This window comes from Pseudomonas sp. SH10-3B, from assembly GCF_019891415.1.
Taxonomy (GTDB): domain Bacteria; phylum Pseudomonadota; class Gammaproteobacteria; order Pseudomonadales; family Pseudomonadaceae; genus Aquipseudomonas.
The window spans coordinates 110,245-222,953 of the sequence record NZ_JAFLXD010000004.1; the positions used below are offsets into that span (position 1 = coordinate 110,245).

A 112,709-nucleotide genomic window follows, 5' to 3' on the forward strand; every position below is an offset into this window, starting at 1 on the left:
TTTGCAGTCCCACGCACTGACGTAGGCGAAGGCACGCAGGTCCTTGGCGATCGATACCAGGGCGGCGGCCACCGGCTGGCTGTCGAGGCCTGGCACACCGAGGATACGTGGTGTCATGCCCACGCGCGCCTTGGCGGCGAGCAGGGCTTTCATGCCGGTGTACTTGCCGTCGGCGGTGGTGGTGCCGATCAGGGCGCTGATGGTGGCTGATTCGTCTGCGCCTTCCTTGACCCGCACCACGATAGTGTAGGGCTTGGTCTGGTCGGCAATGGCTTGCAGGCTGGATGCCAGAGTGCCCTTAACGCCAGCCTTTGCGATCGCTGTTTGGACGTTGGTCAGCAGAACGGGGGTGTCCAGCGGGAACGCGAGTGGGTCCGCATCTTCAGCCGTACAAACCAGGCCGATGACTGCGGTTGCGATGGTGCGAATGGGGCGGGTGCCGTCGTTGAGTTCGAGAACCCGCACGCCGTGGAGATAGTCTGAACCGGCCATGGGTGGTTGCCTGCGCTGTGATGGAATGACAGTGCACAGGCTGCCGCGCGCGCGCCGAATGGGCGAGCGTCGGGACTTGTAGGGTTGGGGTTTACAGGGCCAGGCAGCGGATGCCGCCTGGCGGGAATCACTGAGACTGCTCGGCCAGCCAAGCGGGTGCACGCGGTCGGTGTTCAATCAACGGAAACTGCCCCGTTTCAGGCCAATTGCGCAGCGCTCGGCGGTAGGCCTGAAGCTCTGTGTACTGCGCGGCAGTCAATGTGGTTTCCATAGCCTCTTCCAACTCGTCTCGATGACGCGAAACAACGCCATCAGTCTCCGCAAGTTGCCCGTCGCGCCATAGACGTTCAACGGATGCGAGAAAGTCCGGGGACGGATTAGGTGGATCAATCAACATTGGGTAGCCGCTTTCTGACAAGGCCAACACCTGACCGTCAGCCTGACCTTGCAGCAGTTCGGCATGCTGCTCAACGGTGATCTTCAATCCACCGTTGTCGCGATCCAAAAACAGAAAACGCTGATCTTGTTCGACCCACTTGGCCCACATTGCAGGCGGGGGCGCTGGAGGTAGATCCGTCAGCACCGGGACGCCATCGACAGACACCATAATCTGCCCCTGATGAAGGCCCGCCATCAGGGTGTCGTATTCGTCTGATGTGAGCTGAGTCCCGCCGTTGTCGCTGTCCGAGAATAGGAAGCTCTGGTCATCATCAGACCACTTTGCCCATACCGTCATGCCGCCGCTCCTTTTGCAATGTAGTGACAAACTGCTGAGGGAATATTGCAGCGGCCGTTAAACCCCGAGCTGGACGCGGAATCATGCCAAGCCGACGAGGTAGTCGTTGAAGCGTTAACGGGAGTGATAACCACCTCATCAACCCGGCCAAATCCTAGTGGAAAGCTCACAGCCACAGGTGCCCCTGGCGTTGCGCTGGCAATAAATGTCCCTCGGCACTCTTGCTGCCCATTCGGCAACTTTTGGTGGCCGCTTGTGGAAGTCGATCCTGCAAACATGGCAGCGTGTCTAAGCGCGACAGAGCCGCCGACCAATCGCCATTCGCCCGACAGGCGTGCCAATATCGCCGAATCCCCTTGACCAAGAACAAGGCTGATGGCGCTACCGCTCAGGTTCGTACAAATCTCGCCGTTCGACCCAGATATGGTTACAGCGCCAGCACCACCGCTTACAACCTTGATCATCCCGCCAGACGCGATAGGCGCAGTTGGTGGCAGGGTTATGGTCACTGCTGCGGCTGCCCCCACGTTAACGATGCTACCGACGCTTCCATTGGAAAGTGTCGTGCTGGCAGAAACGGAACTGAAACTGCCCCACTCCATACCCATCTGCTTTACGAATTCGGTAGTCGCGAACAGTTTGGTGTTATCAAAGCGATCCGGGGTATAGCCGAACACCTTGGAAAACTGCAACTGAGCCGAACCAGACGCCCACCAGGCATTGGCGCCGTTACTGCCCAGGGCAAGGGTTGCACCCGGCTGCAGCAAAATGCTGATCGGCTGATTACCGTTACCGCCGTTTATCCAGTCCGCCCCAGCACAGGTCACCGTCACGACACCGTTGCCGATGTTGCGAAAATGAATCGCGCTTCCCGATGGCACTGCGTTAGCCGCTGGCAACGTCAGCGTAAAAGCCCCTATCGTCGAGACCAGCGTACCAACTGCCCCTGCGGTCAGCGTGGCGCTAGCGACAGCATTGGTAAAGCCACGATAGTTGCCGGATGCACGCATGACGTATTCAGTCGTAGCAAGCAACTTATCGTTCGCGAAAAGTGGCGGTGTCGTGGCCGTTGGCGTACCCAAGAAAGCTGGCGAGTTGATCGGTGCAAAGCCTTGCGTGACGTTCTGAAACGTCAGCGCTGTAACGCCCAGGACAATCACGCCATCGGTGATTAGTTGCCAGCGGGTGTCGGCCAGCGTCGCACCTTGCTCGACAGATACCAACAGGGCTGATGTGACCTCGGCGTTGCTGTTGGCATCCGGCGCCCGAGCCCAAACGCCCGCAGCCGCGATGTACAAACCGTTGTCTTTAGCGACCGCTTGGTTTTTCACCAACACACGATCACTCGCTACCAAGACAATACCGTCGATGGTCTGAAGCCCCGCCAGCGCAATGTTGGCCGTTGTGGCCACACGTACCGACTGCTTGCTATCGAGCTTGTAAAGCTCCTCCATAATCCGCAGATCGACATACTCGCGAGTCGCCAACACCACGGCCGGGTCAATCTTCAGCGTGATATTTCCGGTGCTGGACACAATGAAATTCATCCGCACTACTTGCGTGCGGCCCGATCCTTGGGAGAGCAGCGATTTGTAGGTCGGCGCACAGTTCGCGACCGCCACGAGATCGCCGTCCGCGTCGTACACACCAATTTCGCGAATCCATCGACCGCCTTCATCAGCCGGAATAATCTGCTCAGCAATGATCACAGCCGGGTTCGCCGGATCAACCCGAACTTGATTCAAAGGACGGCGGCGCCATTCGTTGATCAGGCGAGTCTGCGACGCACTGGGGATGGGGTCAGTGTTGTTTGCGTCACCCACGCCCATTTCATTGAATTTCCAGGGAATGCCGAGCGCGTCAGCGTTCGCCTGCTTAGCCATACCCACGTTAGTGAGGATGGCGAAAAACTGCGAATTCGCATCAATCATAATAAACGTCCAGGGTGTCTATGGAGTGTTCGCGACCAACCACGCCGATGGTCCCGGAGACCTCAATGTCACGCATGACCGGCGGGTATATGTCGATTTCATCGCCGTCGTACAGGGCGACGCTGATATTCAAAACGCCTGAGGTTTCCAGGCTGATCGCCAGGCCGGTCAGGTGGCGGGTGAGCGGCTTGGCGTCATCGATCAGCCAGGTCAGTTCCTGATACATTTCTTCGGTGATACCGGTGTCCAGCACGCCGACCTTTAATGCGAAGGTAGCGGGCACTCCCTCGGGCACTGTCTGCCACCATTCCTGCACCTCGATCAGATAACCCAACGGCTCGACAACGCGGCGCAGAGCGCCGATGGTGCCTTTGTGAGCGTGGATGTAGCGGGATGAGCGGATGGCCGCGCGCTTGGTGGCTTCTGTCCAGTTGCTGTCCCAGCGGTCGACGGAGAAGGCCCAGGCCAGGTAGGGCAGCGCCACCATCGGGCAGTCGTCCGGGTTACACAGCTGCCGCAGTGGGATCGGTACACGTTGAATCTGCGCCAGTGCTTGTGCTGCTTGGCGCTCAAGCGGCGTGGAGTTTCCCGGCAGCAGTTGCTGAGCGCCCATTACTCGGCACCCCGCGTGACGGTGATTCCGGTACAGAAGGGCGCCTGGGCCTTGGTGGCGACGATATCTACCCAGTCTTCCAGTACGACTTTTCGAATTCCCTCAACGTGCAACGCGGCATGGATGGCTGATTCCGAAACCTCCATACCCAGCCGCCGACGTTGACTGACGTAGGCCAGCAGGCTTTTCTCAGCAGCCACCAAACTGGGTTCCGACTCTGGGCCGCTGCTCAGCGGATACAGCTTGGCTTTGACCTGGTAGCGGAGAATTTGCGCGCCTTGGACGGTCAGGCGATCAGCCACAGGCCGGCGGTCATCGTCGCTGAGGTACGCCTTGACGGCGGCGACCAGATCGGCAGATGCCGTACCGTCACCAAGCAATGCCTGTACGGTGACGACTGCGACGGCAGGCGATGGGCTTTCAGCGGTTGCGTCGGCAACTCGGCCATCTGCCCCGCGCGCATGAAAAATGTAGCTCTGGCGAGGTCCCGCAGTGCTCAGCCCTTCCCAAGACATTTGCGCCCGTTCGCGCAAGCTGTCATCGCTTTCCATAATCCGTGCCACGGGTGGAACCGCCAAGGGTTTGGCTTCTTGGACTACCAGGCGTTTGACGTTGAAGTTGCCCGCCAGTTGGTCCAGGTCGGGGCCTCTGGCGAAGGCCAGCAGGTTCGCCATAGATGCTTCATTGACCCGCTGACGCCAGATGGTTTCGCGATAGGCGTTCTCTTGCAGCAGTTTGGCCAGGGGGTCCGAATCCATGTCGAGGCGGGCGGCAATCTGCGGTTGTTCCTCGATCGGCCACAGGCTGATCATGTAGGCCTTGCGCTCGGCAAGGATCAATTCGAAGTCGATCTGTTCCACGATCTGCGGCGCAGGGAGTTGGCTGAGGTCAATCGCGGCAAAGGAATTCATACGCCGCCACCCATTTGCAAAGGCACGCTCAAGCTCAGCGGCTCATTGCTGTCGACGACAGAACCTTCCAGCTCCAGAACCGATTGCCCTTGCAGGTTCGCGCCGAGGAACTGCACACGACTCAGACTTATGCGGGGTTCCCAGCGCATCAGCGCCATGACCGTGCCCGCGTAAAGGCGCAGGCGCGTTGCGTCGTTGAAGGGATGATCCACCAACTCGGATAACAGGCTGCCGTATTCGCGGCGCATGATGCGGGTGCCGATACGGGTGGTGAGGATGTCACTGATGCTCTGGCCGATGTGGTCTAGTTCGCTGATGTCGGCGCCGGTTTCTCGGTTCATGTTGGTACAGGCCTCCCGGACTGATCGGTGCCCTGCTTGACGCCTGAGGTCAGGTGATTGACCAGGCTGACACCCGCCGCGACCACGTCTACCGAAACGTCCACCCGGCCGACCACGTTCTGATTGCCGGTCTGGTTGTAGTCGCCCTGGTGATTGATGGGGCCGATGATGTTGATTCCGCCCTTGCTGACCAGGCTGGTGGTGCCGTTGCCGGGTAGGGTCGCGTTGAGGTGGTGAGCGACGCTGTCGTACTCGATCACCGCGCCGTCGGCGTAGGTGCGACGGTGTAGGCCCGCGCGGTTGCCGTTGGCGGGAATGTGGTCGCTGAACAGGCCGGTTACGACGACGCCGTTGGCGAGTTGGCCGGATGGGCTGAACAGGATCACCTGTTCGCCCTCGGTGGGAGGATCCCACTCCTGATCGGCTCCGGCACGCAGGGCGAGCCACGGCAGCCAGGCGGTAGTCAGCGTTCCGGTTTTTACCTGCACGCGCGGGGGCTTCATCTGCACGGCGGCGATGACGCCGAAGCGGATTAGGTTTTCGAGCATGCGGGAGAGGGCGGCGAAGTCGTTCATGGCGCCGATGGTCGCGCCACTTGTGCAGAAGTGCTGCTTCTGTCAGTTGTAAGTCCGGATTTTACAACTATTTAAAAACTCAGCTGACATTTAAAATTTGTTCTAAGGAGTATGAGGGGGATTTAGTTAGTTTTGATGTAGTTGGTGAGTTGGTTTGGGTGCCACATTGAAACCAATTCTGTTGAATTAATAAGCTCTCGACCATTGTCCATTGCCGGGACCTCAGGTGCAGTTGGCTTCAGCAATACTATTCTTTAGGACGACAAAATCCTTTTTTTAGACTTCGTTCGTGGCGGTTTTTTTTCTCTGAGCCAAATTTTGGTTGGTAAAAAATCAAATCGGTGACCATTTTTTTTCGGTCGGTGACGAATTTTTTTATTGGTTTTTTAGAAAATATATAATAATCAATTAGTTATGTTTGGTGATGTGATTTTTTTGAAAGAAAATTTTTTATTGACGTTTTAAAAAAAAGGTCTTAACTGAATTTTTATTTAGGGGGGAATGTTCATGAGAAACCAATGGCTCCTTATCCCAGTGTTAATGACCGCCGCGATTGGAACTCCCATCGCAATGTTGCGTTATTACACAATTCAAGAAACGGTGGGGAAAGATAATTTAGCGGTGCTTGACGGTCACGTTTTTAAAAATGCATACAATCCTTTGATCAAATCATCACTAACGCCGGAATACTATGCTGAAGTTCTAAGGGAGGCTGTAAGGATTGGTTGTAGAGGTGGTGACGCATTTAGTACGAATACAGTAAGTGCAGATGCTGTTTTGAACTGCTTTCAAAGAAATAATGGAGAGGATAAGTCTGGGGAGGCGATTTATAATTCACTTAAAGGTAAGGTGACATCTATTACTTATAATGGTATGCACTTTTGTATGGCGTCTTACGTCGGAAAACTAAAGTGGGTCACAGCGGCGCATTGTTTTTTAGGTAAGGCATCACCGTATGATAACTATAAGATTTTATTAGATAGGCCATACGATATAAAGGTAACAGTCTGTGATAAGAAAAATTGCGATGTCGCTTTGGTAGAACCTTCAGGAATGGAGGGTTTTGATGAGGGTTATACGCCTCTGAATACTTCTCTGGCCACGATTTCTAGTAAGACTCAGCTTTTTGTTCCAGGGGTCGAAATAAACACTCCTATACCCGGAAATAATATTGATGGTGTGTCTGAGGTAATAATGTGGAGCAAAATAAAAAATGCTTGTATTCCTTATGAGGTTAGGAGTGGATGCATTGCATATACTTGCAGTACGTTGACTGGGTTTTCTGGAGCACCTGTATATGCTGTAAAAAATAATTCAGTAAGTCTGGTTGGCGTACATTCGGGGGGAGGGCTTGGTGGGGAATGTGCTGCAATGGAAATGAATACTGCTGTTACTTCAGATATTTTAGCGGAGATATTGAAATGAAGAGAATAGTTATTTTTTTTGCCTCCAGCTTGCTTGCAGCGTGCAACTGGGGACCTAAAACAGTAAATACAAAAGACTACAATATTGAGGATGTAAAGCTTAGCGATCCTATTGAAGAACTCAGAGTCTTTTCGCAAGTTCGAAGCAAGTGTGCTACAGAAACACTAAAAATGGAGACTGCGCTGCCGCTTGGCGCGGTGGTACTTGGATCTGCGATAAAACAGGTCGCTGCATATGGCAAGGATCAAGTTGATATAGCAATTAAATATTTGCAGGGGGATGTGAGAGTATCGGGGGTTTCCTTTTTAAGTGACTCCAGTATTGTTCCTCTTCCTGCCCCTGCTCCATCACCAAAGCTTTGTATTTTAGCAGTTTATGGGCGCTTTAGTAATGATGGTGAGGTTACTGCGAAAGACACGTTTAGAAAAATTCAAGTTAAAAATGGAATGAATGAAAAGCTCGAAACTTTCATTACTGCTCTTGGCGAATATCGCTTGTCGGGAGTTAACTCTCCAAGTCCATTAAATGGTTTGGTTGGTAATCCTGTGTTTTTTGTTGAAATTAAGGCGGAAATTATATCAGGTGCCGAATCTCCTGAGGATAAGTATGTTTATAAAATAGCGCCAACTTATCTTTGGTATCCTCACCCATTGCACAAAGGCGTATTTGATAGAGCAAAACGTGATCTCACAGTGGAAGTGGCTTTTAGTGATGTTAAGGCGATTACATCTCTAGATGGCTTTCCTGCGGGTCATATGTACCGAGCGAATGACTTTTCATCTAGATTTTCTTTTGTTGAGGGTGTTAAAAAGCCAACGCTTAATGTTGTTAGTCTTTCAGTAATTGAAGGTCCTGATAAGGTTCCCAGCGACAAGGCGCTTGCTATTGTAAATGATGCTATCAAGGCCAAGGGAGATGAGTTGACATCGAAACTCGATGAGAAGTACAAAACAGGCGATTAGGTTTTATATGTTGGCCCGTTAAGTCAAATAAACTTTCGGGTTGAGGGTGGCAAGGTATTCCTTTTGCCACCCCTCGCTCTGCCAACATAAATTGTACCGATTTTCTGTATGCTGAAATGTATATGCGGTTTTTAAAAGGTTTATATATAGTTTTAAATTCCGTTTTCAATGATGAGGGAGCGGACTGGAAAGTTTCTCTATTTGTGTAGGCCTATTAATATTTGGTCTCGTATTAAATCTATAGCTGAATTGTTTAGTCCCAGCACTTTTCGTTTTTCATAGCGTACGCTGGGTGCTCCGCGTTCAGCTCTGTCACTTAAACCATACTGGTGTATGTTCGCGATTCGTGCGATACGTCCGGTGAAACCCACGGTAACGCTTTTACTATCGCCGTTGACTTTCAAGTATCTCGCGCTTGGCAGCTTTTTGAACATTGCCAACTTCCGGCGAATCCGCCCTCTTTTCGCGCGCAGGTTCCGCTGCTTACGCGGCGCAAACTTAGTTCCGTCTGGGTTTTCCTGCGCAATTACTCGCCTCTGCTGACTGCGGCGCAGCTCCTGCCCAATACTTCGGGAAAGTTTGCCTCGCTCACCTGGCTCCAGCCGATCCAACAGCACTGCGGCCCAGGTCTCCAGTGCTTCCAGATTATTCGCCATCTGGCACTCTCCATTCGCTGGTGTTGCCCTGGCTCCCAGGCTTCCAGTTCGGATCGAGGTATTCCGCCACATACTGCGGTTCGTTCGGATGCTTCACGGTGGTGTTGCCCTGATCATCTTTTCCGACGACCACCCGCTCTGTCAGCGGCAGGGTAATACTGAGGTCCACTTTGGTTTTGTCGAGGATGTCGGCTTCGAACTGGATACCGTCTTTGACCTTATCCAAGTTTTCCAGCAGATCGGACTGGTTGACGCTCAGCCAACCCAGGATGGGCAGGATCACGCTATCGGGGTGACCGGCGAATTCGGTGAGGATGATCTGCAGGTCAAAGCTGTACTCAAACGACAGGGTGTGTGCGGCGGTGCAACGGACCTTGCCGTTGTCGATGAATATCAACAGACGGTCGGGGTCGTGCTTGAAATCGGGGACGGTGGCCAGGAGGTGAGCGCGTAGGCTCTCGGGCTTGTTCATGGGTTGGCCTGCTGGTGTTTGTAAACCATGTCGACCTGTGCCGCGCAGTCGGCCCAGGCGGCTTCGGCACGGTCTTGGTCGGTCAGTAGGTCACCGTTTTTGAGGGGGCTGGTCGCCGGCAGGTGGCATGGCACCACGGCCGGACAGCCAGTCACGATAAGCTGCGGCGCCGGTGAAGGCGGGGCGCTCGCGCAGCCGGCGAGCAGCGTCAGGCAAAAGCTGAGCAGCCCAGTCACGCAGTTCGGAGTTTTCACGTTTGAGTTCCTCTATGGTGCGGGCGCGTGTCGCCAGGCTCTGGCGTAGCTGATCCTGCTGGGTGCGCAGGAGGGACTGTGCATCCCTTTCCTGTTTCAGGGTGGCAGTGAGGGTGTTGGCGGTTTTCAGGTTGCGGGCGGCGTCGTCGCGGGCGGTCTTTGCCGCATCTTGCGCCCGCTCGGTTTTGCCTTCAGCGACGTCGATGCGTGTTTCCTGGACCCAGATCAGCAACGCCAGGGCGCCGAGAAGTGCGAGGCCGTACAGGGCCTGGCGCAGGGTGCTCACGCGCGGTACCAGCCGAGTTTGTTCATGGCAGCGGCGTCGAGCTGCTTGATAGGGCCGCGCACGATCACGGCCCGAGCGCCGTCCATCAACTGGATGGCCTCGGCCAACAGCAACATATCGTCCTGTTCGGTCGACTCAGGCACCACCAGCAAGTCACCGTCCTGCACCCGTAATTTCTTCACCGCGTCGAAGTCGATCATGCCGCCACCCCTTGCCCGCACTCGCAGCCGGCGTGCCGCTCGTAGGCACGCTGGAGCTTGGTGTCGTAGAGATTCCGCAGGTAATCCGGGCCGTTGTAGAGCTTGGCGAACTCGGCCCATTTGCGGGCCTTCAGCGCCTTGTGTAGCACTGGGTCGGTTTCAATGAAGCGGGTGAAGGCGTCGAACTGCTGCGATTCGCCGGCACTCATTGCCGCCACAAAGTCCTGCACGCTGGCATAGCCGAGGCGCTTCCAATGGAACCCCATGATCTGGAAGGCGCCCCAGGACGCCGACTCCAGGGCGGCGGTGTCATCGATCAGGCGGGCCATGGCCAGGCGCTGGTGCTCGAAGGTACCGCCGATGTATCCACCGGGTTTCGGGTTGACCAGGGCAGGGTTGGCGGTGGCGAGTTGGTCGGCGTGCCGCTTGAGTTCGGCTGGGTCATCGCCGGCATGCTGAGGGGCGGCGAGCTGGCGGTACATGATGTGCCGTTCGAACAGGATCACCGGCTTGCCGTTGTCGAGAAAGCCTTTGCCCTTGGACTCCACCTCATTGACCGCGTAGATGCTCGCCAACGGGACGTCGAGGCGTTCGGCTGCGGCCACCAGGTCATGGTTGCGCAGCAGCTGGGCGCAGTCGCCGCCTGCGAGACTGGTTTGCGTCTTGGTGCCGGCGACGCCATCGGCGACTAGGCCGGCCTTCACCTGGTAGGCGCGGACGGCGGTTTCGGTGGCGTTGCCGTACTCACCGTCCGCCACCAGGTTGGCACCGTACTTGTTGAGGTTCTTTTGCAGGATCAGCACTGCTTGCGAGCGATCCCCGTGGCGAAGGGTTGTCATAGTTGCTCTACCTTTCGGTTGAAAAACTTTTTGGCCGCTGCCCGCGTACCTTCGACGCCCAGCAACCCGATCACCCCACCGAAAAAAGGCGCAGTGGACGTCGGGATACCGAGCAATGCCAGGCCATGGCTAGCCGCCAGGGCCAGCGTGCCGCACAGCGGCGCCTCGATCAGCATACGGCGCAGGGTGCCGCCGCCATACATGATCCGCAGGGCCGCGATGACCAAGGCGAGGACCCCGGCGTAAAGAGTCGGCCAGTTTTGTTCGAGCCAGGCGGCGAGCCAGGCCCATGTGTCGGGACGGTCAGGCATGCGCTTCATTCCGTTGTCCAGGGTTGGTGGGTTCAAGGGCTTGGTGCCACGGTGTCAGTCCCATAGCTGCACCATCTGCCGCTGAGGCGCGCTGGTTTGAGCTTCGGGCATGTTGACGACAAGGCCTTGCGGCAGGATTGGGCCGTGGTCGGCCAGGCCGGGGTTGGCCTCAAGTACGGCTTCGGTGACCCCCGCAGTGCGGCCGTAGAACCGCCAGCAGAGGGCGTCGACGGTGTCGTTTTGATTGGTGCGGACGGCGACGGGCATCAGATCAGCTCCACGGTAGTGCGGGTGCGACCTAGGAAGTCGCGCACAGCCCAGCGCAGGTCGCGTCGGTAGTCGTCGATGTTCGGGGTGATTGCTTCGGCTTTGTCGCTGCCGGTGTTGGTGGCGCTGTAGTCGCGGTAACGCTCGCAGACTTCGGCGCCGGTGCCGGCCTCAATCGCACGGCGGTACAGGTGAACCTTTACCGATACGCCCTTGATGCGATCCCCCGGCACGTCAGCCAAAGTGGCGTAGCCAGTGGCCTGTTGGCGGATTCGCCATTCGCTCAGTTCGTTGTTGAGATTGATCGCGGCTGCGATCACTGCGGTTTCCAAGCGGGCCGGGGTGACGCTGGCGTCGATGCGCAGCGAGGCGCGCAGGCCGTCCAGATCAATCGAAGGCCAGAACGGGTCAGTGTTGATATGCCCGCTTTCGACTGTGCCGCTGGCTACAAATGCGCTCATGACTGCACTCGAAAATAGATCGCCGGTGGTCGGGGCTTCACGTTCAGGAGGAGCGGCCTGGCCGATCCGCCCCGAGCCGGCGGGGTGCGTGGGGACGCTCAGTTAGCTGCATGCTTCTAGGTAGAAGGTGCAGCGTGTTTTTTCAGGAGGCGCTCAGCGCTGTCCAAATCCTTCTTGCCGCCGCAACCGTCGTGCAGCTCGATCGCCCGCTTGAGCAGATCGATACCGGCCTGAATCTGTCCGGGCTGGCCTGGCTCCTCGGCGGTGATGCCATCCAATGTCGCGCGGCCGGTCGCCAGGTACAGCTTGGCTCGGGCCTGGTCGGGCATGTCTTCGGCGTCGGTCAGTTCGACAGTGCGGTGCAAGATGCTCAGGTCGAAACTGCCATTGGCCTTCTGCGCTTTCAGCGCGGCCGTGGCGATTTCTTCCGCCACCAGGCAACCGGTGGTGCGTTCGAATCGGTCTGGCATGATCAGCTTGTGCTTGAGCACGTAGTCGGCGATGTCCAGGGCACCGCTGTAGTCCTCGACGTCAACGCGCCAGACCATGACGGTGGTCATGACGTCGTCCTGAGCACCGTTGCCTGCTGCAAGTACTCCCTCGACATACGGGATGTACTCGGGCAACAACTGTGCTTTGAGTGCAGCCTTGCCCTCGTTGGACTGGATGGCTTTCAGGCGCAGCCGATCTTGCAGCAGCTGATTCAACTGGTGCTCGTATGCAGTGGCGCCGGCCATGGATTGCTGTGGTGCCGTTTTCGCCGCTTCCATTGCCGCGCGTGCGCGGCGCTGGTGGGCTTGGGCGATGCTGAGTGCCATGGGGTTAACCCTCGCTGCCTGCGTCTTCAACCGGCGTGATGTTTTCCAGCAGGCAGCCCAGGCCATATTCCTCGACCACATAAGCTTCGTTCGACGATTCGAAGTTGCTGACGCGGTTCCACTCCGGCTCTTCCTTGAGGTAGCGGCGACGCCCGCCGATCTGCCAGTACACCGACAGGTTGGCGAAGGTAGTGATGAGGATCGTGCCTTCGGGAATGTACGGCACCTCGTACAGCGGCAAACCACCGACGCGACGCTGGGAGATGATCAGGTCGCTCGCCAGGGTGTTGGTCGCGTCTTGGTCTTTGTTGACCAGGGCCAGGAACTTGTCGTGAACCAGTTCGCGGCCGGTCAGTACCACCAAACCAGGGTTGCGGCGGTACCAAGGGTCGAGCAGCTGGATGGCGTCGTAGACCAGGGCATCGATGTTCTTGAAGTCACCGGTTTTGCCGATTGTGATCTTGCCGGCGACGGCGCCTTCCTTCAGCACTCGGTCGGGTGCGTGGGTGCGGTACTGCTGGAGCCAGCCGATATTGACGTCTTCCAGCAGCGGGTGCGCAGTGCGGTCGGTCTGCTCGGCAGCCGAGGTGCCGTAGAAACCGATCTGGATACGGTCGAGCGCCTGACGTTGGGCGATGGCGCTGGACAGGCGGGTTTGGAAGTCCGGGAACTTGGCCCAGGCGTCGAGCTGTTTATAGCTGACGAAGGTGTCGAAGTCGGTTTGTTCGGCCTTGTACTTGTCGCTCGACAGAGTGCCGATGCTGCGCGGCTCACGTTTTTTGACGTTGGTGTTGGTACGGCTGGCAACGGTGCCGCCCACGCCCAGGCCGACCTTTTCGCCTTCCTGTTCATCGACGCCGATTACGTTGACCTTGGTCAGGAACTCGCTCGACTCCTGAATCTTGGTTTCCAGGCGCTGCTGGATGGTTGGGTCGACGCTGAATGTGGCGGTGGCCGATTCAACGCCGTTGAGCAGTGCGACCTGGCTGAGGTAGCCGGTGAAGAGTTTTCGAGTGTCGTTACGCATGGGTGTCTCCGATAGTGGGCTGGGCGGTGTAGGCCGCAGGTCAGAACTCAGCCAGGGCTTGTTTGCCGCCGCCGGTTACCGGTGGGCGCTGGGTTTGGGAGTGGTCTTGGGTTTTTCCGAGGGTGGTTTTCAGCTCGACCAGGTCTTTGCTGAGCTGTTCAACCTTGGTGTTCAGTTCTCCGGAGAATTTCTTCTCGGCAGCCAACTGATCGGGCAGATCCTTGACGTGATCGGCAATCGCTTCGACGGCCTGGCCGATCTGGGCGAATTCGGCATCGTCCTTCGCCTGTTTGCCGCCGAGCAGTGCCTGCACCTTGCTGAAGAGTTGGGCGCCGAGGCTGGGTTTTTCTTCGATTTCTTCAAACTGGAGTTCGGTTTCCACCGCCTCGGTGAACATCGACGTCGCGGAGTAATGACGGTCTTTGAATGGGCTGGATTCTGGCTTCTGCGCGGAGAAAGACAGTACATCGGTGCCCAGGCTGGCCGGGGAGTCGGTTACCGCCAGGCCGACGATGTAGGCCTCGCCGGTGTCCGAAAAGCTGTCGTCGATTTCGATCGAGGTATAAATCTTCTGCTTGGCCTTGTTCATGGCGATCAGATCGGGCGTCGGCTCGACCTGGGCGAACAGGGCCAGCTTCTTCTGGCCGTTGATTTCCACTTCTTCGGTCTTGACCGCGAGCACGTCACCGTAGGCCTTGAAAGGGCTGTCGGGCAGCAGGCTACGGAAGTGCTCCAGCCAGATGCGAGCACCATAGGTGGCTGGATTGAAGTTCTTCGCCGCCTGTTCCAGCCAGCTGCGTTTGATGGTGCGCTTGTCAGAGGTAGCGCCCTCGACGGCGACGCGGAACCAATTACTGCGGAATTTCTTCATGCCGGGAATCCTCAATGCGTTGGGCGCTAAGTGCGTTGCAATGAGGGGCATGGTCGTGACGCGCGCGAGTTGCGGCAACGGGACGGGATTGTAGAGAGCGGGACTACAAGGGGCGGCGCTACTGACTCGCAGGCGTGGGCGGCAGCATCGCGGCCATGACTACGACTGAACTGCTCCCAATCGATCCCCGACGCCAATCCAAGTTCCTGTATTGGATGGGTTGGCGTATCTGCGAGATTGCCGAGGCTACGGGCGAAAAGGAAAAAACGCTACATAGCTGGAAGGCCCGCGACGAGTGGGACCGGGCGGATAACGTCGAGCGCATCGGTGGGGCGCTGGAAGCGCGCCTGGTGCAGTTGATCCTCAAGGAAGGCAAGAGCGGCGGTGACTTCAAAGAGATCGACCTGCTGCACCGGCAGTTGGAGCGACAGGCTCGCATCCAGCGCTTCCAGGGTGGCGGTACCGAAACCGAACTGAACCCAAACCTCGCCAAGCGCAACGAAGGGCCGAAGAAGAAGACGCCGAAAAACGACATCAGCGAAGACCAGATCGAGCAGCTGCGCGAAGCGTTTATCGATGGGTGTTTCGACTACCAGAAAGACTGGCACCGGGCGGGCAATCAGCGCACCCGCGTCATCCTCAAAAGCCGGCAGATCGGCGCCACTTACTACTTCGCCCGAGAGGCGTTTATTGATGCGCTGGAAACCGGGCGCAATCAGATTTTCTTGTCCGCTTCGAAGAACCAGGCCTACTTGTTCCGTGGGTACATCCAAGCGTTTGCTCGCGAGGTCATCGGCGTCGAGTTGACTGGTGATCCCATTGTGCTGCCGAACGGCGCCGAACTGTTTTTTCTGGGTACCAACGCGCGCACGGCCCAGGGCTATCACGGCAATTCTACTTCGACGAATTCTTCTGGACGTTCAAGTTTGAGGAGCTGAACAAGGTTGCGTCGGGTATGGCGATGCACAAGAAGTGGCGCAAAACCTACTTCTCGACGCCGTCGACCATGGCCCATGAGGCCTACACCTTCTGGACGGGCGAGCGCTTCAACAAGGGCAAGCCGGCGGCGCAACACACCAAAGTCGACGTATCCCACGGGGCGCTTCAGCAGGGTAGGTTCTGCGAAGACCGGTTGTGGCGACAGATCGTCACCATCCTCGACGCGGAGCAGGGCGGTTGCGACCTGTTCGATATTGAAGAACTGCGGCGGGAGTACAGCCCGGAAGCGTTCGCCAACCTGCTCATGTGCGAATTCGTCGACGACGGCGCGAGCATTTTCCCGCTGACGGTGTTGCAGCCCTGCATGGTCGACAGCTGGGTCGAGTGGGCCGAGGACTACAAGCCGTTTGCGATGCGGCCGTTTGGCGACCGTCAGGTTTGGGTGGGTTATGACCCGGCGGAAACCGGCGATTGCTCGGGCCTGGTGGTGGTCGCACCGCCTCTGGTACCAGGGGGCAAGTTCCGGGTGCTGGAGCGTCACCAATTCCGAGGCATGGACTTCGCGGCGCAGGCGAGCGTGATCAAAGCCGTCTGTGACCGCTACTGGGTGACGTACATCGGGATCGATGTCACCGGTCTGGGCAGCGGCGTGGCGCAGCTGGTGCGCCAATTCTTCCCCAACGTCACCACGTTCAGCTACTCGCCCGAGGTCAAGACCCGCCTGGTGCTGAAGGCCTACGACGTGATCCACCGGGGTCGGCTGGAGTTCGACGCCGGCTGGACCGACATGGCGCAGTCGCTGATGGCGATCCGCAAGACTATCACCGCAGGCGGTCGCCAATTCACCTACACCGCCGGCCGCAACGACAACACCGGCCACGCCGATCTGGCGTGGGCGCTCTTTCACGCATTGCACAACGAACCGCTGGAGGGGCAGACCACTGCCAATACCGGGCGGATGGAGATTTTTTGATGTCGAACCGCCGCAGAAATACCAAGCAAGTGGCCCAGGCTTCCACGGTTGCAACGCAGGAGTTCATTCCGCGCAGTGATAGCAAGATGGAGGCGTTCAGCTTCGGCGATCCGTCACCAGTGTTGAGTGGCCGAGAGGTGTTTGATTATCTGGAGTGCTGGTTTAACGGGCGCTGGTACGAGCCGCCTCTGTCGCTGAACGGGCTGGCACGGTCTGTGGGTTCAAGCGTGCACCTTCACTCGGGACTGATGTTCAAACGCAATTTGCTGAGCAAAACCTTCATTCCACACCGGCTGCTGTCGCGGGCAGCGTTCGAACAGTTCGCCCTGGACTTCCTCTGCCTGGGTAACGGCTATCTGGAAGGGCGGCGCTCGATGCTCGGCCCGGTGCGCGAGCTGGTACCGCCGCTGGCGAAGTACATGCGCTCGGGCAAGGACGGCCGGCAGTTCATGGTCCAAGGCTGGAAGGAAGAGCATGAATTTGAACCGGGCACCGTTTTTCACCTGCGGGAAGCGGATCTACACCAGGAGGTGTACGGCCTGCCCGAGTGGATTAGCGCCTTGCAGTCGGCGTTGCTGAATGAATCGGCCACGCTATTTCGGCGTAAGTATTACGAGAACGGGAGCCATGCCGGCTTCATCCTCTACATGACCGACGCCGCGCAGAACGAAGCGGACGTCGATTCACTGCGCAAGGCGCTGAAAGACTCCAAGGGGCCTGGCAACTTCCGCAACCTGTTCGTGTACTCGCCGAACGGCAAAAAGGACGGGTTGCAGATCATCCCTGTCAGCGAAGTGACGGCCAAGGATGAATTCAATTCGATCAAAAACCAGACCCGCGACGACGTGCTGGCCAGCTTGCGCATTCCGCCGCAGCTGATGGGCATCGTGCCGCAGAACGCGGGTGGGTTTGGTTCGATCAGGGAGGCGGCGCAGATCTATGCAGCCAATGAACTGGAGCCGATTCAGGCGCGTATGGCGCAGGTGAATGACTGGCTTGGGGAGGAGGTCGTGCGTTTCAAACCCTATGAAATACCCGTGGGGGCATAAGCGCCCCCTACGTAGTAGTTTAGATAGTTACTAATGCAACGGTTTTCGATAAACAATACTCGGCTCTTCAGCTATTTTTTTTGATGGCTGGAGAACATAGGAAAAAAACTTCGCTGGCTCTTAAACTTAAGAATATCGTTAACCGTAATGGTATTCGACTTTCTTCGAGTGCCACCGGTTGGAGTGATCACTTCTATTTCTGAGCTTTCTATAATTGCAGCATGTACGTCGTCTGTGTGTGCTGGAGTCTCGTTGTATATGCTTGCATAGAAGTCACTAACGACAACGGCATCACCAGATTCTGAAATAAGTCTCGGTATATCCTCCAAAAGCTCGTTTCTTGCATTCTCTCTGTCAGAATCTGCAAAAAGATACAAAGAGCCATCTTCAGAAGGGTCATAAGAGAGCATGCGTAGCCCTGATCGACCGAAGTGCGCCTGAGCATTACTGTTGTCATGCAGAATATTGTTGTAAACCTGTCTGGCTTTATATGAGTTGGCAAAGTGAATAAGCCAGTATCTCCACCCGGACGGGTTGTTGATGGAGAAAGGGCTTACGTATGGTGCGCACTCTTTAAATGCTTGGAAGACTAACCGTTCAGCTGTTCCTAGCCAGCTATTCTTATTCATTTGGCCTTCCAAGGCCTTCAGGTCACTTGCCTCCAGCCCAACCGTAGAGAGCTGATTTGATACCATCTCTGGCTCAGATTTTCTTAGGAATGAGACCAGTGCTTCGATCGCAAACGTATAAAATATTTCTGCGGAAGGGTAGGAGCGGGTTATATCCAGTATTGTTTTTCTTTCTACATGGCTGTGCCCGCATTGATCTAGATTGAACAATACGTTTCTATAGCGGTATTTAGATAGCAGCTCTTTAATTTTTGGGTAGACTTGTTCAAATGGTTCGCTAAAGTACTCTGTTTGTATTTTTAATTCCACGCCGCTTGCATTGATTTCAGCGAGTAATGGAGCTAAGTTTTCTTTCAGTAATTCAGTTACATCTTTATCTGCATCATTCAAGATTAAAAGGCACTCAAGAGCTACGAGTCCAAGACCCTGAGAAGCGCGGTTAATATTGATGAATTTCAGAGCATGCTTGAGTTCTTCGATGAAGATAACCGGGGAGCCAGCTGACCCACATTGATAGCGACCACCACCGGAAAATCCATCAATAACAGCAAGGCGAAATTTTGCTTGCTGCGGTATTTGACAACGCACGGTCAAATATTGAAAAAAATACTCTTTCAATATTTTGTGTTTTTGTCGGGAGTGGTCATCCAGAACAGCACCACTTCGCCACTCATATCGTTTTTCTGCCATTCGCTCAAAATTTCCCTATCTGAATGAGGCTTGCTGCGTAGAACTTATAATAGTTACAGGCATTTCGTCCCACGTTCTACCACGGTATTCCCTGCCGTTGTCTTTTTTTGATCGTTTGGTGTTGTCTTTACCCCAGGCGCCCCATTGTTTGAAGAAAAATGCTGTTTCGCTTATTAAGCACTGTTCGTAGATTTCGTCAATCCACTCTTCTTTAATAGGGCGAGCCGAACGTCCGCTCTCGCCACCAACGATTGCCCAGTCTATATCCTGTAAATTAACACCGGCTACGGAGTCAATCAAAGGCTCAAAAGAAATGAATCTGATCGCTGCTGGAACTTTTCGCAGACTTTCAATTCGATCTAATACATCAGCGTTTTCCACGCTTGTGCCAATCCAGACGTTCGGAAGAATCGTCTTTATTTTTTTGGAGATTATATCCTCCATGCGATCTGGGCGTTTAGTTAAAATCTGGTAGCTATGCCGTGGAGTCTCGCGCATAACATTCCAAACGCGCATGATGAATTCATCACTGACCTGCTCATGGAACAAGTCACTCATGGAGTTAACGAAGATCTTACGAGGCTTTTTCCATGTGTATGGAATAGCTAAGGATTTTTCATCCTCTTTCACTACGCCATTCCAAACTGTACGTTTACCAACTTGCCTGGTCAGCCCTGCATATTTCTCAACATGCATTGACTCAAGGCGCTTTGCCATTTCCATGGCATAACAGTTTTTGCATCCGTCGCTGATAATTGAACAACCTGCAACAGGGTTCCATGTGGAGTCGGTCCACTCGATTTGGGTCTCAGCCATTTCTACACCTGCACGATCGGTTCTGCATCTGATAGGCGACGGTGAAGATATCTTACGTGGATAGTAGGCAAAATACTTTCCGAAACCGTCTCTCGCGCCATTATGCCCAAAAACGATCACGACTGCGTCAATCTGTTTTTTCGTACGTAAAAACGCTGACTGAGCCGCCCATGAGGCGGCTTTTTACTGTTTAGGGATTGGCCTTTCTCATAGTAGAAACGCTGCCTTAGACGACGAGATTTTGCCCATCAGCGGAATGAAAAAACCATCCCGACATAGCATTTACGAGGTGTCACGGAAAATTATAAGGCCGTTCGAGTTAATCAATACAGGGCTTTTAGGTGTGTGAGTCTTTGCCGGCACTGGCATCGACTGGTGGCGGTCAGACTGGCCTTGGGAGGTTGGCGTGCCAAAAGTCGATTTTCGGGGAGTTGACGTGCTACATGACAGCCCGTCACGTGCGTCAGTATCTGGCGCGCGCCGTCGTCCCCCCACCTCGCCTGCGGGCTAAATGGGTCTTTTTTTCTGCGCCCCTGCGAACCACTCCCGGCGGCTTAGGCTGGGCGCTTGCTTGGCGTTGTTGGGAGGTTAAAAGCCTGCGGAACCCTGCACCGAGGGGGGGTATTTCAAAAAGAGTAATTTCAGTAACCACGTCTGGGTAATGGGCTGGAGGCCGCGTATTCCGTGGGTTTCGGTATTACAAAAAGGAGTAACAGAGGAGTAATTGAAAAGGTAATTGTTTTACAAGATATTGTTTTTAAAGGGTTTTTATAAAAATGAGAATTACATTTATAAAGAGTAATCAGATTACTTCAATATTACTTAGAAATTACCTTTTTGCCTAAATGTAAAAGCCTTTAATTTCAATGACTTAAGATTTAATAATGGTCCGGATTACTTATGTTACTCTTTTTTTTAGGCCGAAAATTTTTGGGTTGTGTTTCGTTCTTATGTAGGTGCGTACGCGCGAATGGACGTTTTCACTGATGTGTTTCACTTTGGCTTATGATCGTTGGCCTTACTTGGAGGAACATGAAAATGGTGCAAAGCAAGGACGGTGCATTGGGTGATCGTATGGTCATAGCTGGAGTGCTCATCACTGGGCTGGGTACTATCTTCAGCTTCGTAGGTCTGACTCATGGTTATTGGCCAGGCCTGGTTAGTTTGGTTTTGTCCGGCGTAATCGGTTACTGGTTAAGTGCTGTTGGCGCGCGCAAGTCAGGTCGCAGTGTATGGGGCGCCATTAAAGAGCTGACGAATGCCACTGAGCGGGTCGCGGAGGATTGGACGCTGGCACAAATCATCCCGGTCCAAGATTACGCGCCGCCAACTGCTATCTTCGTTCGCCTGCATTTTCAGCTTGAAGCGCAGAAGGTAAATATTCCACTGAAGATAAAGGTAAGCACCGAGCCCGATGGGTATGGGATTTCGGCTGAGGACAGCGGCGAGTCTGGAGAGCTGGAGTTAATGCTTGGAGGCGCAGAATATATACACTGCTTCGTATCGCATCCCTCTATTAAGTTAACTATCAGCCGCAAGGGATACACAGATAATTTTTAAGATGCGAACAATCAGGCGCAAGCTCAATTCCCGCATTTAAGCGTCAGTTACCGATCGATAACTTCCATTTAGGGAAGGCCCGCCCCTTTTAATCGAGCTAAGCCCTGTTTGATATAGCCGCGGTGCCACCAATCGTGTGAAGTGTTCCCCGAACATTTTCACCCAATTCTAAAGCGTTTTGCCGCTCAGCCCAGAGAGTCAGTTCCATCACTGCCGCCTCTAACGCCAGCTGGTTTTCATACATTCTTTCCAGCATATCTTTCAGTGAGTATTCGCTCGCCATCGAGATAGACCTGATTCTTAAAAATTCAATCATAGCAGGGGAGATACTGGGAATCGGATGCGCCAGCGGGGAGTTAGGATTTGTCATCAGTCACGCATGGCTGGGTACGAAAGTAGTACTAGCTATTCTTGGGTAAGGCTGCACGGTACACTTGAGGGAACCTCTAAAACTTAGGCGTTCCAATCCATATGTGGGCTTTTTAAAAAAGCAGCATCTCTGTCAGTATTTTGTGCGCAGTGTAAATACTATAAGCATCAAGGATTCGGGCTAGACATGTTTTTTATCTAAGATAGAAATTATGTGAGGTGTCAAGAGTGAAATAGGTGTTAAAGACTTATTTCACTTCTTTGGCCGTGTGTGAAAAACAATTAGCGTGGGGTCATTGGAAATCGTCTATCGCATCAAGCAATGTAGGTAAGTCTGTGTATGGATTTAAGTGGTGTGGCCTCGTTCTTCCGTGCACCGCAGCGGCTTTTACCGTAGCATTCATACTCTCCGCGCGTTCCCGAGCGGTCTGTATTCGAGGTTTTAAAATAGCATAGGTGTCGACATTGCCCTTTTCATAATCTTTCTTTGAGGCTTTTTTGAACTCGCGAGCAAGTGGGCTTCTCTTGATGAGATCGTCATAAGATCCGTATGGAGCTGCACTAGCGACGAAGTGTAGTAAAATCCACTGTTCAAAACACACCGTTGAAAGGGCTATTTTAACGCCAGCGGCTCCAGCTTTATCGTATGCTTCGTCATGCAACTCTTCAGAATATTTTGCTACTGACTCTCGGTCAAATACTACCCAAAATATATCTCCTGCTGGACAAGATGCGCTATTTTTGCGTTTTATCGCTTCCTCAACAAGTTGAACTGGAGTGTTTTTCCTGGTTGGTTCGATCTGTATGACACGCTTCCTATCAGTCCGGGGTAAGTCTTGTATGTATCTGTTTATGTAATAGGGTTCGGTTTTTTCACCCTCACAATAAATGTGAAATACGTTAGGGAGTGCCCTGACTTTCTTAGACCGAGGTTTCGGCATTATAAGGCTCCTTCAATTGGTTTTTTAGGAGCTCGATCAACTTTCATATTATGCTTTCGCACTTCGCTGAAGATTTTTGTAATTTGGGCGTAGTTGATATGCGGGAGAGCCCCAAACCTTCCTTCGTCGTACCAGTTACCAAATGGGCTACTGGTTTTTACGTCGCTCTTGTCGAATTCGTCTAGAGAATAAATAGACGTCGCGCCATTTTTCTTATCGGCAAACCAGATTTGATCTCTTCTAAATAGGTTTGGGCTCATAAGGTTTATGTTGTGAGTCGAGAATATTAACTGAGCATTATTGGTGTTGATAAGGGGGTCGTTAAAAAGCTTTATGATTAGCTCGGCGATGTGAGGGTGGAAGCTATTATCTAGCTCATCCAAAATCATTATATGGCCGTTTAAGAAGCCATTAATAAGCATCGGAAGCAAGTTGAAAAGCTTTCGAGTTCCATCGGACTCTCTCTCCTCCTTGAAAAGAACTACACCACCTTCTTCTTTTTCATGGGCGAAGACAAATGAATATTTATTTTCCTCAATAAAGGCTCTTCTAATCTCTTCAGGAAAGCTTTCTAATTCTTTGGGTGAAAAGTTTAAGCTTTTGTTTTCGCGTTTTGCAATTTTTTTTACGCCTGTATCTACGCTGCACAGCAGGTCTGAGATTATTTTTACTAATGAGTCATGCTCGTACAAGTTGAGCATCTTTATAGTTTGTGTTGAGCCTAAGTGTGTCATGGATCTGAAATAATTATATATGGATCTAATCATCTCTGAGGCTGCAGCATTGTTGCCTGCTTTAGATAAATAAGTGTTGTTTTCGAAGAAAGGTATTTTCTTGGTTCCGCCCTTATAGAGGCCGCCAAAACTTATGGTTTCCCAAGAGTCTTTCTCTTCGCGTTTGAAGATGTTTGCTTTTTGGCGGGATGGATAGAAATCCAGGCTTTCTGTTAATATTTTCTGTTTGTTGTAACTTACGGCGTATACGTATCTAAGGCCGTTGCATGCAAATTCCACCTCAAATGAGGTAGGTGCTGATTTAGTAGTTTCTGATAAAGCATAAGGTTCATAGCAAACTATCTTTTCACCTTCTTTGAGATCGCCCGAATCGACTACCAACCATTGTAAAGCAGCGAATGCGAGTAGGACGTTCGACTTTCCTGATGCATTCGCGCCGTATAGACCAGCCGTTTTGAGAGTCCCCACTTTGTCATTCGCAGGGTAGGCGATATTGTCTAAAAGATGTGTTTTCGGGTTTTCAACGCTCAAGCTGAGCAACTGCTCCTGCTTCAACGACCTGAAATTTGTGATGGTAAAATCTATGATCATGGGTTTCTCGTCTTTTCTAGAGGGCATTTTCGGAAGTTTTCCGAGAAAAATGCCCTGAATAAACGATTAAACACCTTTTTTATTTTTTTTCAAGGGCTCACTGAATTGCCGTAAAAATTTGCTGAGAATCAAGCATGAGCGTCTTTTGCTGCTCGGAGGGAGCCTCCATAGCAGGGCTGTGGCTTACCGGCGGAAACCTCGTCGCTGCTAGCTACCTGAAATCGGTACGTTTTAGTCGGGCCAAGCCTTGCTTGATATGGCCTGCATTTTCACCAATTGTGTGAAGTGCCCCACGAACATTTTCACCGAGTTCTGTAGCGTTTTGCTGTTCAGCCCAAAGGGCCAGTTCCATCACCGCGGCCTCCAAGGCCAGCTGATTTTGATAAAAACGATCCAGCACGTCCGCCAGTGAGTACTCGCTTGCCATGGTATACGTCTCATTTCGAAAGAGATTAAGCATAGGTTGCTATGGCCACATCACAAGTGATCAGGCTTCACTGCTTGAGAAAAGTATTGGTACGAAAGTGGTACGCATCGTTTTGGTTGGCTCTGAAGGCCACGTATTACAAGGTCCACTAAATTAGAAGTTCCAATCCATCATCGGGGCGACGGAAAAGCGGCGGGAGAGGGGAGCGGTTTGTGGGGGCATTGGGAATCTGAGTCAACGAGGCGAATGGTGGGCAGTTTATCAGGGATGGATCCAGGGTGTGGGAGAGGCTTGTTTTGTGGCAACCCTGCCGCCTTACCCCAAGAAGGCGGCAACCTGCCCCCCCCTTTTGGCTCAGCAGTTAGCAGGCTTACTGCGTCGGCAGCGCTCAGAGCAATAACGAACCTCCTCCCAGCAGCGCGCCCATTTCTTCCTCCAAGTGAAGGGAAGGCCGCAGGTAAGGCAGGTTTTTACTGGAAGCTCACTCTTTTTCAAAACTGTTCACCTTCAACTGGCTTGCGGGTACCCACGTGGCGATCTAATGACCGTTGGCTTTGCGACCTCCCTCATTAGCGCCTACTGCCATAGCCGCGCAAAAACGCTCTAGGTAAATCGCGAGGCCCACTGCAGAACATACGCATCATGATGATAGCTATACGCTATCATGGCGGTGCGTATTGCTAACTGGATGACCTTTCTGCGTCGACGTATCGTCAAGGCATCAAGCGTAATGGGCTGGTAGTACCGTTCGCGTCTTCCAAATCAACAAAGGCCTGTACAGGTCATATTTTCGAGCTAGCCATGAAGAAAACGCTGTCGTTGGCCACACGCATAGGGCTTAGTTTCGCAGCGATCCTGGCGCTGCTCATGTTGATAACCGCCATCGGCATTCACCGCGTTGCGTTCATTGACTCCACCTTGGAAGACGTTAGCGAAAATGCCGCCAAGGTGCAGCGCTATGCAATCAATTTTCGAGGCAGTGTCCATAACCGAGCCATCGCTATTCGGGATGCTGTGCTGGTGACAACTGATACGGATTTGGCAAAACACTTATCGGAGGTCACAGCCTTGGAAAAGGCCTACTCCGACTCGGCGGCTCCAATGGATCAGTTGTTCAAGGGCGCAAGCGTAACCGGCGAGGAGGTTCGATTACTGAGCGCTATCAAGGACATCGAACAACAAACCCTTAACTCCACCAGGGCGGTGATCGCCCTGCGCCAAGCGGGTGACATACCTGGAGCTCAGGCGCTGCTGATGCGTCAAACGTCTTTGGATTACAGTGAGTGGCTGAAACGCGTCAATGCACTGATCGACTACGAGGAAGCATCAATCAAGGCAAAGCTGGGCGCAGTGCAGGCAACCGCCAGTCAGTTCAGTACGCTGATGCTTATTGCGACAGGTATTGCTTTGCTGCTGAGCATCACGTTGTCGGCTGTAATTATTCACTTCGTTAAATCCACTCTGGGTGCTGAGCCCACAGACGTTGCATTGGCCATCGAGCGACTGGCAGCTGGTGATCTGAATCAGACGATTTCCACAGATTATCCCGGCAGTGTGATGGGCGTCCTGAAAAACGCGCTAGGCCATCTCGGAGAGACTATTCAGCAAGTACGTAAGGCGGCCCAAGAGGTCAATCACTCCTCCACCCAGTTGTCTGCCGCATCATCGGCTAACAATGAGCAGACCAGCTTACAAACCCGCGAAGCCGAGCAGGTGGCCGCAGCCATAATGCAAATGGCCGCGACTGTTAATGAAGTCTCTGGATATGCCGCGCAGGCAGCTGACGCCTCCCGGTTGGCTGATACTGAAGTGGGAAGTGGGAACAAGCTGGTTGCAAGTACCACGCTTGCCATTGAACAGTTGGCAGTAACGCTTGAGCAAACCACTGCTACCGTGAACCAGGTGTCCAAACACAGTGAAAGTATCGCGTCAGTGATCGACGTCATCAACGCTATCGCCTCGCAAACCAATTTGCTTGCCTTGAACGCTGCCATTGAGGCAGCGAGAGCTGGGGAGCACGGGCGTGGGTTTGCGGTGGTAGCTGACGAAGTACGTTCTTTGGCCAATCGTACACAGCAGTCGACCGAGGAAATTCGGGAGATGATCAGTACGCTGCAATCGGGTACCGAAACGGCATCCCAAACTATGCGCGATAGTTGCGAGCTAGCGAGCCAAACGGTCACACAAACCCGCAGTGCGCAGCATGCATTGGCAAGGATCAGCGAGCAGGTTGCCGCAATCAGTCATATGAACGCCCAGATCGCGAGCGCCTCCGTGCAGCAGAGTAGCGTGACCGATGAGGTCGCTGAAAATATCAACCGCATTCATGGTTCGACTGTTGAGTCTGCCAACGGCGCGCGCCAAGTGGCGGCAGCTAGCATCGAGCTATCAGGTTTGGCGGATCGTCTTACCGCTAAAGTGGCGTTCTTCTCTGCGGCTTAGTGGATTCAGGACAGCTTTTCACTGCTGCACTGACGTCTATGCGCGACTGCTGGGCTACTCAGAAGTTTAACTGGCCACGCAGGATTCTCGGTCGAAGTAAGACAGAACATGCCAACTTATCTTAATGGGGCTGCTACATGGAGTCTTGCTGAGGGCGTCTGCATGCCGTCAGCGGGGGCTGTTTCCTTCACGTTTTCGAGTGAATGATAGCTGGCTACCTGTGAGCCTCATCCACTTTGAACTAATCATTACCAGCGTCCCCCTAATGCCGTGAAGGTTGCCTCAAGCCCAGGTTTATTCTGGGTTACTCAATCACACACGAAGGTTTGGTGAATCATGAAGAGCGAACAGGTAGAAGGTGTTGTTGAAAAGGTTGCCGGCAAAGCGCAGAGCGCAGTTGGGAAACTGTTTGGTGATTCGAAGCTGGAAGCTGAAGGTGCTGGTCGGCAAGCAGCTGGACAGCTGACACAAACCTATGGCGACGCACTGGACAGCGTATCTACATTCGTTAAAGAAAAACCAGTTGCGGCAATCGCGATTGGTGCAGTTGCCCTGTTGGTTCTAGACCGTCTTTTTCGTCGCTGAGTGAGGGAGAAGGGACGTTCCGACAGGGGCGTTCCCTTTTGCGTTTATTCACCCCCGCCCCCTAGATTTTTCCATCAGTGGGCTTCTGGGGCGCGGGCAGGTATGCACGACTCAATTCCATCCGCGCACCGCGTCTGAATTACTACGAGGCTATTGGGCCACTTAGCTCGTGGAATGGACACTGGAGGGGCTGTCCCCCAGCAATGAATGCATGCTCACATGCGCAACCTCTCCACTTTCTATCTCTATCAAACTCAACGCACCGTCCGAAAAAGAACAACCCGTATCGATATAAACGACATTGCCCAATGCATGCACATGGGGGACTGTCGAGTGGCCCACATATAACCTATCCAAACCTATGATCGCTGCCTGGTTTTGCTGCTCTATTTTTTCCCTGGCATAGAGTGCGGTTTTCAACGCTAGTTGCTGCGTGGTTTCCCCTCGCATTCCACTGATAGCGTCTTTGGCGTCTTGCCAACTATGGGTAGCACAGGAAAGAAACGCTTCAGCATGGACGATGCCGACTTTTCGACCATCCGCTAAGCCGATCTCAATCATTACTGGGAGCGTTTGCAGTGCGTTGTAAATCTCACTCTGGACACTGGGCGACAGCGCGTAAAGCCACGCTCCGCCGTTTCGCGTGTGCCTGTTGATGTCGCCGCGACCGGAGAGGCAATCCATCAGCATCTGTTCGTGGTTGCCGCGTACGCCGTGAAACCAGGGTTCGCTGAGCCACTTCAATACGTCAATAGAGTCAGGGCCTCTATCAATAAGATCGCCCACACAAAACAGGCGATCCTGTTGGGTGTTGAAGTTTACTTTTTCCATGAGTGAAGCGAGTAGCTTGAAGTGCCCGTGAATATCACCCACTACAAAGTCGCGGCCCTTTGAGTTGGATTCAAATACTTCGATGGTGTACATGTTCAGGGCTTCGATGGGGTGGGCACGGGTGAACTATATCATTGCCAACGTCTGCGAAAACCTGGCATTACCCTCAAATCAGGCAACCTGAACCCTCCCTGTCACCCAGCAAAGTTTCATCATTCCCTTCGCCGTTGAGGTCTACGATCTTGCTCAAGAGAGGACCCTCGCGCCTCCAGTCCACAGGGAACTGAAAATGATCTCGAACCTCGTCAAAGTCGTGATGATTGCTGGCACGTTGCTGTTGGGCGCTTGTTCTTCGGGGGCGTCCGGTGTGAGCAGTGACCCTTGCTTTTCAGGCGGATGCCAGGCGTTTGGTGACCACAGCCCCAGCAAGGCCGCGAAGATGAATTTTGGCGGCAGTGGGCTGGGGAGCAGTTATGGGGAGTACGGGTCGGGGTTGTTGCATGATGATTGATTGGGGGGGCAGTCAGTGGCCGCCCTTCATCCGGCGGGCGATCAGGTAGATACCCAGGCCCACCAGCGCCGTGGCCGCGCCGATATAGCCGGTGCTGGTCCAGCCAAACCCCGCCGTAATCGCCATCCCGCCAAACCATGGTCCCAGCGCATTGGCCAGGTTGAACGCGGCATGGTTGGACGCTGCTGCAAGGCTCGGTGCTTCGTGGGCGATGTCCATCAGGCGGATTTGCAGCGGCGCGGCCAACGACACCATGGTGCCGACCAGGCCCATGCTCAGCAGCACGCCCCATAGCGAGGACGCCGCGAAGGGGAAGAACAGCAACACGGCCATCGACCACACCAGAATCCAACCCACCGCGCGAAACTGCATGCGATCAAACAGCTTGCCGCCGGCGATGTTGCCGATAATCCCACCTACCCCAAATGCCGCGAGGCCGAAGGGAATCCACTGCGGCGACACCTTGGTCACTTCCAGCATGGTCGGCGCCAGGTAGCTGAACACGCAGAACATGCCGGCAAAACCGATGGCACCAATCGACAGGGCCATCCACACCTGGGGTTTGGTGAAGGCGCGCAGTTCCTTGCGTGGGTCGCTGCGTTGTTCGTCGTGGCGATGGGGCACGAATTGCCAGACCAGGGCGACGGTGCACAGGGCGATCACGCTCACCAGTGCAAACGCCGAGCGCCAGCCCAAGTGCTGGCCGAGGAAGGTGGCGATGGGGTTGCCGAGCAGCATTGCGAGGGTCAGGCCCATCATCACCCGCGCCACGGCGCCGGCGCGTTTGTCGTTGGGCACCATGCTGGAGGCGACGACGGCGGCAATGCCGAAGTAGGCGCCATGGGGCAGGCCGCTGATAAAGCGGAACGCCACCAGTGAGCCGAAGGTCGGGGTGAACGCGGTGGCGAGGTTGCCCAGGGCGTACAGCCCCATCAGCAACAGCAGCATATGTTTGCGCAGCAGCTTGGCACCGAGGATGGCCAGCAGTGGGGCGCCCACCATCACGCCGAGGGCGTAGGCGCTGATGGCATGGCCAACTTGGGGTTCGCTTAAGCCCAGGTTTTGGGCGATGTCGGGCATCAAGCCCATGATGGCGAATTCGCCGGTACCGATAGCGAAAGCGCCCACGGCCATGGCCGCTTCCATTTTGGCGGCGCTGCGCGCGGGCAGCACATGCCCGGGAGTTTGCTGGATAGACATGGATCGCCCTGTTGGGAGGAATGGCACGAAGGACAGCCGCCGATGCTACGCACGCTGCGGCGAACCTGTCTAGAACAGCCGTTTACAGCAGAGTTCAATCGCCCTTTGAGATCCGTCTTATTCACCCGTGCCCTTTCGCCCTTTAGGCTGCGGCGATGAAACTCAAACACTTCCTGCAACCCCTCGACTCCACCTTCTCCACGCCCAAGGCCGCCCGCAAGCTGCTGCGTCTGTTCGCCCTGGCGCTGGTGCTGGGGGTGTATGCGGGCGCCTACAGCTACCTGCGTGCGGCGTTCAGCGAGGAGATCTCGTTGCGGCGCAGCTATATGAATGAGGCGATTTCCGACGCGCAGAGTTTTTTTGTCAGCCGCCAGACGCTGCTCAAAAGCCTCGGCCTGTCGACGGTGCGGCATGTGACGGCGCCCGTGGGCAACCTCAATAACGTGCCCGCCGAAGAGGTGCATATCACCCTCGGCGAAGCGGGCAATATCTGGAGCCTGTGGCTCACCCGACGCCTGCTCGATTACCTGGAGACGAACCAAGTCAACCTGATCTACGTGGCCCAGCGCGCCCAGCCGGCGGTGGAGCGCCTGTTTACCGTGCGCGCCGCGCCAGAGGCGGTGCCGGAGCCGGTATTGCAACGGCTGATGGCGGTGGATACCGGCAAGGTCTCGGTCAGCGATGAACTGTGGCTGACCGAGCAGAGTCGCCTGGATTCGCCGCTGTATATCTTTACGCGGCTGGACGACCGTAGCCCCGACTCGGGCTGGCTTGGCCTGGAAGTGGACGGGCCGGACCTGATCAATGCCCTGCAACATGAAAAGGCGGGCGACTTCATGTTGCTCGACGGCGCAGGGCAATTGATTTTCAGCAGTGCGCCCCATCAACCGACGGCGGCGCAAGTGTTACGCCAGTATCACTCTACGGCGAGCTTCGGTTGGGAGGGCAGCCGCTGGTTGCCGGACCGTCTGGCCATCCGCAAGCACCTGGGCTATTCGCAATGGCAGATCGTCTACAGCCTGGAGTTGCGTTCGCTGTTGCCCAGCCTGGCCATGCCACTGTTGGTGTGCCTGCTGGTGTGTGCGCTGGCGAGCGTGTTGATGCTGCGCCTGGTACGACGCATCGACCAGCGGCTGATTATCCCGGCGGCCAACCGCATTGAGGCGCTGGTGGAAAGCGAGGCGTTCAGCAGCGCCGTGATCCGCATCGCGCCGGTGGCCCTCTGCGTGCTGCGCCGCAGTGATGGCGGCTTGGTGCTGGAGAACCCCTTGTCACGCCAGTGGTTGGGCAACGGCCAGGAGCGTCAGCAGCTGTGCCACGATTGGATTCGCCGCGCCTTTGAGGAGGCCGAACAAATCAGCACCGATGAACTGCAAATGGCCGATGGTCGCCACCTGTTCCTGAGTTTTGCGCCGACCCGGTATCAGCGTGAGGAGGTATTGATCTGCGCGTTCAGCGATATAAGCGAGCGCAAGCAGGTGGAACTGGCCTTGCAGCAGGCGCGCACCCTGGCGGACGCGGCCAATGAGGCCAAGACGCTGTTCCTGGCGACCATGAGCCATGAAATCCGCACGCCGCTGTACGGGGTGCTGGGCACCCTCGAATTGCTCGCCCGCACCGACCTCAACAGCCAGCAGCGCGGCTATCTGAATGCCATCGAAGGCTCCTCGGCGAACCTGCTGCAACTGATCTGCGACGTGCTGGATGTCTCGAAGATCGAGGCCGGGCAACTGTCTCTCGAACTCACGGTATTTTCGCCACTGGAGTTGGTGCAGGAGGTGATCCAAGGCTACGCGGGGGCTGCGCAGAGCAAGGGGCTGCAACTGTTCGCCTGCCTGGATCCGCAACTGCCGGACCGCGTGCGCGGTGATGTCACGCGCATTCGCCAGATCCTGAATAACCTGCTTAACAATGCGCTGAAGTTCACCGAGAGTGGGCGGATCGTGCTGCGCCTGCGCCTGGAAAGCCGCGAGGGCGAGCGCGCAATGCTGCAATGGCAAGTGGTCGATACCGGCAAGGGCATTGCGGCGCAAGACCAGCAGTACCTGTTCGAACCGTTCTTTCAGGCCAGTGGCAATGCCAATGTGGTGGCGGGCACCGGGCTGGGGCTGTCGATCTGCAAGCGCCTGGTGCATTTGATGAACGGTACGCTGCGGGTGGTCAGCGAGCCGGGCCTGGGCAGCAGTTTTACCTTTACCTTACCGCTGGAGCAGGTGAGTGAGCAGGCCCATGAGCCTTGGGCGCTGCCGCTGCTGGGCGAACGGGTCTACGTGGTGTCGCCGGTGCGTGAGCTGGCCGAAAGCATCGGCGGCTGGTTGCGCCGCTGGGGCGCGCGGGCGCAATTGGGCATGCCCGAATCCGCCGACCCCGGCGCGGTGCTGGTGGAGCTCTACCCCGGCCCGACCGAACCCGATCAGCGGCCGCGATGGCTGGGCCCGCGCGTGACGGCGGCGGTCGATGAGCATGGTGGCTACCAAGCGCCGGGCGCCTGCTGGCAGATCAGCTTGAATAATCTGCACGCGCTCAACCGTGCGGTCAGTCGTGCACAGGGCATCGAAGAAAGCTTGTCGCCCAGCCTCGGTGAGACGCCGGTCGCGTTCAACCTGAACCTGCGCCTGCTGGTGGCCGAAGACAACCTGATCAACCAACTGATCCTGCGCGACCAGCTGGAAGAGCTCGGTTGCACCGTCGTGCTGGCTGGCGATGGGATCGAAGCGTTGTCGCGGTGGGGGGAAAGTGCATTCGACATGATCCTCACCGACGTCAACATGCCCCGCATGAACGGCTACGAACTCACCGAGCAACTGCGCCGTCTGGGCTGCTCGCTGCCGATCATTGGGGCCACCGCCAACGCCATGCTCGATGAGGCCGAGCGCTGCCTCAGCGCTGGCATGGACCACTGCCTGGTCAAGCCCTTTACCCTGCGAGCCCTTTATCAGTGCCTTCAACGCTATCAGAGGAGCGTGCTTTGAGTGGTTATCGCGTGCTCATTGTGGAGGATCATCCTTTTCAACATGAGTACCTGATCAACGTCTTCCAGGGCATCGGCGGGTTTGACGTCGACGTGGTCTGGGACGGTGCCAGCGCGTTGCAACGCCTGGCCCGCCAGCGGTATGACCTGCTGCTCAGCGACTTGATGATGCCGGGCATGGACGGTGTGCAATTGATCCAGCAACTGGCGCGGCTGCCAGCGCCGCCGGCCCTGGCGCTGATGAGTGTGGCCTCACGGCGCATGCTGGTGGGGGCCGGGCAGGTGGCGGGTAACCTGGGCCTTACGGTCGCCGGGCTGATTTCCAAGCCGGTGTGTGAGCCGCAGGTACGCACCCTGCGCGATTGCCTCGACAAACTGGCCGAGCAGGCCCGCGCACCTTGTTGTCGTCGCGGCATCAGCCTGGCGCGAGATAGCCTGGTGCGCGCCTTGACCAATGGCGAAATCCAGGCCTGGTTCCAGCCCAAGAAGTCCCTGCATGACGGGCGCATCGTCGGCGCCGAAGCGCTGGCCCGTTGGGTACACCCGGTGGAAGGGCTGTTGATGCCCGCCGAGTTCCTCGGTGAAATTGAGCGCCAAGGCCTGGAAACCCAACTGTTGACCAGCGTCCTCACACAGACGCTGGCCGCCCAGGCCCAGTGGGCGCAACTCGGTTACCGGCTGCCGGTGTCGATCAATTTGCCCACCCACTTGCTCGACCAAAGCGACCTGGTCGACCGCCTGCTCGCCCAAGTGCAGCACAACGACGCCGAGCCCCGGCAAATCACCTTCGAATTGATGGAAAGCTCCACCACACAGCTGGCCAGTAACTACTACGCTGGAGCATGCCGCTTGCGCATGATGGGCTTTGGCCTGGCGCAGGATGATTTTGGCAAGGGCTTCAGCTCCTACTTCAACCTGGTCTCCACGCCGTTCAATGAGGTGAAGATCGACCGCTCGCTGGTGCACGGCTGTGCGCAGAACGAGAACCTGGCGTCAGCGTTGCAAAGCATCGTCGAACTGGGTCGCAAGCTGGGGTTGACCACCGTTGCCGAAGGCGCCGAGAGCCAGGCAGAGCTGGCGGTACTGCGGCGTATCCGCTGTGACCAGGTGCAAGGCTTCCTGATTTCACAAGGGGTGGCGGCGGATAAATTCAGCGCGTTGTTGATAGAGGATGGCCCTGCGCCAGCACTTATCTGAGCGCCCAGGGTCACACAGTCAAGAAGCCCAGAGGAAGGGTCGCCCGGCCAGCCGGGTGTTATTGGCCAATGCCGGGATCATGCGTAGGCCCCACCTCCTGACTCAGGCTTCAGCGGTATTGACGATGAAACATGCAAGTCTGCGCCTGGACAAACTGGCGCAAAGTTCCCAGCGCCTGAACACAGCCCTGCTGCTACTGACAGGGTTGGCGTTGTTGCTGTCCAGCAGCTGCTACTGGGCGGTATCGCGGTTGCTCGATGCCGAACAGGAAAAAGTCGAGTTTCACTTCGCTCGTGTCGTGGAAATTATCCATGAACATGAGACGTTCCTGCGCAATGTGGCCACCGGCTACAGCCGCAGCAATGCGCCGCCGCTGCCGGCCGTGCAGTCGACCTCAGTGGTGGAGTTGCAGCGCGATGCCGGGCAGGTGGTGCTGCAGGCCAAGGGCTTTGCGTTGTCGTTGCCCTTCACCTTGTCCCACGACGCAGGGTTTTCGGCGGATGACACGCGCCGGGCGCTGGCCTTTGGGGTGCAGTTGACCGATTACTACGGCGGCTTCTGGTCCAGCTCGTTCTACGCCTCGCCGCAGCTGTTCGTGTTTACTCCCCATGACGTCGCCAGTCTGGCCGTGCCCGGCATTGGCGGTCTGCGCCAGCACCAGCCGTTGTTGCGCGAGCAGTACCGCGACGTGGTGACCCGCTTGCAGCAGTTGCAACAGAGCCAAAGCCAGTTGCTCAACGACACTCGCGTGCGCTGGATGCGCGCACCGTTGCAGCTGTATCAAAACAGCCGCAACGTGGTCGCGATGATCGGCCTCGATGCGCCCGCTGCCGTGCTCCCGGTCAATCAATCCCAGGGGCTGCTGACCTTGGCAGCCGTAGTGGATACCTCCCAGGTGGATGAATTCGAGCGGGTGCTGCAGCTGTCGGTGTACAACCAGTTCACCCTGATCTCGCCCCAGGGTGATGTGTTGCTCGGCAGTCTTGGTGATGAACACCTGGCCCCCCTGGGCCTGAGCTTCAACAGCCAAGGCTTGCGCTTCAAGCTGATCAGCGAGGGCGGCGAGCACTGGACCGGTTTGTATGCCATCAGCTATCAGGACTTCCTGCGCTACGCCAAGTGGCCGCTGCTCGGGCTGGGCCTGACGTTCCTCGCCGCGGTACTGCTGGGCTGGTGGATCAACCACTGGTACAGGACCCGCATCGTCAGCCCCGCCCAGCGCGCCCAGGAGCGACTCTTCGAGAGCGAAGCGTTCAACCGCATCATGCTGCACAACGCCCCGGCGGGCTTGTGCGTGGTCCGCCGCCACGATCGCCAGTTGCTGCTGGAAAACCAGCGTGCCCTGCAACTGGGCGGTACGGCGCCCTTGTTGGAAGTCCTCAAGGCCAACGATGGCCCGGACACCCCTGGCGAGATGTGCCTGGCGGTGGAGGGGCGCTACCTGCAGGTCGTGCTGGTGGCGGCGCGTTACGAGGGCGAGGACGTGTTTCTCTGCGGCTGCAATGACATCACCCGGCACGTGGACGAAACCCTGCTGTTGAACCAGGCCCGCCGGGAAGCCACCGCCGCCAACGAGGCCAAGACCGTGTTCCTGGCAACCATGAGCCACGAGATCCGCACGCCGCTGTATGGCGTGCTCGGCAACCTGGAACTGATGGCCATGACCGCCATGAGCGAGCGCCAGCGCCAGTACCTGGAAATTATCCAGAGCTCCTCCACGGTACTGTTCCAACTGATCAGCAACATTCTGGACGTGTCGAAAATCGAGTCCGGGCAAATGGCGGTGGAAGCGGCGCCGTTCAACCCCGGCCAACTGGTCGAGGAATCGGTGCTCGGCTTCAGCGCCACGGCGCGCAACAAGGGGTTGCAGATCGATGCGGAGATCGACCCGCAAGTGCCCCGGCAACTGCTCGGTGATGCAGGACGGATCCGTCAGATCCTGCATAACCTGCTGGGCAATGCGATCAAGTTCACCGAGTCGGGACGCGTGCGTCTGCGCCTGACCGTGCAGGAACTGCAGGAGGATCACGTTGCTTTGCAATGGCAGGTCACCGACACCGGCGTGGGCATTCCAGAAAAGGCCCTGGACCAGTTGTTCAAGCCGTTCTATCAAGTGGCCGGCGGTCAGGACGGCAATGGTGCCGGTCTGGGGTTGTCGATCTGTTCGCGCTTGAGCGAGTTGATGGGCGGCCACATGCGCGTAGTCAGTGAACCGGGGCTGGGCAGCAGTTTCTCGTTGTTCATCACCTTGCCGATCCTCAGCAATGCGCCTTCAACCGCCCACCCGGCCCTGGCCGAGCCGTGCCTGGATGCACCGTGCCTGAACGTGCGCGTGCTGGTGGCCGAAGACAACCCGGTCAGCCAGGCCGTGCTGCGCGAACAGCTCGAAGCCCTCGGCGCCCAGGCCACGGTGGCGCGGGACGGCGAGCACGCCCTGCAAATCTGGGGTTCGCAGCCCTTTGACCTGGTGATCACCGACATCAACATGCCGCGCCTCAACGGCTACGACCTCGCCCGCGCCCTGCGCGAACAGGGCGTGCAGGTGCCGATTATCGGCGTCACCGCCAATGCCTTGCGCGAGGAGGGCGAACGCTGCCTGGCGGTGGGCATGAACGCCTGGGTGGTCAAGCCGCTGAGCATGGGCATGCTGCGCCAGGCCTTGATGGCGCACTGTCGCCGCGCCACGGCCCTGGCGATACCGTCGGTGGATCGGGATCGTGAAGGCTGGATCGAATTGTCTGCATCCATGCGCCAATTGATGGGCGACACCTTGCTGGCCGACGTGCAGCACATCGAACAGGCCCTCGCTGCCGGCGATGCCGAGCGAGTGCGCCAGCGGCTGCACAGCCTTAACGGCGCATTGGCCAGTGTGCGTGCCGGGGCTTTATCCACGGCGTGTCAGACCTGGGAAAACACGTTGTACGACAGCCCCCTGGATAGCCGCGCCACCCAGCAGATCGGCGTGTTGTGTGCACGTTTGACGGCGGTGGCGCAGTGCCTGTTGGCAGAGTCAACCGCTCACAAGGAAGATAAATAATGCGAGAAATGAACGTCGTGATCGCCGATGACCACCCGATCGTGCTGGTGGGCGTGCGTGAGATTGTGCAGCGTGATTCACGTTATACGTTGGTGGGCGAGGCGGTCAGTTCCAGCGAACTGATCGAGCAGTTGCGCACCCATCGACCGCAAGTGTTGATCACCGATTTCAACATGCCCGGCGATGACACCTATGGCGATGGCTTGAAGCTCATCGAGTACATCCTGCGCCACTTCCCGCAGACCCAGGTGCTGGTGCTGACCATGATTTCCAACAGCTTGATCCTCACTCGCCTGCAGGAACTGGGCGTCGCCGGGGTGATCCAGAAGAACCACCTGCACGGCGAGATCGAAAAGGCCCTGGGCGCGATCAGTGCCCAGCGCAGCTACCAGGCGCCGATGCCGGTGGCGACGTCCGTGGTGGGCAACGGGTTTCAGGTGCAGGAGCGGTTCCAGAGCTTGTCGCCGCGAGAGATGGAGGTGCTGCGTTTGTTTGTGACCGGGATGAGCGTCAGCGATATTGCGCGGCAGTTGAGCCGCAGCAACAAGACCGTCAGCGCGCAGAAGATCTCGGCCATGCGCAAGCTGGATGTCGACAGCGACCAGGCGTTGCTGACGTACTGCATCGAGGCGCGGCAGTTTCAGTAGTCAGCGATACGTCATCTGCATCAGCAGCGTGGCGTTATAGCTGCCCGCTTCGGGCAGTTCTCCCACGGACACGGGCTTGACGCGCAGGGTCAGTTGCAGTGGCCCGTCTTCGACCGGCCAGGTGCCGGTTTCACCCAGGCTGACATCAGCCTCTGCGCCTTTATTCAGCAGACCCAGATGCAATCCCAGGGCTTTGCGGCTGGTGAGCAGGGTGTGGCTATCGACGCTGCCCAGGCCTGCCGAGAGAGTAAGGCTCACCTGGCTGTTGGCCTGGCAATCGAACACCAGCGGCACGTCGGTAACGCTGGCACTGTTATCGGCCAACTGGTTGATGTTGACGTTGCCCAATTCCACCTGTTGCGTAGTGGGAAAACGCGCCGCGCAAGGCGGGGCGATGAGCTTGCCGGTGACGTCGATCTGCGCTTCATCCGCCGATTGCGCAAGGGCGGTGCCGGCCACGGCCAGTAGCATCCAGATGAGCGTTTTCATAGGTAATTAATGGTCATGACCATGGCCGAGGTGAAGGCGCCCGGTGTCAGCGCCCCGCGTGCCACCAGTTGCGCCTTGAGGCTGATATCCACGCTGCCGCTGAGGTTGCTGTAGGCCTTGGTCGTGCCGGTGAGGTTCGCCGCTGTATTGTCGGCCCACAGCAACGACACCCCGAGGTTGTCGGCGGTGGTCTTGGCCACGGTGCTGGTGTAGGTGCCGTTGTTGGCGCTGAAGCTGACGTTCAGCGATGAGCCCGCCGGGCAGGTCATACGCACCGGCACCGCGACGGTTTCGGTGGTCGCCACCTGGTCGGTGCGCACATTGCCAAACGCCGCGGTGAGGGTGGTGCCGGTGTTCAGCACACAGGGTGGGCGGGTGAGCGTGCCGCTGACGGTGATATTCACCGTGTCGGCGGCTTGGGCGGTGGCGCTGAGCAGCACCAGGGCGAACAGCGAAGTTTTCATGACAAGGGCCTCAGCGATAGTTGATGGTCAGGGTGTACTGGCTCTGGAAAGCGCCGGTGGGTGATTGGCCGGCCACCAGTTGCGGTTTGAAGCTGAGATTCACGTTGTTGCTGCCGGTCTTCAATTGCAGGTTGCGCACGCCGCTGAGGTCCACCGGGTTGGAGGAGTCGGTCCAGATCGCCTGCATGTTCAGGCCGGCCAGCGTGGTGCGCGACACCCCGGTCGTGGCGCTGACCACTGCCTGGCTCGCCCTGAGCGTGGCGGTGGCTTGCACGTTGGCAGCGCAGGTGACCGAGACCGTGGTGGATTGCACCTGGCGGCTGAGGTCGGCGTTGCTGATGTTGCCGAAGCGCAGGTTGACGGCACTGGGCGAACTCAACGTGCAGGCCGGTGTGTAGACGGTGTACGTAAAAGGCATATCCAGGAACCACTCGGCCCACGCCAGGTAGTTAAGGGAGGTCACGCCGATTCGTACCTGGACATTGCGCGTGCCGGTGGTTCTGGGCGCGGTGCCCACCAGGTTGTAGCGGTAGCGCAGCACGGTGTTGAGGGGCAATCGCTGGCATGGGCCGCCCAGGCAAATCCCACTGAACTGGCCAAGATCAAGGAGTGGCATGTAGGTCCAGCTGGAGGGGTCTACAAACTGCAGCGCAGCATGGTTGTAGCCGCTTCCGTAGGTGATGCTGGTGTTCACGCCTGCGGCATAGGGAAAGGCACGACGAATCGTGCACGTACCGCTGTACTCGACATTGATCGCTTCACCCGGCTGGAAGCGGTAGCCAAAGGTGGGGTAGCCCGGCGTTCCGCATTCGACGTTGCCGCCGATCAGTGCCTGTGCCTGAAACGACAGGCCGCAAAGCACGCCAGCCAACAACGCCAGCATCCGCCAGCTACGTAGGTTCAGAGCCATCATCACGAATCCCCGGCACCCGACCCACTGGCCGCGCGCTCACATTGAATAGTCAGTTGCGTAATCCCGCCCTCGGCAGGTCCGTCGTCTTGCAGGTTCAAATCGCGGCTGCACCACGGTTGCCCGTCCACGCTGATCAACAACCGCGCCTCGGGCGGCACGCCGGTCAGGAACGCGCGCCCTTTGTCCGCCACCAATGTGTTGCCGAGGGCGCGACCGTCCGGCGCGAACAGCTCGGCGCGGGCGGCAAAGGGGGCGGGTTCACCGCGTGTGTCGCTGATGCGAAACAGAATGCGTTTGCCGCGCCGGGTATCGAAGTCGGCCAGGACGAAGGCCCCACGATTGGGCGTGACCTCCTGCACCGGTTCGGCGATGTCGACGTCGGCGGACATCGACTGGGTGTCCAGCGACACACGGTTCTTGCGGTAGGGCAGGGCCGACGGCACCACCGTGTAGCCGTTGGCATTGGTGCGCACCCCGCGCTTGTTGGTGATCGCCACATCGGCGGCACCCGGTGTGGCCACAATCACATTGGTTTCGCCCAACGGTTGGCTGAACATCAGGTTGCTGCCATACGCCACCACCGCGCCTTCCACGCCCACGTCCAGCTGGCGGTTGCCGGTGGACTCGTTATAGGCGCCGCGCACAATCGCGCTCGGGGCGTCGTACTGGGCGGCGAGGGTGCCGCCGCTTTGGCGTTGGTTGCCGTTGACCTGCTGCGACACCCCCGCGCTGTAGGCCAGGGTGTCGTCTTCAAACGCGTTGCCACTGAGGGTTGCCGTGCGTGACGCGGCGCCACGCGCACTCTGGTTCAGGTTGGCCGTGACACGCTGGTTGCGCGTACCGCCCAGGGGCATGCTGATGCTCAGGGACAGGCTGCGATCATCGGTATTGGCGCCTTTGTTCACGCTCAGCCCGAGGGAATAGGAAATGCTCCCGGAACTCACGGTGTAGCCCAGCTGGATCGAGGTGTCGGCCTTGCTCTTATTCCAGAAGTCGGTTTTCGACACGTTGGCGTAGATGCCGCCGTAGCCGCCCAGTTGCTGGGACACGTTGGCGATGAAGTTGCTTTTCATATGGCCACTGCGATACGTGTCCAGGGTCTGCTCGGCATTGCGGCTGTTGAGCGCTTCGTTGAACGAGTAGTAGCCGCCGGTGGAGTAGCGGTAGCCGATCAGGCTGAAGTTGGTGTCGGTGGCCGCCAGGGATTTGGAATAGCGAAAGCGAAACGACTGGCCGCTGGCGCGGGTCTTGTCATGGCCCATGGCCTCGCTGCGGGCGTGGGTCACGTCCACCGAAATCGCGCCAAAGCCGGCAAAGTCGTGGGCAAAACCCAGCAGCCCGGCGTTGTATTGATCGCTGAGCAGGCTACCGCCGAACAGCGTGGTGCTGCCGCTCAAGCCCCGCCGCAGGGACGCCTGGATAAAGGCCGGGGTGTCCTGCTGGAAGGCCGATTGCGCCGGGCGGTACTGGCCGGCGAACACCGAATAACTTTGCTGCCCCTCGCGCAGCATGTAGGGCACCGACGAGAACGACTGCGTATACACCTGACGCTGGCCATCCGGGCCTTCGACCGTGACTTCGATATCGCCGTTGCTGGCGGTGGGGTACAGGTCGGTCAAGGCAAACGGCCCCGACGGCACCCACTGCTCATGGATCACGTAGCCGCGCTGGCGGATGATCACCCGCGAGCGGCCATTGGCAATGCCGCGAATCACCGGCGCAAATTCGCGGGCCTGGTCGGGCAACATATCCAGGTCCGAGGCGATGCCCAGCCCGCGATAGGGGATGGCGTCGAACAGGTCGCCTTCGGTGGTGGAATCGCCCACCGTGGCGATTGCCATCATGTTGCCCATGTCGCGCTGGGCGTAGGTTTCCAGGGATTCCCAGCGCCCGGTTTCGCCCGTGCCTTTCTGCCAGGTCGAGAAATTGCGCAGGCGCCAGGCCCCGGCATTGATGCCGCTGCGCAGGCTGCCGAACTGGTTCTGGCGGCGCCCGGTGTCCGACTCTGCATGACTGCCGGTAAAGCTGTAGTTGGTGAACGCTACGTGCTCGCCGTCGCTCCACTGGCGGCGGCGTACCTCAAACGGGATGCTGCCCAGGTAAGCCTGGGGGATTTCGATGGACAGCAACTGGCGGTTGAAGTCGTAGTCGTAGGTCAGCCCGGCCAGCCCTTGGTCGAATGCGATGCAGCTGGCATCGGCGTCACTGCGGTTGTGCAGGGCGCTGTCGGCCACGCCCTGGGCGCGGAAAAACTCGGCATCCAGGCAGGGGAACAGGCCGGTGGCCGAGCGATCCGCCGAGCCGTTGACGCGTACGAAGCGCACATCGCGCTGATCGACCGAGCGCTGGTTGATCAACACATCCACCCGGTAGATCCCCGGCAACTGGCCTTCGCTCATGGCGCTGACCTGTTGTTTCACCGCCGCCGAACTCTGCCCCCCGCCGATCTCAAGGAACGACGGATCGAACTCGTAGCCAGCCTGTGCGGGGGCGAGGTGCAAGGCCACGGCCGCCGCAAACGGGCAGCCGAAGGCCTTCACGGCGCGACGGCGCGCGAATGGGAGTGAACGAGGCATGGGCGTTCCTGAAGAGGTAGGCGCGGGTGTCAGTGAATGCGGATTACGGCGGCGTCCACGGTGCTGCCGTAGTCATCGATGTAGCTGAGCGACACGTCATCACCCGCCTTGGCCTGGATCGGCAGGTCGCGCTGTTCGCCCGGGCGCAGCACATCCGGTGCCTGGGTGATCGGCAGACCGTTGAGCTTCAGCTCGCTGACTACCACGTGGAGCTTGGAGGCATTGTTGAACTGCAAGGCGCCCGCGTTGGCCTTCCAGGTCACCTGCGCCACCGCGTCCTTGAGCGACCCCTTCACGCCGGCCGGGCGGTAGAACAGCTTGATGGTGGTCTTGAGCGCGATCTGCAATACGTTCTTGCCTTTCTGCTCGTCGCTCATGGCCGGGATCGCCTTGACGTTCATCAGGAACAGGCTTTCGCGGTCCTGGGGCACATCGGCGCCACCGGTGAAGATGATGCGCAGGATGTTTTCCTTGTTGGCATCGAGCCTGAACAGGGGTGGGGTGACGATAAAGCTATCGACGCTTTCATCGTTGCCGTTGCCGAAACGGCTCACCCAGGACTGCACCAGGTAGGGCGAGGTGTCTTCGCGATTGCTCACGGTCAGGTTGGCTTCGTTGGACGCGCCGTCGTAGATCAGCCGCGTGGCGCCGACAGTGACGGCGGCATTCGCTGGCGCGCTATGCCAGAGCGGCAACAGGGCGAGGAAAAAGTACAGTTTCAAACGCATGACAGAGGACCTTTGGAATCCGTGGGCCAGCGCACAGGTGCGTGGCCCACGGTGTTGACGAGCAATTACTTGTAGGTGACGTCGAAGCTGGCCAGCGCGTGCACCTGACCGGTACCGATACCGGACGTGGTCACGGCAGCGTCGCCTTCGCCGGTTGTCACGTCGGCAACGGTGCGAACGTAGGCGGCGGTGAAGTCGAAGGTGTTGGACTGTGGGCGCAGGTCGTAATCGGCGGTTGGCTCATTCAGCGCCAGCTTGTTACCGGTACGGGCGTCGGCGATCTGGATGGCGATGCCGCGCACCTGGTTTTCACCGGTCAGGCCCAGCAGCGTGGAGTCACTGGCGTCTTGTTGGCCGCTGAACGTGATCGCCGCGTTTTTGCGGGTGGCGGTGCTGCAGTTGTCCAGGCTGATGGAGAAAGCTTTGGCTTTGGCGGTGGAGCCCACGGTCGGCGCAAAGTCAGCGATACGTACAGGGTCCAGGGTCACGGACTTGTTCACGTCACCGGTGGTGATGGTGCAGGCGTTATCGGTCACGGAACCGGTGAATTCGATCTGCCCATCCGCCGCCTGTGCAGTCCCGGTCAGAAACCAGCAAGCGCCGCACGCGAGGGTGAGTTGGCTCAGTTTGTTCAGCATTGCAATGCCTCGTTAGAGAGATGGAAGGTTGTGTGCTCATCCCGTGGGGGAGCCAATCCATAGTGCATTGCGGCGATTTAGAGGCACATGAGACAGATCTTAAAAACTGGCGAACTGATGGCCGTCCGACTGGCGAGTCCATATCCGGCGCCGGGCATGATATTCTGCGCGCCATCTTGGTCTGGTCTCTCTCTGGTACGTACATCCGTATACGTCCCGGTGGGTCGCTGTCGCCCAGGTAGCTGAAGCCAATAATGATAAGAAGTCAGCGCAGAAGGGACATAAAAGTGAGGTCGATACGTCGGCCTTGTGTGCCCACCCTGCGGTCCCCGAGTGAATGTGCAAACCCCGCGGTGCGTTGCCTGGCGCAGCGTGATTGAGGGTTGCCCATGACCAGGGGCGGTGGGGCGGATGGCGTTTTATCATAGGTGCTACTGATGTTTAAAAAAGTAAACACTGCCCTGCTGGGGCTGGCTTTGTCGCTGGGGATCACGTCCGTTCACGCGGAAGAGGCAAAGAAAGTCGATGTGCTGCTGATCGGCGGCGGCATCATGAGTGCAACCCTGGGTGTCTGGCTTAACGAGCTGGAGCCGGGTTGGTCGATGGAAATGGTCGAGCGCCTCGACGGCGTCGCCGAAGAAAGCTCCAACGGCTGGAACAACGCCGGTACCGGTCACTCGGCCCTGGCTGAGCTGAACTACACCCCGGAAAACAAGGACGGTGTGGTTGAGATCCCGAAAGCGGTCGAAATCAACGAAGCGTTCCAGATTTCCCGTCAGTTCTGGTCCTGGCAGGTCCGCCAGGGCGTGCTGAAGAACCCACGTTCGTTCATCAACACCACACCGCACATGAGCTTTGTGTGGGGCGATGACAACATCAAGTTCCTCAAGAAGCGCTACGAAGCCTTGAAAGCGAGCCCACTGTTCGCTGGCATGCAGTACTCCGAAGACCCGGCGCAGATCGCCAAGTGGGTTCCGCTGATGATGGAAGGGCGTGACCCGAACCAGAAAATCGCGGCCACCTGGAGCCCGCTGGGGACCGACATGAACTTCGGCGAGATCACCCGCCAGTTCGTCGCTCACCTGCAAACCACACCTAAGTTCGACCTGAAACTGTCGAGCGAAGTGCAGGACATCACCAAGAACGCCGACGGTTCGTGGCGTGTCAGCTACAAAAACCTGAAAGACGGCACCAAGACTGAAACCGACGCCAAGTTCGTGTTCATCGGCGCTGGCGGCGGTGCACTGCACCTGCTGCAAAAGTCGGGCATTCCTGAAGCCAAGGAATACGCTGGCTTCCCGGTGGGCGGCTCGTTCCTGGTGACCGATAACCCAACCGTCGCCGAGCAGCACCTGGCCAAGGCCTATGGTAAGGCCTCGGTTGGCGCGCCACCGATGTCGGTTCCGCACCTGGACACCCGCGTGCTGGATGGCAAGCGCGTGATTCTGTTTGGCCCATTCGCGACCTTCTCGACCAAGTTCCTGAAAGAAGGCTCGTACCTGGACCTGCTGACCAGCACCACCACCCACAACATCTGGCCAATGACCAAAGTCGGTATTCGTGAATACCCACTGGTCGAGTACCTCGCCGGCCAACTGATGCTGTCGGATGACGACCGCTTCAAGGCGCTGCAGGAGTACTTCCCGAACGCCAAGCAATCCGACTGGCGCCTGTGGCAAGCCGGTCAGCGCGTGCAGATCATCAAGCGTGACGAAGAGCAGGGCGGTGTCCTGAAACTCGGTACCGAAGTGGTCAGCTCCGCCGACAACACCATTGCAGGCCTGTTGGGTGCATCGCCAGGCGCGTCCACCGCGGCTCCGATCATGCTGACCGTGCTGCAGAAAGTGTTCAAGGACAAGGTTGCGACCCCTGAGTGGCAGGCAAAACTGCACCAGATCGTACCGAGCTACGGCACCAAGCTGAACGACAGTCCTGAGGCTGTTGCCAAGGAATGGGCCTACACCGCCAATATCCTGCAACTGCCTACACCGCCTGCGATTCCACAACAGGCTGCTCCTACCGCCACCGAGGCTGCCAAGCCTGCGGCTGAGCCGAGCAAGCCGGCGTCTGATCTGGCGCTGTAAACCGCTGGGGAGGTCCTGGGTCAGGACCTTGCCGGTAACAAAAAGCCCGCTGAACCGGTAACGGTCAGCGGGCTTTTTTGTGCGTGTCTAACGGCGGGTCCGTTCGACAGGCGGTAGTTCAACCGTACGTTCGGCGGCGGCCAGCGCTGCCTTCAAGCCATCCTGGTCCAGCGGGACACAATAGGCCGGCTTGCCGCGTTCCAGCCGCCAGCTGTCATCCAGGCTGCCGGCATCCACGGCGTCGAACCCCAGTTCGTCGAGTAGCGTGATGACGCGTGCCTTCGCTGCGGCGTCATCCGCTGCCACCGGCAACGCCCGGCGGTCGGGGGCACCGTGGGGGCGGGCGTCCTGTGTCAGGTCGGGGGCGAAGATCGCGTTGAACACTTTCACCACATGTGAATGGGGCAGATGCTCAGCGAGCAACCGGCTGGTGGTGGTTTCGAAGCGATCCAGTACCGGGATATGGCCGTCGCGGCTCGGGTAGTAATTATTCGCATCCATCACGATCTTGCCCTCCAGCCATTGCGCCGGGACGCTGCGGTAATGCTCCAAGGGGATCGCCACGAGCACCACATCGCCGAATTTGGCGGCGTCGTCGGCACTGCCCACCTGCACGCCGAGTATGCCGCTCACTACGCTGCTCATGGTGTGGGGGCCACGGGAGTTGCTCAACATCACTTCATGCCCGGCCGCCAGTGCCAGTTGGGCCACGGCGCGCCCGATAAAGCCTGCTCCAATAACACCAATCCTCATGGTCTTGCTCCAATGCATGGGGGGAGCGGTTATGATGATTGGCAACCAATTGGCGATAAATCGTCGTTTTGGTGTGGATGTTGTTACTGGGAGTAGGGAATGATGGATCGCCTGTCGAGCATGAATGCTTTTGTGATGGCTGCTGAGTTGGGCTCGTACGCGAGGGCTGCCGAGCGCTTGGGGATGTCGCCGCAGATGGTGGCCAAACATGTCACCGCTCTGGAGCAGCGCCTGGGCGCTCGCTTGCTTAACCGCACCACACGAAGGCAAAGCCTGACGGAGTTGGGGAGCGCGTACTACGAGCGTTGCAAACATATCCTGGTAGAAGCCGAGGCTGCTGATTCACTGGCGCAGATCATGAACGACACGCCGCGCGGCAAGCTGAAAATCACGGCGCCCGTCACCTTCGGCTCCTACAGCCTGATGCCGTTGATTACCGGGTTCCTGCGCGACAACCCGGATGTGGAAATCGACCTGCACCTGACCGACCGTTTCGTGGACCTGGTGGAGGAGGGCTATGAAGCCGCTTTTCGTATCGGCCCCCTGGCGACCACCGGCCTGACAGCCAGGCCACTGGCACTTTACCGCCTGGTGGTCTGCGCTTCGCCGGAGTACCTGGCGGCACGCGGTACCCCACAGGTCCCGGCGGACCTTGAGCGTCATGAATGCCTCGGCTACGCCTTCTGGTCGCGGCCGGCGGATCGCGAGTGGGTGTTCTACCAGGCTTCGACGCCTTATAAGGTGCAAGTTGCCAGTCGCTTGCAGATCAATGAAAGCAGGGCCTTGATGTCCGCCGCGCTGGATGGTTTTGGCATCGTGCTCGGTCCGGAAGACTTCTTGCGCCGGGCATTGGCCAGGGGCGAATTGGTGAGAGTGCTGCCGGACTTTGAAGCCCCGAGCCGGCCGATGCACCTTGTCTACACGGCGAACCGCCAGCGTACGGCCAAGCTGAGACGCTTCGTCGAAGCGGTGTTGGGACGCTTCGGTGCCCCTTGATGCGTGCTGCTTCAGCAATCCGACAGACACAACCTGTTAAAAAAGTACCCAGGCCTGAGCAGGAGCACGGCTGAAACACGGGGGCATTTTTACCGGTGCAGGTGTTGGGCGATAACGCCCGAGGGGGTTGTATGTTGTTACGTTACGCGGCATTAGCGGCAGTTGTGGTCGCGGCGTCTGGGTGTGTGCAGGAGCGCGTGGTGCATGAGCGCCGGCCTGTACAACGTGAATATGTCGAGGTGGTCGCGCCACAACCGCCGCCGGCCCAGGTCATCGAAGTCGAGCCTGCCGTACGTGAAGGTTACATATGGTCACGTGGTTACTGGCGCTGGGAGGGCGGGCGCTACGTTGCCGTACACGGCCATTGGGAGCCGGTGCGCGAAGGCTATCGTTATGTGCATCCGCATTGGGTGCAGCGCAATGATGGCTACCACTGGCAGGTGGGTGGCTGGGTTCGTTGAACCCCGACTAGGACGGCTTCTTTGTACCCAGGAGCCGTACTTCCCGCAGCAGCGCGGCACCGAGTTGATCGGTGCCCAGTTCCTTGTATCCCACGGCCTTGACCTCTCCGTTCTCTTCGGCCTGGATGATGATCACCGGTGTCTCTTTGCCGCTGGCTTCGTCGATGTGAAAAGCGTATTGGGGAATATCCACCTTGATCGGCGTACCGGCGGCCTTGCCTTGCACATTGATCAGGAACGCTGCGCAGCCGTTGTCCACATCCACACTGGTGGCAGAACGCCCGCTGACGAAGCAGCTCTTTGGCAGGTCGGGCCAGATGATCTCCGCCAGGGCGAGGGACGGCGTCAGGGCCAGGGCAGCAAGAAGAAGCGTGCGCACGTGGGGCGTTCTCTCGATTAGGGATTGACGCGATTTTTACCAAAGCCTGCCCCTTGCCGCAATGTTGCCGCTCAGCCCAGACGCTTCATACCTGCTGCCTTGGCCGCACCGAGGTCAAAGGTAGCGGTGTATTCGCACCCGGCGGCGTGGGCGCAGCGCTCTATCAGGCAATCGGCAAAATCGGCGTTGTTGGCCGTGAACCGTCGAAGCGCCTGCCAGATGACCTCGGCATGTTCGACGGTCAATTCACGGGTGCGCAGCAGTGTTTCCAGAACGACGACAATGTCATTTTTGGCACATTGGTAGCAGCTCTGTAATACCCATACCAGCTCCACCACGGACACCAGGCTGACAAACCCTGGCGAAAGCGTGGTGAGGGATTCGATCAATTCGCAGGCCTTGGGGGATTGAACGGGATCATCCTGGGTGACGTAGCGCACCAGCACATTGGTATCCAGCCCGATCATCCAGCCTTGGCTCCCTGTGCTGCGATGGCGCGGTTCATGTCGTCAATGGACACGGCCCTGGCAGGCTTCCGGATCAGCCCCTTGAGATCATGGACAGTCTTGCTCGCTGCAATGATGGAAAACTTGCCATCTTCCGTTTCGACGAACTCGACGCGGTCGCCTGTTTCCAGGCCAAGTGCGGTCCTGACTTGGACGGGGATGGTGATTTGCCCTTTTGAGGTAAGTGTGGCGGTCGCCATGGTAAAGATCTCCAGCATGATGCTCCTTACCTTAGGGTAAGGAGTGGTGGAGGACAATATCCGTTGGTCCATAGGTCGCTCTTCAGGTGGAGGGTGAGTCGGGGTCATGAAAACCTAGTCCGAACTCAGCCCTCCCGCACGCTTAACCATGCTGCAAAGAAATACAAACTATGACCGACCGCCAGTAAAGCCTGGCGGCTGTAAGCAAATTACCTGACGAGCTCACTGTACTACGCGATAACACGGCACATACGCCGCGCCACCCGGCAACTTCATGCGATGCTGGGCAACGAACGCCTGCAACAGCTCATCCAGTGGCTTCATGATGGCCGGGTCGCCGTGGATCTCGTACGGGCCGTGTTCTTCGATCAGGCGAATGCCCTTGTCCTTGACGTTACCCGCCACGATCCCCGAGAACGCACGGCGCAGGTTGGCCGCCAGTTCGTGGGGGGGCAGTGCGTGGCTCAGTTGCAGGCTGGCCATGTTGTCGTGGGTCGGGTCGAACGGGCGCTGGAAGCCTTCGTCGATCTTGAGCAGCCAGTTGAAGTGGAACGCGTCGTTGCGCTCGCGGCGGAACTGTTTCACCGCCTTGAGGCCGGCAGTCATCTGGCGGGCCACTTCGGCCGGGTCGTCGATGATGATCTGGTAGTGCGCCTGCGCGGCTTCGCCGAGGGTGGCGCCGACGAAGGCGTGCAGTTGTTGCAGGTACGGTGCGGCTTGTTTCGGCCCGGTGAGAATGACCGGGAAGGGCACGTCGCGGTTGTCCGGGTGCATCAGGATGCCCAGCAGGTATAGGAACTCTTCGGCCGTGCCGGCGCCGCCGGGGAAGATGATGATGCCGTGGCCGACACGCACGAAGGCTTCCAGGCGCTTTTCGATGTCCGGCAGGATCACCAGTTCGTTGACGATCGGGTTCGGCGCCTCGGCGGCGATGATGCCCGGCTCGGTCAGGCCCAGGTAGCGGCCGCCGGTGATGCGTTGCTTGGCGTGGGAAATGGTCGCGCCCTTCATCGGGCCTTTCATCACGCCCGGACCGCAACCGGTGCACACGTCGAGGCTGCGCAGGCCGAGTTCGTGGCCGACTTTCTTGGTGTATTTGTATTCTTCGGTATTGATCGAGTGCCCGCCCCAGCACACCACGATCTTCGGCTCGACACCCGGGCGCAGCGTGCGGGCGTTGCGCAGCAGGTGGAACACGTAGTCGGTGATGCCCTGGGAGTTGCTCAGGTCGATGCGCTGGCTGTCCAGCTCGTTCTCGGTGTAGACGATGTCGCGCAGGGCGCTGAACAGCATCTCACGGGTACTGGCGATCATTTCGCCATCCACGAACGCGTCGGCGGGCGCGTTCAGCAGTTCCAGGCGCACGCCACGGTCCTGCTGGTGGATGCGCACTTCAAAGTCTTTGTAGGCGTCGAGGATGGTCTTGGCGTTATCGATATGCGCGCCGGTGTTGAGGATCGCCAGGGCACATTGGCGGAACAGGGTGTAAATGCTGCCGGTACCGGCTTCGCTCAGTTGCTGGACTTCACGCTGGGACAGGGTTTCGAGGCTGCCCTTGGGGCTGACGGAGGCATTGATGACTTGGCGTTGGGGCATTCTGATTCCTTGAAAGCACAGCCACCGCGCTGCTCAGAAGGCGATGGCTTGAGAAGGGTGGGCGCCGAATTCGGTCGCACGAGACGGATATTTACCTCAGGCGCAAGGCTGAGTGCAAACACCGCCCACCACCATCATGCCGCAGAACTTACTCAATCAGCTTCCAGTTTTTGTAGAAAACCCGACGCAGGGTAAAGACCAGCCCGGCAAAACCCGCGATCACCGCGTTAAGCACGGACGGCAGCGGCGTCGGCCTCACGATATCGATAAACAGGCAGTAGCGCTTGGCATCGTTCTTGTTGAAGGACGCGTGCATCAGCGTGTCATCAAAGATAAACAGCGGGTCGTCATGCCAGTAATGCTTGTGCTTGCCGACCTGGATGTACACGCCGTCGTGATGGGGCGCCGGCGCCATGTTGTAGAGCACGCGGAACATCATGCGCAGCGGGCCGAAGTGAAAGGACGTCGAGCGGTTTTCGTTGAATACCGACACGCCGATGGTCTTCACGAATGGCAGCTTTTTGCGCAGTTCAGGAATATCCAGGGTGGTTTCGATCGGCCGTCCGTACCATTGGAAAAACAACATGCCGCGTTTTTTCTCGGCCATGCGCACATCCAGGTAGCCGATGATTTCTTCCTTGTGGGCCATGGCATCGTCGATGACCTGTTGCAGGTCCTCGCGCCAGGCGGGTGGCAGGTCGCGCATCGTATAGATGTGGCGATTGCGCGAGCTCAACAGGTCGAACAGCGTGTTGAACGGCGCCAGCAGCCAGGTGTTGCGGCCACTGCCGATAAAGTATTTGCTCAGGGTCGGCCGGTCATACAGACCGTTACGCAGGAAGTCGTAGACGCCGCACACCCCTACCAGGCAGAGGAACACCAGCGTGGTTTCGGGGAACACATCGATTATCAGCAGTACGCCGAGCACCCAGGCGACCGATACCGCTTTCTTGCGCAAAGCAGACTTGTTCATGCACTCAGCTCCAGAAGGATGCCATTCGACAGGTCCGGATCCCTGGCTGCGAGTGGTGGGATTTTGAAACATATAGAAACAACTCCGTCATAATAAGACGTTCGCCGCCGAATAGGCGTTTTAAATACGGTGAAATCGTGAAGGCTCTACACGCTCGTCAACCCTGGCCGGGCGTGTGTGGATTGGATTTTGTAAACAGAAGATTTGCGACTATCGTGACGCTTCGGTTTTTCGGACGTCATAGACCGGTACGATTGAAGTTGAATGGCCACCACTGGCCTTCGGCACCTTGGAAGAGGCAGAAATTTTATGATCATCAAACCGCGGGTTCGTGGCTTTATCTGTGTGACCGCTCACCCTGTTGGCTGTGAAGCGAACGTCAAGGAACAGATCGACTACGTAACTGAGCACGGCGCCATTGCAGACGGCCCGAAGAAGGTGCTGGTCCTCGGCGCTTCCACCGGCTACGGCCTGGCCGCGCGCATCAGTGCAGCGTTTGGCTGCGGCGCCGACACCCTGGGCGTGTTTTTTGAGAAAGAAGGCGAAGAAGGCAAGCTGAGCTCCGCCGGCTGGTACAACAGCGCCGCGTTCGAGAAGTTTGCCGTCGAAAAAGGCCTGTACGCCAAGAGCATCAATGGCGACGCGTTCTCCGATGAGATCAAGCGCCTGACCATCGAAACCATCAAGAAAGACCTCGGCAAGATCGACCTGGTGGTCTACAGCCTGGCCGCGCCACGCCGTACTGATCCCAAGACCGGTGAAGTCTACAACTCCACCCTCAAGCCAATCGGCAAGGCCGTGACCCTGCGCGGTATCAATACCGACAAAGGCGTTGTGGTCGACACCACCCTCGAGCCTGCCACCCAAGAAGAAATCGACGGCACCGTGAATGTCATGGGGGGCGCCGACTGGCAGCTGTGGATCGATGCCCTGCGTGATGCGGACGTACTGGCCGAAGGCGCCAAGACCACCGCGTTCACCTACCTCGGCGAGAAGCTGACCCAGGATATCTACTGGAACGGTTCCATTGGCGAAGCCAAGAAAGACCTGGACAAGAAAGTCCTGACCCTGCGCGACAACCTCGCAGCACTCAAGGGTGATGCCCGCGTATCGGTGCTCAAGGCAGTGGTCACCCAGGCCAGCTCCGCGATCCCGATCATGCCGCTGTACTTGTCGTTGCTGTTCAAAGTGATGAAAGAGCAGGGCACCCACGAAGGCTGCATCGAGCAGGTCTACGGCCTGTTCAAGGACAGCCTGTACGGCAGCGAACCGAAGCTCGACGCCGACGGCCGCCTGCGTGCCGACTTGGCCGAACTGGAACCCAAGGTCCAGGACGCCGTGGCGGCCTTGTGGAACCAGGTCACTGACGAGAACGTCAATGAGATCAGCGATTTCGCCGGCTACAAGGCTGAGTTCCTGCGCTTGTTCGGCTTTGAAGTCGATGGCGTGGACTACGACGCTGACGTCAATCCGACCGTGAAGATCAATGGCTTGATCCAAGCGTAAGTGATGTGACTGATAGCGGCCTGATCATCGGGTTATCAGGCCGCTGTCTTCCCTGTCATGATTCAAGCAAGACTATTTTTTGCCAGAGTGAAGGCGGACCGCCTCACGTTGGTCACTTCTTTTTCCCACAAGGGATTCAACGGTACGTGATAACCGCAGTCCTTGGCGGTCTTGATGAGTTCTGCCATTTCCCTATGGTCGTGGATGATGCTGATTTGATCGAATTGACCCAGTTTTGCCGGTAGGAAAAACGTCGCTGGGTAATTGGCGGCCACTTCCGTAGCCGGGCTGCCCGAGTCTGCATTGTGATGAACCACTCTCTCTCCCTCGCCGACCAATTTTTTATTGATCAGCCCTATCATCTGCGCTATCCGTGGTGTTGCGTTGCCAAGGTGGGCATCCTCTTTCCGGTAGAAGTGGGCGGGTCTGTCAAAGTCTGCGCGTAGCGCGTCCGGAACTTGCTTATAGCGTTCAACTCGACCCTTGAAGACACTGTGGGCTACGTCCGGTATGGGGAGTTTGTCCTGGGGGCCGAAGTCGCTGATATGGGGCGCAATCAGGTGCAGGTCGTAATCGGCGGTCAACGGTTTGCCTTCTGCATGCTTGGCCAGCACTTCAAGGGGCTTGGCCTGATGGGTGATGAAGTAGCTGTCGCTTGAAGGTGACGTGCGATGGCCTTCAAATGTATAGGTTTGCTGACTGGGCCCGCGGGCGCTTAATTGCAATGTGCCGTCAGCGCCTTGAACGGCCAGTTGGGTTATGTGGCCGAGCTTGACCAATACATCAAGGCGTTGGCTCGACAGCTTCAGGGGAGTTGCAACTGCATGGCCTTCTTGGATGCACGCCTGGATTTGCTCATTGGCCTTGGTCACTTTGGCCGGTGTTTTTTCGGTAACTTGTTCAAGTTTGCTGAACGCCTGGTCTATACAGATCAACCCTGCCTGAGGGCCCCAGTTGGCGCTCTTCCCTTTGATATGGAAGTCCTTGGTGGGGTGCCCGGCTTCTATCAGGCCTGTTGCGACGGTTTCGACCGGGCGTATGCCTATGATGGAATTGGTGGTCATTGCGATGTCTTGCAAGGCGGCAAGATGGCTTGGCACGATACCTGTTTCGTCCTTGACCCGGTCGACCAGCACGTCTGTGGGGATTTTTGCACCCCGGGCAATATAGTTTTGCAGCGCAGCAAGGCTGTATGCGGAAGGGGAGGTCACTGAAGAGGTCATGCTGTTCATTGAAGTTCTCCAAGTCATATCAACAGCGAAGTTCGTTGATTCCCTCCAGACGCTGGCTCCCTGAGTTGTAAGCCCGAGATTAAAGTGAGGGCGCCTTCAAAGGGGAAGAACAAATGTGACTATCAATGTGAGATAGAATCCGCGCATTAAAGCTAAAGGCCCGTATTAGCAAGGGAAGCTGCTGTTTCCCCGCGCACGCCTTGTTTGAATCTAAGAAAGATCCTACTCGTGCTTACTTGCTGCTAAAGGCCGGATACATGCCAAACTGTCCTGACTCTGGCGTTGCACCAACGGGAGGAACCCATGACGATCCGCGCAGTAGTGTTTGACTTTGGCGGTGTACTGTTCGACTGGAACCCGCAGCACCTGTACCGCAAGTTGATTGCCGACGATCAAGAGCGGCAGTGGTTCCTCGATAACATCTGTACCCAGGCCTGGAACACCGAGCAGGATGCGGGGCGGCCGCTGGCCGAAGCCACGCAAAGCCTGATCGATCAATATCCCCACCATGAACCCTTGATCGCGGCCTACTACGACCGCTGGCACGAAATGCTGCGTGGCGCGTTGCCCGAAGGCGTGGCGATTCTCAACGCGCTGCATCAGGCCGACATGCCACTGTTTGGGCTCACAAACTGGTCGGCGGAGACCTTTCCCTATGCGCTTGCCAATTACCCCTTCCTGCGGAAATTTCGCAACATCGTGGTGTCGGGCGAGTTGAAGTTGATCAAGCCCGACGCGGCGATCTACCACGCCAGCCTCAGCCAGATCCGGGTGTACCTGCCGGATATCCGGCCGGGGGAAGTGGTGTTTATCGATGATGTCGCCGGCAACGTCGAAGCGGCCATCGCCCTCGGCTGGCAAGGCATTCACCATGTGTCTGCCGAGCAGACGGCTGCGCGATTGCGCGAGTTGGGCGTGGGCTTCTAGCGCGCCCACTTTTCCATGGCGAAATCCACAAAGGCGCGCAGCTTCGGCAAGCGATAACGATCCTGGCCGTACAGCAAATGCATGGGCCGGCTGGGCAGTTGATAGGTGGTCAGCAAGGCCACCAGCTTGCCGGTTTGCAGGTCCGGCTGCACCAGGGCATCCGGCAGCATGACGATCCCCATGCCTTGCACGGCTGCCTGGCGCAAGGCCTGGGAGCTATTGATAGTCAGCGAGCCGGACACCGGAATTTCCACTTCGCCTTCTGCACCGCTCATGCGCCACAGCTTGTCGGCGTTGCGCCAGTCGTCGGTCGACGGATAGGCGAACGCCAGGCAGTCGTGCCGTTGCAGATCCTCGGGCGTTTGTGGCGTACCGCGTCGGGCCAGGTAATCCGGTGAGGCGCACAGGGTGATGGTGTAGTCCTGCATCGGTCGGGCGATCAGGCTTGAGGCTTCCAGTTCGCCCAGGCGGATAGCCACATCAAAGCCGCTGTCGACCATGTCCACGCGCTGGTTGCTGAGCACCACGTACAGCTTGATCAGCGGGTAGCGTTGGGAAAACTCGCTCAAGGCCGGCGCCAGGCGTTCGGTGCCAAAGGCGGGTGGGGCGGTGATGCGCAGGGTGCCTTTGGGGGTGTCACTGTGGGCCTGTTCGGCCCATTGCTCGGAGTCGGCGACCAGCCCCAGCACTTCCAGGCAGCGCTGGTAATACTGGCCGCCGAACTCCGTCAGGCTTTGCTTGCGTGTGGTGCGCTTGAGCAGGCTGACGCCCAGGCGCTGTTCGAGGGCGCGCAAGTGGTTGCCGACCATGGTGGTCGACATCCCGCAGGCTTGGGCTGCGGCGGTCATGCTGCCGGTCTCGACTACTTTTACGTACACCGACATCGCCTGGAATAAATCCATTATCAAGTCCTGATTTAAAGTCATTGCAGGAAAATGCAGTTTATCCAGCTCGGGTGGCTAACGATACTTCAACCCATCACAACGATGCACTGGAGCCCGCCACTATGACCGCCGCCTGCCTGATGACCACCTATCAACCTTTGGCCCTGAGTTTTACCCGTGGCCTCGGCACGCGCCTGTGGGACCAGCAGGGGCGCGAATACCTGGACGCGGTGGCGGGCGTGGCGGTGACCAATGTCGGGCATTCCCACCCGAAACTGGTGGCGGCGATCAGCGAGCAGGCTGGCCTGTTGTTGCATACTTCCAACCTCTACAGCATCGACTGGCAGCAACGCCTCGCCCAGCGCCTGACCCAGCTGTCCGGCCTGGACCGTGCCTTCTTCAACAATTCCGGCGCCGAAGCCAACGAGACGGCGCTGAAACTGGCGCGGTTGCATGGTTGGAAAAAAGGCATCGAGGAACCGTTGGTGGTGGTGATGGAGAATGCCTTTCACGGCCGCACGTTGGGCACCATGGCGGCGAGCGATGGCCCCTCGGTGCGCTTGGGGTTTCAACGCTTGCCGGGGGATTTTCTCAAGGTCAGGTTTGGTGATCTGGCGGCGATCGAGGCAATCACCCAAACGTTCGGGACGCGAATCGCGGCAGTTTTGCTGGAGCCCATCCAGGGCGAAAGTGGCGTACTGCCAGCGCCACCGGGTTATCTGCAAGCCCTGCGCGATCACTGCACACGCCACGGTTGGTTGATGATGCTGGATGAAATCCAGACCGGCATCGGCCGTACCGGCACGTGGTTTGCCTTCCAGCATGAAGGCATCGTTCCCGATGTCATGACCCTGGCCAAAGGCCTTGGCAACGGCGTGCCCATCGGCGCCTGCCTGGCCCGTGCTGCGGTAGCCCAGTTGTTCACACCCGGCAGCCATGGCAGTACCTTCGGCGGCAACCCGCTGGCATGCCGGGTGGGCTGCACCGTGTTGGACATTATCGAAGAACAAGGCTTGTTGCAGAACGCTGCGCAACAGGGCGAACGCTTGCTGGCGCGGTTACGCATGGAGTTGGAAGAGCACCCGCAGGTGCTGGCGATGCGCGGGCAGGGCCTGATGATCGGTATTGAGTTGGCCAGCCCCTATCGCGATCTGGCCCAGCGCGCCGCCCAGGAACATGGGCTGCTGATCAACGTGACGCGGGGTAAGGTCATTCGCCTGTTGCCGCCGCTGACCCTGGAGACCAAGGAGGTCGAGATGATCGTGCGGGCCATCACTCGGCTATTGAGCTAGGTCTTTTCCGTTGAGCCACTCCTGGTTCATGGTTTCGGTATCGCCCAGGTATTCCAATAACCACGCCATGGCCGGCGACAGTTTGTTCTGTGCCCAGGCCACGCATGAGGGGCTGGCGGGGAAGGGGCGCATCAGTTGCAGTGCCACCAATTCACCTCGTTCGATCCACGGCAATACCTGATGCGCCGGTGCCATGCCGACGCACAGGCCATCGCGCAGGCAATCGATGGCGGAGGCCCAGTTCGGCACCACCAGGCGCCGCTGGTTATCCAGGGTCCAGGTGTCGCGCTTGGGCAGGTTGCGCGAGGTGTCGGTCATGCACAGCGAGGCGAAGGGGCGCAGTTGGTCGTCATTGAGCAACCCTTCCACCGCCGCCAACGGGTGCCGGACGCTGACCACGCACAGCCAATTCAATAAGCCCATGTCGCGAAAGGTGAAGTGACTGGCTACCGGCACGGCGCTGGTGGCACCGATGACTATATCGGTGCGCTCATCTGCCAAGGCATCCCACACGCCGTTGTACACCTCGTATTCCAGCAGCAATTCCACTTCGGGAAACTGCCGATAGAAATCCAGCACCAACTGACGGCAGCGTTGGGGTTTGACGATGGAGTCCACGGCCACCTTCAACTGACCGCTCCAACCGTTCGCCACCTGCTGGCACAGGCGCCGTGTGCCGAGCATCTTTTTCATCACGCTGCGGGCTTCGTCTATAAATAGGCGACCAGCCGGGGTGAGCTCCACGTCGCGATGCCGACGCACAAACAGCGGCACCGCCAGCCACTCTTCGAGCTGGCGCACCGTGTAGCTGACGGCCGACGGCACGCGGTGCAGTTCCTGGGCGGCGGCGCTGAAGCTGCCATGACGCGCTACCGCATCGACGACATCCAGGGAGTATTCGGACCACATGAGGGTTGCCTTCAAAATTATTGATAACAGTCGCCAATTATTATCGCTTCACACAGAAACTGTCAGCTTCATAATGGGCGGCAGTCAGCAAATAGTTTGATGGCAAGATTAACAAGGCTTCAATGAAAAATTCTTTTGGTTTCACCTGGTATCTGGCGGGGCTGAGCATGCTCGGTTATCTCGCCATGGACATGTATTTACCGGCGTTCGGCGCCATGGGCGAGCAGCTGCAGATTGGCGCAGGTGCGGTGGGCGCCAGCTTGAGTATCTTTCTCGCCGGTTTTGCCGTGGGGCAGTTGCTGTGGGGGCCGTTGTCCGACCGTCTGGGACGCAAGCCAATCCTGCTCGCAGGCTTGAGCCTGTTTGTCGTGGGGTGCGCGGGGATGTTTTGGGTCGAGACCGCGCCGCAGTTGCTGGCCTTGCGCTTTATGCAGGCGATTGGCGTGTGTTCCGCCGCTGTGAGCTGGCAGGCGCTGGTAATCGACCGCTACCCGGCCGATAAGGCCCACCGTGTGTTCGCCAGCATCATGCCGTTGATGTCGTTGTCGCCGGCGCTGGCGCCGCTGCTGGGCGCGATGGTGCTCAACCACTTCGGTTGGCAAGCCATCTTCGGCGTATTGCTGGGCGTGTCGTTGCTGTTGTTGTTGCCGACGTTGTTCCTGCGCTCCGTGCCGAAACCTCAGACGCGGGAAGGCCAATCTTCGCGCCTTGGCTATTGGCAATTGCTCACCTCCCGGGTGTTTACCGGCAACGTGATGATCTTCGCCGCCTGCTCGGCCAGTTTCTTCGCCTGGCTGACCGCTTCGCCCTTCATCCTGGGCGACATGGGCTATAGCCCGAATGACATCGGCCTGAGCTACGTGCTGCCGACATTGGCGTTTCTGGTGGGGGGCTACAGTTGTCGCAGCGCCCTGCAGCGTTTCCAGGGCAAGACGCTGTTGCCGTGGTTACTGCTGGCCTATTGCATCAGCATGGTGGCGTTGTACCTGGTCGCGACCTTGAGCGTGCCGACGCTCACCACCTTGCTGATTCCGTTCTGCCTGATGGCATTGGTCAACGGCGCCAGTTACCCGATTGTGGTGGCGAATGCGCTGATGCCTTTTGCAGAAAATTCCGGCAAGGCGGCGGCACTGCAAAACACCCTGCAATTGGGCCTGTGCTTTCTTAGCAGTCTGCTGGTGTCATCGATGATCGAGCAGCCGTTGCTGATCACCGTGATCGTGATGCTGGCAACCGCGCCCTTGGCCGTGTTGGGCTATTGGCTGGCGCGGCGCAAGGCAGACGATTCGGAACTGGCCGCTGCCTAGAACGTCACTTCCACGTTCACCGTCGGCGTTGACGTGCGGCTGCCCCGGCCGCCGTCCACGCCGAACTTGTTATGCCAGTACTCGTAACCCACGCCGAGGTACAGGTTCGGCTTCACGCCCTTGCCCGGTCGCACCGCGACCATCAGCGCGCTGCGCATCAAGGCTTCCGGTGCCGTGTCACGGCCATGGTAGTCCTCGCCTTTTTCCCCGACGTAATTGATAAACCCCTGGAATTTCGCCGCATGGTTGCCGATCTCGAAAGGGCGCATCCACGTCAGGTTGAGCATGTAGGTGTCGTCAAACGTGTGGTTCGACTCGTGTGCGCCGGGGATCCCGGTGTGGTTGCGTTCCTTGTAGTACATCAGGCTCAGGTCCAGCACGCCCACGCTGTTTAACTTCAAGGTAGGGCCGATCACCAATGCGCGTTTTTTCGCCGAAGCGAAATTGTTGTTGCGGTTGGCATCAAAGCCCAGGGTCAGCGCGTAATCCTTGATCAGCCCGGTGCCCAGCGGCACATCCAGCACCCGTGACGCATACAGTTGATGCCGGTACACCGCGTACACCTCACTGCCGCCGTGGTCCGTGCCCTTGCGTGGGTCGCGGCTGTCGGACAGGAACACATCCAGGTTGAGGAAGTTGCTGCCATATCGGTAGCCGCTGGCGTGGGTAAAGCTGTAGATGCGCTTGCTGAATTCGTCGGGGTTATTCGGATTGGTGAACTGCTGGCCGTAGCGAAAACCGACGCTGTTGTTCATCCATTCCACCGCGACGGCCTCCCCGCCGCCGAGGAGGGTAAGTGCGACGGTTGCTCCCTGTAATGCCTTTTTCATTGTTTTAGCTTCCTGTGGCGTCCTGGCTCATCACGGCCGAATTGTTTTTGTAACGCCGATGGAGGGTATCTTGTTCGATTGATTGTATACAACTCTATGGACATCCAGTCTAAAGATTGCATACAGTGACTGCACAACAAAAACAGAGACCCCCTCACCATGACTATCCCGAAGGCGTCACCGCAGCGGCCAGAAGATGAGAATCTCGGCGTCGCCGCCAACATGGCTTACGGCCTGCAGCATGTGCTCACCATGTACGGCGGCATTGTCGCGGTACCCTTGATCGTCGGCCAGGCGGCCGGGATGTCACCGGCAGATATCGGCCTGTTGATCGCCGCGTCGTTGTTTGCCGGTGGCCTCGCCACCCTGTTGCAAACCCTTGGCCTGCCGTTCTTTGGCTGTCAGTTGCCGCTGGTGCAGGGGGTGTCGTTTGCCGGTGTGGCAACCATGGTGGCGATTGTCGGCAGCGATGGCGCCGGCGGGGTGCCAGCGATTCTCGGAGCGGTGATGGCCGCGTCGTTAATCGGGCTGCTGATCACACCGGTGTTCTCGCGGATCACCCAGTTTTTCCCGCCGTTGGTGACCGGTATTGTGATTACCACCATCGGCCTGACCCTGATGCCCGTGGCGGCGCGCTGGGCCATGGGCGGTAACAGCCGCGCAGCGGATTTCGGCAGCATGCCCAATATCGGCCTCGCGGCGTTGACCCTGGTGCTGGTGCTGCTATTGAGCAAGATCGGCAGCGCGAGTATCTCGCGCCTGTCGATCCTGCTGGCGATGGTGATCGGCACGGTGATTGCGGTGTTCCTCGGTATGGCGGACTTTTCCGGCGTCACCCAGGGACCCATGTTCGGTTTCCCTGCGCCATTCCATTTCGGCATGCCAACTTTCCACATTGCGGCGATCATTTCCATGTGCATCGTGGTGATGGTGACCCTGGTGGAAACCTCAGCCGACATCCTGGCGGTGGGCGAAATCATCGACACCAAGGTCGACTCCAAGCGCCTGGGCAACGGCCTGCGCGCCGATATGCTGTCGAGCATGTTCGCGCCGATCTTCGGTTCGTTCACCCAGAGTGCCTTCGCCCAGAACGTTGGGCTGGTGGCGGTGACCGGGGTGAAGAGTCGCTTTGTGGTGGCAACAGGTGGGGTGTTCCTGGTGATCCTCGGCTTGCTGCCATTCATGGGGCGGGTGATTGCGGCGGTGCCGACGTCGGTGTTGGGCGGTGCCGGGATTGTGCTGTTTGGCACCGTGGCGGCCAGTGGTATTCGCACCTTGTCCAAGGTGGATTACCGCAACAACATGAACCTGATCATCGTTGCCACCTCCATCGGTTTCGGCATGATCCCGATTGCTGCGCCGAGTTTCTACGATCAATTCCCCAGCTGGTTCGCGACCATTTTCCACTCGGGTATCAGTTCGTCGGCGATCATGGCGATCCTGTTGAACCTGGCGTTCAACCATTTCACCGCGGGTAATTCGGACCAGCAATCGGTGTTTGTGGCGGGGACTGAGCGCAGTTTGTGTTTCCACGACGTAGCGGCGTTGCGTGATGGGGACTATTTCAGGGGTGGCAAGTTGTTTGATGCCGAGGGCAAGGAAATTCCATTGGTGGCGGAGGTGCCAAGGAAAGCAGCGCACGCTGAAACCACAGAGGTCTAAAAATGCGGGAGGGGCACCGCCCCTCCCACATTTGGAACTCAACCGGCCTTGCGGACGGGGTGCGGCACAGAACACGCCTCATCCAGAAACTTCACCACGGTGCCCATGCACGCCTGGCGCTCTTCGACGTGGGGCATGTGGCTGGAGTCTTCAAACAGCGCCCAGCGTACGTCCGCGATCTCATCCAGGAACGGCTTGACCACCAGTGGCGTGGCCTCATCATGCCGGCCGGAGATCACCAGGGTCGGCACCTTGATCGCCGACAGGCGGCCAATGGATTTCCAGTCCTTCAGGCTGCCGATCACGTGGAACTCGGTCGGGCCGCTCATGGCGTGGTACACCGTGGGGTCCGAGTCGACCTGGGCGAAGGTACGCGCCACTTCTTCCGGCCACGGGTTAACGCGGCACACATGCTGGTCATAGAACACCCGCGAGGCGGCGAGGTATTCCGGGTCGTTATACGTGCCGGCGGCTTCATGTTTGAGCAGGGTTTCATGCACGCCTTGGGGCAGCAGTTTGCGCAGGCGGTTGGCCTCGCTGACCCAAGTGCGCATGCAGGTCGGCGAGTTCGCCGGGATAAACGCGCGCAGGCCTTTGGGTTGCAGGATCGCGTGTTCACTGCCGAGCATGCCGCCCCAGGACTGGCCGAGGATCGCGTAGTTTTGGCTGATCTGCAGGTGATCCAGCAGGTTATCCAGTTCTTTAAGGAACAGATCGACGGTCCAGAAGGACGGGTCTTTCTCAGGCAAGTGCGTGGAGCGGCCATTGCCCAGTTGGTCATAGTGGATGACGGCATGGCCGCTGGCCGCGACATCCTTGAAGGCGTCGACATAATCATGGGTGCAGCCGGGGCCTCCGTGGATGATCACCAGCGGCGTACGACCGCTTGCCAGGTCGCCAGTGACGCGGTACCAGGTCTGGTAGTCGCCAAACGCGGCATACCCTTCGCGGATTTTTTCGATGAAGTCCATTTCGTACCCTGCTTTGAAAAAAGGATCAGGGACACGATAGTCTGCGCGCGAAATTTAGGTAACTAGCAAAACAGCTAGGTTTTGCCGGGGGATCAGTCGTCCAGCAGGCGGTAATGGGTGGCGCGGACCACCGCTTGTACGCGGTTCTTGGCGCCCAGTTTGTGCATCGCCGAAGCCAGGTGCAGGGTGACAACTGCCAGTGAACGGCTCAATTGTGTGGCGATTTCGGCCGCAGTCAGGCCGTCGGCGGCCCATTTGAGGCATTCGCGTTCACGTTTGGTCAGGTGAATGTGTGGGTAGGTGCGTAGTTCCTTGCTGAATAGCGGGTAGGCCGCTTCCTGCAATGCATGGGAAATCAGGCTGAAGTCCGACAAGGTCTGCTGCGCATCCGGCAATACGGTGTGAGCTTTGCCGATTCGCAGGCCCGTCAGCGAAGCGAAACCGCCCCGGGGCAGGTGGATCGGTACGCTGACGCCACAGGTCAGTTGCTGGTCGTGCAGGTAGGACGACACGGGGGCGTGGCACGGGTCGATGATTTTTTGCAGGGGGGTGTTGGCCTTGGCTTCGTAGGACCAGACAAACGGTGACACCGTGCTCAGGGACAGGTGTTGCACCGGGTCTATCTGGTAAAACCCCTCGCTGCACCACAAGGCATGCCAATCGGGCGGCGTGTTGCGCAGTTCCAGCACCGAAGGGGTGATCAATGCGCCATCCTGGTCCATCGGCACCGGGGTGTAGTCGTACACCAGTGCATCGAAGCCCAACTGCTGGGCGAGGATGAATGTGTTGTCCATCTGCTCATCCAGGCTCCTGCCCGGCATCAGACGTTGATTGAAGGCAGTCAGCTTGGTCAGCATCCGTTCTGCTCCCGAATTCATTTGAATCTCGACTTGCTGCAAGTAGAATGCCACGCCCCGGCGAAGGACTGCCAGGCCAAACCTATAAGAAATACTAGGTTATGGACGCACGGCATCCTCGGTAGTGTTGGCCTGATAAGCGGCCGCTACCCGCCAGGCCGATACAACACAAGGAATGTATGCATGTGGCGTGAAATTGCCCCCGACCAGCAGTACAACGTGCAAGTCGACGGCTATAACCTCGTGGTCTACAGCTTTGGCGAAGGCGATGAGGTGCTGTTTTGCCTCAACGGCGGGCCGGGCCTGCCGTGTGACTACTTGCGCGACGCCCATGGCTGGCTCAAGGACCATAACCTGCGAGTGGTTGCATTCGACCAGCTTGGCACGGGCGCATCAGCCAGACCGACCGATGTTTCCCTGTGGGAAATCCGCCGTTATGTCGAAGAAGTCGAAACCGTCCGCCAAGCCTTGGACCTCGGCCGCGTGCACCTGCTTGGGCATTCCTGGGGCGGCTGGCTGGGCATCGAATACGCCATCCATTACCCCGACACGCTGAAAAGCCTGATCCTGGAAAACACCGTCGGCGACATTCCGCATCTGTCCCAGGAGCTGCAACGCCTGCGCGGCGCCCTGGGCAGTGAAACCGTGGCCATGATGCAGCGTCATGAAGCCATGGGTACCCTCGACCACCCGCAGTACCAGGCCGCGATCACCTTGCTCAACTATCGTCACGTCTGCCGTCTGGACGAATGGCCCGAGCCGGTCAAGCGCTCCCTCGGCGACTGGAACATGGGCCCCTACGAAACTATGCAGGGCCCCAACGAATTCCTCTACATCGGCAATCTCAAGGACTGGAACCGCATCCCCGAGATGGGCGATTTCAAGATGCCGATCCTGATCACCACCGGCCAGCATGACGAACTCACCCCGGCCTGCGCCCTGCGCATGAAGATGGCCGCCAGACACGCCGAACTGCATGTATTTCCCAACAGCAGCCATATGCCGTTCTACGAGGAACCCCACGCGTATTTCCCGGTACTGTTGGACTTTCTCGCCCGCCACCGAGGCTGACAGATGAACCTGGCGCGCTACCGTTTTGTCCTGTCCCGGCCGCTGCAATTGCTGCCGGTACTGTTTGGCATCAGCCTGATCACGTTTGTGCTGGTGCGCTCGATTCCGGGCGATCCGGCGCGTGCCTTGCTGGGCTCGCGCAGCACCCCAGATGCCTTGCTGAAAATCCGCGCCCAGTACGGCCTCGACCAGCCTCTGTGGCAGCAGTATTTCTACTTCCTGAAGAACCTGCTCAAGGGCGACCTCGGCCAATCGCTGTTGTACAAAGTCGATGCCTTGAAGTTGATCGTCACTCGCATCGAGCCCACGCTGGTGCTGGTGCTCGGCAGCGTGGTGCTGGCGCTGCTGATTGCGGTGCCGCTGGCGACGCTGGCCGCGCGCAATAAAGGCGGGTGGGCGGACAACCTGATCCGCGTGTTCACCACCGTGGGCCTGGGCATGCCGGCGTTCTGGCTGGGCCTGATGCTGATCCTGCTGTTCAGTGTGCAATGGGGCTTGTTCCCGGTGTCCGGCTACGGCCGTACCTGGCTGGACAAGGCGCACCATATGGTCTTGCCGTGCCTGACCATCGCCCTGGCGCTGTCGGCGGTGCTGGTGCGCAACCTGCGGGCGAGCATGTTGATGGAACTGCAGGCCGACCACGTCACTGCCGCGCGGGCGCGTGGGCTGTCGGAAGCGGCGGTGTTCCGACGCCATGTGCTGCCCAATTCCCTGGTGCCGGCGGTCAACCTGCTGGCGGTGAATATCGGCTGGCTGATCAGCGGCACCGTCGTGATCGAAAGCCTGTTCGCCATTCCCGGCATCGGCCAATTGCTGGTGCGCGGTATTTTTACCCGCGATTACATGGTGGTGCAGGGCGTTGCCATGGTGCTGGCGTGCGCGACGGTGGTGGTCAACTTTATCGCGGACGTGGCCACGGTGGCCCTCGACCCACGGGTGAAGATGCAATGAGCAGCCGTCCACTGATTACCCCGTGGCGCCTGCGCCTGCGTTTTGGTTTTCGCAATGGCCGACTCACGGCCGCGTGGGGGCTGTTGATTCTGTCGATGTGGTTGGTCCTGGCCGTGTTTGCGCCGTGGATCGCGCCCTATGACCCGATTGCGCAAAACACCGAGATGGCCTTGCTCGCCCCCGGACTGATCCATCCATTCGGTACCGATAACTACGGTCGAGACATCCTTTCGAGGGTGATCTGGGGCGCGCGCGTCGACCTGCAGCTTGCCATCATCGGGGTGATTTTCCCGTTTATGATCGGCACGTTTATAGGCGCCGTTTCTGGCTATATCGGCGGGCGCTTCGACAGTTTCTGCATGCGCGTGATTGATGTGGTCCTGGCGTTCCCGTTCCTGGTGTTGATGCTGGCGATCATGGCCATCCTCGGTCCGGGCCTGAAGAGTTTCTATATCGCCATGGCGCTGGTCGGCTGGGTGTCGTATGCGCGGCTGATCCGCTCGCAAATCCTGGTGCTCAAGGAAAGCGATTTCGCCCTGGCCGCCAAGAGCCTGGGGTTTGGCCATGGGCGCATCCTGTTCCGGCATTTGCTGCCGAATGCGATGTTTGGCTCGATTGTGTTTTCCATGTCTGACGCGGTGCTGGTGTTGCTCAACGGTGCGGCTGTGAGCTACCTGGGACTGGGTGTGCAACCGCCGACGGCGGAGTGGGGCACGATGATTGCCGAAGGGCAGGCGTTTATCACCACGGCCTGGTGGATCTGCACCTTTCCGGGGTTGGCCATTGTGACCCTGGCCATGGGCTTCAGCCTGCTGGCCGATGGTGTGGCGCAAGTGTTGGGGGATCGCTCATGAGCCTGTTGCAGGTGCAAGACCTCAGCGTGATCGCCAACAACGCCGGGCGTGATGTGACCCTGGTCGACCGCGTGTCCTTCGATCTGGCCGAAGGCGAAATCCTCGGTCTGGTGGGCGAAAGCGGCTCGGGCAAGACCATGGCCTGCCGTGGCTTGATGCGCCTGTTGCCGTCGCCCAACCTGCGCGTGCAGGGCGGTGCGGTACGCCTGGCCGGCCAGGACCTGCTGCCACTGGATGACGCTGGCATGCGAGCAGTGCGTGGCGGGCAGTTGGGCATGATCTTCCAGAACCCCAGCAGCCACCTCGACCCCTTGATGCGCATCGGTGATCAGATCGCCGAAGGCATCCGCCTGCATCAGGGCGCGTCGAAAAAAGACGCGCGCCGACAAGCCATCGAGGTGTTGCGCCAGGTGGGCATTCCCGATCCCCAGGCACGGGTCGACAACTATTCCCATGAGTTTTCCGGTGGCATGCGCCAACGCGCGATGATCGCCGTGGCCCTGGGCTGCAACCCGAAAGTACTGATTGCCGACGAGCCGACCACGGCCCTCGATGTGACCGTGCAGGCGCAAATCCTGCGCCTGCTGCTGGACCTGCGTGACCAGCGCGGCCTGTCGATCATCATGATCACCCACGACCTCGGCGTGGTTGCGCAAACCTGTGATTCCATCGCCGTGATGTACGCCGGGCGCCTGTGCGAACACGGCAGCAAGTACGACTTGCTCGCCCATCCGCAACACCCGTACACCGCTGGCCTGATTGATTGCCAGCCGGCCCACAGCAGTGGCCATGCGTTGCTGCGCACCATTCCCGGCCAGCCGCCGTTGCTCGATGCGTTACCCGAAGGCTGCCGCTTCAACCCGCGTTGCCCGCAGGTTGGCGCGTTGTGCACCGAACTGTTGCCCGAAGGCGCGCGCGTGGCGTGTCACTACCCGTTGGGAGCACGCCCATGAGCCTGTTGCAGATCAAGGACCTGGAGGTGCGATTCGCCGCGTCCGGCACGGGTGTGTTCGGCCTGAACAAGCAATGGGTGAGGGCGGTGAACGGTGTGTCGCTGAGCCTGGCCGCCGGTGAAACCCTGGGGTTGGTGGGAGAGTCCGGCAGCGGCAAAAGCACATTGGGGCGGGCGATCCTGCACCTCAATCCGATCAGTGCCGGGCAGGTGCTGTTCGATGGCATCGACATGGCCCATGGCAGTGCCATCGACATCGCCCGCTTGCGCCACGAGACCGCGATGATCTTCCAGGACCCCTACGCCGCGTTGAACCCGCGCCACACCATCGGCGAAACCATCGCCGAGGTGCTGCGGGTGCAGCGCAAAGTCCCGGCTGCGCGTGTCCCCGTTCGCGTCAACGAGCTGCTTGACCTGGTCGGCCTGCGCCCCGAACTGGCCAGTCGCAAACCCGGTTCACTCAGTGGCGGCCAGTGCCAGCGCGTGGGAATCGCCCGGGCGCTGGCGGTGGAGCCACGCCTGATCATCGCGGATGAATGCGTGGCGGCCTTGGATGTATCGATCCAGGGCCAGATCATCAACCTGTTGCTGGAACTGCAACAGCGCATGAACCTGGCGATCCTGTTTATCGCCCACGACCTGGCCATCGTGCGGCGCCTGTGCGACCGCGTCGCGGTGATGTACCTGGGCAAAATCGTCGAGGAAGGTCCGGTGGAAGCGGTCTTCACCTCACCGCGCCATCCGTATACCGCAGCGTTGATCGAGGCGATTCCGGAGATTGATCCGCATCGGCCTTTGCCTGCAGAACCGTTGCCTGGCGAGCCGCCGAGCCCCCTGCATTTGCCTACGGGCTGTGCCTTTCACCCGCGTTGCCGGTATGCCCGGACGATGTGTTCCGTGGTATTGCCGCCTACCCATTTCCTGCACGAGCATCGGTACAGTTGCGTGCTTGAAGAACCGTTGACCCTTCCTGCCCATCATGAACAAGGAGTTATGACATGCAATCGCGCCACTTGAAGTTGCTCGCCGCTGCTACGTTAACCGCGTGGTCCCTCACTGCCGGGCTGGCACAAGCCGCCGGCGTCCTGACCATCGGCTGCCGTGAAGACAGCACCACGTTTGACCCGATCAAAAGCGCGCAGAACCGCGACACCTGGGTCTTCGCCAACGTCTACGACACCCTGGTCCGCGTGAATAACCTGGGCACCAAGATGGAGCCGGGCCTGGCTGAAAGCTGGGAGATTTCCAAGGACGGCCTGACCTACACCTTCAAACTGCGCGATGCGAAGTTCTCCGATGGTTCGGCGATCACCGCCGAGGATGCGGCGTTCAGCCTGTTGCGCATCCGTGATAACAAGGCCTCGCTGTGGGCTGACCCCTTCAACCTGATCAATACGGCCAAGGCGGCAGACGCGAAAACCCTGGTCGTCACGTTGAAGACCCCGGCGGTTGCCTTCCTTTCGCAACTGGCTTCGCCAACGGTCTCGATCCTGTCGGAAAAAGCCATGACCAAGATGGGCGAAGACGCCTACTCGGAAAATCCGGTGACCTCCGGTGCGTTTACCGTGGACGAATGGCGCAAGGGCGACCGGGTCATCCTGAAGAAGAACCCGAACTTCTGGCAGGCCAAGAACGTCAGCCTGGATGGCGTGGAGTGGGTTTCCGTGACCGACGACAACACGCGCATGCGCATGGTGCAGAACAACGAGTTGGACACGGCGATCTTCGTACCGTTTTCCCGGGTTGAAGAACTGAAGAAAGACCAGAACGTGGTGATCCACTCCGACCCGTCCACCCGTGAAGATCACCTGCTGATCAACCACGCCCACGGTCTGCTGGCCAAGCAGGAAGTGCGCGAGGCGCTGGACATGGCGATCGATAAACAGTCGCTGGTGAAAACCGCCACTTACGGTCAAGGCACGGTGGCCTATTCCTACATCCCGAAAGGCTCGTTGTTCCACTACGCCAACAACCTGCAACGTCCGTATGACCCGACCGCCGCCAAGAAGCTGTTGGAAAAGGCTGGTGCGAAGGACTTGAAGCTCAACTATGTGGTCAACGCCGGCAACGAAGCCGACGAGCAGATCGCGGTGATCATCAAGGACCAGTTGGCCAAGGTCGGTGTGACCGCCAACCTGCAGAAAGTCGACCCGACCCAAAGCTGGCAGATGCTGGTGGACGGTGAGTACGATATTTCGGTGATGTACTGGACCAACGACATCCTCGACCCGGACCAGAAGACCACCTTCGTGCTCGGCCACGACACCAACCAGAACTACATGACCCGCTACAAGAACGACAAGGTCAAGGAGCTGGTGGCGGCGGCGCGCATCGAGGCTGACCCGGTCAAGCGTGAGCAGATGTATGTCGAGTTGCAGAAACTGGCGAAACAGGATGTGAACTGGATCGACCTGTACTACAGCCCGTACATCAACATCTCACGCAAGAATGTGAGCAACTTCCTGCAAAACCCGCTGGGGCGCTTCACCCTTGAGGAAGTGGTGAAGAACTAAGAGCCAGAGAACACCGCAATACAAATGTGGGAGGGGGCAATCCCCCTCCCACATTTGGTTCCGGTTGGGTCAGTTGTTACTGGGCGTCAAACGCCTGCCCATTGATGCCGGTACTGTCCGGCCCCATCAGGTACAGGTACACCGGCATGATCTCTTCCGGTGCCGGCCTTTCCATCGGGTTCTCCCCTGGATACGCCTGGGCCCGCATGCTGGTGCGCGTACCGCCCGGGTTGATGCTGTTGGCCCTTACTGCAGCCACGTCTTCGAGCTCATCCGCCAGGGTTTGCATCAAGCCTTCAGTGGCAAATTTCGACACACCATAAGCCCCCCAATACGCCCGGCCCTTGCGCCCAACGCTGCTGGAGGTGAACACCACCGACGCGTCCTGGGACAGCTTGAGCAGCGGCAACAACGTGCTGGTGAGCATGAACATCGCGTTGACGTTGATGTGCATCACCCGCATGAAGTTCTCGCCGGACAACTGCTCGATCGGCGTACGCGGGCCGATGATCGAGGCGTTGTGCAGCAGGCCGTCGAGGTGGCCGAATTCTTTTTCGATCATCGCGGCCAGCTCATCGTATTGATGGGGCAGGGCCGTCTCCAGGTTGAACGGGATCACCACCGGCTGCGGGTGGCCGGCCGCTTCGATTTCGTCATACACCTGGGCCAGGTTGGCTTCGGTCTTGCCCAACAACAGCACGGTCGCGCCATGAGCCGCGTAGGTTTTCGCCGCCGCCGCGCCAATGCCGCGACCGGCGCCGGTCACCAGGATGACCCGGTCTTTGAGCAGTTCTGGACGTGCAGAGTAATCAAACATAAAAAGCCTCGACAGAGTTCAGCGGGTTACAAACACCCATCTTGAGCGCAGTGAAGATCCAAATGTGGGGGGGGGGGCAAGCCCACTCCCACATTGGATACTCCTTAGTCAGTAGATCGAGCGAGCCATCAGCAACTGCACAGCGCGTTATCCAACACCTTGCGCAGTTCCAGCGGGTGGTCCACCACCACATCCGCGCCCCAGTGACGCGGGTTGTCGTCCGGGTGGATATAGCCGTAGGTCACCGCCGCCGTGCGGGTGCCGGCGTCGCGGCCAGACTCGATGTCACGCAGGTCGTCGCCCACGAACAGCACGCTGGCCGGGTCCAGGCCGAGCATCTTGCACGCCAGGATCATCGGCTCCGGGTCCGGCTTGCTGTTTTTCACGTGGTCCGGGCAGATGAGCAGGGCCGAACGCTCGGCCAGGCCCAACTGCTGCATGATCGGCTCGGCGAAGCGCAGTGGCTTGTTGGTGACCACGCCCCAGATCAGCTTGGCCTTCTCGATGTCTTCGAGAAGCTCGGCCATGCCGTCGAACAATTTGCTGTGGACGGCGCAACCCTTCAGGTAACGCTCGAGGAATTCCAGGCGCAGTGCTTCAAAGCCAGGCGTTTCCGGGTCCATCGAGAAGGTCACGGCGACCATCGCCCGTGCACCGCCGGAGATTTCATCGCGGATGTGCTGGGGATTGATCGGTGGCAGGCCACGGTCGGCACGCATGGCCTGGCAGATGGCGATAAAGTCCGGCGCGGTGTCCAGCAGGGTACCGTCCATGTCGAAGAGAACCGCTCGCAACTTCACAGGCTTATTCCTCGCGCAGGGTCTGGATCATGTAGTTGACGTCGACGTCGCTGGCCAGCTTGTAGTGCTTGGTCAGTGGGTTGTAGGTCAGGCCGATGATGTCCTTGACGGTCAGCCCGGCCTGGCGGCTCCACGCGCCCAGTTCGGACGGGCGGATGAATTTCTTGAAGTCATGGGTGCCGCGCGGCAGCAGCTTCATGATGTATTCGGCGCCGATGATCGCGAACAGATAGGCCTTGGGGTTGCGGTTGATGGTGGAGAAGAACACCTGGCCGCCCGGCTTGACCATGCGGAAGCAGGCGCGGATCACCGAGGAGGGGTCTGGCACGTGCTCCAGCATTTCCAGGCAGGTGACCACGTCGAACTGCTCCGGCATTTCTTCGGCCAGGGCCTCGGCGGTGATCTGGCGATATTCCACGCTCACACCGGATTCCAACTGGTGCAGCCGGGCCACGGCCAGCGGCGCTTCGCCCATGTCGATTCCCATCACGGTGGCGCCGCGCTGGGCCATGGCTTCGCTGAGGATGCCGCCGCCGCAACCCACGTCGAGCACCTTTTTGCCGGCCAGGTTGACGCGTTCGTCAATCCAGTTGACCCGCAGCGGGTTGATGTCGTGCAGGGGTTTGAACTCGCTTTCGCGGTCCCACCAGCGGTGGGCCAGGGCTTCAAACTTGGCGATTTCGGCGTGGTCGACGTTGCTCATGGTGAATCCTCTAAATCTGATAAATCGGTTTGTCGGTGCCGAACACGCAGGCTCAGCACCTTCGTTATTCGCTGTGCCCGCTGATGCGTTGGCCCCAGGCAATGGCCGTAGCGGTCAACTGTTGTTCGTCCATGCGGGTGAGTTGCCGGTCGTCGAGCAACTGCTTGCCGGCGACCCAAAGGTGTTTCACGCAATCGCGTCCGGTGGCATATATAAGCTGTGAGACCGGATCGTAGATCGGTTGTTGCGCCAGCCCGGTCAGATCGAAAGCGACCATATCCGCCGCCTTGCCCACTTCCAGGGAGCCGATTTCGCTTTCCAGGCCCATGGCGCGCGCACCGTTGAGCGTAGCCATGCGCAGCGCACGGTGCGCGTCCAGGGCGGTGGCCGAACCGGCGACGGCCTTGGCCAGCATCGCTGCGGTACGGGTTTCGCCCAGCAGGTCCAGGTCGTTGTTGCTGGCGGCGCCGTCGGTGCCAATGGCCACATTCACCCCAGCCTGCCACAGGCGCTCCACCGGGCAAAAGCCGCTGGCCAGTTTCAGGTTGGATTCCGGGCAATGGATGACACTGGTGTTGCTTTCTACCAGCAAAGCCAGGTCGTCCTCGCTGATTTGGGTCATATGAACGGCCTGGAAGCGCGGGCCCAGCAGTCCGAGGCGACCCAGACGTGCCAATGGCCGTTCACCGGTCTGTTCGACGGCCTGTTGTACCTCGAAGGCGGTTTCGTGCACATGCATATGGATCGCGGCGTCCAGCTCTTCGGCGATTACCCGGATTTTTTCCAGGTTGGCATCGCACACGGTGTAGGGCGCGTGGGGGCCGAAGGTGATCTTGATGCGCGGGTGGTGCTTGAGGTCGCCGAACAGCTCGATACCCTGGCGGATAGCCTCATCAGCGGTGCTGGCGCCGGGAATCGGGAAGTCGAGGATCGGAATCGCGATCTGCGCACGCATGCCGCTGTTGTGTACGCAATCGCTGGCGACCTTGGGGTAGAAATACATGTCCGAGAAGCAGGTAATGCCGCCCTTGAGCTGCTCGGCAATGGCCAGGTCGGTGCCGTCACGTACGAAGGCCTCGTCGACCCACTTGGCTTCGGCGGGCCAGATGTGTTTTTCCAGCCAGGTCATCAAGGGCAGATCATCAGCCAGGCCGCGAAACAGACTCATCGCCGCATGCCCGTGGGCGTTGATCAGGCCGGGACTGAGCAGCATGCCCGGCAGTTCGCGTACTTCAGTGGCGCAAAGCTTCAGCGCCGCAGCCCGTGGCCCGATAAAGGCAATCCGCCCATCGCGGATGCCCACGCCATGGTCCTTGAGCACCACGCCAGCAGGTTCGACAGGTACCAGCCAGGTTGGCAATAGCAGTAAGTCGAGCGGGGCGGCAGTGGAGGTCATCGCAGGCTTCTTCCTGGGCAGCTATAAAAGAAGCGCGAAGTATACCCGAGCGTCCTGGCTGGCGGATCGCTATAATCGGCGGCTTTTGTTGATGAGTACGGGGTGAGGGATGCGCGATCGACTGTTGGCAGCGGAGAAAGTGAAGGCCATCGATTGGCGTGATGGCACGCTGCACCTGCTCGATCAACGTGCCTTGCCGTCCCAGGAAAACTGGGTGGCCTGTTCCACGGTGGATGAAGTGGCAGCGGCCATTCGCGCCATGGTGGTGCGTGGCGCGCCGGCCATCGGCATCAGCGCGGCCTATGGCCTGGTGCTCGCCGCTCGCGAACGTATCGCCGAGGGCGGTGACTGGCAGGCCGCATGGGAAGAGGATTACGCGCTACTGGCCGATACCCGTCCGACCGCCTCGAACCTGTTCTGGGCGCTCAAGCGCATGCGCGATCGCCTGGACCGCGTCAAGAAGCACGCCGATCCGCTGGCGGTGCTGGAGGCCGAAGCGATTGCGATCCATGAAAGCGACCGGGAAGCCAACCTCGTCATGGCCCAGTTGGGTGTTGAGCGGATTCGCAAGCATCAGGGCAACGCCCAGGCGATTTTGACCCATGGCAACGCCGGCGCCTTGGCGACGGGCGGTGTCGGTACGGCCCTCGGGGTGATTCGTGCCGCCTTCCTGGAAGGCTTGGTCGAGCACGTCTACGCCAATGAAACCCGTCCGTGGCTGCAAGGCTCGCGGCTGACCGCCTGGGAGCTGGCGGGCGAGGGTATCCCGGTCACAGTGAATGCCGACTCGGCGGGCGCACATATCCTCAAGACCAAGGGCATCACCTGGGTGATCGTCGGCGCTGATTGCATTGCCGCCAATGGCGATGTGATCGGCAAGATCGGCACCTATCAATTGGCGGTGTGCGCCATGCACCACGGCGTGCGTTTCATGGTGGTGGCGTCGAGTTCGACCCTGGACCTGATGATGGCCACTGGCGACGATGTCGCCTTAGAAGAGCGTGACGCCGACGAGTTGCTGGAAGTCTCCGGCCAACGCTTTGCCGCCGATGTGAGTGCGTTCAACCCTGTGTTCGATGTGACCCCGGCCGACCTGATCGATGTGATCGTGACTGAGAAGGGCGTGGTTGAACGGCCGGATACGGCTAAATTGGCCAAGTTGATGTGCCGTAAGCGGCTGCATTGAGGGCTGTGGTAGGTGTGAAATGGCTATCGGGGCAAGCTCCCTCACACACTTGAATGGTGAGCAACGTCAAACTGTGGGAGGGGCTTGCCCCCGATTGGCCCTTAAAGTCAATAAAACCCTCAGATCCACCCTCAAAAAAAAGCACCACCCCATCTCTGAGCCCCTCTCGTCGCCCTCAAGCCTGTCATCCGTCAAATTACTAGTCTCCATGCGCATCAGGGGGATAGGTGCGTGGCGGCGATTGTGATAACATCCGGCGGTTTCCAGGGCCGCCCCCAGGGGGTGCCCATAACGTGCAGATCCGTGTCATAACTCGTTGATTTGTCGTAAGTCGTTGTCAGGCACTGTGCCGGCAGCGGCGAGCTTCGTTCGTCCCATATGGATACGACGAGGTTTCACCCGAAAAAGGAATCAGGCTTCTCATGGGCGAACTGGCCAAAGAAATCCTCCCGGTCAATATCGAAGACGAGCTGAAACAGTCCTACCTCGACTACGCGATGAGCGTAATTGTCGGTCGGGCACTGCCTGATGCGCGCGACGGCTTGAAGCCCGTGCACCGGCGTGTGCTGTTCGCAATGAGCGAGCTGGGTAACGACTGGAACAAGCCGTACAAGAAATCTGCCCGTGTTGTCGGTGACGTGATCGGTAAGTATCACCCTCACGGCGACACTGCGGTGTACGACACCATCGTTCGGATGGCCCAGCCGTTTTCCCTGCGCTACCTGTTGGTAGACGGCCAGGGCAACTTCGGTTCGGTCGACGGCGACAACGCCGCGGCCATGCGATACACCGAAGTGCGCATGACCAAGCTGGCGCACGAGCTGCTGGCTGACCTGCACAAAGAAACCGTGGACTGGGTGCCGAACTACGACGGCACCGAAATGATCCCGGCTGTCATGCCTACCCGGATCCCCAACCTGCTGGTCAACGGTTCCAGCGGTATCGCCGTGGGCATGGCCACCAACATCCCGCCACACAACCTCGGTGAAGTCATCGACGGTTGCCTGGCGCTTATCGACAATCCTGAGCTGACCGTCGATGAGCTGATGCAATACATCCCCGGTCCGGACTTCCCGACCGCCGCGATCATCAACGGTCGCGCCGGCATCATCGAAGCCTACCGCACCGGTCGCGGCCGCATTTACATGCGCGCCCGCTCGATGATCGAAGACATCGACAAGGTCGGTGGCCGCCAGCAGATCGTCATCACCGAACTCCCTTACCAGTTGAACAAGGCGCGTCTGATCGAGAAGATCGCCGAGCTGGTTAAAGAGAAGAAGCTCGAAGGCATCACCGAACTGCGCGACGAGTCCGACAAAGACGGTATGCGCGTGGTGATCGAGCTGCGTCGTGGCGAAGTGCCTGAGGTGATCCTCAACAACCTCTACGCCCAGACCCAGCTGCAAAGCGTGTTTGGTATCAACGTGGTTGCACTGATCGACGGCCGTCCGCGCATCCTGAACCTCAAGGATCTGCTGGAAGCCTTCGTACGTCACCGTCGCGAAGTCGTTACCCGCCGTACCGTGTTCGAATTGCGTAAGGCCCGCGAGCGCGGTCACATCCTGGAAGGCCAGGCTGTGGCACTGTCGAACATCGACCCGGTCATCGCCCTGATCAAGGCTTCGCCGACGCCGTCGGAAGCCAAGGAAGCGCTGATCAAGATGCCATGGGAATCCAGCGCCGTCGTGGCGATGGTTGAACGTGCCGGCGCCGACTCGTGCCGCCCGGAGACACTGGACCCGCAATACGGTCTGCGTGACGGCAAGTACTTCCTGTCGCCGGAACAGGCCCAGGCTATCCTGGAACTGCGCCTGCACCGCCTGACCGGCCTGGAGCACGAGAAGCTGCTGGCCGAGTACCAGGAGATCCTCAACCAGATCGGCGAGCTGATCCGCATCCTCAACAGCGCCGTGCGCCTGATGGAAGTGATCCGCGAAGAGCTGGAAGTGATCCGCGCCGAATACGGCGACGTGCGCCGTACCGAAATCCTCGATGCCCGCCTCGACCTGACCCTGGGTGACATGATCCCGGAAGAAGAGCGCGTGGTGACCATCTCCCACGGTGGTTATGCCAAGACCCAGCCATTGGCTGCTTACCAGGCCCAGCGTCGTGGCGGTAAAGGTAAATCGGCTACCGGCGTGAAGGATGAGGACTACATCGCTCACCTGCTGGTCGCCAACAGCCACACCACGCTGTTGCTGTTCTCCAGCAAGGGCAAGGTTTACTGGCTCAAGACCTACGAAATCCCGGAAGCCTCCCGTGCTGCCCGTGGTCGTCCGTTGGTCAACCTGCTGCCGCTGGACAGTGATGAATACATCACCACCATGCTGCCAGTCGATGAATACACCGAAGGTCACTTCATCTTCATGGCCACCGCCAAAGGCACCGTGAAGAAGACCCCGCTGGAATCCTTCAGCCGCCAACGCAGCGTGGGCCTGATCGCCCTGGAGCTGGACGAAGGCGACGTACTGATCAGCGCAGCCATTACCGATGGCGAGCGTGAAGTCATGCTGTTCTCCGACGGTGGCAAAGTGACACGCTTCAAGGAATCCGACGTTCGCGCCATGGGCCGTACCGCCCGCGGTGTGCGCGGCATGCGCCTGCCGGAAGGGCAGAAGCTGATTTCGATGCTGATCCCCGAAGAAGGCAGCCAGATCCTCACCGCTTCCGAGCGTGGCTATGGCAAGCGTACCGCCATCAGCGAGTTCCCGGAGTACAAGCGTGGCGGCCAAGGCGTTATCGCCATGGTCAGCAACGATCGCAATGGCCGTCTGGTCGGCGCGGTCCAGGTGCTCGATGGCGAGGAAATCATGCTGATTTCCGACCAGGGCACCCTGGTACGTACCCGTGTGGCTGAAGTGTCGAGCCTGGGCCGTAACACCCAGGGTGTGACCTTGATCAAGCTGGCCAAGGACGAAAAACTGGTCGGCCTGGAGCGTGTCCAGGAGCCGTCGGAAGTCGAAGGCGAAGAGCTGGAAGGTGAGGAGTTTGAAGGCGAGGTGATCGCAACAGGCGATGACAACGTCGACGAGCCAACCCTCGATGCTGCCGCAGACGAAGAAGAACCGCAGGAATAAGCGGACACACAGGGGGCGGATGAAGATTCGCCCCCTTGTTGTTTGTCCCCTTTGAAAGTATTGAAACCCGATTTATTGCACCACCCCACCAGATCAGAGTGAGATTGGATGTGAGCAAGAGAGCCTATAACTTCTGTGCCGGTCCCGCGGCGCTTCCTGAAGCAGTCCTGCAGCGTGCGCAGGGTGAACTCCTCGACTGGCATGGAAAAGGCCTCTCCGTGATGGAAATGAGCCATCGCAGCGATGAGTTCGTGTCCATTGCCACCAAGGCCGAGCAGGATCTGCGCGACTTGCTCGATATTCCATCCAATTACAAAGTGCTGTTCCTGCAGGGCGGTGCGAGCCAGCAGTTCGCCCAGATCCCGCTGAACCTGCTGCCGGAAGACGGCACTGCCGACTACATCGACACCGGTATCTGGGGGCAGAAGGCTATTGAAGAGGCCTCGCGCTACGGTCACGTCAACGTGGCCGGCACCGCCAAGCCCTACGACTACTTCGCCATTCCAGGTCAGAACGAATGGAAGCTGTCGAAGGATGCGGCCTACGTGCACTACGTCGCGAACGAAACCATCGGCGGCCTGGAATTCGACTGGGTGCCGGAAGTCGGCGATGTTCCGCTGGTGTGCGACATGTCCTCGGACATTCTCTCGCGGCCTATCGATGTATCACGCTACGGCATGATCTACGCCGGGGCGCAGAAGAACATCGGCCCGAGCGGCATCCTGGTCAACATCGTCCGTGAAGACCTGCTGGGTCGCGCGCGCTCGCTGTGCCCGACCATGCTCAACTACAAGGTCGCGGCCGACAACGGCTCGATGTACAACACCCCGCCGGCCTTCGCCTGGTACCTCTCGGGCCTGGTGTTCGAGTGGCTGAAAGAGCAGGGCGGTGTGGCTGCCATGGGCAAGCTCAACGAAGAGAAGAAGCGCACCCTGTACGACTTCATCGACGCCAGCGGCCTGTACAGCAACCCGATCAACCTGACCGACCGCTCGTGGATGAACGTGCCGTTCCGTCTGGCTGACGACCGCCTGGACAAGCCATTCCTCGCCGGTGCCGACGCGCGCGGCCTGTTGAACCTCAAGGGCCACCGTTCGGTGGGTGGCATGCGCGCCTCCATCTACAACGCTGTCGACATCCACGCGATCAACGCGCTGGTTGCCTACATGGCAGAGTTCGAAAAGGAACACGGCTAATGTCTGAACAAGAACTCAAGGCCCTGCGTGTACGCATTGATAGCCTGGACGAGAAAGTCCTGGAGCTGATCAGTGAGCGTGCGCGCTGCGCCCAGGAAGTGGCCCGGGTGAAGATGGCGTCCCTGGCGGAAGGCGAAGTGCCGGTGTTCTACCGGCCGGAGCGTGAAGCCCAGGTGCTCAAGCGCGTGATGGAGCGCAACAAGGGCCCATTGGGCAACGAAGAGATGGCGCGGTTGTTCCGTGAAATCATGTCGTCGTGCCTGGCGCTGGAGCAGCCGCTGAAAGTGGCGTATCTCGGCCCGGAAGGCACCTTCACCCAGGCGGCGGCCATGAAGCACTTTGGCCACGCGGTGATCAGCAAGCCAATGGCGGCCATCGACGAGGTGTTTCGTGAGGTGGCGGCCGGCGCGGTGAATTTTGGCGTGGTGCCGGTGGAAAACTCCACCGAAGGCGCGGTCAACCACACGCTGGACAGCTTCCTTGAGCACGACATGGTGATCTGCGGCGAAGTCGAGCTGCGCATCCACCATCACCTGCTGGTGGGCGAGAGTACCAAGACCGATAGCATCAGCCGCATCTATTCCCATGCCCAGTCCCTGGCCCAGTGCCGCAAGTGGCTGGACGCCCATTACCCGAATGTCGAGCGCGTGGCGGTGTCCAGCAACGCCGAAGCGGCCAAGCGGGTCAAGGGTGAGTGGAATTCGGCGGCGATCGCCGGTGATATGGCCGCTGGCCTGTATGGTCTGACGCGCCTGGCCGAGAAAATCGAGGATCGCCCGGACAACTCCACGCGTTTCCTGATGATCGGCAGCCAGGAAGTGCCGCCGACCGGCGACGACAAGACTTCGATCATCGTCTCCATGAGTAACAAGCCCGGCGCACTGCATGAGCTGCTGGTGCCGTTCCACGACAACGGGATTGACCTGACGCGCATCGAGACTCGTCCTTCGCGCAGCGGTAAATGGACCTACGTGTTCTTTATCGACTTCATCGGCCACCACCGCGATCCGCTGGTCAAAGGCGTGCTGGAGAAGATCAGTCAGGAAGCCGTGGCACTCAAGGTGCTGGGCTCTTACCCGAAAGCGGTTTTGTGAGGCTTTAACATGAGTGGCAACTTCCTCGCCCTGGCTCAGCCGGGCGTGCAACAACTGTCGCCTTACGTTCCGGGTAAGCCTGTGGACGAGCTGGCGCGTGAGTTGAACCTGGATCCTTCCAAGATCGTCAAGCTGGCGAGTAACGAGAATCCATTGGGTCCAAGCCCCAAGGTATTGGCGGAGATTCGTGAAGAGTTGGCCGAGCTGACCCGTTACCCGGACGGCAATGGCTTCGCCCTCAAGTCCCTGCTTGCAGAAACATGCCGGGTCGAGCTGAACCAGGTCACCCTGGGCAACGGCTCCAACGACATCCTCGAACTGGTCGGCCGTGCCTACCTGGCGCCGGGCCTGAACGCCGTGTTCAGCGAGCACGCGTTTGCGGTCTACCCGATCGTCACCCAGGCAGTCGGTGCCGACGCCCGCGTGATTCCCGCCAAGGACTGGGGCCACGACCTGCCGGCCATGCTGGCCGCCATTGATGCCCAGACCCGCGTTGTGTTTATCGCCAACCCGAACAACCCGACCGGCACCTGGTTCGATGCGCAAGCGCTCAACGACTTCCTGCAAGACGTGCCTGAGCATGTACTGGTGGTGTTGGACGAAGCCTATATCGAGTACGCCGAAGGCAGCGACCTGCCGGACGGCCTGGATTTCCTGGCGGCCTACCCGAACCTGCTGGTGTCGCGCACTTTCTCCAAGGCCTATGGCCTGGCGTCGCTGCGGGTGGGCTATGGCCTGTCGACTGCGGTGGTTGCCGATGTACTGAACCGCGTGCGCCAGCCGTTCAACGTTAACAGTCTCGCCTTGGCGGCGGCCTGTGCGGCGGTGAAGGATGCCGAGTACCTTGAGGAAAGTCGTCGCATCAACGCAAACGGCATGCTGCAGTTGCAGGATGGTTTCCGTGAGTTGGGCCTGGGCTGGATTCCATCCAAGGGCAACTTCATCTGTGTCGACCTCGGCCAAGTGGCTGCTCCTGTGTTCCAGGGGCTGTTGCGCGAGGGCGTGATCGTGCGGCCGGTGGCCAACTACGGCATGCCGAACCACCTGCGGATCACCATCGGCTTGCCGGCTGAAAACAGTCGCTTCCTGGAGGCGCTGGCCAAGGTTCTGGCTCGTGGTTGATGTCACTGCATTGCAACCTGCTGTGCCTATGATCGGTCGCCTGGTGGTGGTGGGTTTGGGCTTGATCGGTGGCTCCTTCGCCAAGGGCCTGCGCGAAAGCGGGCTATGCGGCGAAGTGGTCGGCGTGGACCTGGACCCGCAATCGCGCAAGCTGGCGGTGGAGTTGGGTGTGGTGGATCGCTGTGAGGCGGACCTGGCGCTGGCATGTCAGGGGGCTGACGTCATTCAGCTCGCGGTGCCGATCCTGGCCATGGAGAAACTGCTGGCGGTATTGGCCGGCATGGACCTGGGGCAAGCGATCCTGACGGATGTCGGCAGTGCCAAGGGCAATGTGGTGCGTGCGGCGCAACTGGCTTTTGGCGGTATGCCTGCGCGCTTCGTGCCCGGCCATCCGATTGCCGGTTCCGAGCAGAGCGGGGTGGAGGCGTCCAATGCGCAGTTGTTCCGCCGCCATAAAGTGATCCTGACGCCGCTGGAGCAAACCGATCCAGCCGCGCTGGCCGTGGTGGATCGTCTCTGGCGTGAGCTGGGGGCGGACGTGGAGCATATGCAGGTCGAGCGCCACGACGAAGTGCTGGCGGCGACCAGCCATTTGCCGCATTTGTTGGCATTCGGCCTGGTGGACTCCTTGGCCAAGCGCAACGAAAACCTTGAGATTTTCCGTTACGCCGCCGGTGGCTTCCGCGATTTCACGCGGATTGCCGGCAGCGATCCGGTGATGTGGCACGACATCTTTCTCGCCAATCGCGAAGCGGTGTTGCGCACCCTGGACACCTTCCGCAGTGATCTCGACGCCTTGCGCGACGCAGTCGATGCCGGGGACGGCCATCAACTATTGGGCGTGTTCACCCGTGCGCGGGTGGCGCGTGAGCATTTCAGCAAGATCCTGGCTCGCCGGGCCTATATGGAAACCGCTGTGAACGCCGATGACCTGACCTTCCTCGCCAACCCGGGCGGCCGCTTGAGCGGCCGTATCCGGGTGCCGGGTGACAAGTCGATCTCCCATCGGTCGATCATGCTGGGCTCGTTGGCTGACGGTGTGACCGAGGTCGAAGGTTTCCTGGAGGGCGAAGATGCCCTGGCAACCTTGCAGGCGTTTCGTGACATGGGCGTGGTGATTGAGGGGCCGCACCATGGGCGCGTGACCATTCATGGTGTGGGCTTGCACGGCTTGAAGCCGGCGCCGGGGCCTATCTACCTGGGTAATTCCGGTACATCCATGCGCCTGCTGTCCGGTTTGTTGGCGGCGCAACGTTTTGACAGTGTGTTGACCGGCGATGCTTCCCTGTCCAAGCGCCCGATGAATCGCGTGGCCAAGCCATTGCGGGAAATGGGGGCGGTGATCGAAACCGGGCCGCAAGGGTGTCCGCCGCTGACCATCCGTGGTGGCCAGACGCTGAAAGGCCTGGCTTATACGCTGCCGATGGCCAGTGCCCAGGTCAAATCCTGTCTGTTGCTGGCGGGGCTGTATGCCGAAGGTAAAACCGCAGTGACCGAGCCTGCGCCGACCCGCGACCATACCGAGCGTATGTTGCGCGGTTTTGGTTATCCGGTTGTGGTGGCGGGTGCTACCGCGTCGGTGGAATCGGGCCATGTGCTGACGGCTACCCATATTGAAGTGCCGGGGGACATCTCATCTTCGGCATTCTTCCTGGTGGCTGCTTCGATTGCCGAGGGGTCCGAGCTGTTGCTGGAGCATGTCGGCATAAACCCTACTCGTACCGGGGTGGTCGATATCCTGCGGCTGATGGGCGCCGATATCACTCTGGAAAACCAGCGCGTAGTCGGTGGCGAGCCTGTCGCTGACCTGCGTGTGCGTGCTGCTGCGCTCAAGGGTATCGAGATTCCAGAAGCGCTGGTGCCCTTGGCCATCGATGAGTTTCCGGTGTTGTTCGTCGCAGCGGCCTGCGCTGAAGGCCGAACTATTTTGCGTGGCGCTGAGGAGTTGCGCGTCAAGGAGTCTGACCGTATTCAGGTCATGGCCGACGGTCTGCTGGCGTTGGGAGTGAAGTGTGAACCGACCCCCGATGGGATTATCATTGACGGTGGCCTGATGGGCGGTGGTGAAGTCCATGCCCATGGTGATCACCGGATTGCCATGGCGTTCAGTGTGGCTTCCCTGCGGGCAGCTGCGCCGATTCGTATCCATGACTGCGCCAATGTTGCTACGTCTTTTCCGAACTTTCTTACACTGTGTGCCCAAGTCGGCATGCGTGTTGCCCAAGAGGCTCAATTGTGAATATCAAATCACCGGTGATTACCATCGACGGGCCAAGCGGCTCGGGCAAAGGCACTATCGCCGGCATCCTGGCCAAGCGCCTGGGCTGGTGCCTGCTGGATTCTGGCGCGTTGTATCGTCTGCTGGCTTTTGCTGCGCGTAACCACGGCGTCGACCTGACCAACGAAGAGTCCCTGAAGCTGCTGGCCGCGCACCTCGATGTGCAGTTCGTCGGCGCGACGGAAGGTCATCCCCAGCGCATCATCCTGGAAGGGGATGATGTGACCGACGATTTACGTAATGAGCAGGTCGGCTCCTGGGCCTCGCAGGTTGCCGCGCTGCCGGCTGTGCGGGATGCGTTGCTGCAGCGTCAGCGCGCCTTCCAGGAGCCACCGGGCCTGGTGGCCGATGGCCGAGATATGGGCACGGTCGTGTTTCCTGAGGCGCCGTTGAAGATTTTCCTGACCGCCAGCGCCGAGGAACGGGCTCGCCGCCGTTACTTGCAGTTGAAGGGCAAAGTCGATGGTGTTAGTCTGTCGAGTCTGCTAGATGAGATCCGTGCACGCGATGAGCGTGATACCCAGCGCGCAGTAGCCCCGCTCAAGCCGGCGGCTGATGCCATACAGCTGGATTCCACGGAGTTGTCCATCGAGCAGGTGCTGGAACGCATCTTGAGTGAAATCGCCATTCGCGATATCGCCGGGTGATCAAGAAGGCCGCAGGGGACCAGTCATAGTCCTGCGGTGGCTTCTTTTAACTGAAACTGACCCACACCGTCTGGGGTGTGGAGATGGGCGTATTCTTCGCCCTTATCAACAGGAATTAAAATGAGCGAAAGCTTTGCGGAACTCTTTGAAGAAAGCCTAAAAACCCTGAACCTTCAGGCAGGCTCCATCATCACCGGTGTTATCGTTGATATCGATTACCAAGCTCGCTGGGTAACCGTTCACGCTGGTCTGAAGTCTGAAGCTCTGATCCCGCTGGAACAGTTCTACAACGATGCTGGCGATCTGACAATCAATGTCGGTGACGAAGTTCACGTTGCTCTGGACTCGGTTGAAGACGGTTTCGGTGAAACCAAGCTGTCCCGTGAAAAAGCCAAGCGCGCTGAATGCTGGATTGTTCTCGAAGCAGCCTTCGCAGCTGAAGAAGTGGTCAAGGGCGTTATCAACGGTAAGGTTAAAGGCGGCTTCACTGTCGACGTTAACGGCATCCGTGCGTTCCTGCCAGGTTCTTTGGTCGACGTTCGTCCTGTGCGCGACACCACGCACCTGGAAGGCAAAGAACTCGAATTCAAGGTCATCAAGCTCGACCAGAAGCGCAACAACGTTGTCGTTTCCCGTCGCAGCGTCCTGGAAGCAGAGAACTCCGCCGAGCGTGAAGCTCTGCTGGAATCCCTGCAGGAAGGCCAACAAGTCAAAGGTATCGTCAAGAACCTCACCGATTACGGCGCATTCGTCGATCTGGGTGGCGTCGATGGCCTGCTGCACATTACCGACATGGCTTGGAAGCGTATCAAGCATCCTTCCGAAATCGTCAATGTTGGCGACGAGATCGATGTCAAGGTTCTGAAATACGATCGCGAGCGCAACCGTGTTTCCCTGGGTCTGAAGCAACTGGGTGAAGATCCATGGGTTGCTATCAAAGCCCGTTACCCAGAAAGCACTCGCGTAACCGCGCGTGTTACCAACCTGACCGACTACGGCTGCTTCGCAGAGCTGGAAGAAGGCGTGGAAGGCCTGGTACACGTTTCCGAAATGGACTGGACCAACAAGAACATCCACCCTTCGAAAGTCGTACAAGTCGGCGACGAAGTGGAAGTTATGGTTCTGGACATCGACGAAGAGCGTCGTCGTATCTCTCTGGGCATCAAGCAGTGCAAATCTAACCCATGGGAAGATTTCTCTGGCCAGTTCAACAAGGGCGATAAAATCTCCGGCACCATCAAGTCGATCACCGATTTCGGTATCTTCATTGGTCTGGACGGCGGCATCGACGGCCTGGTTCACCTATCCGACATCTCCTGGAACGAAGTTGGCGAAGAAGCTGTTCGTCGTTTCAAGAAGGGCGACGAGCTGGACACCGTTATCCTGTCGGTTGACCCAGAGCGCGAGCGTATCTCCCTGGGTATCAAGCAACTGGAAAGCGATCCGTTCTCCGAGTACGTTCAAGAGAACGACAAAGGCGCCATCGTTAAAGGCACTGTGAAAGAAGTTGACGCCAAAGGCGCCATCATCGTTCTGGCCGACGATATCGAAGCGACTCTGAAAGCCTCCGAAATCAGCCGTGACCGCGTTGAAGACGCGCGCAACGTTCTGAAAGAAGGCCAGGAAGTAGAAGCCAAGATCATCAGCGTTGATCGCAAGAGCCGCGTGATCCAACTCTCCATCAAGTCGAAAGATGAAGTGGAAGAGAAAGAAGCAATCCAGAGCCTGAAATCGGCTCCGGAAGCTGCAACAGGCGAGACCACCATGGCCTCCCTGCTGCGCGAAGCAATGGCTAAGCAGAACTAAGTTCTGTAAGGCTGTAAAAAAAGGGCGACTTCGGTCGCCCTTTTTTATGCCTGAAATTCGTTGAATCCACGCGCAAGAACCAAGGGTTATGGCTTGGTGTCAGAGCTGACTATAGTGTTGATAAGAGCCATCCCGTGTTATTAAGGATTTCAATGAAAAGGCTTATCGTAGTGCTCGCAGTGGTATTGCTTGCAGGCTGTGCCGCTACCAGCGCCAAAACTCACGTCAAGCGCGGTGTCAGCGGCATTGAGGTTGACTGCTCGGGGCTTGGCGGCAATTGGGAGAAGTGCGAGAAGCGCGCCGCCCGCGAGTGCAAGATGCGGGGCTATAAGGTCATCACCAGGTCCAGCGACGCCAAAGACGAAGAGGGTGATTACTTGTTCGGTTGGAACCCTGCTGGAGCAGTCACTCGTACCATGCTTGTGATCTGCAATTGAGTGTGTTGATCGCTCATAGCGGTGGTTATTCAAACGGCAGATAAGTTGATGTGTGGGCTGTTCAAATTCATCAAGTCATGCTAAAACCTTCGAAGCGCTTTTCCTAGCTGCTTGAAAAAGAAGGGAAAAATATGACGAAGTCGGAGTTGATCGAACGAATTGTCACCCATCAAGGGCTGCTTTCATCCAAGGATGTAGAGCTGGCTATCAAGACCATGCTTGAGCAGATGTCCCAGTGCCTGGCGACCGGCGATCGGATTGAAATTCGCGGGTTTGGGAGTTTTTCGCTGCACTACCGTGCTCCACGGGTAGGACGTAATCCTAAGACTGGGCAGTCAGTCAGCCTGGACGGTAAGTTTGTCCCTCATTTCAAGCCGGGCAAGGAGTTGCGGGATCGGGTGAATGAGGATGAGGAAGATGAAGGTAGTCTGTGATCGTAGTTTGGAGGATTAGATGAGTAAAATCAGGCAATTTGTTGAAATCGCGCTGCTCATTTTGGTTGTCGCCGTCGTGATTGTATTCACTCTTGAAAATGATCAGCGTGTAAGTCTTGTTTTCTTTACTTGGTCGACGCCTCAAGCTCCAGTTGCAGTCTATGTTGTCTTGGCTCTGTTGATAGGTTGCTGTCTCGGTCCTGTTATCAGCTCGTTAACACGTCTGCGTTCAAGGCGTGCAGCGAAAGCGCGCATTCAGAGCTAACACGCTGGTGTTGGGGGCTTCAGCTATTGGTCTTTGAAAGTTGGATTTTATTTGGCTGGATTGGTCTTTTTGTATGCTCAGTGAATGTGCTCTTTTTTGCCGGTAGGGTTTTAGGTTTTTCTTATTTGAGTGTTGACCCGTGAGTGCAACGCTTTTCGGGTTATGGCAGTTTGGATTTCTAATTCAATGGTTTCGCGTTAAGTGACGTTGTGCGTTGGCGAAATTGTTTGTGGAATATTTGTCTCTGTGCCGCATCAATGAGTCGTGGGGGCGGAACTGCTAAGAGGTCAGGCGCAGTAATGGGTTTGTAGTCTCTTGAAAGCCTGTCTGCGTCCTCCTGTCGTGTGTCGAGTCGTCAGCCCTGTTGGAAATTTTGCCCTGGTCTATACTGGAAGGCGCTTTGCCGCTGCGACATTTCGTAGCGGAAGGCAGGGGTTGCATGAGCTTTTTGTGAGAAAAATCATAGGCTTTTTAGAGGTGGGCACGGTTGGGAAGCGTCAATACGTTGCCTGGATTTGCTCGCTGTAACGCCATGATTACAAGTATTTCTCTCCGATGCTGTTGTGGAATCATCAATTTGGCTACAGCTATGCAGGGAGAATAACGGCATAATGTGCCCTTTGATACATTGCCCAAGGCGTATGCGCTTACGCTGTCTCGCAGGTGGGTCAATCCCAATTGGCGGCGTTTGGAGTGGGGCGTATGAAAAAGAGAGCCTCAGCATCGGGTTGTGATTCCCGGGATAGTTGATGTGTTGATCGTTCCAGAATTAGCTAATGGAGTTTTACCTGATGTCAGGCATCAAGCAGTCAAGTGTTGACAGATTTAAGAACAAAGAAGCCCTAATTGGTATTGTCGGATTGGGGTATGTCGGTCTGCCCCTGATGTTGCGTTATAATGCCATTGGCTTTCGTGTATTGGGCATCGACATTGATGAAGCTAAAGTCTCTCGGTTGAATGCTGGTCAAAGTTATATCGAACATATTCCTGCTGAAAAAGTTCAGAGCGCCCGTCAAAGCGGTTTTGAGGCTACCACCGCATTTGAGCGCGTGAGCGAATGTGATGCCTTGATACTGTGTGTTCCAACTCCCCTGAACAAGTACCGTGAGCCGGACATGAGCTTCGTGATTAATACCACGGAAGCCATTAAGCCTTACTTGCGCGAAGGTCAGGTTGTTTCGCTTGAAAGCACCACCTATCCGGGGACGACTGAAGAAGAGTTGCTTCCGCGTGTTGAGGGTGGTGGTTTGAAGGTGGGTGAGAATATCTTCCTGGTTTACTCGCCAGAACGGGAAGATCCGGGTAATCCAAACTTTGAAACCCGTACTATTCCGAAAGTAATCGGTGGGCATACTCCTGCATGCCTTGAAGTCGGCATCGCCCTGTACGAGCAGGCAATTGACCAAGTGGTGCCGGTGAGTTCTACCAAGGCCGCTGAAATGACCAAGCTGCTGGAAAATATCCACCGCGCGGTGAATATCGGCCTGGTCAACGAAATGAAAGTTGTCGCTGATCGGATGGGCATTGATATTTTCGAAGTGGTCGACGCAGCAGCAACCAAGCCTTTCGGCTTCACGCCTTACTACCCTGGTCCAGGTCTCGGTGGGCACTGCATCCCCATCGATCCGTTCTACCTGACCTGGAAGGCCCGCGAGTATGGCCTGCACACGCGTTTCATCGAGCTCTCCGGCGAAGTCAACCAAGCCATGCCCGAGTACGTAGTCAGTAAGCTGATGGACGGCCTCAATAACAACAGCAAGCCGTTGAAAGGCAGCAAAGTGTTGGTGCTTGGTATCGCGTACAAGAAAAACGTGGACGATATGCGTGAGTCCCCCTCCGTGGAAATCATGGAGTTGCTGGAAGCCAAGGGTTGTATCGTGGCTTACAGTGACCCGCACGTTCCGGTGTTCCCGAAGATGCGCGAGCACCACTTCGACTTGTCCAGCGAGGCGCTGACCGCAGAAAACATTGCGGGCTTCGACGCCATTGTCCTGGCGACTGATCACGACAAATTCGATTATGAGCTGATTCGCCAGCACGCACGATTGGTGATCGATAGTCGCGGCAAGTACCGCACCCCTGAAGCCCATATCATCAAAGCCTGATTGCTGGAGTGTTCCCTTTGAAACGTTTCGCCCTTATCGGCGCTGCCGGTTACATCGCCCCTCGGCATATGCGCGCAATCAAAGACACCGGTAACGAGTTGGTGTCGGCCTATGACATCAATGATTCCGTGGGGATCATTGACAGCCTGTCTCCGCAGAGCGAGTTTTTTACCCAGTTCGAGCGTTTCAATGAGCACGCCTGGCAGCTCAAGCGCGATCCGGCCACCGCCTTGGATTACGTCGCAGTCTGCTCGCCCAATTATCTGCATCACTCGCATATCGCGGCCGGCTTGCGCCTTGGCTGCGATGTGATTTGCGAGAAGCCGCTGGTTCCCACGCCTGAAATTCTCGACGAACTGGCCTTGGTCGAGCGCGAGACGGGCAAGCGCGTTTACAACATCCTGCAACTGCGTCATCACCAGGCAATTCTCGACCTGAAAGAGAAGGTTGCCCGTGAGTCTCGCGACGGCAAGTACGATGTAGAACTCACCTATATCACTTCGCGTGGCAAGTGGTACATGGAGAGCTGGAAGGGTGATCCGCGCAAGTCGTACGGCATCGCGACCAATATCGGCGTGCACTTCTACGACATGCTGCATTTCATCTTTGGCAAGTTGCAGCGTAACGTTGTGCACTTTGCCAATGATTACAAAGCAGCTGGCTACCTTGAATACGAGAACGCCCGTGTGCGCTGGTTCCTGTCCATTGATGCCGATGACTTGCCGGATTCTGTCAAGGGCAAAAAGCCAACCTATCGCTCCATCACGGTTGATGGCGATGAGATGGAATTTTCCGAAGGCTTTACCGACCTGCATACCACCAGCTACCGGGAAATCCTCGCCGGCCGTGGCTATGGCATCGAAGACGCGCGTCACTGCGTCGAAACCGTAAATACCATTCGTTCGTCCGCCATCGTTACGCCGCAGAACGGCGAGGGCCACCCTTTTCTTGCAACCCTGAGTCGCTGAGGCAGGCATGAATTATCAAGTTCACCCTTCCGCAATTGTCGATGAAGGCGCGCAGATCGGTGACGACTCGCGGGTGTGGCATTTCGTGCACGTTTGCAGTGGCGCACGTATCGGCAGGGGCGTGTCCCTCGGGCAGAACGTCTTTGTTGGTAACAAGGTGCTTATTGGGGACAACTGCAAGATCCAAAACAACGTTTCGGTCTACGACAACGTGACGTTGGAAGAAGGTGTGTTCTGTGGACCGAGCATGGTGTTTACGAATGTCTACAACCCGCGCTCTCTGATCGAACGCAAGAGCGAGTATCGCGACACCCTTGTCAGAAAAGGCGCCACCCTGGGCGCCAACTGCACGATCGTCTGTGGTGTCACCATCGGTGAGTATGCTTTCGTTGGCGCCGGCGCGGTGATCAACAAGCCGGTACCCGCCTATGCCTTGATGGTGGGCGTGCCCGCTCGGCAAATCGGCTGGATGAGTGAGTTCGGCGAGCAATTGGACCTGCCGCTGGAAGGCGATGGGATTGCGATTTGCGAGCACAGCGGTGCTCGCTACCTACTGAGCGGTAAAACGCTGGTCAAGGAGGCCGGGCAATGATCGAGTTTATTGACCTCAAGATCCAGCAAGCCAGGATCAAAGACAGGATCGACGCCGGTATCCAGCGTGTCCTGGCGCACGGCCAATACATCCTTGGCCCGGAAGTCGCGGAGCTCGAAGAGCGCCTTGCTGCATTTGTTGGTGCCAAGCATTGCATCACCTGTGCTAATGGCACCGATGCCTTGCAGATTGCCCTGATGGCCTTGGGCGTAGGCCCTGGCGATGAAGTGATCACACCGGGCTTCACCTACATCGCTACTGCAGAAACCGTCGCGCTGCTGGGCGCCAAGCCTGTCTATGTCGACGTTGACCCGCGCACCTACAACCTAGATCCGGCGTTGCTGGAGGCGGCAATTACACCGCGTACCAAAGCGATTATTCCGGTTTCGCTGTACGGTCAGTGTGCGGATTTCGACCCGATCAATGCCATCGCGGCCCAACACGGCCTCCCGGTGATCGAGGATGCAGCACAGAGTTTTGGTGCAACCTACAAAGGGCGCCGATCCTGCAATCTGACAACCATTGGGAGCACGAGCTTTTTCCCGAGCAAGCCACTGGGTTGCTATGGTGACGGCGGTGCGCTCTTTACCAACGACGATCAGTTGGCTGTTGTCATGCGGCAAATCGCCCGCCATGGCCAGGATCGCCGTTACCATCACGTGCGTGTTGGGGTGAACAGTCGTCTGGATACGCTGCAGGCGGCCATCCTCTTGCCCAAGTTGGAAATATTCGCCGAAGAGTTGGCGTTGCGGCAAAAGGTCGCTGAACGCTACAGCCAGCTGCTCGCAGAGGTCGGCATTACTGCGCCCTTTGTAGAGACATTCAACACCAGTGCCTGGGCGCAGTTCACCGTTCAGGTCGATGCGCGGGACAAGGTCCAGGATCAACTGAAGGCGTTCGGCGTACCCACTGCGGTGCATTATCCGATCCCTCTCAACCGCCAGCCGGCCGTGAAGGATGATAGCGCCGAGCTACCAGTTGGTGATGCAGCCGCCTCGCGGGTCATGAGTTTGCCAATGCATCCCTATCTCGATGAGGCGGCATTGCAGTTCATTGTCCAGGCGTTGAGCAATAGCCTGGGGGAGTGAGTTCCGGTGGTCGGGCTTGACTGTCAGGGTGGGCTTACCCTGATACTGCTGGATTGCATATCTTGTTGATTTTAAAAGTTTTTAGCTCAAATTCCTCCAGGCGTAAATTGTCGGTAAACGGCACCTGGAGGGGGTGACACTAGTTATGAGATTGGCCCGGATTGCTGATAAAGTGGCGGCCATTTTTGGGCTTATCTAAGGAGATTGAAAATTAACGTTCCCTTCATTGATCTCAAGCGCTTTGAGCCTGGGTTCCACGCCGCGCTGATGGAAAAATTCCACGCGATGACCATCAACGCACAGTTCATCGGTGGTGCTGAAGTCGCTGCCCTGGAGTCACGCTTGCAGTCGGATTTGCAGGTGGCTCATGCCGTGAGCTGTGCAAACGGCACGGATGCTCTTCAGCTGGCCCTGCGTGCAGTGGGCGTGGGGGAGGGGGACGTGGTACTGGTTCCGAATGTGACCTTCTGGGCGACCTTCGAAGCGGTCGTCAATGTAGGCGCAAAACCAGTCACCATTGATGCTGATATCACTGATGGAGGCGTCGATTTTGCTGCGTTCGAGCAGGCCATTCGCGAGGCATCGCCCAAGGCTGCGATCATTGCCCACCTGTATGGCTGGGGCAGTGCGCGCCTGCAGGATCTGCGTGATCTGTGCAAAAAACACGCTGTATGCCTGATCGAGGACGGTGCTCAATCGTACGGTGCTGAATTCGCGGGTGAGCCGATCTGCAAGGGGGCGTTCATTTCCACTACCTCCTTCTACCCAGCCAAGGTTCTTGGTGGTGCGGGCGACGGCGGTGCAGTGTTTACCGATGACGCGGCGCTTGCCGACAAGGTTCGACGTCTCGGTAATCATGGGCGCACGGCTCATTACGGGTACGGCGACGTGGGCTGGAATTCGCGCCTGGATTCGCTGCAGGCGGCGTTCCTCAATTTGTCCATCGGGCATATCGAGGAACGCCTTGCGTCCCGTCGCAAGGCGGTCGCCTTTTACCGAGACGCTCTGCCTTCGACTGGCATCGAGCTGATGTCGGCCCCGGCCGCATACACAGAAAATGGTTACTGCAATGTCTGCCTGGTGCCTGACGCGGATACCAAGCTCGCCCTGGAGTCTGCACTCAAGGCGGCCGAGATCGGTTTTGCGAACATCTACCCTGGCGTCATGTCCAGCCAGCCAGGCGCTGCCGCCTATATCAAAGGGCACTTTGGGGGCCAGGTCGGCGAGCGACTGTGTGCATCGGTGCTTAACTTGCCGCTGTTCCCGTACATGACCGATGAGGAGCTGCAACGCGTGGCGTCCGTGGTCCGTGCAACGCTGGCCGGAGGCGATCATGGCAAATGATGTCTACATCCATCCGACCGCGAACGTCTCGGACAAAGCCAGTATTGGCCTGGGCACCAAGGTCTGGATCAACGTACAGATCCGCGAAGATGTGGTGATCGGAGCAGGGTGCATCCTCTCCAAGGATGTCTATGTCGATCACGCGGTGAAAATCGGCGATCGCTGCAAGATCCAGAACAGCGTCTCGGTCTATAACGGCGTAGAGATCGGTGACGATGTCTTCGTTGGCCCCAATGCTTGTTTCACCAACGACAAAGTGCCACGCGCATTCAACGCCGATTGGTCCATCACACCGACCTTCGTGCATAACGGTGCCAGCATCGGTGCCAATGCGACCATCGTCTGCGGGATTACCATTGGTGAGTACGCCATGGTCGCCGCCGGGAGTGTCGTCACCAAGGATGTTGCACCTTATACCCTGGTCATGGGGAATCCTGCTCGTGCGGTCGCCAAGATCGACAGGGAAGGCAATCGAGTTTCCGGAGACGTTTGAGATATGTTTGAAGAAGTGCTCAAGGTAGGCCTGATTGGCCTGGGGAATATGGGGCGCAATCACTTGCGCGTGCTGTCCCTGCTCAAAGGCGTGGAACTGGCCTTTGTCGCCGATGCGAACGCTGCCGTGGCAGCTCGTGCTGGCGAAGCGCACGGCATACCCGGGGTGGTTGACCCAACCCCGTTGCTCGCAAACGTCGACGCGGTGGTGATTTGTACCCCGACCGTGACCCACGCCGATTACATCCGCCTGGTAGCCGCTCAGGTGAAGAATATCTTCGTCGAAAAGCCCCTTGCTGCGACCTTGGAGGAGTGCGATGAAGTCGCAGCTTTCGCCAAGGACAACAACCTGAATATCCAGGTCGGCTTCATCGAGCGCTTCAACCCAGCAGTGCAGGCGCTGAAGGTGGTCCTGGAAAAAAGCGAGCAGATCATCAGTATCGACTTCACGCGGACCAACAAAGTGAGCTCGCGTATCACCGATGTTGATGTCGTCACCGACCTGATGATTCACGACATTGACCTGGCGCTGTACCTCAACGGCCCGGCAAAGTCCGTGGCTGCTCACGGTTTCGCGCACGGGAGCATGATCGATTTCGCCTCAGCGTTGATTACCCATGAAAACGGCCGCTTCTCAAGAATTCAGGCGAGTCGCGTAACCGACAAGAAGAAGCGCCAGATCGAGGCTACTTGCACCGACATGTTTGTCGACTGCGATCTGTTGCGTAAGGAAATCATCATCAACCGTCAGTCTGAGACCCAGCAGGGCGGCGTATTGCCCTACACCATCTCGGCGATTCAAGAGGCAGTTGCGGTGCCTCCTCAGGAAGCCCTGTTGTCCGAGCTGCAAGCCTTCATGGCGAGCTGCCGGCAGCCATCCTCGGTCAGTGTGCCGGGTGTCGATGCAGGTGTTGAGGCAATGAAAATTTGTGCAGTGATTCAAGCGGCGGTGCAAGCATGACTATTCGGGATGATGTGCGGGGCAAGACGATCCTTGTCACCGGTGGTGCTGGCTTTATTGGCAGTCACCTTGTGGACAAGCTGCTGGTCGAAGGGGCAGCGCATGTTGTCGTGATCGACAATCTGTTTGTCGGCTCGGAAGACAATCTGGAGGAGGCTCTCGCGACTGGCAAAGTCACCTTTTATCGCGACGATGCGGAATTCAACACCAGTCTGGAATACATCTTTACCAATCATTCAATTGATATCGTCTTCAATTGCGCGACCAAGGCGCTGAATTATTCGTTCCTGAACCCGGCCAACGCTTTCGATACCAACGTGCGCGTGACGCTTAACCTGTTGGAGCTGCAGCGCCGGGGCCTGTTCAAGACGCTGTGTCATTTCTCCACTTCGGAAGTTTACGGCTCTGCTGTTTACGAGCCGATGGACGAAGCTCATCCACGCAATCCAACCACCACGTATGCTGCGGGTAAAGCTGCTGCCGACCTGGCAGTGGAAAGCTATGTACGGATGTTTGAGCTGGATGCCTTCATCGTGAGGCCGTTCAACAACTACGGGCCACGCCAGAACTACAAGGGCATGCTCGCCGGTGTGATCCCGATTACCGCCATGCGCTTGCTGAAAGGCGGTACGCCTGAGATTCATGGCGAGGGTACTCAGAGCCGCGATTTCATCTATGTGCAGGACACGGTAGATGCCGTTGTGAAGCTGTACTCCGTGCTGCCGTCGGGTGAGACCGTCAACATTTCCACCGACAATCAGATTTCCATCACGGAGCTGATTGAGCGTATCTGCAAAGCTTTCGACTATAGCGGTGAGATCCTGCGCAAACCGGGACGCCATTCGGATGTGCTTTGCCACAATGCCAGTAACGAAAAGGTAAAGGGCCTTATCCAGTACTCTCTGACGCCGTTCGATAAAGGCCTGGCGGACACCCTGGCCTGGTACAAACAGCGCATCGACTAATAGGGTGTAAGCCTTGATTCAGGTTGGCGGATGCTGATTTATCTTGCCCCTCATGCGTATTCAAGCCTGAATTGGTTCTAGCGTATGTAACGTCTGGGTGAGCCAATACCGGGTTTGAAATTAGTCGTAGGCGTGTCAGTTTCAGCGGGCAACCTGGACGGTACAGAAACACGGTATTGGCTGGTCTGGTTTTATCAGGTGTTAAATATGAATGTTGGAATCGTAGGCGCAAACGGATTTGTCGGCAGTCACCTGGTCTCTAGACTGACTGCCGAGGGGCATCAGGTTCGAGCCTACGGTCGCAGCGATATTGATCTTGTCATTCCGGAGTCATTTGGCTGCCTTGAGGATCACGATGCGGTGATCAACTGCGCCGCTTATGTGGGGACGGATCGAGAAAAGCTGTTCACCGTAAACGTACAGGGGATCATTAACCTGTGTGCGATGTTGCAGGCGCGCGCAACACCCCCTTATTTGCTCAATGTATCCAGTGGCGCTGTATACGGTTATTCGGATGGCCCGGCGGTGTTCGATAGTCCGGCAGCCCCTGTGGGTGATTATGCTTTAAGCAAGTACCTCGGGGACGAGGTCGTCCGCCTGCATTATCGAGGGCCATCTGCAGTTGCGCGTTTGTATTACCCCTACGGTGAAGGTCAGTCCCGGGAGCGCCTGATGCCAAGGTTGATCCAGCGCATCCTGAACCGCGAGCCGATTGATATTTCGATTCATGCTTCGTGCCCGCTCATCAACCCGCAACATATTGATGACCTGTGCGATCAGCTCTGTGCAATGACGCTAGGGCGAGTCGAGGGCGTGCATGTGTTGGGTGGAAGCGAGATCGTCAGTATTCAGGAGATTGCGCTGCTCGCGGGGCGGATTCTAAATATTGAGCCTGTTTTCAATCATGTAGACGGTGCTAAATCCAGTATGTATTGCAAAGGACGGGGTGCTATTTCCCTGGAGTCCGGACTGGGTCGTTTAATCGACAGTATTCGAGGTGGGCAATGAAAGCATATCGATCAGAAGGGCCAGGTACTCCTGACCTGAGCAAGTTTGCGCGTGTAGGGACGAATGTCATTATTGAAGATGGCGTCCGGGTCTTTCACCCGGAAAATATCGAGCTTGGGGATAATGTCTACATCGGTCACGACACGATCTTGAAAGGTTATTACAAGGACAAGATTGTTCTAGGAAACAATGTGTGGATTGGCCAAGGCTGTTTTCTGCATGGTGCCGGCGGCATTGAAATCGGTGACTGCGTGGGTATAGGCCCAGGGGTGAAAATCCATGCGGCGTATCACGAAGATAGCGGGCGTGACGTACCTATCATGTTTCAGAGCTTGAGCTTTGCCAAAGTTGTCATTGAAGACGATGTAAACATTGGTATTGGCGCAATCATCATGAACGGCGTAACCGTCAGCAAGGGCAGCAAGGTGGGAGCAGGTGCCGTCTTGACCAAGACCTTCCCTGAATACTCTGTCGTCGCTGGTGTTCCGGCCAAGTTGATTCGCAGCCGATGATTACGATGCTCTCCTGCTCAAGTCTCATCCCGGAGGTGGTATGAGGGTTTTGATCGGCCCGGTAGAAATCGCCGGTGTTGCCAAAGGTCTGGCCAAGGGCTTTGCCGAAAATGGCATCTCGGCTGACCTGGTGTTGGAGAGCAGGCATATCTTTTCCTACGGCGGGGCGCGTGACTCGTGGCTGATCCGTGCCTGGCAGGCAATCGGTGCGCGTCGGGCCGCGACACAATCACGTCAATTGTTGCGCAAGATCTTTTACGTACTGCTGCACAAAGCCTGGAGCTGGCTGGTTTTTCTAGGGTCGGTTTTTTGCTACGACGCTTATATTTTCCTCTACGGTCGTACGTTAACGGACTCTCATCTCGAACTGTTTTTGCTCAAGGCGTTCAGGAAGAAAGTGGTGTTCATTAACGTGGGCAGTGACTTCCGTCCCCCTTATCTGGATGGGTCTGTTTATCCCTGTGTGCCAGAGTCGCCTGATTTTCATAAATTGGGACGGGTGGTCAAAACCCTGAAAAAGCGTATCGCCCTGCATGAGCGTTACGCTGACTTCATTGTCAGTTCGCCGAGCAGTTCCCATTTCCATGAGCAACCCTTTATAAACTGGTTCTCTATGGGCGTGCCGGCTGCCTTTGATGCGCCTGGTGGTATTGATGCAAAGCCCGCAGCGGGAAAAGTGACGATTTTGCACAGTCCCTCAAGTCCCCTGGCCAAAGGCAGCCAGAGGATAGGTGAGGTTATCGATGGGTTGATCGCCCGGGGGCATCCGATCGAGTTCATCAAGCTCCAGGGTGTCAGTAATCAGGAAGTACTCAAGCAGTTGGCCCATTGTGATTTCGTTGTGGATCAACTGTATTCGGACATCCCGCTTGCCGTTTTTGGTTCCGAGGCGGCTCGTTTTGGTAAACCTTGTGTCATCGCAGGCTACATGGCCGAGCATGTCTCCCGTTATATCCAGGCCGAAGACGTGCCACCCAGCTTGTACGTGCTACCGCAGGATCTGGAATCCGCTATAGAGAAGCTGGTTTGCGATCCCGAGTACAGGATGGCGTTGGGCCGGCGTGCGCAGCTTTTCGTTGAAGAGCGCTGGTCGTGTGCGGTCGTTGCCAGGCGTTACCTGGATCTTCTTGAGGGCGTTCCTCGCGCAGAATGGTGGTTTGACCCTGCGAACATTGACTACGTCGGCGGGTGTTGCGCCCCCGATTCTCATGTGCGTTTTCTGGTAAATGGCGTAGTCGATCAGTTGGGTGTCAGCGATTTGGCAGTGGGGGATAAACCAGTCCTGGAGCGCGCGCTTCTGGCGTTGGTCAAGGGCGAGGATCAAGTCCCCAATGCTTAAGGCGATTTTGCGTGACAGCCTGATCTACGGTCTGGCCTCCGTCCTGTCCCGAGGGTTGGCTATCTTTCTGCTGCCACTCTACACACGGGTACTCTCGACCGGCGATTACGGGGCTTTTGACTTGCTCATCACCCTGGGCGCGCTGGTGAATCTAACCGTTGCGCTGGAAGTGTCGCAGGGGTTGGCGCGTTACTGGGGAGACATAAAGGAACCCTCCGAAAGGCGCACGCTGGCCAGCACGACCTTTTGGTTCACGCTGGGCATGTACAGTGTGTTTCTGCTGGCGGGCCTGTTGGCTTCGTCGCGCCTGAACCTGTTGGTGCTCGGCGACGCGGCGTACCTCGACACCTTTCGCCTTGGCCTGGGTTTTATCACCATCAATGGCATTTACTATTTGCTGCTCAACCAGTTTCGCTGGGAGCTGCGCAGCAAGGCTTATGCCATGGTCAGTTTCGGCTATGCATTGATGACATTGGCTTTTGCCGTGGTGTTCTGTCTGCTGCTTGGCAAGGGGTTGGAAGGGGTGATGCTTGGCCAGCTACTGGCCGCGTTGTGCTCAACACTGATCTGTCTTTGGCTTCTACGCACCACATTCGGCTTTTCCTTCGATGTTGAAAGGCTCGCGGCGATGCTGAAGTTCTCCATGCCGTTGGTTCCGGCCGGCCTGGCGGTGTTTGTCAGCCTGTATATCAACCGCGTTGCGCTGATGCATTTTGGCTCACTGCAGGACGTCGGCCTGTTCGGTATTGGCAGCCGTGTCGCGGGCCTTTCCGCCTTGCTGCTGCTCGGTATCCAGGCCGCACTGACGCCACTGGTCTACCAGCATTACCGGGAACCGGAGACACCGGGACAGATTGCCCGGTTATTCAGCTGGTTTGTTGCTGTAGCGCTGGCCGGCTGCCTGTTCCTGGCGGTGTTTGCCCGCGAGCTCTTGACTGTGTTCGCAACCGCGGATTATCTCGGAGGCGCCTCGCTGGTTGCCTTCCTCGCCCCCGCGTTGCTTCTGTCTCAGATGTATATTTTTGCGCCGGGCATCGCCATCCAGAAAAAAACCATCTGGCAGCTGTGGGTAACGCTGCTGTCAGCGGCGGTCAGTGCCGGGGCCAACTGGCTGCTGGTGCCGTTGTGGGGCGTTTACGGGGCTGCAACGGCGACACTTCTGGCCGCGCTGGTGTTCTTTGTGGCCTGGCTGTTGGTCAGTCAGCGCCTCTATCGGATTCCCTATAACTGGCGTGCCTGCGCGTCTGGCGTGGTGGCCTTCATTATTTGTGCCTGGGTGAGCGCGCAGCTGGATCAATGGGATCTCTATTTGCCGCTGACCCTGATGTTGAAATCGTTGCTGTTGATTGCACTGTCGATTGTCGTGGTGGCGAGTGGCCTGCTGCCACTTGCAGATATTCGTGCGCTGTTGCTGCAGGTTCGCCAGCGTGTCGGTCGACGGTCTAATGTGTGATTCGGCAGGCTTAACCTTGTTTCTGGAGATTGGATAGCCATGTGCGGTATTGCAGGGGGATGGTGGCCGACACGGTCATCCTTGGTGGATGACAGCCTGGCCAGGGCGCTCGACGCCATGCGCCTACGGGGGCCGGATGACCGGGGGTACGAGCTGTTCGAGGCGGCAAACGCCGTCGTCGGCCTGGGACATACGCGCCTGTCGATCATTGATCTGTCATCGGCTGGGCATCAGCCGATGCATTGCGCTGAGGGGGCGCTATCGATCGTTTTCAATGGCGAGATCTACAACTACCGCGAACTGCGCGAGGAACTCCGCTCGCTCGGGCACCCCTTTGTTTCCGACTCTGATACCGAAGTGCTGCTGGCCGCATGGAAGCAGTGGGGCAGAGCGTGCCTGCCACGCCTGACGGGCATGTTCGCTTTTGCGGTGTTTGACCGGGTAGCGGCGACGCTGACGTGCGTGCGTGACGCGTTTGGCATCAAACCCTTCTTTTATAGCCAGGAACAAGGTGCGTTCCTGTTCGCCTCGGAAGTGGCGGCGATCAAAGCGTTGAAGCGCGAAAAGGCGACTCTGGACTGGCAGCGTGCCTACGATTATCTGGTTCACGGCGATTATGAAAGTGGTCCCGGCACCTTTTTTGAGGGGGTGTTGAACCTGCTGCCAGGGCATGTGCTTACGGTTGACCTCAAGACTGGCGCGCTCAGCGACCCGCTACGTTGGTGGGCCCCCTCGATCAAAGAGCGCAGCGACCTGAGCTTCGCGGATGCCACGGAGCATGTCCGAGAAACCTTTCTGCAAAGCATCCGCTTGCACCTGCGCAGTGATGTCGCGGTTGGCGCGGCGTTGTCCGGCGGCATCGACTCCTCTGCTGTTGTGTGTGCCATGCGTCATGTCGAGCCGGACGTGCCGATCAATACCTTCAGCTACATTGCGCGGGGCAGTGATGTAAGCGAAGAGGTGTGGGTCGATCGAGTCAATGAACACGTGGGTGCGGTCCCCCACAAAATGGTGGTCAGCGCCGATGAACTCGCGCGCGACCTCGATTCCATGATCCTGGCTCAGGGCGAGCCTTTCGGCAGCACCAGTATTTACGCCCAGTATCGGGTGTTTCAGCTGGCGAAAGAGCAGGGCGTTACCGTCACGCTGGACGGTCAGGGCGCTGATGAGATGATGGCCGGTTATAGCGGTTATCCAGGCCAGCGCCTGCGAAGTCTGATCGAGAAGGGAAAACTGGTCGAAGCCTGGAGTTTTCTTGATGAGTGGTCCAAGTGGCCAGGTCGCAGCCGGATGGGCGGGGCCAAGCGATGCGTCGCTGAAATGACCCAGGGCACGTTGAACCAGGTGCTGCGCTCATTGAATGGCATGAACGCATTGCCCGCCTGGATCAAAAGTGAGCCGCTTGCCGAGCGCGGCATTGTTCAGCGTTTTCCGCTGCAGCGCTCTGACGTGACCGAGTCGGGTCGCCGTGTGGTTGCCGAGCTGGCACTCTCGTTGACGCGCCGTGGATTGCCCGCTTTGCTGCGTCATGGCGACCGCAACTCGATGCGTTTCTCGGTTGAAAGCCGGGTACCTTTCCTGACGCTGGATATGGTGAATCTGTTGCTGTCGTTGCCAGAGTCCTACCTGATCTCGCCGAAGGGCGAGACGAAGTCCGTGTTTCGTGCCGCCATGCGCGGTATCGTGCCCGATGACGTCCTGGATCGCCGCGACAAGATCGGCTTTGCCACTCCTGAACAGGTTTGGTTGACATCGATGGTGGATACGATTCGCAGCTGGCTGCGAGTTGATCTGCAGTTGCCGTTTTTCGACCAGGCAGAGGCGTTACGTGAGTTTGAGTTGATCATGGCGGGCAAAAAGCCTTTTACCTGGCAGGTCTGGCGTTGGATTAACTTCTGTCGCTGGCACAGTCATTTTATTGCTTGATATTGGATCAAGGTTTTACTTTGAAAAGCATACTGATAATTTCTTTTTCCGTTATTCATAGCGATCCTCGGGTCATGCGTCAGGTTCGCCTGCTCGAATCCGATTACCAGGTGACTGTTGCCGGTTATGGCCAAAAGCCTGATGCGAATATACGTTTCGTAAACCTTGAGAAATCACCCGCGAGCCTGCCGAAGAAGCTGTTTTGGGCGGCCAAGCTGCTGGCCGGTGCGTTTGAAAGCTACTACTGGAATCAGCAACAGGTCCGCAGCGCCCAGGCACTGCTCAGCGCCAGCAGTTTTGACCTTATCATTGCCAATGATCTGTCCAGTGCGCCGTTGGCGTTGAAGTTGGCGGGTGCTACGCCAGTGCTGGTGGATGCGCACGAGTACTCGCCTCGGGAATTCGACGATAAATGGGCGTGGCGGTTGCTGTTCGGTCGTTACAACCACACGCTTTGCCAACGCTACCTGCCGTTGGCCGCGGGCATGGTTACCGTGTGCCAGGGGATTGCCGACGAATATGGGCGTGTCTATGGGGTTCAACCGGTGGTTGTTCATAACGCGCCACTCGATCAGAAACTGGCGCCATCGCCTGTCAATGAACACCAGGTTCGTCTGATCCACCATGGCGCCGCCATTCGGTCTCGTCACCTGGGCGTCATGATCGAGATGATGCAGTACCTGGATCAGCGCTTCAGTCTGGATTTCATGCTGATGGAGTCGGATGCGGCTTACATGAAGGAGCTGCGCCAGGCTGCCAGCGCAGACGCGCGGATCAGGTTTATCGAGCCCGTACCGATGCCGCAGATATGCCAGGCGCTCAATGGATATGACATGGGCGTCTATCTGCTCCCACCGGTCAACTTCAACCATGAGCATGCGTTGCCCAACAAGTTCTTTGAGTTTGTGCAGGCCCGTCTCGGGGTTGCCATCGGCCCTTCGACTGAAATGGCTACGCTGCTGAACAAGTATCGCTGTGGTGTGGTTGCTGACTCTTTTACCGCCCAAGCGCTGGCCGCCTCCATGAATGCGCTCAGCGCTGAAGATATCGCTGAATTCAAGCAAGCGTCGCATCGCGCGGCCAGTGAACTCAATTACGAGCATGATGGAAAGGTTCTGCTCTCGGAAATCACACGGCTGCTCTGAACACCGTCATTTATGAGTGAATTTATGAAAATTGTTACCGTCGTCGGTGCTCGCCCTCAGTTCATCAAGGCCGCTACTGTCTCCCGTGCAATGGTTGAGCAAGGCGACTGCGTCGAAATCATGATCCATACCGGACAGCATTTCGACGCAAATATGTCGGATGTTTTTTTTCAAGAACTGGAGATCCCTAAACCGGCCTACAGCCTCGGGGTGGGAGGCGGGAGTCACGGGCAGAACACCGGGCGCATGATTGAAGCCATTGAGGCTGTGCTGATCAAGGAGTGTCCGGATGCGGTGCTGGTCTACGGGGACACGGACTCCACCCTGGCCGGCGCGCTGGCGGCCGCCAAGTTGCACGTCCCCATTGTTCATGTCGAGGCGGGGCTTCGTTCCTTCAACCGGGCCATGCCTGAAGAAATCAACCGCAAGTTGACTGATCACCTCAGCGATTTGCTCTTGACCCCTAATCAGCAGGGTATCCAGAACCTGGCGCAGGAAGGTATCACCGGTTCGCACGTCATCAACGTGGGTGACGTGATGTTTGATGCAGCCTTGTACTTTGGGGCAAGAGCCGACGAGACCAGCAAGATTCTTCAGACGTTGTCACTGGCCCCAAAAGCGTATTGGTTGGCGACCGTGCATCGGCAGGAAAATACCGACGATCCACTGCGTCTGCAGCGCATCTTTGATGGCTTGTCCCGGTCCCCGCTGAAAGTCGTCCTGCCCTTGCATCCGCGGACCCGCAATCGCCTCGCTGATCAAGGGATAGTCATGCCCGAGAACATCCTGATAGTGGAACCGCTCGGGTATATCGACATGGTCATGCTTGAGAAGCATGCCGCGCTGATCGTCACTGACTCCGGTGGTGTGCAAAAAGAGGCGTATTTTCATCGGGTGCCCTGCCTCACGTTGAGAGATGAGACTGAGTGGCTGGAACTGATCGATATGGGCTGGAACCGCCTTGCTTCGCCACTGAGCGACGATTTTTTCAGCGCATTTGAACAGGATTACCTGCCGGGCACGGCAGATGGCGAGCCTTACGGTGACGGTCAGGCCGCTGGCCGGGTTGTTCAATCGCTTCGCCTCGTTTCAGGCCAGAGGTAGTTCGGGTGCGAGTCTTGTTCCTCCACCCGGCAGCGGCATTCGGTGGCGCATCCAAGAGTCTGATCGAGCTGTTCGGGTGTCTGCGCGCCTACGGTGTGCAGGGCACGGTGTTAAGCCCCTCCGGTACCGTCTGCCAGGCTTTTATCCAGGCGGGAATGGATGTCAGGGCGGTCAAGGGGTTGAGTCAGTTCGACAACACCCGTTATGGCTATTATCGACGCTTGCGCTGGATCATTCTGCTGCGCGAGTTGTTCCTGCTGCCCTTTTCCCTGATCGCCCTTTGGCGCTTGCGGCATGAGCGCTTTGACGTGTTGCACCTGAACGAAGTGACGTTGTTGCCGCTGGGCATACTGGCGAAGTGGTTATTGCGCATACCGATGGTGGTGCATGTGCGGTCCCTGCAACGTCCTCCCGGTCAGGGCGTGCGTACAAGGCTTGTGAGTGCAGTATTGCGGCGTTTTGCCGATGCGGTCGTGCCTATCGACCACACCGTCGCTTCTACCCTTTCAAACGATTTGCCTTTGCGCATTGTGCATAATGGCCTGAGTATTGATGGCCCGCTGAATCAACGGTCGCCACGGGATCGGGATGAACCCGTAAGAGTCGGGTTCGTGGGTGGGCTCATTCCTCTGAAGGGGGTTTATGAGCTTGTGGATGCCATGCGCATCCTCAGGGACCGTCAGGTTCGGATCGAATGCTGGATTGCTGGCGAGAATGCGCGGGATCTTTCCGGGCCCAAGGCTTGGGTACTGCGCAAGCTTGGATTTGCACACGACGTACGTACCGATCTCGAATGTTTCATCGTAAAGCATGATCTGCAAAGCCATGTGCGCCTGATGGGCTTTGTAGACGATGTCCGGCGGTTGTATCCGCAGCTCGATATTCTGTGCTTCCCTTCCCATCTTGATGCGGCGGGCCGGCCGGTGTTCGAGGCGGCGTTCTACTCAATTCCAAGCGTGGTTGCCGTGGCGAACCCCGTACCGGACGCGATAATTCATGAGGTGACGGGGTTGGCCATACCCCGCTCTGATCCAGAATTACTCGCTGATGCCTTGCAACGACTGGCAGGGGACGACGAGTTTCGTTTGACCCTTGGCCGCCAGGCTCGCCGGTGGGCTGAGGATAATTTCGCCATCGAAGTGAATGCACGGCTCATGTACCAGATTTATCAGGATGTCTGCGGTGTGACATCCCAGGATGTTCATCAGGGATAATCACTGGTCTGGTCAAAGGCATCTGAATTTGCTCAAGCGTGCGCAGGTGGCTGGCCGATCTTGGCCAGCCACCTTGCCAGGCAGAATACCTCGCTCGAATCAATGATTGAGTACCCCGATTCCCTATGAAGATTCTCGTTGTCTCGCAATACTTTTGGCCCGAAAGCTTCATCATCAACGACATCGTGCGTACCCTTGATGAGCAGGGCCATGAGGTGGTTGTGGCTACCGGCAAGCCCAATTACCCGGATGGCAAAATATTTGAGGGCTATAGCGCCAAGGGCACCCAACGCGAGCGCTACCTTGGGAAGATCGATGTGCTGCGCGTTCCGCTCTGGCCAAGAGGGGAAGGGGGCGCGAAGAACCTGATTTTCAACTACTTGTCGTTCGTCTTCGCCGGCCTGCTGTTTTTACCGTGGATGCTGCGTAAACGAGAGTTCGACGCGATTCTGGTCTTCGCCCCTTCGCCAATCCTGCAGGCTGTTCCCGCGATTCCGTTGAAGTGGCTGAAGAAGGCCAAGCTTGCTTTGTGGGTGCAGGATCTGTGGCCGGAAAGTCTCTCTGCCACCGGATTCATTCATAACCGGTATGTGTTGAGGCTGGTGGGTGAGGCGGTTAAGGTCATCTATCGCCATTGCGACACGCTGCTGGTGCAGTCGCACGCATTTGTAGAGCCGGTTGCCCGGTACGCGGCACGCGAAAAAATCCAGTATTACCCTAACTCAATGGACACGCGGGGGGCGCAGTCGCCGTTTGTTGTGCCGCCTGAGCTGGATGCCGTGCTCACGCAACATTTTTGCGTAGTGTTTGCGGGCAATCTGGGCACCGCCCAAGCCCTCGATACACTGGTCGAGGCAGCATTAGAGCTGCGTGATGACGCGCAGATTCGCATTGTGCTGGTTGGCAGCGGGAGTCGTCTGGACTGGCTCAAATCGCAGAAGTCGGCCCTTGAGCTGGACAATCTGGTGCTGCCGGGGCGCTTTCCGGTAGAGGCGATGAGCGCGATTTTCAAACGATCATCGGCATTGTTGGTTTCGCTGACTGATGAGGAGGTTTTTGCCCAGACTATTCCGAGCAAGATTCAGGCGTATCTCGCAGCGGGACGGCCGATCATCGCGTCGATGAACGGCGAAGGCGCGCGCGTGATCGATGAAGCAGGCGCAGGCCTGACTTCGCCTGCTGAGCAAGTTCCTCCGTTGGTGGCCAATATTCGGCGCCTGAAGGCTATGGGCACGCAAGAGCGAGCGGCAATGGGCGAAGCCGGGCGGGCGTACTTCGATGCCAATTTTGACATGGACAGCCAAGTGAGCCGCTTGGTCGGGCTGTTGCAGCGCTAAGGGGCGACGCAAACACATCAACATCTGCGAACGGGGTGGATTGAATGCGTGTTAGTTGTTCGGGGCGTTATCTCAAGTGCTGTAATACTTTATAAACGCATGAGGGATTAATGCGTCGGTGTGAAGTAAACTCAATCCAGGTGATGTAAGTCTTCAGTATGTAAAGTGTTTCCATGCAAAATTGTAGACTGTTCGGCTTCCTTTTTTGAACGTCTTTATTCTGTTATTTATTGATGGGATTTTTTTCTCGTCTTTTCCAGATCTGAAAATTTAGAAGGTTCATGATTCATGGCACGTGTTCTTGTTCTTGGCGTTACCGGCATGCTCGGCAGTGCGGTCTTCAAGGCTTTCAGTTCCGACTCGGAGCATGAGGTGTGGGGAACGTTGCGAAGCGCTGCCGGACTGCGACACTTCCCAGCCGCCAACCACGAGCGCCTCCTGTCGGGCGTCGATGTGTTGGATCAGGACTCGCTTGTTGCGGTGCTCGCCCGGGTTCGTCCTGACGTGGTGATCAATTGCGTAGGCCTGATCAAGCAATTGGCCGATGCCAACGATCCTCTGACGGCATTGCCGGTCAACTCGCTGTTGCCGCATCGGTTGGCGCGACTGTGTGCCCTGAGCGACGCGCGCCTGATCCAGATCAGTACCGATTGCGTCTTCTCGGGGCAAAAAGGCGGCTACCTGGAAAGCGACGTTTCAGATGCCAGTGATCTGTATGGGAAGTCCAAGTACATCGGCGAACTTCATGACGTGCCCAATGCGGTAACCCTACGAACCTCCATCATCGGGCATGAGTTGAATTCCAGTCACTCCCTGGTGGATTGGTTCCTGTCACAACAGGGCAGCACACGCGGTTTTTCCAAGGCCATTTTCTCCGGCCTCCCCACCGTTGAATTGGCCCGCGTCATGAAAGACTTCGTCATTCCGCACCCGGAGCTCAATGGTCTGTATCATGTGTCCGCAGATCCAATTGCCAAGCTCGACTTGTTGAAGCTGATTGCCAGCCAATACGGCAAGTCAATCGAGATCCGCCCTGATGCGGCATTAGTCATCGATCGCTCGCTCAACAGTGAGCGTTTCACCCAGGCAACTGGATACACAGCTCCAGCCTGGCCCCAGCTCATTGAGCTGATGCACGCCACTCGCTAACGAATTCGGAAGGTTTACATGTTCGACGACAAGGTATTGATGATCACCGGTGGCACCGGTTCCTTCGGCCATACGGTCCTCAAGCGTTTTCTCAATACCGCTGTGCGCGAGATTCGCATCTTCAGTCGCGATGAGAAAAAGCAGGAAGATATGCGTATCGCCCTGGCCAACGACAAGGTCAAGTTCTACATCGGTGATGTGCGCGATTACGACAGCCTGTCCCAGGCAATGGTCGGCGTCGATTACATCTTCCATGCCGCTGCGCTCAAACAGGTACCCTCCTGCGAGTTCTATCCTATGGAAGCAGTGCGCACCAACGTACTGGGCACCGAAAACGTATTGAATGCCGCCATTGCGACGGGTGTGCAGCGCGTCGTTGTATTGAGCACCGACAAAGCTGTTTATCCGATCAATGCCATGGGCATCTCCAAGGCGATGGCCGAGAAGTTGATGGTGGCCAAGTCGCGCATGATCCCGGTCAAGGGGCCGGTTATTTGCGCAACACGTTACGGCAACGTCATGGCTTCGCGCGGCTCGGTCATTCCATTGTTTGTCGATCAACTGCGCAAAGGTGAAGTGCTCACGGTCACGGATCCTGAAATGACACGTTTCCTTATGTCACTTGAAGACTCGGTCGACCTGGTCCTGCACGCGTTTGAGCACGGCCAGCAGGGCGATTTGTTCGTTCAGAAAGCACCGGCCTCCACTGTCGGTGACCTGGCCGAAGCGCTCAAGCAACTGTTCGCCAAGAGCAATGAGGTCAAGGTCATCGGTACCCGCCACGGCGAGAAACTCTATGAGTCCCTGGTGTCGCGGGAGGAAATGGCCAAGGCCGAGGATATGGGGCGCTATTACCGTATTCCGGCAGATAACCGCGACCTGAATTACAAGAAGTACTTTGTTGAGGGGGAGCAGCTTATCTCCGACATGGATGATTACACTTCCCACAATACAGAACGCCTGGATGTACCTGGCATCAAGGAACTGCTACTCAAGCTTGATTACATCAAGGAGCAACTCGATGCTTAAGGTGATGACACTCGTCGGCACGCGTCCCGAGCTGATCAAAATGAGCCGGGTCATCGCCGAGCTGGATCGTCAGGTCAATCATGTCCTGGTGCACTCTGGGCAGAACTACGATTACGAACTCAATCAGGTGTTCTTCGACGACTTGGAAATTCGCAAGCCGGACCACTTCCTGGGTGCTGCCGGCGATACCGCCGCGAAAACCATCGCCGAGGTCATTGCCAAATCCGATGAAATCTTCGAGCTAGAACAGCCTGACGCGTTGCTGCTCTACGGGGACACCAATACCTGCCTTGCAGTGATCGCCGCCAAGCGTCGCAAGATTCCGGTGTTTCATATGGAGGCCGGAAACCGCTGCTTCGATCAGCGGGTGCCTGAAGAACTCAACCGCAAAGTGCTGGACCACCTCAGTGACATCAACATGGTGTTGACCGAGCATGCCCGCCGCTATCTGATCGCCGAAGGCATTCGTCCGGAAACGATCATCAAGACCGGCTCGCACATGCAGGAAGTGCTCGACTACTACATGCCCAAGATCGAGCAGTCCGATGTGTTGGCGCGTAGTGGCCTGGAGCAGGATAAGTTCTTCATTGTCAGCGCCCACCGCGAAGAGAACGTCGATACCCCGGAGAACCTGCGGGATTTGCTGGATACCCTGCGTGCCCTGGCGGACCACTATGGTTTCCCTCTGATCGTCTCGACACACCCACGTACACGCAAACGTCTGGAGGCTTTGGGTGAGTCCCTTGACCATCCGCTGATCCGTTTCGTCAAACCGTTCGGTCTGCTGGATTACATCAAGCTGCAGATGTCGGCGTTTTGCGTGCTGTCCGATAGCGGCACCATCACCGAAGAGGCTTCCCTGTTGAGCCTGCCGGCGGTCACCTTACGCAACGCCCATGAGCGCCCCGAGGGTATGGATGAGGGCACACTGATCATGAGCGGCCTCAAGCGCGAGTCCGTGATGGACGCGGTTCGCGTGGTTACCAGCCAGCACGTGCGCGGGCAACGCAAGGTGCCAGTGGTCGCGGATTATCAAGGTGGGCCGGTTTCGTTACAGGTGGTTCGTGTGGTGCTGAGTTACACCGATTACATCAATCGTACGGTGTGGAAAAAGGCTTGAGATCGTTATGACACGTGTTCTTCTGACCGGAGCCAGTGGCTTTGTCGGGGCTGCGGTTCAGGCTCGTCTGCTGAGTGATCCGGGGTACGCGGTGCGTTCGGTCTATCGGCGTCTACCCTTGCAGCCATTCGCGCGTCTTGAGGTCTTTCAGGCCCCGGGACTTGAACCGCACAACGACTGGCAGCCGGCGCTTGAAGGGGTTGACGTGGTCATCCACTGTGCGGCTCGGGTCCATGTCATGGACGAGCGTGAATCCGACCCGCTGGAGGCTTTCCGGCGTGTGAATGTGCACGGGACATTACGTTTGGCAGAACAAGCGGCAGCGGCCGGTGTTCGCCGTTTCATCTACCTGAGTTCGATCAAGGTCAACGGTGAGGGCACGTTACCGGGTTGCCCTTACACGGCAGATGACGTGCCTGCTCCAATAGATCCCTATGGCATTTCCAAGTTGGAGGCGGAGCAGGTATTGCTGAAGCTCGCCGCCGAAACGCAGATGGAAGTCGTGATTATTCGTCCGGTGCTGGTGTACGGCCCAGGGGTGAAAGCCAACTTTCGCAGCATGATGGCCTGGCTCAATCGTGGCGTGCCTTTGCCGCTGGGGGCTGTCAGCAACAAACGAAGCCTGGTGGCGTTGGACAATCTGGTCGACCTTATAGTGACGTGTGCACACCATCCTGGCGCTGCGAATCAAGTGTTTTTGGTGAGCGACGATGAAGACCTGTCTACCACTGAATTGCTGCGGCGCATGGCGCGGGCATTGGGTCAGCCAGCGCGTCTGTTGCCACTGCCAATGTGGCTGTTGAGTGGCCTCGCGCAATTGCTTGGAAAAAAAGCCTTATCCCAACGTCTGTGTGGATCGCTTCAGGTCGACATCAACAAAACCAAGGCATTGCTTGAATGGACCCCGGTGATCAGTGTGAATGGGGCTCTTGAAAAAACGGCAAAAGACTTTCTGGAGCATTGAGCGTGGAAGGCAAGGGGGGTGGGCAATCCGAAAGTCGAACGAAGGGATCTCGGGCAATGCGTGAGCGTTTATTAAATTTGCCGCGTAGCTACAAGCGTGTCTTGCAGTTAATGGTTGATGTGCTGTTGGTCTGGTTTGCACTGTGGCTGTCGTTTGTCGTGAGACTGGGGATTGAGCGACCCATCAACCCGTTCGGTGATTACGCGTGGTTGTTTATCGCCGCTCCCATCATTTCTGTGCCTATTTTTATCCGGTTTGGCCTTTATCGCGCGGTGATGCGCTATTTCGGCAATGAAGCGTTGGTCAGTATCTTTAAAGCCGTGGCGTTGTCGTCGCTGGTATTAACCGTCTATGTCTATTTGTACCGGCCCAACGTATTGGTGCCACGTTCGTTGATCATCAACTTCTGGTGGCTGAGTTTGCTGATGATCGGCGGATTACGGTTGTTCATGCGCCAGTATTTTCTCGGCGACTGGTTCCTAGCCGGTCAGCATGTGCCTTTTCTACGCCAAGACGATGATGCCACCAAGGTCGCTGTCTATGGGGGGGGCGCCGCAGGTAATCAATTGGTCGCGGCGCTGCGCTCGGACAAATCAATGCGGCCGGTTGCGATCATCGACGACGATGCGAGTATCGCGCGGCGGGTCATCGCCGGGCTTAAGGTTTACCCTTCTTCTGATATTGAGCAGATGATCGAGGAGACCGGCGCCACCGAAGTACTGTTGGCTATTCCATCGGCCTCGCGTGCTCGACGCCGTGAGATTCTGGCTGGACTTGAGTGTTATCCGGTACACGTGCGTACGATCCCCGGGTTCATGGACCTGGCCAATGGTCGCGTCAGTGTCAGTGACCTGCAGGAGGTTGATATTGTCGATCTGCTCGGTCGCGATCCTGTTGCGGCGCAACCAGCTTTGTTCGAGCGCTGCATCCGCAATCATGTTGTCCTCGTGACCGGGGCCGGCGGCTCCATTGGCTCGGAGTTATGCAGGCAAATCCTCACCAGTCAGCCGACGGCGCTGATCCTGTTTGAGCACAGTGAATTCAATCTCTACAGCATCCAGACTGAGCTTGAGAAGCTGATCCAGGATGAAGGGTTGAACCTGGAGTTGGTGCCGATCCTGGGTTCGATTCGCAACAGTGAGCGTTTACTGGATGTCATGCATACCTGGAAGGTTAATACGGTTTATCACGCAGCCGCCTACAAACACGTACCCATCGTCGAACATAACGTCGCTGAGGGTGTGTTGAATAATGTCCTCGGGACATTGCTTACCGCGCAGGCTGCGGTGCGAGCAGGTGTAGAACACTTTGTGTTGATCTCCACCGACAAGGCGGTGCGGCCGACCAACATCATGGGGTGTACCAAGCGACTGGCTGAGATGACCTTGCAGGCGCTCAGTCGGGAGCCCGAACCGCTGTTGTTCGGTGAGCACGAGACGCAACCCTGCACCAACAAGACACGCTTTACCATGGTGCGTTTCGGTAATGTACTGGGCTCGTCGGGCTCCGTCATTCCGTTGTTTCGGGAGCAGATAAAGAGCGGTGGCCCGATTACAGTGACCCACCCGAACATGA

105 protein-coding genes and 4 pseudogenes (2 of these 109 only partly in view) are annotated in these 112,709 nt (G+C 57.9%); 59 read left to right on the plus strand and 50 right to left on the minus strand.

Annotated features, from left to right (window positions below):
- From J1G35_RS04775 to J1G35_RS04805, 7 genes are all read right to left on the minus strand, one after another.
- Nucleotides 1-492: the 5' portion of a phage tail sheath protein gene (locus J1G35_RS04775; protein ID WP_223013825.1), read on the minus strand. The gene continues 684 nt to the left of window position 1, outside the view; only the first 492 of its 1,176 coding nucleotides appear in the window; the start codon lies at nt 490-492; the stop codon falls past the left edge of the window.
- A 127-nt stretch (nt 493-619) separates the two neighbouring features.
- A complete protein-coding gene (locus J1G35_RS04780) occupies nt 620-1,228 on the minus strand; it encodes a phage tail assembly chaperone (protein ID WP_262417142.1) in 609 nt (202 codons plus the stop codon).
- Nucleotides 1,225-3,159, minus strand: a complete 1,935-nt coding sequence (locus J1G35_RS04785; protein WP_223013827.1) for a phage tail protein — start codon at nt 3,157-3,159, stop codon at nt 1,225-1,227. Before J1G35_RS04785 ends, J1G35_RS04780 begins: the two co-directional genes overlap by 4 nt.
- Nucleotides 3,152-3,772: a phage tail protein I gene (locus tag J1G35_RS04790; protein WP_223013829.1), complete on the minus strand. Its 621-nt coding sequence runs from the start codon at nt 3,770-3,772 to the stop codon at nt 3,152-3,154. Before J1G35_RS04790 ends, J1G35_RS04785 begins: the two co-directional genes overlap by 8 nt.
- Nucleotides 3,772-4,683, minus strand: coding sequence for a baseplate J/gp47 family protein (locus J1G35_RS04795; RefSeq protein ID WP_223013831.1), 912 nt, complete (start codon nt 4,681-4,683; stop codon nt 3,772-3,774). The genes J1G35_RS04790 and J1G35_RS04795 overlap by 1 nt, the downstream gene beginning before the upstream one ends.
- Nucleotides 4,680-5,024 (minus strand): GPW/gp25 family protein, encoded by a 345-nt coding sequence (locus tag J1G35_RS04800; RefSeq protein ID WP_223013833.1) that lies wholly within the window; start codon nt 5,022-5,024, stop codon nt 4,680-4,682. The genes J1G35_RS04795 and J1G35_RS04800 overlap by 4 nt, the downstream gene beginning before the upstream one ends.
- Nucleotides 5,021-5,599, minus strand: coding sequence for a phage baseplate assembly protein V (locus tag J1G35_RS04805; RefSeq protein ID WP_223013834.1), 579 nt, complete (start codon nt 5,597-5,599; stop codon nt 5,021-5,023). The genes J1G35_RS04800 and J1G35_RS04805 overlap by 4 nt, the downstream gene beginning before the upstream one ends.
- Before the next feature lie 507 nt (nt 5,600-6,106).
- Here J1G35_RS04805 and J1G35_RS04810 point away from each other — a divergent pair.
- Both J1G35_RS04810 and J1G35_RS04815 read left to right on the plus strand, forming a co-directional pair.
- Complete coding sequence (locus J1G35_RS04810; RefSeq protein WP_223013836.1) at nt 6,107-7,024, plus strand: trypsin-like serine protease; 918 nt, start codon at nt 6,107-6,109, stop codon at nt 7,022-7,024.
- Nucleotides 7,021-7,986, plus strand: a complete 966-nt coding sequence (locus J1G35_RS04815) for a hypothetical protein (RefSeq protein ID WP_223013838.1) — start codon at nt 7,021-7,023, stop codon at nt 7,984-7,986. The genes J1G35_RS04810 and J1G35_RS04815 overlap by 4 nt, the downstream gene beginning before the upstream one ends.
- 197 nt (nt 7,987-8,183) lie before the next feature.
- Here the strand turns inward: J1G35_RS04815 and J1G35_RS04820 are convergent, their stop codons facing one another.
- From J1G35_RS04820 to J1G35_RS04870, 12 genes and pseudogenes are all read right to left on the minus strand, one after another.
- Nucleotides 8,184-8,642, minus strand: a complete 459-nt coding sequence (locus J1G35_RS04820; RefSeq protein WP_223013840.1) for a phage virion morphogenesis protein — start codon at nt 8,640-8,642, stop codon at nt 8,184-8,186.
- Nucleotides 8,632-9,114, minus strand: coding sequence for a phage tail protein (locus J1G35_RS04825; protein ID WP_223013842.1), 483 nt, complete (start codon nt 9,112-9,114; stop codon nt 8,632-8,634). The genes J1G35_RS04820 and J1G35_RS04825 overlap by 11 nt, the downstream gene beginning before the upstream one ends.
- Nucleotides 9,111-9,296, minus strand: a pseudogene (lysC, locus tag J1G35_RS04830) (Rz1-like lysis system protein LysC); the annotation flags it as partial. The gene J1G35_RS04825 and the pseudogene lysC, both read right to left, overlap by 4 nt.
- A pseudogene (lysB, locus tag J1G35_RS30840) lies at nt 9,214-9,654 on the minus strand (Rz-like lysis system protein LysB); the annotation flags it as partial. The pseudogenes lysB and lysC, both read right to left, overlap by 83 nt.
- Complete coding sequence (locus tag J1G35_RS04835) at nt 9,651-9,854, minus strand: hypothetical protein (RefSeq protein WP_223013846.1); 204 nt, start codon at nt 9,852-9,854, stop codon at nt 9,651-9,653. The gene J1G35_RS04835 and the pseudogene lysB, both read right to left, overlap by 4 nt.
- Complete coding sequence (locus tag J1G35_RS04840) at nt 9,851-10,693, minus strand: N-acetylmuramidase family protein (RefSeq protein ID WP_223013848.1); 843 nt, start codon at nt 10,691-10,693, stop codon at nt 9,851-9,853. Before J1G35_RS04840 ends, J1G35_RS04835 begins: the two co-directional genes overlap by 4 nt.
- Nucleotides 10,690-11,013 (minus strand): phage holin, lambda family, encoded by a 324-nt coding sequence (locus J1G35_RS04845; protein ID WP_186296032.1) that lies wholly within the window; start codon nt 11,011-11,013, stop codon nt 10,690-10,692. Before J1G35_RS04845 ends, J1G35_RS04840 begins: the two co-directional genes overlap by 4 nt.
- 45 nt (nt 11,014-11,058) lie before the next feature.
- Nucleotides 11,059-11,271, minus strand: a complete 213-nt coding sequence (locus tag J1G35_RS04850; RefSeq protein ID WP_223013850.1) for a tail protein X — start codon at nt 11,269-11,271, stop codon at nt 11,059-11,061.
- The gene (locus J1G35_RS04855; protein WP_223013852.1) at nt 11,271-11,732 is read right to left on the minus strand and encodes a head completion/stabilization protein; all 462 of its coding nucleotides are present in this window, start codon (nt 11,730-11,732) and stop codon (nt 11,271-11,273) included. Before J1G35_RS04855 ends, J1G35_RS04850 begins: the two co-directional genes overlap by 1 nt.
- 116 nt (nt 11,733-11,848) lie before the next feature.
- Complete coding sequence (locus tag J1G35_RS04860; RefSeq protein ID WP_141605808.1) at nt 11,849-12,550, minus strand: terminase endonuclease subunit; 702 nt, start codon at nt 12,548-12,550, stop codon at nt 11,849-11,851.
- 4 nt (nt 12,551-12,554) lie between these two features.
- Complete coding sequence (locus J1G35_RS04865; RefSeq protein WP_223013854.1) at nt 12,555-13,577, minus strand: phage major capsid protein, P2 family; 1,023 nt, start codon at nt 13,575-13,577, stop codon at nt 12,555-12,557.
- A gap of 40 nt (nt 13,578-13,617) precedes the next feature.
- The gene (locus J1G35_RS04870) at nt 13,618-14,448 is read right to left on the minus strand and encodes a GPO family capsid scaffolding protein (RefSeq protein ID WP_220172442.1); all 831 of its coding nucleotides are present in this window, start codon (nt 14,446-14,448) and stop codon (nt 13,618-13,620) included.
- 155 nt (nt 14,449-14,603) lie between these two features.
- Between J1G35_RS04870 and J1G35_RS04875 the strand changes: the two are divergent.
- Nucleotides 14,604-16,360, plus strand: a pseudogene (locus J1G35_RS04875) (terminase ATPase subunit family protein).
- On the plus strand, nt 16,360-17,409 hold the full coding sequence (locus tag J1G35_RS04880; protein ID WP_223013856.1) for a phage portal protein: 1,050 nt from the start codon (nt 16,360-16,362) through the stop codon (nt 17,407-17,409). Before J1G35_RS04875 ends, J1G35_RS04880 begins: the two are co-directional and overlap by 1 nt.
- A gap of 71 nt (nt 17,410-17,480) precedes the next feature.
- Here J1G35_RS04880 and J1G35_RS04885 read toward each other — a convergent pair whose 3' ends face one another.
- Nucleotides 17,481-18,728, minus strand: a complete 1,248-nt coding sequence (locus J1G35_RS04885) for a three-Cys-motif partner protein TcmP (protein WP_223013858.1) — start codon at nt 18,726-18,728, stop codon at nt 17,481-17,483.
- Nucleotides 18,729-18,743: 15 nt separating this feature from the next.
- Entirely contained in the window at nt 18,744-19,544 is an 801-nt protein-coding gene (locus J1G35_RS04890; RefSeq protein ID WP_223013860.1) for a DUF5131 family protein, read from the minus strand.
- A gap of 1,032 nt (nt 19,545-20,576) precedes the next feature.
- Here J1G35_RS04890 and J1G35_RS04895 point away from each other — a divergent pair.
- Nucleotides 20,577-21,104 (plus strand): hypothetical protein, encoded by a 528-nt coding sequence (locus J1G35_RS04895; protein WP_223013862.1) that lies wholly within the window; start codon nt 20,577-20,579, stop codon nt 21,102-21,104.
- A 68-nt stretch (nt 21,105-21,172) separates the two neighbouring features.
- On the opposite strand, the pseudogene J1G35_RS04900 reads toward J1G35_RS04895, so the two are convergent.
- From J1G35_RS04900 to J1G35_RS04920, 5 genes and pseudogenes are all read right to left on the minus strand, one after another.
- Nucleotides 21,173-21,387: pseudogene (locus J1G35_RS04900) on the minus strand (hypothetical protein).
- A 379-nt stretch (nt 21,388-21,766) separates the two neighbouring features.
- Nucleotides 21,767-22,414, minus strand: a complete 648-nt coding sequence (locus tag J1G35_RS04905) for an RloB family protein (protein ID WP_223013864.1) — start codon at nt 22,412-22,414, stop codon at nt 21,767-21,769.
- The gene (locus J1G35_RS04910) at nt 22,414-23,739 is read right to left on the minus strand and encodes an ATP-binding protein (protein WP_223013866.1); all 1,326 of its coding nucleotides are present in this window, start codon (nt 23,737-23,739) and stop codon (nt 22,414-22,416) included. The genes J1G35_RS04905 and J1G35_RS04910 overlap by 1 nt, the downstream gene beginning before the upstream one ends.
- Before the next feature lie 211 nt (nt 23,740-23,950).
- Nucleotides 23,951-24,166, minus strand: coding sequence for a hypothetical protein (locus J1G35_RS04915; protein ID WP_223013868.1), 216 nt, complete (start codon nt 24,164-24,166; stop codon nt 23,951-23,953).
- Between the two features lie 354 nt (nt 24,167-24,520).
- Nucleotides 24,521-24,661, minus strand: coding sequence for a DUF2256 domain-containing protein (locus J1G35_RS04920; protein WP_082340960.1), 141 nt, complete (start codon nt 24,659-24,661; stop codon nt 24,521-24,523).
- A gap of 306 nt (nt 24,662-24,967) precedes the next feature.
- Here J1G35_RS04920 and J1G35_RS04925 point away from each other — a divergent pair, with 306 nt between their 5' ends.
- Both J1G35_RS04925 and J1G35_RS04930 read left to right on the plus strand, forming a co-directional pair.
- On the plus strand, nt 24,968-26,608 hold the full coding sequence (locus J1G35_RS04925; protein WP_223013870.1) for a methyl-accepting chemotaxis protein: 1,641 nt from the start codon (nt 24,968-24,970) through the stop codon (nt 26,606-26,608).
- A 336-nt stretch (nt 26,609-26,944) separates the two neighbouring features.
- Nucleotides 26,945-27,193: a CsbD family protein gene (locus J1G35_RS04930; protein WP_082340961.1), complete on the plus strand. Its 249-nt coding sequence runs from the start codon at nt 26,945-26,947 to the stop codon at nt 27,191-27,193.
- Nucleotides 27,194-27,355: 162 nt separating this feature from the next.
- Here the strand turns inward: J1G35_RS04930 and J1G35_RS04935 are convergent, their stop codons facing one another.
- On the minus strand, nt 27,356-28,117 hold the full coding sequence (locus J1G35_RS04935) for a metallophosphoesterase (RefSeq protein ID WP_223013873.1): 762 nt from the start codon (nt 28,115-28,117) through the stop codon (nt 27,356-27,358).
- A gap of 196 nt (nt 28,118-28,313) precedes the next feature.
- On the opposite strand from J1G35_RS04935, the gene J1G35_RS04940 reads away from it, so the two are divergent.
- Nucleotides 28,314-28,535: a hypothetical protein gene (locus J1G35_RS04940; protein WP_223013875.1), complete on the plus strand. Its 222-nt coding sequence runs from the start codon at nt 28,314-28,316 to the stop codon at nt 28,533-28,535.
- A 12-nt stretch (nt 28,536-28,547) separates the two neighbouring features.
- Here J1G35_RS04940 and J1G35_RS04945 read toward each other — a convergent pair whose 3' ends face one another.
- Nucleotides 28,548-29,735, minus strand: coding sequence for an MFS transporter (locus J1G35_RS04945; RefSeq protein WP_223013877.1), 1,188 nt, complete (start codon nt 29,733-29,735; stop codon nt 28,548-28,550).
- A gap of 155 nt (nt 29,736-29,890) precedes the next feature.
- Here J1G35_RS04945 and J1G35_RS04950 point away from each other — a divergent pair, with 155 nt between their 5' ends.
- From J1G35_RS04950 to J1G35_RS04965, 4 genes are all read left to right on the plus strand, one after another.
- A complete protein-coding gene (locus tag J1G35_RS04950; protein ID WP_223013879.1) occupies nt 29,891-32,707 on the plus strand; it encodes an ATP-binding protein in 2,817 nt (938 codons plus the stop codon).
- Nucleotides 32,704-33,903 carry an EAL domain-containing response regulator gene (locus tag J1G35_RS04955; protein WP_223013881.1) on the plus strand — a complete coding sequence of 400 codons (1,200 nt, stop codon included), beginning with the start codon at nt 32,704-32,706 and terminating at the stop codon, nt 33,901-33,903. The genes J1G35_RS04950 and J1G35_RS04955 overlap by 4 nt, the downstream gene beginning before the upstream one ends.
- Before the next feature lie 124 nt (nt 33,904-34,027).
- The gene (locus tag J1G35_RS04960) at nt 34,028-36,940 is read left to right on the plus strand and encodes an ATP-binding protein (protein WP_223013883.1); all 2,913 of its coding nucleotides are present in this window, start codon (nt 34,028-34,030) and stop codon (nt 36,938-36,940) included.
- Nucleotides 36,940-37,587: a response regulator gene (locus tag J1G35_RS04965; protein WP_053132352.1), complete on the plus strand. Its 648-nt coding sequence runs from the start codon at nt 36,940-36,942 to the stop codon at nt 37,585-37,587. Before J1G35_RS04960 ends, J1G35_RS04965 begins: the two co-directional genes overlap by 1 nt.
- Here J1G35_RS04965 and J1G35_RS04970 read toward each other — a convergent pair whose 3' ends face one another.
- The 6 genes from J1G35_RS04970 to J1G35_RS04995 form a co-directional block, all read right to left on the minus strand.
- On the minus strand, nt 37,588-38,076 hold the full coding sequence (locus J1G35_RS04970; protein ID WP_223013885.1) for a fimbrial protein: 489 nt from the start codon (nt 38,074-38,076) through the stop codon (nt 37,588-37,590).
- Nucleotides 38,073-38,540, minus strand: a complete 468-nt coding sequence (locus J1G35_RS04975; RefSeq protein WP_262417144.1) for a fimbrial protein — start codon at nt 38,538-38,540, stop codon at nt 38,073-38,075. Before J1G35_RS04975 ends, J1G35_RS04970 begins: the two co-directional genes overlap by 4 nt.
- Before the next feature lie 10 nt (nt 38,541-38,550).
- Nucleotides 38,551-39,450 carry a fimbrial protein gene (locus tag J1G35_RS04980; protein WP_262417146.1) on the minus strand — a complete coding sequence of 300 codons (900 nt, stop codon included), beginning with the start codon at nt 39,448-39,450 and terminating at the stop codon, nt 38,551-38,553.
- A 2-nt stretch (nt 39,451-39,452) separates the two neighbouring features.
- Nucleotides 39,453-42,029 carry a fimbria/pilus outer membrane usher protein gene (locus J1G35_RS04985; RefSeq protein ID WP_223013887.1) on the minus strand — a complete coding sequence of 859 codons (2,577 nt, stop codon included), beginning with the start codon at nt 42,027-42,029 and terminating at the stop codon, nt 39,453-39,455.
- Nucleotides 42,030-42,058: 29 nt separating this feature from the next.
- Complete coding sequence (locus J1G35_RS04990) at nt 42,059-42,757, minus strand: molecular chaperone (RefSeq protein WP_223013889.1); 699 nt, start codon at nt 42,755-42,757, stop codon at nt 42,059-42,061.
- A gap of 65 nt (nt 42,758-42,822) precedes the next feature.
- Nucleotides 42,823-43,395: a fimbrial protein gene (locus J1G35_RS04995; protein WP_053132366.1), complete on the minus strand. Its 573-nt coding sequence runs from the start codon at nt 43,393-43,395 to the stop codon at nt 42,823-42,825.
- Nucleotides 43,396-43,832: 437 nt separating this feature from the next.
- Between J1G35_RS04995 and mqo the strand changes: the two genes are divergently transcribed.
- The gene (gene mqo, locus J1G35_RS05000; RefSeq protein WP_053132370.1) at nt 43,833-45,479 is read left to right on the plus strand and encodes a malate dehydrogenase (quinone); all 1,647 of its coding nucleotides are present in this window, start codon (nt 43,833-43,835) and stop codon (nt 45,477-45,479) included.
- Between the two features lie 87 nt (nt 45,480-45,566).
- On the opposite strand, the gene J1G35_RS05005 is transcribed toward mqo, so the two are convergent.
- Nucleotides 45,567-46,232 (minus strand): NAD(P)-binding domain-containing protein, encoded by a 666-nt coding sequence (locus J1G35_RS05005; protein ID WP_223013891.1) that lies wholly within the window; start codon nt 46,230-46,232, stop codon nt 45,567-45,569.
- 99 nt (nt 46,233-46,331) lie between these two features.
- On the opposite strand from J1G35_RS05005, the gene J1G35_RS05010 reads away from it, so the two are divergent.
- Nucleotides 46,332-47,228, plus strand: coding sequence for a LysR family transcriptional regulator (locus J1G35_RS05010; RefSeq protein ID WP_223013893.1), 897 nt, complete (start codon nt 46,332-46,334; stop codon nt 47,226-47,228).
- 131 nt (nt 47,229-47,359) lie between these two features.
- On the plus strand, nt 47,360-47,689 hold the full coding sequence (locus tag J1G35_RS05015) for a YXWGXW repeat-containing protein (RefSeq protein ID WP_053132380.1): 330 nt from the start codon (nt 47,360-47,362) through the stop codon (nt 47,687-47,689).
- Nucleotides 47,690-47,696: 7 nt separating this feature from the next.
- Here the strand turns inward: J1G35_RS05015 and J1G35_RS05020 are convergent, their stop codons facing one another.
- The 5 genes from J1G35_RS05020 to J1G35_RS05040 all read right to left on the minus strand — a co-directional run bounded on the left by J1G35_RS05020 (nt 47,697) and on the right by J1G35_RS05040 (nt 51,343).
- On the minus strand, nt 47,697-48,068 hold the full coding sequence (locus J1G35_RS05020; protein ID WP_053132382.1) for a hypothetical protein: 372 nt from the start codon (nt 48,066-48,068) through the stop codon (nt 47,697-47,699).
- Between the two features lie 71 nt (nt 48,069-48,139).
- Entirely contained in the window at nt 48,140-48,535 is a 396-nt protein-coding gene (locus tag J1G35_RS05025) for a type II toxin-antitoxin system VapC family toxin (protein WP_053132385.1), read from the minus strand.
- Nucleotides 48,532-48,789, minus strand: a complete 258-nt coding sequence (locus J1G35_RS05030) for an AbrB/MazE/SpoVT family DNA-binding domain-containing protein (RefSeq protein WP_082340966.1) — start codon at nt 48,787-48,789, stop codon at nt 48,532-48,534. The genes J1G35_RS05025 and J1G35_RS05030 overlap by 4 nt, the downstream gene beginning before the upstream one ends.
- Before the next feature lie 207 nt (nt 48,790-48,996).
- Nucleotides 48,997-50,370 (minus strand): nucleotide 5'-monophosphate nucleosidase PpnN, encoded by a 1,374-nt coding sequence (gene ppnN, locus J1G35_RS05035; protein WP_053132389.1) that lies wholly within the window; start codon nt 50,368-50,370, stop codon nt 48,997-48,999.
- 148 nt (nt 50,371-50,518) lie between these two features.
- Complete coding sequence (locus J1G35_RS05040) at nt 50,519-51,343, minus strand: aspartyl/asparaginyl beta-hydroxylase domain-containing protein (protein ID WP_223013895.1); 825 nt, start codon at nt 51,341-51,343, stop codon at nt 50,519-50,521.
- A gap of 309 nt (nt 51,344-51,652) precedes the next feature.
- Here J1G35_RS05040 and fabV point away from each other — a divergent pair, with 309 nt between their 5' ends.
- Nucleotides 51,653-52,849 carry an enoyl-ACP reductase FabV gene (fabV, locus tag J1G35_RS05045; RefSeq protein ID WP_053132395.1) on the plus strand — a complete coding sequence of 399 codons (1,197 nt, stop codon included), beginning with the start codon at nt 51,653-51,655 and terminating at the stop codon, nt 52,847-52,849.
- A gap of 62 nt (nt 52,850-52,911) precedes the next feature.
- Here the strand turns inward: fabV and J1G35_RS05050 are convergent, their stop codons facing one another.
- On the minus strand, nt 52,912-54,081 hold the full coding sequence (locus J1G35_RS05050; RefSeq protein ID WP_262417148.1) for a CyaA/EF/ExoY family adenylyl cyclase toxin: 1,170 nt from the start codon (nt 54,079-54,081) through the stop codon (nt 52,912-52,914).
- Nucleotides 54,082-54,384: 303 nt separating this feature from the next.
- Here J1G35_RS05050 and J1G35_RS05055 point away from each other — a divergent pair, with 303 nt between their 5' ends.
- Nucleotides 54,385-55,008, plus strand: coding sequence for an HAD family phosphatase (locus tag J1G35_RS05055; RefSeq protein WP_053132398.1), 624 nt, complete (start codon nt 54,385-54,387; stop codon nt 55,006-55,008).
- Here the strand turns inward: J1G35_RS05055 and J1G35_RS05060 are convergent.
- Complete coding sequence (locus J1G35_RS05060; protein WP_223013899.1) at nt 55,005-55,910, minus strand: LysR family transcriptional regulator; 906 nt, start codon at nt 55,908-55,910, stop codon at nt 55,005-55,007. The two genes, J1G35_RS05055 and J1G35_RS05060, sit on opposite strands and share 4 nt — an antisense overlap.
- A 104-nt stretch (nt 55,911-56,014) precedes the next feature.
- On the opposite strand from J1G35_RS05060, the gene J1G35_RS05065 reads away from it, so the two are divergent.
- Complete coding sequence (locus tag J1G35_RS05065; protein ID WP_223013901.1) at nt 56,015-57,184, plus strand: aspartate aminotransferase family protein; 1,170 nt, start codon at nt 56,015-56,017, stop codon at nt 57,182-57,184.
- Here the strand turns inward: J1G35_RS05065 and punR are convergent.
- Entirely contained in the window at nt 57,173-58,093 is a 921-nt protein-coding gene (gene punR, locus J1G35_RS05070; RefSeq protein WP_223013903.1) for a DNA-binding transcriptional activator PunR, read from the minus strand. The genes J1G35_RS05065 and punR overlap by 12 nt on opposite strands.
- 122 nt (nt 58,094-58,215) lie before the next feature.
- Here punR and punC point away from each other — a divergent pair, with 122 nt between their 5' ends.
- Complete coding sequence (gene punC / locus J1G35_RS05075; protein ID WP_223013904.1) at nt 58,216-59,400, plus strand: purine nucleoside transporter PunC; 1,185 nt, start codon at nt 58,216-58,218, stop codon at nt 59,398-59,400.
- Here punC and J1G35_RS05080 read toward each other — a convergent pair.
- Nucleotides 59,397-60,230, minus strand: a complete 834-nt coding sequence (locus tag J1G35_RS05080) for a nucleoside-binding protein (RefSeq protein WP_223013906.1) — start codon at nt 60,228-60,230, stop codon at nt 59,397-59,399. The two genes, punC and J1G35_RS05080, sit on opposite strands and share 4 nt — an antisense overlap.
- A 159-nt stretch (nt 60,231-60,389) precedes the next feature.
- On the opposite strand from J1G35_RS05080, the gene J1G35_RS05085 reads away from it, so the two are divergent.
- Nucleotides 60,390-61,892, plus strand: a complete 1,503-nt coding sequence (locus J1G35_RS05085) for a nucleobase:cation symporter-2 family protein (protein WP_223013908.1) — start codon at nt 60,390-60,392, stop codon at nt 61,890-61,892.
- A gap of 38 nt (nt 61,893-61,930) precedes the next feature.
- Here J1G35_RS05085 and J1G35_RS05090 read toward each other — a convergent pair whose 3' ends face one another.
- The gene (locus J1G35_RS05090; protein WP_053132419.1) at nt 61,931-62,863 is read right to left on the minus strand and encodes a proline iminopeptidase-family hydrolase; all 933 of its coding nucleotides are present in this window, start codon (nt 62,861-62,863) and stop codon (nt 61,931-61,933) included.
- Nucleotides 62,864-62,955: 92 nt separating this feature from the next.
- Nucleotides 62,956-63,720 carry a LuxR family transcriptional regulator gene (locus J1G35_RS05095; protein ID WP_053132422.1) on the minus strand — a complete coding sequence of 255 codons (765 nt, stop codon included), beginning with the start codon at nt 63,718-63,720 and terminating at the stop codon, nt 62,956-62,958.
- Between the two features lie 183 nt (nt 63,721-63,903).
- Between J1G35_RS05095 and J1G35_RS05100 the strand changes: the two genes are divergently transcribed.
- From J1G35_RS05100 to J1G35_RS05125, 6 genes are read left to right on the plus strand one after another with little or no spacing between them, the layout of a single operon-like run.
- The gene (locus tag J1G35_RS05100) at nt 63,904-64,791 is read left to right on the plus strand and encodes a proline iminopeptidase-family hydrolase (RefSeq protein ID WP_053132425.1); all 888 of its coding nucleotides are present in this window, start codon (nt 63,904-63,906) and stop codon (nt 64,789-64,791) included.
- 3 nt (nt 64,792-64,794) lie between these two features.
- Nucleotides 64,795-65,742: an ABC transporter permease gene (locus J1G35_RS05105; RefSeq protein ID WP_053132428.1), complete on the plus strand. Its 948-nt coding sequence runs from the start codon at nt 64,795-64,797 to the stop codon at nt 65,740-65,742.
- Nucleotides 65,739-66,596: an ABC transporter permease gene (locus J1G35_RS05110; protein ID WP_223013910.1), complete on the plus strand. Its 858-nt coding sequence runs from the start codon at nt 65,739-65,741 to the stop codon at nt 66,594-66,596. The genes J1G35_RS05105 and J1G35_RS05110 overlap by 4 nt, the downstream gene beginning before the upstream one ends.
- Nucleotides 66,593-67,549 (plus strand): ABC transporter ATP-binding protein, encoded by a 957-nt coding sequence (locus J1G35_RS05115; RefSeq protein ID WP_223013912.1) that lies wholly within the window; start codon nt 66,593-66,595, stop codon nt 67,547-67,549. The genes J1G35_RS05110 and J1G35_RS05115 overlap by 4 nt, the downstream gene beginning before the upstream one ends.
- Nucleotides 67,546-68,565 carry an ABC transporter ATP-binding protein gene (locus tag J1G35_RS05120; protein ID WP_223013914.1) on the plus strand — a complete coding sequence of 340 codons (1,020 nt, stop codon included), beginning with the start codon at nt 67,546-67,548 and terminating at the stop codon, nt 68,563-68,565. The genes J1G35_RS05115 and J1G35_RS05120 overlap by 4 nt, the downstream gene beginning before the upstream one ends.
- A complete protein-coding gene (locus J1G35_RS05125) occupies nt 68,547-70,061 on the plus strand; it encodes an ABC transporter substrate-binding protein (protein WP_053132438.1) in 1,515 nt (504 codons plus the stop codon). The genes J1G35_RS05120 and J1G35_RS05125 overlap by 19 nt, the downstream gene beginning before the upstream one ends.
- A 76-nt stretch (nt 70,062-70,137) precedes the next feature.
- Here J1G35_RS05125 and J1G35_RS05130 read toward each other — a convergent pair whose 3' ends face one another.
- From J1G35_RS05130 to J1G35_RS05145, 4 genes are all read right to left on the minus strand, one after another.
- Nucleotides 70,138-70,878, minus strand: a complete 741-nt coding sequence (locus J1G35_RS05130) for a YciK family oxidoreductase (protein WP_053132440.1) — start codon at nt 70,876-70,878, stop codon at nt 70,138-70,140.
- Between the two features lie 128 nt (nt 70,879-71,006).
- Entirely contained in the window at nt 71,007-71,678 is a 672-nt protein-coding gene (gene mupP / locus J1G35_RS05135) for an N-acetylmuramic acid 6-phosphate phosphatase MupP (RefSeq protein WP_053132442.1), read from the minus strand.
- Between the two features lie 4 nt (nt 71,679-71,682).
- Entirely contained in the window at nt 71,683-72,381 is a 699-nt protein-coding gene (ubiG, locus tag J1G35_RS05140) for a bifunctional 2-polyprenyl-6-hydroxyphenol methylase/3-demethylubiquinol 3-O-methyltransferase UbiG (protein ID WP_053132444.1), read from the minus strand.
- A gap of 64 nt (nt 72,382-72,445) precedes the next feature.
- Nucleotides 72,446-73,777: a TRZ/ATZ family hydrolase gene (locus tag J1G35_RS05145; protein ID WP_053132447.1), complete on the minus strand. Its 1,332-nt coding sequence runs from the start codon at nt 73,775-73,777 to the stop codon at nt 72,446-72,448.
- Between the two features lie 109 nt (nt 73,778-73,886).
- On the opposite strand from J1G35_RS05145, the gene mtnA reads away from it, so the two are divergent.
- The 33 genes from mtnA to J1G35_RS05310 all read left to right on the plus strand — a co-directional run.
- Complete coding sequence (gene mtnA / locus J1G35_RS05150; RefSeq protein ID WP_053132449.1) at nt 73,887-74,963, plus strand: S-methyl-5-thioribose-1-phosphate isomerase; 1,077 nt, start codon at nt 73,887-73,889, stop codon at nt 74,961-74,963.
- A gap of 422 nt (nt 74,964-75,385) precedes the next feature.
- The gene (gene gyrA, locus J1G35_RS05155; RefSeq protein ID WP_053132452.1) at nt 75,386-78,040 is read left to right on the plus strand and encodes a DNA gyrase subunit A; all 2,655 of its coding nucleotides are present in this window, start codon (nt 75,386-75,388) and stop codon (nt 78,038-78,040) included.
- 110 nt (nt 78,041-78,150) lie between these two features.
- The gene (serC, locus tag J1G35_RS05160; RefSeq protein WP_065939348.1) at nt 78,151-79,236 is read left to right on the plus strand and encodes a 3-phosphoserine/phosphohydroxythreonine transaminase; all 1,086 of its coding nucleotides are present in this window, start codon (nt 78,151-78,153) and stop codon (nt 79,234-79,236) included.
- Nucleotides 79,236-80,330, plus strand: a complete 1,095-nt coding sequence (gene pheA, locus J1G35_RS05165) for a prephenate dehydratase (RefSeq protein WP_053132458.1) — start codon at nt 79,236-79,238, stop codon at nt 80,328-80,330. The genes serC and pheA overlap by 1 nt, the downstream gene beginning before the upstream one ends.
- Before the next feature lie 9 nt (nt 80,331-80,339).
- Nucleotides 80,340-81,452, plus strand: a complete 1,113-nt coding sequence (gene hisC, locus J1G35_RS05170; protein WP_223013916.1) for a histidinol-phosphate transaminase — start codon at nt 80,340-80,342, stop codon at nt 81,450-81,452.
- Between the two features lie 28 nt (nt 81,453-81,480).
- Nucleotides 81,481-83,691, plus strand: a complete 2,211-nt coding sequence (locus J1G35_RS05175; protein WP_262417164.1) for a bifunctional prephenate dehydrogenase/3-phosphoshikimate 1-carboxyvinyltransferase — start codon at nt 81,481-81,483, stop codon at nt 83,689-83,691.
- Nucleotides 83,688-84,377 (plus strand): (d)CMP kinase, encoded by a 690-nt coding sequence (cmk, locus tag J1G35_RS05180; RefSeq protein WP_053132468.1) that lies wholly within the window; start codon nt 83,688-83,690, stop codon nt 84,375-84,377. The genes J1G35_RS05175 and cmk overlap by 4 nt, the downstream gene beginning before the upstream one ends.
- Before the next feature lie 120 nt (nt 84,378-84,497).
- Complete coding sequence (rpsA, locus tag J1G35_RS05185) at nt 84,498-86,183, plus strand: 30S ribosomal protein S1 (protein ID WP_027604177.1); 1,686 nt, start codon at nt 84,498-84,500, stop codon at nt 86,181-86,183.
- Between the two features lie 152 nt (nt 86,184-86,335).
- Nucleotides 86,336-86,620, plus strand: a complete 285-nt coding sequence (locus tag J1G35_RS05190) for a hypothetical protein (protein WP_053132471.1) — start codon at nt 86,336-86,338, stop codon at nt 86,618-86,620.
- A gap of 131 nt (nt 86,621-86,751) precedes the next feature.
- Nucleotides 86,752-87,054 carry an integration host factor subunit beta gene (gene ihfB / locus J1G35_RS05195; protein ID WP_053132474.1) on the plus strand — a complete coding sequence of 101 codons (303 nt, stop codon included), beginning with the start codon at nt 86,752-86,754 and terminating at the stop codon, nt 87,052-87,054.
- A gap of 19 nt (nt 87,055-87,073) precedes the next feature.
- Nucleotides 87,074-87,319, plus strand: a complete 246-nt coding sequence (locus J1G35_RS05200) for a LapA family protein (RefSeq protein WP_082340964.1) — start codon at nt 87,074-87,076, stop codon at nt 87,317-87,319.
- Between the two features lie 791 nt (nt 87,320-88,110).
- The gene (wbpA, locus tag J1G35_RS05205; RefSeq protein ID WP_053132575.1) at nt 88,111-89,424 is read left to right on the plus strand and encodes a UDP-N-acetyl-D-glucosamine 6-dehydrogenase; all 1,314 of its coding nucleotides are present in this window, start codon (nt 88,111-88,113) and stop codon (nt 89,422-89,424) included.
- 17 nt (nt 89,425-89,441) lie between these two features.
- Nucleotides 89,442-90,392 carry a UDP-N-acetyl-2-amino-2-deoxy-D-glucuronate oxidase gene (gene wbpB / locus J1G35_RS05210; protein WP_053132477.1) on the plus strand — a complete coding sequence of 317 codons (951 nt, stop codon included), beginning with the start codon at nt 89,442-89,444 and terminating at the stop codon, nt 90,390-90,392.
- Nucleotides 90,393-90,399: 7 nt separating this feature from the next.
- Nucleotides 90,400-90,984: a UDP-2-acetamido-3-amino-2,3-dideoxy-D-glucuronate N-acetyltransferase gene (gene wbpD / locus J1G35_RS05215; protein ID WP_223013920.1), complete on the plus strand. Its 585-nt coding sequence runs from the start codon at nt 90,400-90,402 to the stop codon at nt 90,982-90,984.
- Complete coding sequence (locus tag J1G35_RS05220) at nt 90,981-92,072, plus strand: DegT/DnrJ/EryC1/StrS family aminotransferase (RefSeq protein WP_223013922.1); 1,092 nt, start codon at nt 90,981-90,983, stop codon at nt 92,070-92,072. Before wbpD ends, J1G35_RS05220 begins: the two co-directional genes overlap by 4 nt.
- Before the next feature lie 204 nt (nt 92,073-92,276).
- Nucleotides 92,277-93,416 (plus strand): DegT/DnrJ/EryC1/StrS family aminotransferase, encoded by a 1,140-nt coding sequence (locus tag J1G35_RS05225; protein ID WP_218187625.1) that lies wholly within the window; start codon nt 92,277-92,279, stop codon nt 93,414-93,416.
- Complete coding sequence (locus J1G35_RS05230) at nt 93,406-93,909, plus strand: acyltransferase (protein WP_223013924.1); 504 nt, start codon at nt 93,406-93,408, stop codon at nt 93,907-93,909. The genes J1G35_RS05225 and J1G35_RS05230 overlap by 11 nt, the downstream gene beginning before the upstream one ends.
- A gap of 3 nt (nt 93,910-93,912) precedes the next feature.
- A complete protein-coding gene (locus J1G35_RS05235; RefSeq protein WP_053132486.1) occupies nt 93,913-94,869 on the plus strand; it encodes a Gfo/Idh/MocA family oxidoreductase in 957 nt (318 codons plus the stop codon).
- Complete coding sequence (locus J1G35_RS05240) at nt 94,866-95,834, plus strand: NAD-dependent epimerase/dehydratase family protein (RefSeq protein WP_053132488.1); 969 nt, start codon at nt 94,866-94,868, stop codon at nt 95,832-95,834. Before J1G35_RS05235 ends, J1G35_RS05240 begins: the two co-directional genes overlap by 4 nt.
- A 207-nt stretch (nt 95,835-96,041) precedes the next feature.
- Nucleotides 96,042-96,842 (plus strand): NAD(P)-dependent oxidoreductase, encoded by an 801-nt coding sequence (locus J1G35_RS05245; RefSeq protein WP_223013926.1) that lies wholly within the window; start codon nt 96,042-96,044, stop codon nt 96,840-96,842.
- Complete coding sequence (locus J1G35_RS05250) at nt 96,839-97,354, plus strand: acyltransferase (RefSeq protein ID WP_053132492.1); 516 nt, start codon at nt 96,839-96,841, stop codon at nt 97,352-97,354. Before J1G35_RS05245 ends, J1G35_RS05250 begins: the two co-directional genes overlap by 4 nt.
- Before the next feature lie 40 nt (nt 97,355-97,394).
- Nucleotides 97,395-98,693: a glycosyltransferase gene (locus tag J1G35_RS05255; protein ID WP_223013928.1), complete on the plus strand. Its 1,299-nt coding sequence runs from the start codon at nt 97,395-97,397 to the stop codon at nt 98,691-98,693.
- A complete protein-coding gene (locus J1G35_RS05260) occupies nt 98,686-100,146 on the plus strand; it encodes an oligosaccharide flippase family protein (RefSeq protein WP_053132496.1) in 1,461 nt (486 codons plus the stop codon). Before J1G35_RS05255 ends, J1G35_RS05260 begins: the two co-directional genes overlap by 8 nt.
- 39 nt (nt 100,147-100,185) lie before the next feature.
- Nucleotides 100,186-102,072, plus strand: a complete 1,887-nt coding sequence (gene asnB, locus J1G35_RS05265) for an asparagine synthase (glutamine-hydrolyzing) (RefSeq protein ID WP_223013930.1) — start codon at nt 100,186-100,188, stop codon at nt 102,070-102,072.
- Between the two features lie 20 nt (nt 102,073-102,092).
- Complete coding sequence (locus J1G35_RS05270; RefSeq protein ID WP_223013932.1) at nt 102,093-103,217, plus strand: glycosyltransferase; 1,125 nt, start codon at nt 102,093-102,095, stop codon at nt 103,215-103,217.
- Nucleotides 103,218-103,241: 24 nt separating this feature from the next.
- On the plus strand, nt 103,242-104,321 hold the full coding sequence (gene wecB, locus J1G35_RS05275) for a UDP-N-acetylglucosamine 2-epimerase (non-hydrolyzing) (RefSeq protein ID WP_223013934.1): 1,080 nt from the start codon (nt 103,242-103,244) through the stop codon (nt 104,319-104,321).
- A gap of 5 nt (nt 104,322-104,326) precedes the next feature.
- A complete protein-coding gene (locus tag J1G35_RS05280) occupies nt 104,327-105,535 on the plus strand; it encodes a glycosyltransferase family 4 protein (RefSeq protein ID WP_223013936.1) in 1,209 nt (402 codons plus the stop codon).
- A 125-nt stretch (nt 105,536-105,660) separates the two neighbouring features.
- Entirely contained in the window at nt 105,661-106,872 is a 1,212-nt protein-coding gene (locus J1G35_RS05285; RefSeq protein WP_223013938.1) for a glycosyltransferase family 4 protein, read from the plus strand.
- A gap of 288 nt (nt 106,873-107,160) precedes the next feature.
- Nucleotides 107,161-108,021 carry an SDR family oxidoreductase gene (locus J1G35_RS05290; protein WP_053132515.1) on the plus strand — a complete coding sequence of 287 codons (861 nt, stop codon included), beginning with the start codon at nt 107,161-107,163 and terminating at the stop codon, nt 108,019-108,021.
- A gap of 18 nt (nt 108,022-108,039) precedes the next feature.
- A complete protein-coding gene (locus J1G35_RS05295; RefSeq protein ID WP_053132519.1) occupies nt 108,040-109,050 on the plus strand; it encodes a polysaccharide biosynthesis protein in 1,011 nt (336 codons plus the stop codon).
- Complete coding sequence (wecB, locus tag J1G35_RS05300; protein WP_053132523.1) at nt 109,043-110,170, plus strand: UDP-N-acetylglucosamine 2-epimerase (non-hydrolyzing); 1,128 nt, start codon at nt 109,043-109,045, stop codon at nt 110,168-110,170. The genes J1G35_RS05295 and wecB (J1G35_RS05300) overlap by 8 nt, the downstream gene beginning before the upstream one ends.
- 7 nt (nt 110,171-110,177) lie before the next feature.
- Nucleotides 110,178-111,134, plus strand: coding sequence for an SDR family oxidoreductase (locus J1G35_RS05305; protein ID WP_223013940.1), 957 nt, complete (start codon nt 110,178-110,180; stop codon nt 111,132-111,134).
- Between the two features lie 56 nt (nt 111,135-111,190).
- On the plus strand, nt 111,191-112,709 hold the 5' portion of the coding sequence (locus J1G35_RS05310; protein WP_223013942.1) for a nucleoside-diphosphate sugar epimerase/dehydratase. It continues 473 nt past the right edge of the window; the window shows 1,519 of its 1,992 coding nt (coding positions 1-1,519); the start codon lies at nt 111,191-111,193; its stop codon lies off the right edge, out of view.

What these genes read in the sequence shown, in the direction of transcription:
- J1G35_RS04905 (WP_223013864.1), bottom strand. Translation starts at nt 22,414, where the DNA reads ATGCCGAAACCTCGGTCTAAGAAAGTCAGGGCACTCCCTAACGTATTT.
- punR (WP_223013903.1), bottom strand. Translation starts at nt 58,093, where the DNA reads ATGTGGTCCGAATACTCCCTGGATGTCGTCGATGCGGTAGCGCGTCAT.
- J1G35_RS05130 (WP_053132440.1), bottom strand. Translation starts at nt 70,878, where the DNA reads ATGTTTGATTACTCTGCACGTCCAGAACTGCTCAAAGACCGGGTCATC.
- J1G35_RS05085 (WP_223013908.1), top strand. Translation starts at nt 60,390, where the DNA reads ATGACTATCCCGAAGGCGTCACCGCAGCGGCCAGAAGATGAGAATCTC.
- rpsA (WP_027604177.1), top strand. Translation starts at nt 84,498, where the DNA reads ATGAGCGAAAGCTTTGCGGAACTCTTTGAAGAAAGCCTAAAAACCCTG.
- J1G35_RS04985 (WP_223013887.1), bottom strand. Translation starts at nt 42,029, where the DNA reads ATGCCTCGTTCACTCCCATTCGCGCGCCGTCGCGCCGTGAAGGCCTTC.
- J1G35_RS04850 (WP_223013850.1), bottom strand. Translation starts at nt 11,271, where the DNA reads ATGCCCGTCGCCGTCCGCACCAATCAAAACGACACCGTCGACGCCCTC.
- wecB (WP_223013934.1), top strand. Translation starts at nt 103,242, where the DNA reads ATGAAAATTGTTACCGTCGTCGGTGCTCGCCCTCAGTTCATCAAGGCC.
- mtnA (WP_053132449.1), top strand. Translation starts at nt 73,887, where the DNA reads ATGCGCGATCGACTGTTGGCAGCGGAGAAAGTGAAGGCCATCGATTGG.
- J1G35_RS05015 (WP_053132380.1), top strand. Translation starts at nt 47,360, where the DNA reads ATGTTGTTACGTTACGCGGCATTAGCGGCAGTTGTGGTCGCGGCGTCT.
- J1G35_RS04890 (WP_223013860.1), bottom strand. Translation starts at nt 19,544, where the DNA reads ATGGCTGAGACCCAAATCGAGTGGACCGACTCCACATGGAACCCTGTT.
- J1G35_RS05250 (WP_053132492.1), top strand. Translation starts at nt 96,839, where the DNA reads ATGAAAGCATATCGATCAGAAGGGCCAGGTACTCCTGACCTGAGCAAG.
- J1G35_RS05290 (WP_053132515.1), top strand. Translation starts at nt 107,161, where the DNA reads ATGGCACGTGTTCTTGTTCTTGGCGTTACCGGCATGCTCGGCAGTGCG.
- J1G35_RS04895 (WP_223013862.1), top strand. Translation starts at nt 20,577, where the DNA reads ATGAAAATGGTGCAAAGCAAGGACGGTGCATTGGGTGATCGTATGGTC.
- pheA (WP_053132458.1), top strand. Translation starts at nt 79,236, where the DNA reads ATGTCTGAACAAGAACTCAAGGCCCTGCGTGTACGCATTGATAGCCTG.
- J1G35_RS05120 (WP_223013914.1), top strand. Translation starts at nt 67,546, where the DNA reads ATGAGCCTGTTGCAGATCAAGGACCTGGAGGTGCGATTCGCCGCGTCC.
- J1G35_RS04790 (WP_223013829.1), bottom strand. Translation starts at nt 3,772, where the DNA reads ATGGGCGCTCAGCAACTGCTGCCGGGAAACTCCACGCCGCTTGAGCGC.
- J1G35_RS04960 (WP_223013883.1), top strand. Translation starts at nt 34,028, where the DNA reads ATGAAACATGCAAGTCTGCGCCTGGACAAACTGGCGCAAAGTTCCCAG.
- J1G35_RS05005 (WP_223013891.1), bottom strand. Translation starts at nt 46,232, where the DNA reads ATGAGGATTGGTGTTATTGGAGCAGGCTTTATCGGGCGCGCCGTGGCC.
- J1G35_RS05200 (WP_082340964.1), top strand. Translation starts at nt 87,074, where the DNA reads ATGAGTAAAATCAGGCAATTTGTTGAAATCGCGCTGCTCATTTTGGTT.
- J1G35_RS04990 (WP_223013889.1), bottom strand. Translation starts at nt 42,757, where the DNA reads ATGCGTTTGAAACTGTACTTTTTCCTCGCCCTGTTGCCGCTCTGGCAT.
- J1G35_RS04995 (WP_053132366.1), bottom strand. Translation starts at nt 43,395, where the DNA reads ATGCTGAACAAACTGAGCCAACTCACCCTCGCGTGCGGCGCTTGCTGG.
- J1G35_RS04950 (WP_223013879.1), top strand. Translation starts at nt 29,891, where the DNA reads ATGAAACTCAAACACTTCCTGCAACCCCTCGACTCCACCTTCTCCACG.
- J1G35_RS05220 (WP_223013922.1), top strand. Translation starts at nt 90,981, where the DNA reads ATGATCGAGTTTATTGACCTCAAGATCCAGCAAGCCAGGATCAAAGAC.
- J1G35_RS04845 (WP_186296032.1), bottom strand. Translation starts at nt 11,013, where the DNA reads ATGAAGCGCATGCCTGACCGTCCCGACACATGGGCCTGGCTCGCCGCC.
- J1G35_RS04805 (WP_223013834.1), bottom strand. Translation starts at nt 5,599, where the DNA reads ATGAACGACTTCGCCGCCCTCTCCCGCATGCTCGAAAACCTAATCCGC.
- J1G35_RS04855 (WP_223013852.1), bottom strand. Translation starts at nt 11,732, where the DNA reads ATGAGCGCATTTGTAGCCAGCGGCACAGTCGAAAGCGGGCATATCAAC.
- J1G35_RS05115 (WP_223013912.1), top strand. Translation starts at nt 66,593, where the DNA reads ATGAGCCTGTTGCAGGTGCAAGACCTCAGCGTGATCGCCAACAACGCC.
- J1G35_RS05235 (WP_053132486.1), top strand. Translation starts at nt 93,913, where the DNA reads ATGTTTGAAGAAGTGCTCAAGGTAGGCCTGATTGGCCTGGGGAATATG.
- J1G35_RS04860 (WP_141605808.1), bottom strand. Translation starts at nt 12,550, where the DNA reads ATGGCACTCAGCATCGCCCAAGCCCACCAGCGCCGCGCACGCGCGGCA.
- J1G35_RS04925 (WP_223013870.1), top strand. Translation starts at nt 24,968, where the DNA reads ATGAAGAAAACGCTGTCGTTGGCCACACGCATAGGGCTTAGTTTCGCA.
- punC (WP_223013904.1), top strand. Translation starts at nt 58,216, where the DNA reads ATGAAAAATTCTTTTGGTTTCACCTGGTATCTGGCGGGGCTGAGCATG.
- gyrA (WP_053132452.1), top strand. Translation starts at nt 75,386, where the DNA reads ATGGGCGAACTGGCCAAAGAAATCCTCCCGGTCAATATCGAAGACGAG.
- J1G35_RS04880 (WP_223013856.1), top strand. Translation starts at nt 16,360, where the DNA reads ATGTCGAACCGCCGCAGAAATACCAAGCAAGTGGCCCAGGCTTCCACG.
- J1G35_RS04980 (WP_262417146.1), bottom strand. Translation starts at nt 39,450, where the DNA reads ATGGCTCTGAACCTACGTAGCTGGCGGATGCTGGCGTTGTTGGCTGGC.
- J1G35_RS05175 (WP_262417164.1), top strand. Translation starts at nt 81,481, where the DNA reads ATGATCGGTCGCCTGGTGGTGGTGGGTTTGGGCTTGATCGGTGGCTCC.
- J1G35_RS04800 (WP_223013833.1), bottom strand. Translation starts at nt 5,024, where the DNA reads ATGAACCGAGAAACCGGCGCCGACATCAGCGAACTAGACCACATCGGC.
- J1G35_RS05145 (WP_053132447.1), bottom strand. Translation starts at nt 73,777, where the DNA reads ATGACCTCCACTGCCGCCCCGCTCGACTTACTGCTATTGCCAACCTGG.
- J1G35_RS05255 (WP_223013928.1), top strand. Translation starts at nt 97,395, where the DNA reads ATGAGGGTTTTGATCGGCCCGGTAGAAATCGCCGGTGTTGCCAAAGGT.
- ppnN (WP_053132389.1), bottom strand. Translation starts at nt 50,370, where the DNA reads ATGCCCCAACGCCAAGTCATCAATGCCTCCGTCAGCCCCAAGGGCAGC.
- J1G35_RS05080 (WP_223013906.1), bottom strand. Translation starts at nt 60,230, where the DNA reads ATGAAAAAGGCATTACAGGGAGCAACCGTCGCACTTACCCTCCTCGGC.
- ubiG (WP_053132444.1), bottom strand. Translation starts at nt 72,381, where the DNA reads ATGAGCAACGTCGACCACGCCGAAATCGCCAAGTTTGAAGCCCTGGCC.
- J1G35_RS05055 (WP_053132398.1), top strand. Translation starts at nt 54,385, where the DNA reads ATGACGATCCGCGCAGTAGTGTTTGACTTTGGCGGTGTACTGTTCGAC.
- J1G35_RS04910 (WP_223013866.1), bottom strand. Translation starts at nt 23,739, where the DNA reads ATGATCATAGATTTTACCATCACAAATTTCAGGTCGTTGAAGCAGGAG.
- J1G35_RS04840 (WP_223013848.1), bottom strand. Translation starts at nt 10,693, where the DNA reads ATGACAACCCTTCGCCACGGGGATCGCTCGCAAGCAGTGCTGATCCTG.
- J1G35_RS05050 (WP_262417148.1), bottom strand. Translation starts at nt 54,081, where the DNA reads ATGAACAGCATGACCTCTTCAGTGACCTCCCCTTCCGCATACAGCCTT.
- hisC (WP_223013916.1), top strand. Translation starts at nt 80,340, where the DNA reads ATGAGTGGCAACTTCCTCGCCCTGGCTCAGCCGGGCGTGCAACAACTG.
- J1G35_RS05110 (WP_223013910.1), top strand. Translation starts at nt 65,739, where the DNA reads ATGAGCAGCCGTCCACTGATTACCCCGTGGCGCCTGCGCCTGCGTTTT.
- J1G35_RS04785 (WP_223013827.1), bottom strand. Translation starts at nt 3,159, where the DNA reads ATGATTGATGCGAATTCGCAGTTTTTCGCCATCCTCACTAACGTGGGT.
- J1G35_RS05065 (WP_223013901.1), top strand. Translation starts at nt 56,015, where the DNA reads ATGACCGCCGCCTGCCTGATGACCACCTATCAACCTTTGGCCCTGAGT.
- J1G35_RS05095 (WP_053132422.1), bottom strand. Translation starts at nt 63,720, where the DNA reads ATGCTGACCAAGCTGACTGCCTTCAATCAACGTCTGATGCCGGGCAGG.
- mqo (WP_053132370.1), top strand. Translation starts at nt 43,833, where the DNA reads ATGTTTAAAAAAGTAAACACTGCCCTGCTGGGGCTGGCTTTGTCGCTG.
- J1G35_RS04965 (WP_053132352.1), top strand. Translation starts at nt 36,940, where the DNA reads ATGCGAGAAATGAACGTCGTGATCGCCGATGACCACCCGATCGTGCTG.
- J1G35_RS04945 (WP_223013877.1), bottom strand. Translation starts at nt 29,735, where the DNA reads ATGTCTATCCAGCAAACTCCCGGGCATGTGCTGCCCGCGCGCAGCGCC.
- J1G35_RS04915 (WP_223013868.1), bottom strand. Translation starts at nt 24,166, where the DNA reads ATGGCAAGCGAGTACTCACTGGCGGACGTGCTGGATCGTTTTTATCAA.
- J1G35_RS04780 (WP_262417142.1), bottom strand. Translation starts at nt 1,228, where the DNA reads ATGACGGTATGGGCAAAGTGGTCTGATGATGACCAGAGCTTCCTATTC.
- J1G35_RS05190 (WP_053132471.1), top strand. Translation starts at nt 86,336, where the DNA reads ATGAAAAGGCTTATCGTAGTGCTCGCAGTGGTATTGCTTGCAGGCTGT.
- J1G35_RS05240 (WP_053132488.1), top strand. Translation starts at nt 94,866, where the DNA reads ATGACTATTCGGGATGATGTGCGGGGCAAGACGATCCTTGTCACCGGT.
- J1G35_RS04810 (WP_223013836.1), top strand. Translation starts at nt 6,107, where the DNA reads ATGAGAAACCAATGGCTCCTTATCCCAGTGTTAATGACCGCCGCGATT.
- J1G35_RS04870 (WP_220172442.1), bottom strand. Translation starts at nt 14,448, where the DNA reads ATGAAGAAATTCCGCAGTAATTGGTTCCGCGTCGCCGTCGAGGGCGCT.
- J1G35_RS04935 (WP_223013873.1), bottom strand. Translation starts at nt 28,117, where the DNA reads ATGTACACCATCGAAGTATTTGAATCCAACTCAAAGGGCCGCGACTTT.
- J1G35_RS05040 (WP_223013895.1), bottom strand. Translation starts at nt 51,343, where the DNA reads ATGAACAAGTCTGCTTTGCGCAAGAAAGCGGTATCGGTCGCCTGGGTG.
- J1G35_RS05090 (WP_053132419.1), bottom strand. Translation starts at nt 62,863, where the DNA reads ATGGACTTCATCGAAAAAATCCGCGAAGGGTATGCCGCGTTTGGCGAC.
- J1G35_RS05230 (WP_223013924.1), top strand. Translation starts at nt 93,406, where the DNA reads ATGGCAAATGATGTCTACATCCATCCGACCGCGAACGTCTCGGACAAA.
- J1G35_RS05295 (WP_053132519.1), top strand. Translation starts at nt 108,040, where the DNA reads ATGTTCGACGACAAGGTATTGATGATCACCGGTGGCACCGGTTCCTTC.
- J1G35_RS04940 (WP_223013875.1), top strand. Translation starts at nt 28,314, where the DNA reads ATGATCTCGAACCTCGTCAAAGTCGTGATGATTGCTGGCACGTTGCTG.
- J1G35_RS04970 (WP_223013885.1), bottom strand. Translation starts at nt 38,076, where the DNA reads ATGAAAACGCTCATCTGGATGCTACTGGCCGTGGCCGGCACCGCCCTT.
- J1G35_RS04815 (WP_223013838.1), top strand. Translation starts at nt 7,021, where the DNA reads ATGAAGAGAATAGTTATTTTTTTTGCCTCCAGCTTGCTTGCAGCGTGC.
- J1G35_RS04825 (WP_223013842.1), bottom strand. Translation starts at nt 9,114, where the DNA reads ATGAACAAGCCCGAGAGCCTACGCGCTCACCTCCTGGCCACCGTCCCC.
- J1G35_RS05260 (WP_053132496.1), top strand. Translation starts at nt 98,686, where the DNA reads ATGCTTAAGGCGATTTTGCGTGACAGCCTGATCTACGGTCTGGCCTCC.
- wecB (WP_053132523.1), top strand. Translation starts at nt 109,043, where the DNA reads ATGCTTAAGGTGATGACACTCGTCGGCACGCGTCCCGAGCTGATCAAA.
- J1G35_RS05025 (WP_053132385.1), bottom strand. Translation starts at nt 48,535, where the DNA reads ATGATCGGGCTGGATACCAATGTGCTGGTGCGCTACGTCACCCAGGAT.
- wbpA (WP_053132575.1), top strand. Translation starts at nt 88,111, where the DNA reads ATGTCAGGCATCAAGCAGTCAAGTGTTGACAGATTTAAGAACAAAGAA.
- fabV (WP_053132395.1), top strand. Translation starts at nt 51,653, where the DNA reads ATGATCATCAAACCGCGGGTTCGTGGCTTTATCTGTGTGACCGCTCAC.
- wbpD (WP_223013920.1), top strand. Translation starts at nt 90,400, where the DNA reads ATGAATTATCAAGTTCACCCTTCCGCAATTGTCGATGAAGGCGCGCAG.
- J1G35_RS04865 (WP_223013854.1), bottom strand. Translation starts at nt 13,577, where the DNA reads ATGCGTAACGACACTCGAAAACTCTTCACCGGCTACCTCAGCCAGGTC.
- J1G35_RS05285 (WP_223013938.1), top strand. Translation starts at nt 105,661, where the DNA reads ATGAAGATTCTCGTTGTCTCGCAATACTTTTGGCCCGAAAGCTTCATC.
- J1G35_RS05060 (WP_223013899.1), bottom strand. Translation starts at nt 55,910, where the DNA reads ATGGATTTATTCCAGGCGATGTCGGTGTACGTAAAAGTAGTCGAGACC.
- J1G35_RS04820 (WP_223013840.1), bottom strand. Translation starts at nt 8,642, where the DNA reads ATGGCGAATAATCTGGAAGCACTGGAGACCTGGGCCGCAGTGCTGTTG.
- J1G35_RS05100 (WP_053132425.1), top strand. Translation starts at nt 63,904, where the DNA reads ATGTGGCGTGAAATTGCCCCCGACCAGCAGTACAACGTGCAAGTCGAC.
- J1G35_RS05305 (WP_223013940.1), top strand. Translation starts at nt 110,178, where the DNA reads ATGACACGTGTTCTTCTGACCGGAGCCAGTGGCTTTGTCGGGGCTGCG.
- ihfB (WP_053132474.1), top strand. Translation starts at nt 86,752, where the DNA reads ATGACGAAGTCGGAGTTGATCGAACGAATTGTCACCCATCAAGGGCTG.
- J1G35_RS05125 (WP_053132438.1), top strand. Translation starts at nt 68,547, where the DNA reads ATGCAATCGCGCCACTTGAAGTTGCTCGCCGCTGCTACGTTAACCGCG.
- J1G35_RS05010 (WP_223013893.1), top strand. Translation starts at nt 46,332, where the DNA reads ATGATGGATCGCCTGTCGAGCATGAATGCTTTTGTGATGGCTGCTGAG.
- J1G35_RS04975 (WP_262417144.1), bottom strand. Translation starts at nt 38,540, where the DNA reads ATGAAAACTTCGCTGTTCGCCCTGGTGCTGCTCAGCGCCACCGCCCAA.
- J1G35_RS04885 (WP_223013858.1), bottom strand. Translation starts at nt 18,728, where the DNA reads ATGGCAGAAAAACGATATGAGTGGCGAAGTGGTGCTGTTCTGGATGAC.
- J1G35_RS04930 (WP_082340961.1), top strand. Translation starts at nt 26,945, where the DNA reads ATGAAGAGCGAACAGGTAGAAGGTGTTGTTGAAAAGGTTGCCGGCAAA.
- J1G35_RS04795 (WP_223013831.1), bottom strand. Translation starts at nt 4,683, where the DNA reads ATGAATTCCTTTGCCGCGATTGACCTCAGCCAACTCCCTGCGCCGCAG.
- asnB (WP_223013930.1), top strand. Translation starts at nt 100,186, where the DNA reads ATGTGCGGTATTGCAGGGGGATGGTGGCCGACACGGTCATCCTTGGTG.
- J1G35_RS05105 (WP_053132428.1), top strand. Translation starts at nt 64,795, where the DNA reads ATGAACCTGGCGCGCTACCGTTTTGTCCTGTCCCGGCCGCTGCAATTG.
- J1G35_RS04835 (WP_223013846.1), bottom strand. Translation starts at nt 9,854, where the DNA reads ATGATCGACTTCGACGCGGTGAAGAAATTACGGGTGCAGGACGGTGAC.
- J1G35_RS05245 (WP_223013926.1), top strand. Translation starts at nt 96,042, where the DNA reads ATGAATGTTGGAATCGTAGGCGCAAACGGATTTGTCGGCAGTCACCTG.